Here is a 112981-nt window from a genome sequence, read left to right on the forward strand (position 1 = left end):
CGCTCGCCCCGGCGGTCGAGCACCCGCAGCAGCGCCTGCACGCACGACTCGTCGAACTGGCGTCCGGCGTTGCGGTACAGCTCGGCGACCGCCTCCTCTTGCGGCATGGCCCGCCGGTAGGCGCGGCTCGACGTCATGGCGTCGAACGCGTCCGCGACGTGGATGATCCGGGCCTCGAGCGGGGCGCCGAGGCCGTGGCTCTCAGCGCCGATCGCCGCCGCGCAGGGGGCCAGCGCCTCGATGCGGCGCACGAGCTGGACGCTGATCTCCTCGTGCCGGCGAACCGCGGCGTACTCGGACGCGGTGAGACGGCCGGGCTTGTTCAGGAGGCGGTTCGGGACCGTGAGCTTCCCGATGTCGTGCATGAGCGCCGCGTCACGGAGTCGTCGCAGGCGGGACGCGGAGAAGCCGAGCTCAGCGCCGACGTACGTCGCGAAGCGGGCCACGCGGGCCACGTGCCCGCCGGTGTAGGGGTCCTTGGCCTCGAGGGCCTGGACGAGCACCGCCAGCGTCGCCTCGTGCTGGTCGTTCACGGCGAGGTACGAGGCGAAGGCCTGCCGGGCCGCGAGGATCGGGGTGATGAAGAGCGCCACGATCAGCGCCCCGTGGGCCTCGTACAGCCGGCCGAGGAAGACCCCGAGGATGGCGAACACCACGATCTCGAAGTCGGCGAACCCCCACAGATCGCTGATCTGGCGCCGCAGCGACCCGCCGTCGCGCAGGCTGATCGTCACGCTCAGCAGCGCGATGTCGACGAGCCAGTACGCGACCGCGGCGGCGACCGCGCCGGCCAGCTCGAGCACGACGCTGTGCGCCGAGCGGGCGACGAGCGAGAACGCCCCGGCGGCGGCGAGCGTCGCCAGCCCGAGCGTCCCCATGTTGAAGGCCAGGCGCCGCCAGTCCCGTTGCCGCAGGTGCGGCCAGTAGATGCCGCCCGCCATGCCGACGAGCAGCGGCCCGAGCAGCGGCGCGCTGTCGCGGAAGACGAACACGGCGGCGAGCGAGATCATCACCGACGCCGACACCGACGAGCCGTTCGGGAGGTGCACCACGATGTGCTCGGCGAACGCGCAGAGCGCGGCGAGCAGGAGCAGCGGCGCCACGGCCGCGGTCTCGCCGCGGGCGGCGAACGCGGCGGCGAGCGCGACCGCCACCGCGAACACCGCGGTGCACCAGGCGCTGAGCGCCCGCGGGTGGGCGAGCTGGATGTCCATTGGGGCGGTGCCGGTCCTCGGGGGCAGGATCCCGGGGGATTAGGTGTGGGTCGGGTCTACTTCCAGGTCCGGCCAGCTCCCCCGGCAAGCACCACCGCAGCAATGCTCGATCCGATGAGAGCGACGCGGGCAATTGCACGCTTGCTCACGCCACACCCCCTCCTCCCCTTGGAGCTGGTGCCGACCAAGCGCTACTGAGGCGGCACCGCGATGCGCTCCGCTAGAAGCAGGGGCTATGCCCTCTGGTTCGTGACCCGGGACCCTGCCCTCGAGGCCCGGCGTGGACTCCCTTCGTCACAGCAACAACACGGGCCACCAATTCTCACGCACTCGGGCAGGTTCGGCAACTCCCCGGGTCGGTGCTGCCACCGTGAGCGCGCGAATCCGGGGTCGGCACGGGGTTCCCCAGGGCCCGCCGGCTGCGACCGGGCTACCGGGCGGCCGTGGTGGGGGGGACCGTCCCCATCCGCCCGGCCTCGAAGTCCTCGAAGGCCTGGGCGATCTCGGCTCGGGTGTTCATCACGAACGGGCCCTGCCACGCCACCGGCTCGCGGATCGGCCGCCCGCCGAGGAGGAGCACCTCGAGGTCGCCGGCCTGGTCCTGGCGCGCCGCCGCGCCCAGCGTGACCGAGTCGCCGGGGCCGAACACGGCCAGCTGCCCGGTCGAGACCGGCCGGCTCTCGGGACCGACGCGGCCGCGGCCCGCGAGCACGTACGCGAGGGCGTTGAAGTCGCGGGGCCACGGCAGCGCGAGCTCGGCGCCCGGGCTGAGCGTGGCGTGGACGAGCGCGATCGGCGTGCGCGTGGTGCCAGGGCCGCGGTGGCCGGCGACTTCGCCCGCCACGACGCGGACGAGCGCCCCACCGTCCTCGGACCGGAGCAGCGTGACGCGCCCGGCGGGGATGTCCTGATACCGCGGTGGCACCCATTTCTGGGCCGAGGGCAGGTTGACCCACAGCTGGACGCCGTGGAAGAGCCCGCCGCGCGCGACCAGGTCCTCGGGCGGCGTCTCGATGTGGAGGATGCCGGCGCCGGCGGTCATCCACTGCGTGGCCCCGTCGGTGATGACCCCGCCGCCCCCGGTCGAATCGTGGTGCTCCATCGTCCCGTCGATCATGTACGTGACCGTCTCGAAGCCTCGATGCGGGTGCCACGGGGTGCCCTTCGGCTCGCCGGGCGCGTACTCGATCGCGCCCATCTGGTCCATGTGGACGAAGGGGTCGAGCGCGCGCGGCTCGACGCCTGCGAACGCCCGGCGCACGGGGAACCCGAGACCCTCGAAGCCCGGCGGCGCGCTCGTGACCGACAGGACCGGACGCGGGGTGGTGCGGCGCGGGTCGGGGCGCGTGATCGTGGGGAGCGTCAGCGGGTCCTCGACCGTGACCGCTGGCATGGCGCCCTCCCTTCTCGTGCGTGGCAACCGGCCCGGGCCGGCTCGCATTCCGTGCCGAGGCCAGCCGACTGCCGGCGGTCACCAGCCCGAGGCGCCGGGGACGTGGTAGAAGCAGGCGATGCGCTTCGGCTTCAAGACTGCGCCCCAGAACACGACCTGGGCCGACATGCGGGCGGTCTGGGAGGCGGCGGACCGGATCGAGCTCTTCGAATCGGGGTGGACGTTCGACCACTTCTATCCGATCTTCTCGGATTCGCGGGGGCCGTGCCTCGAGGGGTGGGTCACCACGACGGCCCTGGCCCAGGCGACGCGTCGGCTGCGGATCGGCGTGCTCGTCACCGGGATGCCGTACCGGCATCCCGCGGTGCTCGCCAACATGGCGGCCACCCTGGATGTCGTCTCCGACGGTCGACTCGAGCTCGGGATCGGCGCGGGATGGAACGTCGAGGAGGCCACCGCCTACGGCATCGACCTGCACGCGTCCCTGACGGATCGCTTCGACGCCTTCGACGAGGGCTGTGCCGCCATCGTCAGCCTTCTGACGAAGGAGACCACGACGCTCGGAGGTCGTTTCGTCCAGCTGCAGGAGGCCCGCTGCGAGCCGAAGCCGGTGCAGCATCCCCACCCGCCGATCTGCATCGGGGGCACGGGGGAGCGGCGCACGCTCCGGTCCGTGGCCCGCTTCGCGCAGCACTGGAACTTCCCCGGCGGGGACGTGGCGACGTTTCGAGGCAAGCTCGACGTGCTGCGCGGGCACTGTGCCGACCTCGGACGTGATCCGGCCGAGATTCTCACCTCGACGCACCTGCGCCTCCCCGAGAGCGGTGACACCGGCCCGCTCGTCGAGCAGGCCGAGCGGTTCGGCGACGCCGGGCTCGACCTGGGGATCGTGTATCTGCCGCCGCCCCACTCGGCGTCGGTGCTCGAGCCGGTCGCGGCCGCGCTCCAGCACCTCCGCGGCTGACGATCGTCGGCGAGCTGGTCGGCGGCGACCCTCGCTAGGACACCCGCGTCCCTCGGGCTCGGCGCCGGCGAGCCGGGGCGACGCCGACGCTGGCGATCACCACGCCGGCGGCCAGGGCCAGCAGCGAGACGTCGGTGCCCGGCGCGACGACGGCGACGACCGCGGCCAGGGCTCCGAGGAGCACGCCGGCGACGTTCGATCGGCGCACGGCGCGCGGCGTCGCGCCGGCATCACCTTGGGCGGAGCCTCGCTGACCCTGCCCGCGACGCGCCCGGCGACAGCCGGCGACGACGATGGCCGCCCCTCCGACGAGGAGGGCGGCCACCACGAGCCATTGGACCACCGCGTTCGGTGCACAGCCGCATCCCGCCGCGAGCACGCCGAGCACCTGCCTTTCGCCGACTGGCGCGCCGAGTATCGCGCCCGGAGGCGGCGGCCCGGCGCGAGGGCGGCGCCAGGACGCCGTCACCGCGGGCAGACTCGGTGCCCGAGCGCCGGGGCCCAGCCGAATCCCCGCCGCCGAGGCCGGAGGGCCGGATGAGCGTCGCAGCGTCGGGGCGGACCGGTCCTCGCCTCGCCGTCGGCGCCGGCGTCGTCCGGGTCGGCACCTGCTCGTGGGCCGACTCGACGCTGGTCAAGGACACCCACTGGTATCCCCGCCGCTCGATGAGCGCCGCCGACCGCCTGGCCTTCTACGGCGAGCACTTCCCCCTCGTCGAGGCCGACAGCACCTACTACCGGCCCCCGTCGGAGCCCTTGACCCAGGGATGGGCCGAGCGATCACCGGCGGGGTTCGTGTTCGACATCAAGGCCTACTCGCTCTTCACGCACCACCCGACCCGCCCCGAGACGCTGTGGCCCGACGTCCGCGACGGGATCCAGGCCAACTTCGCCGGCAAGCGCACCGCCTACGTCGAGCATCTGACCTCGACCGCACTCGACGCGGCCTGGGCGCACTTCGTCGCCGGGCTCCGGCCGCTCCAGGAGGCCGGCAAGCTCGGCGCCGTCCTCTTCCAGTTCCCGCAGTGGTACCCGCCGAACCGCGCCCACCGGGAGGAGCTCGCGGCCCTGCCGGCGCGCCTCCCCGGCGTGCGGATCAGCGTCGAGTTCCGTTCCCCGCGCTGGCTGGCGGAGGGAGACCGCGACCGGACGCTCGAGACGCTCGAGGCCGCCGGGCTGGCGCTCGTGGTCGTCGACGCTCCCGCGCGTTCGGGGCTGACGACCGTCCTTGCCGCGACCCGCCCCGACCTGGCCGTCGTGCGGCTCCACGGTCGCAACGACGAGGCCTGGGACCAGCGCGGCGGGACCGCCGCCGAGCGCTTCCAGTACCTCTACCGACGGGACGAGCTCGAGCCGTGGGCCGAGCGGGCGGCCCAACTGGCGGGCGAGGTGGACGAGGTGCACATGCTCTTCAACAACTGCTACCAGGACTACGGCGTCCGCAACGCCCAGGACCTCGTCGAGCTGCTCGTCGAGCAGGGCGCCCGCCCGGAACGTTCCTGACGGCGCACCCTCAGTAGCCGCGGCCCAGGTCGACCTGGTTCAGCAGCGGCTCGCCCGCGAGGAACCGAGCCAGGTTGTCCCGGAACAGCCGGTGCAGGTTCACGAAGAGCGCCGTCGGCGCCGACGCCGAGTGGGGCGACAGGAGAAGGTTCGGTGCCGACCAGAGTGGATCGTCGGGCGGCAGCGGCTCGACGTGGGCGACGTCGAGCGCCGCGGCCCGGAGGTGTCCCCGCTCGAGGGCGGCGATGAGCGCAGCCTCGTCGAGGAGGGACCCCCGTCCGACGTTGCAGAAGAACGAGCCCGGCTTCATGGCCGCGAAGGCCGCCCCGTCCATCAGCCCCGTCGTCTCCGGAGTCTCCGGGACCGCGGCGACGACCGCGTCGCACTGCCCGAGCATTCTGTGGAGCTCGCTCGGCGGGAACACCTGCTCGACGTTGGCGGCCCGGGAGCCGGGTGTCGCGGACCGTCGGGTGGCCAGGACACGCAGTCCGAAGGCGGCGGCGCGCGACGCGACGGCCGAGTTGATCGCGCCGAGTCCGAGCAGCCCGAGGGTGCTGCCCTCGAGCTGACGCCCGTACAGCGGCTCCCAGTCATGGCGGGCCTGCAGCTCGTCGAGGGCGCGGAACCGCTTCCACTCCTGGAGGACGCGGGCGAGCGCGAACTCGGCGATCGCCACCGCGTTCGCGCCGGCCGCGGTCGTGAGCCGGATGCCGGCCTCCGCCAGCCCCGCGGACTGGAGCTGGCCGGTGCCGGCGCCGACCGCTTGGACCCACCGGAGCCGCGGCGCGACCCGGCCCACGTCGAACGGCAGGTCGATCGCGAGCGCGACGTCGAGACGCGCCAGCGCCGACCGTTGGGCGTCGGTCAGCGGCGGGGCCTGCTCGTGCAGCCGATCCGCGCCCGGCTTGCCGCGGGCGCTCCGCAGGTCGTGCGGCTCGACGTAGGTCTGGACCACGACCTCGACGCCACCGAGGTCCTCGAGGTCCGCGACCGCGGCTCCGAACCGCTCGACGTCGCCGTACCACTCGGGTGGGTACAAGATGCCGACCACGAGCGGGGTGGGAGCAGTCGGATCGGACACGGGTGGCCCCAGTTCGTCGACGTCGGTGCGGCGTGAACCTACGCGAGCTCGTGCCGGGCCGGGCCAGCAAGCGGGCCTCCCGCGGCGCGGGACGACCGACTACGCGATGTGCCGCCTGCGGTCGGAGGTCGGGCCGCGATCGTGCTCGCCCCGCCGGTCCGTTTCCGACGACGCCTCGTCGTGCGCACGCGCGGAGTCGGCCGGACGGCGCAGCGTGGTGTGCCGCTCAACGAGGGCCTGAGCCCACTCCTCGAAGTCTCCCCAGCGGGACGACCAGTCGTCCGGCCAGTGGTACTGGAGCGCGGGGTGCTGCTCGATGAAGGCCCGGGCCCGAGCGCGCGCGGCGCGCCATCGGGGCGTCCAGGCCGCTCGCAGCGCGTGGCGGCCGGCCGTGACGCCGCGTCCGAAGGCGCGGCCGAGGGCGCCGACGCCGGCGACGGCACGGGCGCGAGGCGAGCGTCGAGCGCGAGCCGCTCGACCGGGTCGCGGCGTCGCCCGCGCCGCGGTGCCGCGACCGGACAGCCGGGCGTCGGCGCGGACGATGAGGGTGACCGCGAGCACGGTCACCCCCGCAGCCACGAGCACCAGCACGAGCGCGAGCACGAAGCCATTCTCTACCCTCCCGGCGGGCCGAGAAAAACGTCGGGGCACTCAGGCGGTCCTCAGCCGGGCGGCGGCCCGGTCGCCGGTGTCGCGGCCAGGCGGCGGGGTCGTAGGATCCGGCGCTGCGTGTCCGGACGAAGCGCGTCCGCCGCGGGCCTGCTCGACGGCGTGCGCATCCTCGACCTCAGCATCTGGCGCCCGGGTCCCTACGCGACGCAGCTGCTCGCCGACCTCGGGGCGGACGTGCTGAAGGTCGAGCCGCCGGGTGGGGATCCGATGCGGATCTTCCCGGAGCTCTTCGCGACCCTCAACGCCAACAAGCGCAGCGTCGTGTTGAACCTCCGCGACGGCAGCGATCGGACCCGGGCGCACGAGCTGGTGGCGGACGCTGACGCGCTGGTCGAGGGCTTCCGCCCCGGCGTCGCGGCCCGGCTGGGGATGGGTGAGGCCGACGCCCGCGCCATCAACCCCGCGATCGTGTACTGCTCGGTCTCGGGGTACGGCCAGGACGGCCCGCTCGCGACCGCGCCCGGGCACGACCTGAACTACCAGGCCTACGCCGGCGTCCTCGCGCCCGAGGGTGGCCCGCCGGTCCAGTGCGCGGTGCCCATCGCCGATCTCGGCGGCGGCCTCGCCGCGGCGATGGGGGTGTGCGCGGCGCTGCTCGGACGGGCCCGCACGGGCGAGGGCGAGCACGTCGACGTGGCCATGGCCGACCTCCTGGCCTCCTGGACCGGCCCGCTCACCGGCCTGCGAGTGGGCGAGACCGGAGCCCGGCTCGGGCGGCTGCCGTCGTACGGCTCGTTCCGCACCGCGGACGGGTCGTGGCTGACGATGGGGGTCATCGACGAGCAGCACTTCTGGACCGCGGTGTGCGACGGCCTCGGCCTCGACGACCTGCGCGGCCTCGACCTGGCCGGCCGAACTGCCCGCCACGACGAGATCCGGGCTCGGCTCACCGCGGCCATCGCCGCCCGACCCCGCGACGAGCTCGTCGAGGTGCTCGGCCGCGACGCCCCGGTGGCGCCGTCGCTGACCCGCGAGGAGATGCTGCGACACCCGCAGTTCGTGCACCGCGGCATGTCCGGCGGTGCCACCCCCGACGGGTATCCGTCCATGGGCTACCCCGTGCGGTTCGCGCGGGCGCCGGCCCGGCCGCCGGCGCGGGCGCCGGCGCTCGGCGAGCACCAGACCGAGGGCTTCGGCCCCTGAGCCACTCGGGCGCGTGGACCTCGACGCCGGCGCGCGCCAGCGCGGGCGTCGGGCTCAGGACGACCGGTAGATGTGGCGGGTCGGCACGACGCCGCCCCGGCGGACCTTCCGGACCGCGGCGCGGAGCGCAGCGTCGACGCGAAGGACCGTGTCCTTCACGAGCTCGTCCGGGAAGCCGCGGAAGCTCGTCGGGTGGAAGTACTCCTGCCCCGGTGGGTCACGCTCGTCGAGGAGCGGGCGCGGGGCGAAGTAGTAGTTCGAGAGGCAGCAGCGGGCACCGTCGTGGGTCACCGGGCTGACGGAGTGCCACGACCGTCGAGTGGTTCCCATCAGCACCAGGTGGTTGAACCGGCTCGGGATCGTGCGGCCGCCGGGCCGTCGAGGTCCGTCGTCCCAGAGCTGGAGGCTGCCGCCGTACTCGGGCCGCCAGTCCGGCGTGACGTAGTAGAGGAGGTTCAGCACCCGGTACGCCGAGCGGTCGTGGTCGTGCGAGTTGTCGACGTGCGGGTTCAGGAAGTTGCCCCGTCGCATCACGCTGATCCCGCCCGCGTACAGGTGGGGGTCCGGCATCAGCCCGCGAACGTCCGAGATCGCCCGGAGCTGGTCGAGGACCGGCGGCTCCTGGAACGCGTACACGGCCTCTTCGAGCAGCGGGGGGTACCGGTCCATCTGCGCCGACACGTACTTCCGCTCGCGCAGGGTCCGTCGCTCCATCATGTGGTCGGGCGCCGGGAAGGCGGCGTGGATCGCCTGGCAGGTCTCGACGTCGAGGGCGCCGGGGAGCACGCAGGCGTGGATGCGGCCCGTCTCGTGGAACTGCGCCCGAAGGGCGGCCTGGTGGCGTCGGAGCCGGTCGGCGATCACCGTGCCGAGGCTCACACGGTCCATCGGGGCTGGAGGCTACAACCGGCCAGCGTCGGCCCTCGGCGGCACCGGCGCCCCGACCGCCCGCCGCGCCGGGGGCGGCGCGTTAGCGTCCGGGCCGATGGTCCGGCTGCTCGCCGTGGCCGCGCCGCTCGGGCTCTCCAACTTCGCCGGCGGCGTCGCCATCGGCCTCGACGGCCTCGCGGCGCGTCGGCGGCTGGAGGCGGCGCTCGTGTTCGCGGCCTTCGAGGCCGGCATGCCGCTCGCGGGGCTCGCCGTCGGGCGCGGCGTCGCCACGCTGGTCGGGGACTCGGCCGCGGTTTTGGGGGGCCTGGTGCTGGTCGGTCTCGGCGCCTGGCTGCTCCTCCAGGCCGCCCGCGCCACGCGGGGGACGCGGCCTCGTCGCACGTGGAACCGCGGTCGGCTCGTCGTCGTCGCCGCCGCGCTCAGCGTCGACAACCTGGTCGCCGGCTTCGCGTTGGGCGCCTTGCAGGTCTCGGTGCTGGTGGCCGCCCTCGTCATCGGCGCCGTCAGCGCGGTGCTGGGCTTCGCCGGCCTCGAGCTCGGCCACCGGGCCGGGCGGCGGCTCGCGGGGTACGCGGACGCCTGCTCGGCGGCCGGCCTGATCGCGGTGGGGGCCCTCGCCGCGCTCCGAATCCTGTGACGGGCGGACGGCGGGCCGACGTCACCACCGCCACGGGTACGCGTCGTCGGGCCAGGTCACGACCCCGGCGCGGCGGAGCTCGTCGATCTCGGCCCGGTCGCAGCCGAGCTCCTCGAGGATCTCCTGGGTGTGCTCGCCCACCCGCGGCGGGGGTCCCTGGATCCGCCCCGGCGTCTCGGAGAAGCCGACCGTGTGCCCGAACTGGCGCAGGGTCCCGAGCGTCGGGTGCTCGTACTCGGCGACCAGGCCGAGGCGCTCGGCGTCGGCGTCGAACAGCGCGGCCTCGCCGCCCTTGACGTCGACCGCGACCTCGTTCGGCACGCCGACGTCGTCGAGGACGTGCGACCACATGACCGCGGTCTGGGTCCGGAACGCCGCCTCGAGCTGCGGGACGGCGGCGGCGCCGTCGTCGACGCCGGTCGCAGCGCAGAGCTCCGACCAGTCGCGGTCACGGATCGCCGCCACCTGGATCCAGCCGTCGTTTGTCTCGTACAGGCGGTAGCCAGGGTCGAAGCCGCGCTGGTCGGCGTCGAGCTTCGGGCGCGACGTCGGGGTCCCGTCCGCCCGCAGCAGCACGTCGGAGGAGAACACCGCCCCGCCGTCCATGAGCGACGTCCAGAGCTCCTGGCCGGCTCCGGTGCGGCGCCGGTGATAGAGGGCGGCGAGCACGCCGACGACGGACAGCATCGCGTTCGACGTGTCGCACATCCCGTAGCGGTAGTACAGGGGGTCGTGGCCGTGGGGCACCGCGCCGGCCTCGTGCTCGAGCCCGGCCGAGGCCTGGTAGAGCGGGTCGAGGCCGCCGAACTCCGAGAGCGGCCCGTCGAGCCCGTAGGCGTAGGTGTTGCAGTAGACGAGGTCGGGCTTGACGGCGCGACAGGCGTCGTAGTCGAGGCCCAGCCGGCTGGCGGTCCCCTTCGTCATGTTGTGGTGCACGACGTCGGCGGTGGCGACGAGCCGCAGCGCCAGCTCGTGCCCGGCTGGGTCCTTCACGTCGAGCGCGATGTCACGCTTGCCGCGCTGGCAGCCCAAGAAGGGCGCGCCGGCCATGCGCATCCCGTCTCCCCGGACCGGCTCGACCTTGATCACGTCCATCCCGAGGTCGGCCAGGATCATGGGGCCGAACGGGCCGGCCAGGTACTGCCCGAAGTCGATGAGGCGGAGCCCCTCGAGGGCGTGCATCAGGCGCGGCTCCGGGCCGCGGCGCGGGTGGCGCCGCCGGTGATGGCAGGGATGTCGTCGGCGCCGTACCCGAGCGCGCCCCACACCTCGTCGTCGTCGGCGCCCACCGGGGGCTGCGGACCCGCGATCGCGCCCGGGGTGCCGAGCAGGTGGATCGGGACGCCGATCTGGGTCGCGGGCCCGAGGTCCGGGTCGGCGACGGTGGCGACCATGTCGTTCGCGATCAGCTGCGGATGCGCGAACTGCTCCTCCGGCGCGACGACGGCCTCGGCGATGTGGTTGTGGGCCACGAGCTCGGCGATGAGCTCGCCCCGGCGGCGGGTCTTGAACGCGTCGCGCCGGCGGTCGTTCATCCGGTTCTGCTGCTGCAGCGGCAGGAGGCCCTCGAGGTCCTCGGGCGGCGGCGCCGTGACGCCGAGGATCTCGTCGAGCGACTTGGTCGGGGTCTTCCCGCTCATCACCGAGACGTGGACGTACTCGCGGTCGGCGCACTCGAAGATCATCGGCTGGTGCACGCCCGGCGGGTGGCTCTTCGCCATGAGGCCGTAGTAGGCGGCGTCGCCGTGCTCGGCGTGCTGCCAGATCTGGGTGGTGTAGAGGAACACCCCCTGGAGCAGGCTCGTCTGCACGTGCTGACCCCGGCCGGTCGTCTCCCGGGCGAGCAGCGCGGCGAGGACGCCGCTGGCCACGAGGTAGATCGCGCCCATGCTCGGCATGGGCATGGCGAGGAAGATCGGCCCCGGGCGCCACCCCGGCTGCTCCCACTGCTGGCCGGACGCCGCCTGCACGAGCGCGTCGTAGCCCGGCCGGGGCGCGAGCCGATGACCCGGCGGGTAGGCGGGCACCGAGCAGTAGACGAGCCGAGGGTTCGTCGCCGCGCAGGCCTGGTAGCCGACGCCGAGCCGGTCCGTGACGCCGGGCCGGAACGACTCGACGAGGACGTCGGCGGTGGCGACGAGGCGGTGGAACGCCTCCCGACCCGCGTCGGCCTTGAGGTCGACCTGCACCGCTCGGCGCGAGCGCGTCCACACCTTGTAGCCGTCGTAGCACCGGAAGGGGTCGCCGCCCGGCGGCTCGACCTTGATCGTGTCCGCGCCCTGCTCGGCCAGGAGGAGGACGCCGAGCGCCCCGGCCGCGCCCCAGCTGAGGTCGAGGATGCGAACGCCGTCGAGCGCGCCGGGCACGCCCGGCATCCTTCCACGGGCCTGACGCGGGTGTCAGGTGGCCGTGGGCCGGGCCGACCGCGACGCACTAGCGTCGGCGCCGCGACGCCGACCTCGGGAGGAACCGTGCAGGCCTACGACAAGCTCTACATCGGCGGCGAGTGGGTCGAGCCCGTGGGCACGGGCACGATCGACGTCATCTCCCCCCACACCGAGGCGGTCATCGGACGGGTGCCCGACGCCGCGCCGGCCGACATGGACCGCGCCGTCACGGCGGCTCGCCGCGCCTTCGACGACGGGCCGTGGCCGCGGATGACGCCCGCCGAGCGGGCCGAGGGCATCAAGCGCCTCTCGGGCGCGCTGCAGTCGCGGTCCCAGGAGCTGGCCGACACCATCTCCTCGGAGAACGGCTCGCCGAAGTCCTGGTCGCTGATGGGGCAGGTCTTCTCGGCCACGATGGTGCTCGACACGTACGCCGGGCTCGCGTCCGGGTACGGCTGGGAGGACCGGCGCACCGGCGCCCTCGGCGCGCCGGTCATCGTCCGGCGCGCGCCGGTCGGCGTCGCCGCCGGCATCATCCCCTGGAACGTGCCGCTGTTCATCAGCGCCCTGAAGCTCGGGCCCGCGATGGCGGCGGGCTGCCCGATCGTGCTGAAGCCGGCGCCCGAGACGCCGCTCGACGGCTACCTGCTCGCCGAGGCCGTCGCCGAGGCCGACCTGCCGCCGGGCGTCGTGAACGTGGTCGCCGGGGGTCGCGAGACCGGCGAGCACCTCGTGCGGCACCCCGGGATCGACAAGGTCTCGTTCACGGGCTCGACCGCCGTCGGCAAGCACATCGGCGAGCTGTGCGGCGGGATGCTGAAGCGGCTCACGCTGGAGCTCGGCGGGAAGTCGGCGGCGATCGTCCTCGACGACGCCAACCTCGACGAGGCGATGCTCGGCAACCTCGTGATGTCCGGCCTCATGAACAACGGCCAGGTCTGCGGCGCGCAGAGCCGAGTCCTCGTGTCGAAGCGGCGCTACGGCGACGTCCTCGACGCGCTCGGCACCGCGGTCGGCGCCTTGAAGGTCGGCGACCCGCTCGACGACACGGTCCAGGTCGGGCCGCTCGTCGCCGAGCGCCAGCGGACCCGGGTCGAGGGCTACCTCGAGGCCGGGAAGGCCGCGGGCGCACGACCGGTCGTCGGCGGCGGCCGCCCCGCCGACCTGCCGACCGGCTGGTACGTCGAGCCGACGGTGTTCGCCGACGTCAGCAACGACATGAAGATCGCGCGCGAGGAGATCTTCGGGCCGGTGCTGTCGGTGATCCCGTACGACGACGAGCGGGAGGCGATCGCGATCGCCAACGACTCGGACTACGGGCTCTGCGGCTCGGTGTGGACGGCGGATCCCGAGCACGGCGCCGCGGTGGCCGCCCAGGTGCGGACCGGCGTCGTGGCCGTCAACTCGTCGATGATCCTCGACTTCAACGCGCCGTTCGGCGGGTTCAAGCAGTCGGGGATCGGGCGCGAGCTCGGCCCCGAGGGCATCGACCCCTACACCGAGTACCAGACGATCATCCTGCCGGCCTGAGCCGGGGCGCCGGTCAGCTGGCGAGCGCCTCGCCGGCGTCCACGCCGGCCATCGACGGGTGACGCAGCTTCGAGAGGATTCGCGCCTCGATCTGGCGGACGCGCTCGCGGGTCACGCCGATCTCCTTGCCGACCTCGGCCAGGTCGCGCGGGCCGCCGCCGTCGAGGCCGTACCGCAGCTCGACGATCCGCCGCTCCCGGTCGTCGAGGAGGCCCAGCATGGTCTGGACCACGTGCACCCGCGCCTCCCGGTTGGCGATGTCGTCGGCGAAGGGGGTCTCGTCGTCGGCGATGGTGTCGCCGAGGAGCAGGTCGTCGCTGTCGCCGTCGCCGATCGGGGCGTCGACGCTCGCCATCCGGGTCGGGAACCGGCGGACCTCGCCGACGCGGGCGGCGTCGACGCCGCTGGCGGCGGCGATCTCCTCGTCGGTCGGGGTGCGCCCGAGGCGCGCCTCCAGGTCGTCGGAGACCCGGGCCACGAGGCGGTAGGTGTCCTCGGCGTGGGCGGGGAGGCGGATGAGGCGAGCGGTGTCGGCGTAGCCGCGGGTGATGGCCTGGCGGATCCACCACGTGGCGTAGGTGGAGAACTTGAAGCCCTTCCGGAAGTCGAACTTCTCGACCGCGTGCATGAGCCCGAGGTTGCCGAGCTGGATGAGGTCGCCGAGCGGCAGCCCGGTGCTCTGGTAGCGGCGGGCGATCGAGACGACCAGCCGCAGGTTGGCGACGACGAACTCGTCGCGGGCCCGCTGGCCGGCAGCGACGGCCTCGTGGAGGCGGCGACGCTGGGTGGGCGAGAGTCGTCCGGGCGACTCGAGGCGCTCGAGCGCGGCGAGGCCGTCCATGACGAGGCGGCCGAGGCGCGCCTCGTCGTCCTTCGTCAGGAGGTCGTGGCGTCCGATCGCCTCGAGGTAGGCGCCGACCGCGTCTTGCTGCTCCGAGTTCTGCCTACGAACCCGCGTCGCCATGGGCGCCTCCCTGGTGTTTCGCCACTGACAACGCTCGCGGATGCCTTGGACGTTCCCATGTGACGTCCGCCACACTCACCCGGCCGTGGCCGCCTCCAGCCGGGCCCGGGCGGCGCCGGCGTAGCCGGGGTCCAGCTCGAAGCCGACGAACCGGCGGCCCAGCTCCACGGCCGCCACCCCCGTGGATCCGACCCCCATGAAGGGGTCGAGGACCAGGTCCCCGGGCCGGCTGGCCAGCTCGACCAGGCGGCGGAGCACCGACAGCGGCTTCTGGGTCGGGTGCTTGGGGTCTCGGACCCGTTCGTGGCCGCCGCAGACCGGGGCCTCGAGGAAGTTGTGCATGTCCCGCTGGCGCCCGAAGTTCCAGGTGTGGCCCTGGTCCCAGCAGCACACCACGAGCTCGCAGGAGTTCAGGAACCCGGCCCGGCGCAGCTTCGGGGGCGGGTTCGTCTTGTGCCAGACCAGGAACTGGAAGGTGTCGAAGGCGGGGTCGAAGACCTCGTGCCAGCGCCCGAGCAGGTTGTACGAGGTGAAGGCGAAGAGGTTGCCGTGGGGGGCCAGCACCCGCCGGATCTGGTCCAGCCAGTCCTTCGGGTCGAAGGTCACCTGGTCCCAGGGCGCGAGGTCGTTGTTGAAGTCGGACCGCCATGACATGGCGATGTTCCCCCGCGAGTACGACGCCAGGTTGTAGGGGGGGTCGGTGCAGACCAGGTCGACGGACTGGTCCGGGACGGCGCGGATCAGGTCGCGGGCGTCCCCAGCGTGGACCTCGAACGGGCACCGGCCCCGCCCGCCAACGGGCACCGGCCCATCGAAGCAGATGCGGGCCACCGCCGGTGACCACCGGGCCCGGCGCCATACTGGCCCGCTCGTCGAAGCGTCGGAGCGGGAGGGGTGCGTGGAGCTGCGGAGTGATGGGGCGGGCCCCGCCCGGGGGTGGCGGGGCCGGTCGGCCGGGGGGGCCGGGCCGAGGGCGGCGCCGTGACCGAGCAGCCGTCGCTGCTCGACGGGGACGTCGGGTCGGAGCCCACGCTCGGCGTCGCCGAGCTCAACGCCGCGATCAACGCCTCGCTGAGCGCGGCGTTCCCGGACTCGGTCTGGGTGCGGGGCGAGGTCCAGGCGCTGCACGTCTCGCGCAACCAGCACTCCTACTTCGAGCTCGTCGAGCCCGACGAGCGTCGAGACCGGGTCCGGGCGGCGATCCGAGTGGCGCTGTTCCGGGACGATCGACCCCCGGTCAGCCGGGCCCTGCGAGCGGCCGGGCTTCGACTCGCGGACGGCGTCGAGGTCCGCATCCGCGCCCGCGTCGACTTCTGGCCTCCCGCCGGCCGGCTCCAGCTCGTCATGTCGGGCATCGACCCGGCGTTCACGGTCGGGCGGCTCGCCGCCGACCGGGACCGGGTCGTGCGGACGCTCGCCGCCGAGGGCGTGCTCGGCCGCAACGCCACGCGACCGCTGCCGATGGTGCCCCTCCGGATCGGGCTCGTCACCAGCGGCGGCAGCGCCGCGTACCGTGACTTCCTCCAGGGGCTCGAGGGCAGCGGCTACGCGTTCCGTGTCGCGCACTGCGATGTGCGGGTGCAGGGGGCGGCCGCGTCTCGGCGGGTCGTCTGGGCGCTGCGACGGCTCGCGGCCCTCGACCTGGACGCCGTCGCGGTCGTCCGCGGCGGCGGGGCTCGCAGCGATCTGGCCCCGTTCGACAGCGAGCTCGTCGCGCGGGCCATCACGGAGATGCCGGTGCCGGTTCTGACCGGGATTGGCCACGAGACCGACCGGACGGTCGCCGACGAGGTCGCGCACACCTCGGTGAAGACGCCGACCGCCGCCGCCGCGGTGCTCGTGGAGGCCGTCGACGCCTACGTCGAGCGCCTCGCCACGGTGGCACACCGGGTGTCCCTCCGTGCCCGTGGCGTCGGCGCGCTCGCGCAACGCGAGCTCAGCGGGATCGCCGGTCGGCTGCGCCGCGCCGTCCCGGCCGCGCTCGAGCGCGAGCGCCGAGCCCTGGACGGGCGCCAGCGCCGGGCCGTGCACGCCGGCCGACGCGGGGCGCTCGAGGGCACGCGGGCCCTGGCGAGCCGGCACGCGGCCGTCGTGGTCGCGTCCCGCCACGGCCTGGCCGCCGAGCGCGGACGCGTCGACGGCGCCGCGGCGCGGCTCCGCGCCTTGGACCCGCGCCGGGTGCTCGAGCGCGGCTACACCATCACGCGGGACGAGCAGGGCGCGATCGTGCGTGCCGCCGACGCGGTGGCGGGCGGCTCGCTGCTGGTGACCGAGACGGCCGACGGGCGGCTGCGCAGCCGGGTGGAGGACGAATGACGGCGAAGGCGTCCGAGCCCGGGTACGGGGAGGCGATGGCCGAGCTCGACGCCATCCTCGTCGAGCTGGAGGGCGACGAGCTCGACGTCGACGTGCTGGCCGAGCGGGTGCAGCGGGCGAGCGAGCTGCTGAAGCTCTGTCGGGCCCGGATCGTCCGGGCCCAGCGCGACGTGGACCGGATCGTCGCCGACCTCGAGGACTTCGACGGGGCCGACGACGCCGCGGACGCCGAGCCCGGCTAGGCGCTCGCCGCCACGGCAGCGACGACCGCGTCCTCGAACGGCCAGTTCCCCTCGACGTGGCGGTTGCCCTCGACCTGCATGTCGCGCAGCCACCAGAACAGGTAGACGCCACACGTGAAGACGCTGGCGATCACCCGCCCCGCGTAGTTGTGCTTGCCCTTCACCCGGGCCGGATCCGGGGAGGGGAGCGTGAGACCGAGCCGGGCGTACACCTGGGCCAGGTCGGCCTCGATCGCGACCTCGGCTCGATCGTGGGCGTCGAAGTCCTGGTCGATGAAGATGAACCCGACGAGCTGGGCGATGCCCGGAAAGATCAGGTTCACGCTGCCGCCGACGACGTCGATGACCACCCAGACCGTCGGGTCGCGGAACTCGCGGGTCAGCCGCTGCATCGTGCCGAGCGAGCCCGCGACGCGATCGAAGGCGGGGCGCAGCTCGTCGACCAGGCCGCGCTCGGAGGCCAGCTCCCAGGCGTAGACGTTCGCGGCCTCGAGGAACTCGAGCCGGCGCTGGTTGTGGTCGCGGTCGCGCCGCATGAGTTGGTAGAAGAGGTAGAAGCCGAAGATCCCGCAGGTGATGATCGTGAGGAAGATGTTCAGCCCGGGGCCGGTGAACACGTAGTCGGTCTGGGCGCGGCGGTCGTAGGCAGCGCGGATCCGGGCCGGCGGCGTCATCGCGGGTTGGCTCGGCCACGACGCCGCGGGCATCGGCGGCGGTGGCGTGCTCACGCGGCGGACCCTATCGTGGCCCTTGGCGTTTGGATGGGAAGCGGGGACCCATGCCGCTCGTGCTCGGCATCGACTCGGCGGCCGGCGCGACGACGGTCGAGATGCGCGACGCCGACGACGGGCGCGTGTACGCGGCGGGTCGAGCGCCCCATCGAAACCCGGGGGCCGCCGACGGCGAGGTGGACCCGAGCGTGTGGTGGCACGCGCTCGTCGACGCCCGACACGCGCTCGGCGGCGCGCTGGGCGTGGCCGCGGTGGCGGTGGCCGGCCAGCAGCCGGGTCTGATCGTCCTCGACGAGGCGCGCGAGGTGCTCCGGCCCGCCAAGCTCGCGGCGGCGAGCGACGCCGTCCGCCAAGCCGAGGCGCTCGTCGACGATCTCGGCGGCCCGGCGGAATGGGTCGGCGAGGTCGGGCTGGTGCCGGACGCGTCGTCGCCGATCGCGCAGCTGGCCTGGCTCAAGCGCGCCGAGCCCGAGCAGTGGGGGCGCGTCGCCTCGGTGCTGACGCCGCACGACTGGCTCACGTACCGGCTGAGCCGGGCGCTCGTCACCGACCGCGGCGACGCGTCGTGGACCGGCTACTGGTCGCCCCGTGAGAACCGCTGGCGAACCGACCTGCTCGCGTACGTCGACGAGGAGAAGGACTGGTCCCGCTGCCTGCCCCGCGTGTGCGGGCCGCGCGAGCCGGCCGGCGACCGCGCCGGCGTGCTGATCGCCGCCGGCACCGGTGAGCCGATGGCAGCGGCGCTCGGGCTCGGGCTCGGTCCCGGCGACCTGGCGGTGGCGCTCGACCGCACGGTCCGGGTGTTCACGGTCCGCGAGCGTCCCACCGACGATCCCAGCGGCGCGGTGGCCGGGTTGGCCGACGCGGCCGGGCGGTTCCTGCCGACGGTCAGCCTGCGCAACGGCATGAACGCGATCGGCGCGGTCGCGCGGTTGCTCGGGGTCGACGCCCACCGCTTCGACCAGCTGGCGCTGGCGGCGCCCCCCGGCGCCGGCGGGGTCACGGTCCTGCCGTACTTCTCGGCCGAGCGGCCGGCGGCGGACCTGCCGAGCACAGGGCAGATCCTGGGGCTCCGGGCCGACGTGACCGCCGAGGAGCTGGCCCGGGCGACGGTCGAGGGGGTCGTGTGCTCGGTGCTCGACGGACTCGACGCCCTCCGCGCCGCCGACGTGCCGCTCGGCGGGCGGATCACGCTGGTCGGCGATGGGTCCCGCTCCCACGCGGTGCAACACGTGCTCGCCGACCTGTCGCAGCGAGCCGTCTCCGCGTCGGCCGGGGACAGCGCCGCCGCCACCGGCGCCTGCGTCCAGGCCGCGGCCGCGCTCCGCGGCTGGCCTCCGCACGAGCTGGCGGAGGCGTGGCGCCTGGCGCCCACCCGCGAGGTCGAGCCGGACCCAACCGGGGACCCCGAGGGTGTCCGGGGGCGCTTCCGGGCGGCGCGAGACCGCGCCCGCCGCGGGGACGACGGGCGCGGCGCGGGGAGCTAGCCCGGGGCGTTGCACGACCACCCGCCGCGCCCGAGCGTTCGCACCGGCGCGGCGAGCGCGGGCTCAGCCGTACATGAGCGACCCCGGCGTCGTGAGCAGCTCGCCGGTCTCGAGCAGGGTCTTCAGGCCCGAGAGGATCATCGGCCAGCCGCCGTAGAGCTCGTCGTTCGCGCCCTCGCGGAGCTGGTCGTGGGTGACGGTCAGGCGGGAGGAGTCGTCGCTGATCGGCTCGATCTCCCAGGTGACCCGCGAGGTCCCCTCGCGCTTCACGTCGTCGCTCCAGAGCGCCCGCATGGTCTGCACCAGCCGGCGGGGCGGGTCGACCTCGAGGACCTCGCCCTCCCCGAGCGGCACGGTGCCGTCGCGGGCGCTCATCTCGAGGCGCGACCCGGGGGTCCAGTCCGACGTGACGCGGGCACCGAAGTTGTACTTGCTGCGCAGGTCGGGGTCGGTGATCGCCTCCCAGATTCGCTCCGGGGTGGCGCGGATGTAGATCTCGAATACCTTCTCCATGCTTTCCTCCAGTCGGCTCTTGAGCCCGCTCAGCGCCGCGGCCCAGGGTTCGGCGTACTTGCTCACCCACCGGTCGTGGACCAGGCGGATCGGGACCGGGTTCAGGAAGTGGAGCTTCTCCCGCCCGCGCCGCTTGGCCACGACGAGCCCGGCCTCCTCGAGCTGCTTCAGGTGCTTCATCACCCCGAAGCGGGTCATCGAGAAGCGCTCCTCGAGTGCGCTCAGCGTCTGGCCGTCCTCGCGGTACAGCGCGTCGAGCAGGGCCCGGCGGGTCGGATCGGCGAGCGCCCTGAACACCTCGTCCACGCCCCGACTATAGGTGACCGTTTGGTCACTCGTCAACGGGCCGAGCGTCGCCGAGTGCGGCGCGACGGCACGCTGCCGACCGGGGTTGCCCGGCGCGCGGTTACCGCGCCAGGGCGCGGTCGGTCGACGACGAGGCTGCGACCGGCGCCGGCGATGGGCCCGGGCGGAGCTCGCCGTCGTCTCGGGTGGCCTCGAGGGCCCGGAGTCGCCGGTCCCAGCGGTCGCGTCGTCGGAGCCAGGTCAGGCCCGCCTCGGGGTCGGCGCCGGCTACCCTCGAAGGGTCAAGGTACCGATTAGTACGTTGCATACCGATGAGTATTCCGCATACTTCTCCGTATGTCAAGGGGAGCCCGTGGTCCTCGACCCGCTGACGCCGCAGCGCCGCCGGGAGCTCACCCGCCAGCACCTCATCGAGGCGGCCGCGGCCGTGTTCGCCCGGGAGGGCTTCTACGGGGCCTCGCTCGACGAGGTCGCGGCCGCGGCCGGGTTCACGAAGGGAGCCGTCTACTCGAACTTCAAGAACAAGGAGGACCTGTTCGTCGCCGTGCTCGAGGACCGGATGGCGACGCAGATCGCCTCCATCCAGCGGCTCCTCGACGAGGACTCTCGCCCTCCGGACGAGCAGCTGCCCGAGATCCTGAACCTGATCTCGACGTCTGAGTTCCAGCCGGACTGGACCGTCCTGTTCCTCGAGTTCGCGCTCTACGCGGCGCGCAACCCGGCGGCGCGCGAGCAGATCGCGGCCCAGCTCCACCGCTCCCGCGACGCCGTCGAGCGGATGGTGGCGATCGAATACGCCCGACGGGGGGTCGGCCCCGCCATCGCGCCGCGGAGCATGGCCACGATCGCGCTGGCCCTGTTCGCCGGCCTCGACCTGCACCGGCTGCTGGACCCCGAGGAGGTGACGACCGAGACGCTCGACGAGGTGTTGGTCCTCTTTGCCCTCGCGGCTCGAGGGATGGCTGCCGGCCGCGGCGCCGGACCGGAGGCGGGCGCGCCGCCGTCGTAGCCGGCGGCCGCGGGCGCGGGCTATCCCGGCGAGGAAGCGCGGCGCCGACGCCGGTGCCAGGCCAGCCCGCCCTCGAGCGCGGCCAGGATGGTGTCGTTGTCACGCGACAGCCGCCGGTGCACGTAGCGCTCGAGGCCCAGCCGGCGCATCCACGGGTTGAAGGTCTCGTAGGTCTCGTGGAAGTGGACGCGCGTCCGCCCCCCGCCGAGGTCCTCGAGGCGGGTGTGGCCGGTCGCCCTCGACCACAGCGGCTTCCCGATGGCGTCGTAGCGCCACGACTGGACCGGTCGGACCTTGGTCAGCCACTCCCAGGACTGGCCCACGCCGCCGGACAGGAGGAACCGCGGGACCGGGAACCAGCAGTGGCGGACGAGGCCTTCGCCGGTCTCGTCCCCGGGGTGCAGGATCTCGATGCGGGTCTTGACGTCGCGCGGCTGTGGCCGATCCGGCGCTCGGTACCAGAACATCTCCCACACCTCGTCGCGCGGTGCGTCGAGGTCCACTGCGAACGAGTGCTCCTGCATCCTCCGCTCCTGGCGTCCGCCGGTCGGGTCCCCGGGTCGGCGCTCCGTCGTCGGTGACCGGGCGGCGATCCGCGAACGCCCGGAGCGTAGAGGAGCGCTGCCGCCAGCACCGACGACGACGGCGTCACGACCGCGCGCGAGCGCCCGCGAGCGGCCGGTGGTTGCGTTCCGGGCCGGCAGTACGCTCGGCGTCGTGTCGGCCGTGCCCGTCTCGTCCGACCCCGCGGGCCCCGAGCAGATCGCCGACTCGCTGCTCGCGCTGATCGGGAACACGCCGTTGGTGCGGCTGCGGCGGGTCGGGCGCGATCTGGCCTGCGACCTCGTGGCGAAGCTCGAGATGCTGAACCCGGGTGGCAGCGTGAAGGACCGGCCCGCCGTCGCCATGATCGACGAGGCCGAGCGCCAAGGCCGGCTGAAGCCCGGCGGCACGATCGTCGAGCCGACCTCCGGGAACACCGGCGTCGGGCTCGCGATCGTGGCGGCCCAGCGCGGCTACCGGTGCATCTTCGTGATGTCCGACAAGATGTCGGACGAGAAGGTGGCGCTCCTGCGCGCGTACGGGGCCGAGGTCGTGGTGTGTCCCACGGCCGTCCCGCCGGAGCATCCCGACTCCTACTACTCGGTCGCAGACCGGCTGACCCGCGACACGCCGAACGCCTTCCGGCCCAACCAGTACTTCAACCAGGCCAACCCGGACGAGCACGAGCGCTCGACCGGCCCCGAGATCTGGCGGGACACCGGGGGACGCGTCACGCACTTCGTCGCCGGCGTCGGCACCGGGGGCACGATCACCGGCGTGGCCCGCTACCTCAAGGCCCAGAACCCCGCGGTGCAGGTGATCGCCGCCGACCCGGAGGGCTCGGTGTTCTCGGGTGGCACCGGCCGGCCCTACCTCGTCGAGGGCGTGGGCGAGGACTTCTGGCCGCCCACGTACGAACCTGGGCTCGTCGACCGGACGGTCATGGTGACCGACGCCGAGTCGTTCGCCGCGGCCCGGCGGGTCACCCAGGAGGAGGGCCTGCTCGTCGGGGGGTCGTGCGGCACCGCGGTGCACGCCGCGCTCGTCGTCGGGGCCGAGCTCGGCCCCGAGGCGCTCGTCGTGGTCCTGCTCCCGGACTCCGGGCGCGGCTACCTCTCGAAGGTGTTCAACGACGAGTGGATGAGGCGGTTCGGCTTCCTGACGCAGGACGGACCGACGGCCGGCGACGTGCTGGCCGCGAAGCGGGTCGGCGGCGAGCGCCCGATCCCCGACCTCGTGCTCATCACGCCGGAGGAGCCGGCGCGGCGCGGCTTCGCCCTCATGCGCGACCTCGGGGTCAGCCAGCTTGTGGTGAGCGTCACGAAGGAGCTCCCGCTGGCGGCCAAGGAGGTCTCCGGGACGCTGAGCGAGCTGCAGCTGATGGACAAGGCCTTCCGCGACCCGTCGGTGCTCGACCGACCGGTCGGCCAGGTGATGGAGCCGGCGATGCCGATGATCGGCGTGGGGGAGACGGTGAGCGACGTCGTGGACCGCCTCGACACCGGCACGTCGGTGCTGGTGCTCGACGGGGGCCACCCGATCGGGGTCCTCACCCGTCAGGACGTGCTGCAGTTCCTCGCCTCGCGCGCTCCGGGATGACCAGCGGCGACGGTTTCGAGACCCGGGCCGTCCACGCCGGTCAGGACCCGGACCCGGTGACGGGCGCGGTGGTCACGCCCATCACCTTGGCCACGACGTTCGCGCAGTCCGGTGTCGGGGACCACGGCGGCTACGAGTACGCCCGCTCCGCCAACCCGACGCGCGCGGCGCTCGAGTCGTGCGTCGCCTCCCTCGAGGGGGCCGCGCACGGGCTCGCCTTCGCCAGCGGCATGGCCGCTGAGGACGCGGTGCTCCGGGCGCTGACGCGCCCGGGCGACCACATCGTGCTGCCCCGCGACGCGTACGGCGGGACGTTCCGGCTCGTGGCCCGGGTCCTCCGCGAGACCGCCGGGGTGACGTGCAGCGCCGCCGACCTCACCGCCGCGGGATCGCTGGAGGAGGCCTGGCGCGACACGACGAAGGTCGTCTGGGTCGAGACGCCGACCAACCCCATGCTGAGCTGCATCGACATCGGAGCCGTGGCGACGGTCTCGCACGCCCGCGGCGCCACGGTGGTCGTCGACAACACGTTCGCGACCCCGTACCTGCAGCAGCCGCTCGACTGCGGCGCCGACGTCGTCGTGCACTCGACGACGAAGTACCTCGGCGGCCACTCGGACGTCCTCGGCGGCTTCGTGGCCCTCGACGACGCCGGATTGGCCGAGCGGACGGCGTTCGTGCAGAACGCCGCGGGCGCCGTGCCCTCGCCGTTCGACTGCTACCTGGTCCTCCGGGGGGTTAAGACCCTGGCCGTGCGCATGGAGCGCCACTGCGCCAACGCGCGGGCGGTCGCGGTGATGCTGCGCGACCACCCGGCCGTCGCCCGGGTGCTGTACCCGGGTTTCGCGGACCATCCCGGCCACCGGGTCGCGGCCCGACAGATGCGGGACTTCGGTGGGATGGTGAGCTTCTTCGCCGCAGGGGGCGAGGCGGCGGCGCTGGCGCTGGTGTCGAAGACGAGGCTCTTCACCCTCGCCGAGTCGCTCGGTGCGGTGGAGAGCCTCATCGAGCACCCGGCTCGGATGACGCACGCGTCGGTCGTGGATTCGCCGCTGGCCGTCGACCCGGCGCTCGTGCGGCTCTCGGTCGGCCTCGAGACCGCCGAAGACCTCGTCGCCGACCTGCGCCAGGCGCTCGACCAGGTGTCCTGACGCAGCCGTGCCGAGGTGGCTCAGGCGCGCTGACCGGCGAGGCGACGCTGCTTGAACTGCGCCTTCACGTAGTCGCGGTTCAGGAGGGCGATGAAGTCGATCGAGATCTCCTTTGGGCACGCCGCCTCGCACTCGCCGTGCATGGTGCACGACCCGAACCACCGCTCCATCTCGGTGACCATGTTGACGACCCGATCCCAGCGCTCGGGCTGACCCTGGGGAAGCAGATTGAGGTGCTGGACCTTGGCCGCGGTGAAGAGCTGCGCGGCGCCGTTCGGGCAGGCGGCGACGCAGGCCCCGCAGCCGATGCACGCCGCCGCGTCCATCGCGGTGTCGGCGGCGGGTTTCGGGACCAGGGTGAGGTTGGCCTCCGGCGCGCCTCCCGTCGGCGCCGTGATGTAGCCGCCGGCCTCGATGATCCGGTCGAAGGCGGACCGGTCCACGCAGAGGTCCTTGATGATCGGGAACGCCGCCGCCCGCCACGGCTCGACGGTGATGTGCGCGCCGTCGGGGAACTTGCGCAGGTGCAGCTGGCAGGTGGCCGTGCCCCGCTCGGGGCCGTGGGCCCGACCGTTGATCATCATGGCGCACGAACCGCAGATGCCCTCTCGACAGTCGTGGTCGAAGGCGACCGGCTCCTCGCCGGCCGCGATCAGGCGCTCGTTCAGAACGTCGAAGAGCTCGAGGAACGACATGTCCGGGCTCACGTCGTCCATCCGGTGGGTCTCGAACCCGCCCGACGCCAGCGGGCCGGCCTGGCGCCACACCTGGAGGATGATCTGCAACGCGGGCTCCTGCTCGCTACTTGTACGACCGCTGGGCGAGGTGGACGGCCTCGAATCCGAGCGGCTCCCGATGCAGACGCGGAGCAGCGGTGTCGCCCGTGTACTCCCAGGCGGCCACGTAGGCGAAGTGCTCGTCGTCGCGGAGCGCCTCGCCCTCCTCGGTCTGGTGCTCGACCCGGAAGTGGCCGCCGCAGCTCTCCTCGCGGTGGAGGGCGTCCCGGCACATGAGCTCGCCGAACTCGAGGAAGTCGGCGACGCGCCCGGCCTTCTCGAGCGACTGGTTCAGCGATTCCCCGTCCCCGAGCACGCGCACGTCCTTGTGGAACTCGTCTCGCAGGGCCGGGATCTCGGCGAGGGCCTTCTCGAGGCTGGCCTGGCTGCGCTCCATGCCGCAGTCGTCCCAGAGCACCTTGCCGAGCTCGCGGTGGAAGTGGTCGACGGAGTGGCTGCCGCGCACGCTCAGCAGGGCCCGGACCCGCTCGCTGACCTCCGTCTCGGCGTCGAGGAAGGCGCGGTGGTCGGTGGGGATCGGGTCGCTGCCGAGGAGCGGGGCGAGGTAGTCGTTGATCGTCGCCGGCAGCACGAAGTAGCCGTCGGCGAGGCCCTGCATGAGGGCGCTGGCGCCGAGCCGGTTGGCGCCGTGGTCGGAGAAGTTCGCCTCGCCCAGCACATAGAGGCCCGGCACCGTCGACATCAGGTTGTAGTCGACCCAGAGCCCACCCATCGTGTAGTGCACGGCCGGGTAGATGCGCATCGGCACCGTGTAGGGGTCCTCGCCGGTGATGCGCTCGTACATCTGGAAGAGGTTTCCGTAGCGCTCCTCGATCACGTCTCGCCCGAGCCGGGTGATGGGCTCGGAGAAGTCCAGGTACACGCCGTTCTTGATGGGACCGACACCCCGTCCGGCGTCGACCTCGCGCTTGGCGGCGCGGGAAGCGACGTCGCGCGGGACGAGGTTGCCGAAGGCCGGGTAGCGGCGCTCGAGGAAGTAGTCGCGATCGGCTTCGGGGATCTGGTCGGGTGGACGCTCGTCGTCGGGGCGCATCGGGACCCAGATGCGGCCGTCGTTGCGCAGCGACTCGCTCATGAGGGTGAGCTTCGACTGGAAGTCGTCGCTGGCCGGGATGCAGGTCGGGTGGATCTGCGTGTAGCAGGGGTTCGCCATGAGCGCGCCGCGTCGATGCGCCCGCCAGATCGCGGTCACGTTGGAGTTCTTGGCGTTCGTCGACAGATAGAAGGCGTTGCCGTACCCGCCCGTTGCCAGCACGACGGCGTGCCCGGCGTGGGAGACGACGTCCCCGGTGATGAGGTCCCGGGTCACGACGCCGACGGCCCGTCCCTCGTGGATGACCACGTCGAGCATCTCGGTCCGGGGAAGGAGGCTGACGGTCCCGAGGTGCACCTGGCGCATCAACGCCTGGTAGGCGCCCAGCAGCAGCTGCTGACCGGTCTGACCGCGGGCGTAGAACGTGCGGGAGACCTGCGCGCCGCCGAAGGAGCGGTTGTCGAGCAGCCCGCCGTACTCGCGGGCGAACGGCACCCCTTGCGCGACGCACTGGTCGATGATGTTCACGCTCAGCTGGGCGAGGCGATAGACGTTCGCCTCGCGCGAGCGGTAGTCGCCGCCCTTGATCGTGTCGTAGAAGAGGCGGTAGACGCTGTCGCCGTCGTTGCGGTAGTTCTTCGCCGCGTTGATGCCACCCTGCGCGGCGATGCTGTGGGCACGACGCGGCGAGTCGTGGAAGGTGATCATCGTCACCTCGTAGCCGAGCTCACCGAGCGTGGCCGCGGCCGCGGCCCCCGCGAGCCCGCTGCCGATCACGATGACCTTGAACTTGCGCCGGTTCGATGGGTTCACGAGCTTGACGGCGAACTTGTGCTCGTCCCACTTGTCGGTGATCGCGCCGCTCGGGATCCGCGCGTCGAGGTCGATCGGGCTCATCGGGTCACCGCGCCCGTCGTGATGAGCAGCGGCATGCTGACGTTGCCGACGATGATGACGCCGGCGAAGGCAGACGCGAACCATCGCCGCCACCGGTTGAACCGAGGGTTGTTCCAGCCCAGGCTCTGGAACATCGACCAGGCGCCGTGGAAGATGTGGACGCCCAGCGCGACGTTGGCGACGATGTAGACGATGGCGACGGGGACGCGATCAAAGCTGTAGAACATGTTGTCGTAGGGGTCGCCGCGCACGAAGTGCGGGTTCGCCGGTCCCCACGTCAGGTCGAGGAGGTGGAACACGACGAACAGGCCGACGATCACGCCGGTCCACCGCATGGTGCGGGAGGCGTAGTTGGCGGCGACGTAGTCGCGCTTCGACCGGTACCGCTGGGGTCGCGCCCGCTGGTTCATCCGGGTGAGCTGGGCCGCGGCGACGATGTGCACGAAGAAGGCCGCGATGAGCCCGGTGCGCAGCGCCCAGAGGACGACCGTGCGCGGGAAGGCCGGCTCGCCGAGGGTGCGGAGCCAGTCGGCGTAGGTGTTGATCTCGTGGCGACCGAGGAAGACCTTGAGGTTGCCGATCATGTGGGCCAGCACGTAGGAGAGCAGCACGATGCCGGTCACGGCCATGGCCCACTTCTTGCCGATCCCCGAGCGCCAGAACTGCAGCGGGAACGGGGCCGGGCGGCGGGTCGGGGGGACCGGCGGTCCGGTCCAGCGCAGGAGCCGGTCGGCGGCGTCGGCGCCCTCTCGCTGATCCTCGGTCGAGAGGGTTTCGTCGAGCCTCGTCATGTCCTCCTCCGCGGTCACTCGACGCTAGCCCCGCGGGGTTGTGATGGGCCCAACCGGGCTTCGATGGGCGGCTCCGGTGTCGGCGTGCACGCGGGCGCCCGCGATCGATGTCGGGATCGGAGAACCGTCCCGGCGACGGGACGCCGAAGCACTCTTGGTACGCTGCCGCGCGTTTCCCCGTCCCCGGAGGCCTGCATGACCCGTCCCGGCACCCTCGGCGAGCTGCGATCGAGCGGGTGGACGTCACGACCCGTGAAGCTCGAGGTGCGAGACAACGCCATGCGTCGCATCGCGGCGGGGGAGCCGATCGTCGACGGTGTCGTCGGCTTCGACGACACCGTGCTGCCACAGCTCGCGAACGCGCTCCTGGCCGCGCACGACGTCATCTTCCTCGGTGAGCGCGGGCAGGCGAAGACGCGCATGATCCGCTCCCTGGTCGGGCTGCTCGACGAGTGGCTGCCGATCGTCGCCGGCAGCGAGATCAACGACGACCCGTACCATCCGGTCTCGCACCACGCCCGCGTGCTCGTCGCCGAGCGCGCCGACGAGACACCGATCGAGTGGGTGCACCGCGAGCGTCGCTACGGCGAGAAGCTCGCGACCCCGGACACGTCGATCGCCGACCTCATCGGCGAGGTCGACCCGATCAAGGTCGCGGAGGGCCGCTACCTCTCCGACGAGCTGACGATCCACTACGGGCTGGTGCCCCGCACGAACCGAGGGATCTTCTCGATCAACGAGCTGCCCGACCTGGCGGAGCGGATCCAGGTCGGCCTCCTCAACGTCCTGGAGGAGCGCGACGTCCAGATCCGCGGCTACAAGATCCGGCTCCCGCTCGACCTCATGCTCGTCGCCTCCGCCAACCCCGAGGACTACACGAACCGCGGACGCATCATCACGCCCCTGAAGGACCGCTTCGGCGCGCAGATCCGCACCCACTACCCACTCGACGTCGAGGTCGAGATGGACGTCGTGGACCAGGAGGCCCGACCCGTGGCCGGGGACGGCCTGGCCGTGACCGTCCCCGACTTCATGACCGAGATCGTCGCTGAGATCAGCCAGCAGGCTCGTCGCTCGCCGCACGTCAACCAGCGCTCGGGGGTGTCGGTTCGGCTCTCCATCACGAACTACGAGACCCTGGTCGCCAACGCGACGCGGCGGGCGCTGCGCGGCGGCGAGCAGGAGGTCGTCCCCCGGGTGAGCGACCTCGAGGCGCTCGTGGCCAGCACGGCCGGGAAGCTCGAGTTCGAGACCGTCGAGGACGGGCGGGAGGAGCAGGTGCTCGACCGCATCGTGAAGGCGGCGACCCTCGACACCTTCCGGGCTCGATGCCGCCCCGACCGGCTCACCGCGCTCGTCGGCGCCTTCGAGAACGGGCTGGTGGTCCACACCGGCGCCGACGTGCCCTCGGTGCAGTACGCCAACCTCCTGCCGCAGCTGCCCGGGCTCAAGGACACCCTCGTCGACCTCGAGGTGGGCGAGACCCCGGCCGCGGTCGCCTCGGCCCTGGAGTTCGTGCTCGAGGGCCTCCACCTCTCGAAGCGGCTGAACAAGGACGCCGTCGGCGCCCGAGCGACCTACCGCGGGCGGGGCTAACGCCTACATCCCTTGCGGCTGCTGGTTGAAGAAGCCGCACTTCTGGGAGGCGTAGCGGTTCACGTTGTCGGCGGCGACGTGCGCGGGCTTCGTGACCGCCGGGTCGCGGCTGACCTGAGGATTGCGCTGGGCCTGCTTGAGCGCGCTCAGGAACGTCTCCGCGTCGGCTCGGACCGCGGGCGGGGCGCTCGCCGCGATCTGCTGGACGATCGACACCTGCCTCGTGGCGTCGACCTTGCCGTTCGTCGCCTCCCGCTCGAGCTCGGTCTCGTAGCGGCTCGCCGCTTCGCAGAACGGCCGCAGCCCGGCGCCCGAGCTGCTGCCCCCGCTGCAGCCGGCCACGAACGCGGCGAGAGCCAGCGAGCACATGACGAGCCGGCCGCGCACGGGGCCATTGTGGCGCCGCGCCCCTGCCGGCCGGGCTCGGGGCGGCCGCGCCGGTCCGGGACGGGCGAGAGCCAGCGGCGCGCCCGCGGGTACGGTGGCCGGGTGCTGGGCCGCCGTCGTCGAGATCGGGAAGCCCGCGGGTTCCAGTACTCGCGTTGGGACGGGACGCAGCGCGGCTTCGACCTCGACGCCGACGCGCTGCTCGACGAGATGACCGACGACCTCCTCTACCACGGAGACCTCCACGCGAGCCTGCGCCGGCTGCTGCAGCAGGGGATGCGCGACCGCAACGGCGAGCAGCTCATGGGCCTGCGCGAGATGCTGCAGCGCCTCCGCGAGCAGCGCCACGAGATGCTCGACCGCTACGACCTCGGCGGCGTCTACGAGGACATCGCCGAGCAGCTGCGCGAGATCGTCGAGCAGGAGCGGGAGGGGATCGAGCGACGGGTCGACGAGGCCCGCCAGTCCGGCGACCAGCGTCGCCAGGAGATCGTCGACGAGCTGGCCCAGCAGCGTCGGGAGCAGCTCGACCGGCTGCCGCCGGACCTCGCCGGCCGCGTGAACGAGCTGCAGGCGCACGACTGGATGGACGACGGGGCCCGACAGCGCTTCGAGGAGCTCATGGAGCGGCTGCGCGAGCAGCTCATGCAGAGCTACTTCAACCAGATGTCCGAGGGCATGCAGAACCTGTCTCCCGAGCGGATGCAGCGGATGAAGGACATGCTCGCCGAGCTCAACCAGATGCTCGAGCAGCGAGAGCGCGGGGAGGAACCCGACTTCGACGGGTTCATGTCCCGCTACGGCGACTTCTTCCCCGGCAACCCGCGGACCCTCGACGAGCTGCTCGAGCAGATGGCCCAGTCGATGGCCCAGATGCAGCAGCTGATGAACTCCATGACCCCCGAGCAGCGGGCCCAGCTCCAGGCGCTCGCCGAGTCGCTGCTCGAGGACATGGACCTGCGCTGGCAGGTCGACCAGCTGGCTCGGAACCTCCAGGGCGCGTTCCCGAACCTGCCGTGGGAGCGCTCGATGCCGTTCCGCGGCGAGAACCCGCTCTCGATGGGCCAGATGCCCGGGCTCCTCGACGCGCTCGGCGACATGGACGACCTCGAGCACCTCTTGCGGCAGGCGACCCAGCCGGGCGAGCTGGCGGAGGTCGACCTCGACCGGGCCCGGGAGCTGCTCGGTGACGACGCCGCCCGCTCGCTGGAGCGGCTGGCCGAGCTCGCCCGCCTGCTCGAGGAGGCCGGGCTCATCGAGCAGCGCGAGGGCCGGCTCGAGCTCACCCCTCGCGGGATCCGGGCCATCGGGCAGAAGGCGCTCGGCGACCTGTTCCGAAAGCTGATGAAGGACCGGGCGGCCAGGCACGAGTCCGAGCGGACCGGCGTCGGCCACGACCCCGCGTACGAGCACAAGCCGTACGAGTGGGGCGACCCGTTCCACCTCAACGTGGAGCAGACGGTCAAGAACGCCATCTGGCGCCAGGGCGCGGGCACGCCGGTGCGCCTGGCCCCGGCGGACTTCGAGGTGGAGCGCACCGAGCTGACGACCCGGAGCGCGACCGTGCTGGCGCTCGACGTGTCGCTGAGCATGCCGATGCGGGACAACTTCCTCTCGGCGAAGAAGGTGGCGATGGCGCTGCACGCGCTGATCACCAGCCAGTTCCCCCGCGACTACATGGGGCTCGTCAGCTTCGGCCGGGTCGCCCGCGAGGTCGCGCCGGAGCGCCTCCCCGAGATGAGCTGGGACTTCGAGTGGGGGACCAACATGCAGCACGCGCTGCTGCTGGCGCGTCGCATGCTCAGCCGCCAGACCGGGACCAAGCAGGTGATCATGGTCACGGACGGGGAGCCGACCGCCCACATCGAGGGCGGCGAGGCCTACTTCCAGTACCCGCCGTCGCCGGTGACGATCGAGGAGACCTTGAAGGAGGTCATGCGCTGCACCCGCGAGGGCATCCGCATCAACACCTTCATGCTCGACGAGACCTACTACCTGCGCAGCTTCGTCGAGCGGATGATGCAGCTGAACCGGGGCCGCGCGTTCTTCACGACGCCCGACACGCTGGGCGACTACGTGCTCGTCGACTTCCTGGAGCAGCGCCGCCACCACCGTCGGGCGAGCTGAGGCCCGCTCAGGGCAGCCGCTCCTGGTAGGCGGCGAGCGTGCGGTCGTCGAAGCAGACGAAGCGCACGAGTTCGAGCGACGACGGGGCGTCGCGGACCGTCGCCACGGCCACGTCGGTGGCGCCCGCGAGCGGGTACCCGTAGATCCCGGTCGAGATGGCGGGGAAGGCGACGGACCGGGCCCCCAGCTCGTCGGCGACGGCGAGGGAACGCCGGTACGCGGTGGCGAGCAGCTGGGGCTCGCCGTGGTCGCCGCCCTGCCAGACCGGGCCGACCGCGTGGATGATCCACCGGGCGGGCAGGGCGAAGCCGGGCGTGGCCCGGGCGTCGCCGGTGGCGCACCCGCCGAGCGCCGCGCACGCGGCGTCGAGCCCAGGGCCGGCGGCGGCGAAGATCGCCCCGCACACGCCCCCACCCCGCCCCAGCGCCGGGTTGGCGGCGTTCACGACGGCGTCGACCGACTCCCGCGTGATGTCGCCGCGGACGGCTTCGAGTCGCATCAGGGGTGACGGCGGCGAGAATCCCCGCCCGCGAACCCGGGCGAATCGGACAAAACTCGCGGCACGACCAAAGTTCCGCTTGCGTCCACCCGCTGGTCCCCTTCAGAGTACCACCAATGGAATTCCATCGATGTGATTTCGAGGGGATGCCGGTGCAGGTGCAAGAGTTCATCCAGCTGGTGCGAGGCCTGCCCGAGGGCGACGGCCGGCGGTGGCAGGAGCGGGCCAACTGCCTGGGGGTCGACCCGGACCTGTTCTTCCCCGAGCGTGGCGCCTCGACCCGGGAGGCCAAGGCCGTGTGCCGGAGCTGCGAGGTCCGAGCCGACTGCCTCGAGTACGCCCTGGACCACGGCGAGAAGTTCGGCATCTGGGGCGGCCTCTCGGAGCGTGAGCGCCGCCGGGTGCGCCGGCAGCGGGCGCTCGAGCGCCGCCGCCTGGCCTCGGCCTGATCACCGGCGCGGCGCGGCGGCCAGCCGGGCCTCGACGGTCCGGGACCGGTCGAGCCCGCTCCAGGTCAGGAACTCGGGACTGCACCGCGCCACCTCGGCCTCCGGCACCAGGCCGACCCACTCGACCCGGTCGACGGCTGCGCCCGCCGCCGCGGCCCGCTCGCGGACGGCCGTACACGCCGCCTCCACCCCCGTGGCCTCCAGGTCGGTGACGTTCAGCGAGACCTGCACCCCGTCGCGGGAGCCGAGCGGGAAGGCCAGCGCCCGCACCCCGGGCAGGCCGCCGTCCCGGCCCCGGACCCCCGCCGCGATCGAGCGGGCGAGGTCGACGTCGGCCGGCGCGAGCCAGCAGTTCACGGCCACCAGCGGGGCGCGGGCGCCGACCGCGGCCGTACCCAGGCTCGGGTGGGGCCGAGCCGGGCCGACGTCGGCGGCCTGGCCGCCCGCCGCCGCCCGCCGCACCTCGGGGAGGGACCGCCCGGCCGGGTCGGCGGCGTCATAGAGGAAGGCGGGCACGCCCAGCTCGTGGGCGAGCCAGGCCGCGAAGGTCCGGGCCGCCTCGACGGCGGCCGCCGGGGGCTCGTCGAGGGCGACGAACGGCACGACGTCGAGCGCGCCGAGGCGGGGGTGGACGCCCTCGTGGCCGGTGAGATCGAGTCGCGCGCTGACGGCACGGGCCAGCGCCCGGGCCGCCTCGCTGGCGTCGCCCGGCCCCGGCCCGGCCAGCGTGAACACCGACCGGTGGTGGTCGGCGTCGACGTGCAGGTCCAGGAGCGACGGCCCGCACGCGGCGGCGAGCTCCTCGAGCACGGCGCGGTCCCGCCCTTCGGCCACGTTGGCGACGCACTCGAGCACGCGTCCAAGGTAGGAGCGCCGGCGGCCGTCGCGGCCCGAGCCCGCGGCGGCCCGAGAAAATAGGGTTCGGCGGTGCGCATCGGCCTGGCGCTGCCCCAGTACGACTACTCCGTGCCCGGAGAGTCGCCGCTCCGGTTCGCCACCGTCGCCGACCACGCTCGGCGGGCCGAGGCGCTCGGGTACGACTCGTTGTGGCTGTCGGACCACCTCTTCTTCGACCTGGCGAAGTACGGCGGCGGTCCGACGCGGTACGGCGTCTACGAGCCGATCGCGACCCTCGCCGCCCTCGCCGGCATCGTCCGTCGGCCCCGGCTCGGGACGCTCGTCCTCTGCGAGGCGCTCCGACCCCCCGCGGTGCTCGCCAAGGCGCTCGCCACCCTCGACCGTCTCGCCGACGGCCGGCTCGACGTCGGGCTGGGCGCGGGCTGGTACGAGCCCGAGTACCAGGCGCTCGGCGTGGCGATGCCGACCGCGGGCACGCGGGTGGCGCGGCTCGGCGAGGCCACCGACATCGTCGCCGGGCTCCTCGGCGGGGAGCCGCTCACGTACGCGGGCACCCACTACCAGACCCGTCACGCCATCCTCGACCCGCCGGCGCTGCAGGTCCCGCGCCCGCCGGTGTTCATCGGCGGGAAGGGCGACCGCGTGATCCGCACCGCGGTCGACCGCGCCGACGGGTGGAACACGTGCTGGGTCTGGACCGCCGACGCGTACCGCGAGCGGCTCGCGGTCCTCGAGGCCGCGTGCGAGGACGCCGGCCGTGACCCCGGGTCGGTGTGGCGGTCCGTCGGCCTCTACGCCCTCGCCGGAGAGGACGAGCGCGACCTGGCCCGGCGCTTCGAGCGCCTGCGGGCCGTCACCCCGCGAGGGGTGCTCGACGGGGTGACGCTGGAGGAGTGGCGGGTCGGCCGGCTGGTCGGCACGGTCGAGCAGGTGCGAGAGCAACGAGCCGCGTGGGACGAGCTCGGGGTCGAGACCATCGTCGTCGGGGCCGGAGCGGTGCCGTTCCAGGTCGGCGCCCTCGACGACGTGGAGCTCCTGGCCGAGGCCCTCCTCGGCGCGCCGGGCGGACCCCGTTAGGGTGACCGGTCCCGCTCCGGAGGTCTTCCAGGCGTGTCGTTCGGTCCCGCCGTCCTGCTCGCCGTCCTCGCCGTCGTGGTGGCGCTGCTGGCCGGGAGCCGGTGGGCCGCCCGCGCCCGAGGCCGTCGGGCCGGCCGCGACGACGGGGCTCCTCCCCCTGGGGCCGCCCCCTAGGTGCCGGCCGGGCCGGCCGGCGAGCGGGGCCGGGAACCGAACCCCCGGGCCGCGTCGTTCTTGCTAATGGCCGACGGCGTCCCGACGTGGGAGGAGGTCGCCCGCGACCACGGGCGCTTCCTCTACAGCGTGGCGTACCGCCTGGCCGGCAACGCCGACGACGCGCAGGACCTCGTGCAGGAGGCGCTGGTTCGGGTCCGCCGGGGGCTCGAGCGCTACGAGCCGGGGTCCCTGGAAGGCTGGCTGGCCCGCATCGTGACGAACGTGTTCCTGGACGAGGTCCGGCGGCGACGTCGACGCCCCGCCGACGCCCTCCCCGACGACCCGGAGCGGGTGCTGCCGACGGCGCCGGCCGCCGACGAGGCCAGCCAGGAGCTGTCCGCCGACGTGCAGCGGGCCCTGGCGTCGATCCCCGAGGACTTCCGGGTCCCCGTCGTCCTCTGCGACGTCGCCGACCAGTCCTACGACCAGATCGCGGCCACCCTCGGCGTGCCGGTCGGAACCGTGCGGTCACGGATCCACCGGGGCCGGCGACTGCTGCGGGCCGCCCTCACCGGCGAGGAGGTGACGTGAACCCGAGCGACCTGCCCGAGGACCTGCTGTCCGCCTACGCCGACGGCGAGCTCGACCCCGACGGCCGCGCCGCGGTCGAGGCCGCGCTCGCCGACTCCCCGGCGTGGCGACACGCGCTCGCCGACGTGACCGCCGCCCGTGACGCCGTCCGCGCCCTCCCGCCGGTGGACCTGAGCCCCGAGGCGTGGCGCCGGCTCCTCGCCCGGGTCGAGCTCGACGAGCTGCCCGCGACCCGCGTCGCGGGCCGCGCCGCGAGGCTCCGGCGTCGGGCACGGGCGCAGCCGGCCCGCTGGATCGGCGCCGCGGCCGCCGCGGCCGCGGTTGCGGTGGTGGTCGCCGCGCTGGTCGTGCCGAGCCGGCAGCGCGTCACCCCGAAGGTGGCGACCTTCAGCACCGAGCAGCAGGCCCGGGCGTCGGTCGTCGGCGACCCCGTCAGCGCCCTCGCCGGGATCGGGCTCATGCGCGGGATGGGGCGATGAGGACGGGGCGGTGGGCCTTGGGCCTGGTCGCCGCGGGGGCGGCCGCCGTCCTCGGGCTCGGCGGCGCCGCGCCCGCACAGCCGTCGAGCGACGCGGAGGAGCTCTTGAGCGCGGCCCGCACCGCGCCGGAGCACACGTCCTACGCCGGGGTTCTCGCGGTGACGTGGCGAGACCACGGGCACACCCACCGCACCGAGACCTACGCGCACGTCGGCAACGGCGTCGTCGAGGTTGGTGGCGGGAGCTCGCGGGTCGTCTCGCGGGGCGAGCAGCGGTGGGTCGGCGCCCCGGGTGACTGGTCACTCGTCCTCGGCCCCGAGGTCCCCGTGGGGGCGCCGCCGCCGGTCGACGCGCACTGGGAGCTCCGAACCGCGGCCGGTCCCGACGTCGCCGGCCGCGCCACCACGATGGTGGCGGCGATCGACCCGCGCACGGACGCGACGCGAGCCCGGTTCTTCATCGACCGGGCCACCGGCACGATGCTGCGGCGCGACGTGCTGGACCCCGACGGCAGCCTCGTCCGCGCCGTCAGCTTCGAAGCCGTCGTGCCGCTGGCGCCGACGGCCGAATCCCGGCAGGCGCCGGTGGCCAAGCCCGACGAGCCCCGGGCCGTCCGAACGGTACCGAGCGGGTTCCCGGCTCCCGGCGCCGTCGGCCGCGGCTACCGCCTCCTCGGGCGCTACCGCCAGCCGGACGGGTCGGTGCAGCTCTACTACGGCGACGGCCTCTTCACCCTGTCGCTGTTCGAGCAGCGGGGCACGGTCGACTGGGCCTCGGTGCCGGCGGGCACGCGGCACGACGTCCACGGCGTCCAGACCCGCGCCCTCGCGACGCCGACGACGAGCGCGGTCGTGTGGGGCGCGCACGGGGTCGTCGTCACCTGCGTGTCCGACGCGCCGCCCGACCAGGCGATGCTGGCCGTGCGCGACGTCGTGGCTGGCGGCGCGACGAGCACCTTCGGCGCCGACCTGGCGCGTTTCGTGCTCGGTCCGTTCGGCTGGGACTGAGCCGTCACGGCGCGCGTAGCGTGCCGTGACGTGTCGACGGTCCTCGCGGCCCGGCCTCGCCTGGCCTTCCTGCTCGCCGGGATCGCGGGCTTCGTGGACGCCGTCGGCTTCCTCACCCTCTTCGGGCTCTTCACCGCGCACTTGAGCGGCAACACGGCCCGGCTCGGCGTGGAGCTCGGGCGGGGCGACGCCGCCGCGGCCCTCGCGTACGCGGTCCCGATCGCGGTGTTCATCGGCGCCGTCTTTGTCGGGGCCGCCACCACGGCCGCGGCCCGAAGCCGCGGTCGCACGGCCCTCGCGCCGTTGCTGGCGGCGGAGGCGGTGCTCGTCGCCGTGTTCATGGTGCTGGGGACCTTGCTTCGCGACGCCGGCGACCTCACGCCCCGCTCCGCCGCGTACTACGCACTAGCGGCGACGATCGTCACCGCCATGGGCCTCCAGACCGCGTCGCTGCGTCACGTCTGCGGCATCGCCGTGCAGACGACCTTCATCACCGGGATGGTGGTGTCGTTCGCGGAGGAGCTCGTCGCCGCCGTCCGCGGCGACGACGCCGACGCGTCGCGGCGGGCCGGCGTGCACGGCCTGCTCCTCGGCGCCTACCTAGGGGGAGCGGTCGCGGGGTCGGCGCTCGACACGGCCTGGAGCCTGTGGGCGCTCACGGTCCCAGTGGCCGCGCTCGTGGCGCTCACCGCCGCCGGCGTCGAGCGGTCGGCGTGACGCCGGTCAGCGGGTCGCGAGCCGACGCTGGCGGAGGATGCGGCGCCGCTCCCGCTCCGAGCAGCCGCCCCAGACGCCGTGGTCGATCCTGAACTCGAGCGCGTACTCGAGGCACTCGGTCTGCACGCCGCACTCGGCGCAGACGCGGCGCGCCCGCTCCACGCCGACGCCGTCGGACGGGAAGAACGCGCCCGGGGCCGCGTCCCGGCAGCGGGCGTGCAGCATCCAAGATGGGGTCTGGTGATCGGGCCGGGGGAGGTCGTCCATGTCAGTGCAACGGGGGCGAGTCGGGCACGGTTCCCGGGAGCGCCACGGCCCGGCTCGGCTCGGGCCGGCTGGGCCCCTCCATTGTGGTCGCTGGGGCGCCGTCACCCAAGACTCGGGGGCGCCGTCCGCCGGCCGGCGACCCGACCCCGGAGCACCTGATCCGCGAGGAGGCCGCCATGCCCGACGAACCTAGCCCGAGCCGGCCCACGACGCCGACACCCGGCGGGCTCGGGGCCGGCGCCGACCCGACGGCAGCGGCGGGGGCGGGGACCAGGGGGGTCGCGCCCGGGGCCGACGGGCCCGACGGCCGGGACGGGGGACGGCCGCCGGTTCGGCCGCGGCGGCCCGGCGGGTGGCTGCGCCCCGCCGCCCTCGGGGCGCTCGTGGGCGCCCTGGTCGGGGCGATCGTCGCGGGCGGCGTGGTCGCGGCCGTGGACACCGGCGGCGGGAGCAACACCACGCTGACGAAGATCATCGGCGCGTCACCGGCGACCGTCCTCTCGCGCCCCTCGGCGGCGTTGGCGCCGACCGACATCGCGTCGGTGATCAACAAGGCCGAGCCGGCCGTCGTGGCGATCACGACCAACGGCGGCCCGGCGAGCGGGAACGGCGCCGCGGGCACCGGATTCGTCATCTCGCCCGACGGCTTCATCGCCACGAACAACCACGTCGTGGAGGGCGCCAACCGCATCCAGGTGCAGTTCACGAACGGTCGAACCGTCGACGCCCGGCTCGTGGGACGGGACCCGTCGACGGACCTCGCGGTCATCAAGGTGGACGCGACCGGGCTCCCGACCGCGCAGCTCGGGAGCTCGAGGGACTGCGCTCCGACGGCGACGAGCGCCGCCACGCCGTGTGTGCAGATCGGCGACGCGGTGGTGGCGATCGGCAATGCGCTGGCCCTCGACGGCGGGCTCACGGTGACGAACGGGATCATCTCCGGCAAGAACCGGCAGGTGCCCGAGCAGAACGGCGCGCTCCTCGTCGGCATGCTCCAGACCGACGCCGCCATCAACCCGGGCAACTCCGGCGGCCCGCTCCTCGACTCGCAGGGTCGCGTGATCGGCATCAACACCGCCGTCGCCAACATGGCCCAGAACATCGGGTTCGCGATCCCGATGGACAAGGCCCTCCCGGTGTTCGAGGACCTGCGATCCGGTCGCAAGCCGGCGTTCCTCGGTGTCGCCAGCCAGGACCTCACGCCGGGAATCGCCAGCCAGCTGAACGTGCACGTCACCCAGGGTGCGGTGATCACCCAGGTGAGCAGCGGCACCCCCGCGGCTGCTGCCGGCCTCCGGAAGAACGACGTCATCGTGCAGATCGACCAGATGCCGATCACGAGTGCCGCCGACGTGCAGACCGCGGTTCGGTCGCACCAGCCCGGCCAGACCGTCTCGGTGGTCGTGGTGCGCGGCGCGCAGCGTCTGACCGTTCAAGCCAAGCTGGTGACGCGGCCCGACGCGGGGTGAGTCAGCGGCGAGCCTGCCGCGCCAGGGCCGCGAACGCCGCCGCGGCGGGCGACGACCCGCCGCGGGGTCGCACGAGCCCGATCGGGCGGCGCAACGGCGGGTTCAGGGCGGCGGTCACCGCGCCGGCGGCGGCGGCGCGTTCGGCGACCGGTCGAGTCACGAACGCCGCCCCGGCGCCGGCCAGCACGAGGGGCACGATCGCCTCGCGCTGGTCGGTCTCGACGACGACCCGGGGCTCCACGCCGCCGGCGCGCAGCGTCCGCTCCGCCAGCCGCCGCGTCGACGTGCCGGCCGGGCTCGTGACGAGAGGCACCGCCTCGAGGTCGGCGCCCGCCAGCGGGCCCGGCGGCGGGCGGCTCCCGGGGGGGAACACGACGAGCAGCTCGTCGTCGAAGAGGTGCTCGGTGACGACGTCCGAGGCCGTCACCGGCAGCTCGGCGAGGCCCAGCTCACAGTGCCCGTCTCGGACCAGCGCGACCACGGCGTCGGCGTGCTCGGGCTCGACGATCCGGACCGCCACCTCCGGGTAGCGCCGGCGGAACGCCCCCACGAGTGGAGCGAGGGGGTCGGCGGCCAGGGTCGGCAGCGCCACCAGGTCCAGCCGCCCGGCCCGCAGCCCCGCCACGGCCGCGACCGCCTCCCGGGCCGTCCGGGACTCCCGCAGCAGGCGGCGGGCGGGACCGAGGAAGGCCTCGCCGGCGACGGTCGGGACGACCCGGCGCCCGTGCCGGTGGAAGAGCGCCAGCCCCAGCTCGGCCTCGAGCTTCGCCACGCCCTGCGAGAGCGACGGCTGGCTGACGTGCAGGGCGGCCGCCGCCCGCCCGAAGCCGCCGTGGTCCACGACCCCGACCGCGTACTCGACCTGCCGGAGCTCCATAGGCTCTGTCTATCAGAGTGATCCAAACAATCAGTTGGACCTGTGGGCCGGGTCGGGTTCTCCTGGGGGGGTGGACGTGCTCACCCTCGCCGCCGTGGTGGCGGTCGGCGCCGCCGTCGGCTTCCTCGGCGGGCTCTTCGGGAAGGGCGGCGCCGCGCTCGCGACCCCGCTGCTGGCCGTGGCCGGGCTGCCCGCCATCGTGGCCGTCGCCTCCCCGCTGCCGGCGACGATCCCGGCCACCGTCCTCGCCGGCGCCGCGTACTGGCGAGCGGGCCTCGTCGACCGCGGCGTGGCCCGGACCTGCGTGCTCGTCGGCGGGCCCGCCACCGCGGTGGGCGCGCTCGCCACGACGTGGGTCGGCGGCGGCCCGCTCGTCACCGTGACCGAGGTGGTCCTGGCCGGGCTCGGGCTCCGGTTCCTGCTCACGCCGCACGACCCCCACGAGGTCGCGCGCGAGCGGGCGCGCCCGACCCTGCTGGCGGTGCTGGTGGCCGTCGTGGTCGGCCTCGCCTCCGGCCTCCTCGCCAACAGCGGCGGGTTCCTCCTGGCCCCGCTGTTCGTGGTCGTGCTGCGCCTCCCCCTCAAGGAGGCGTTCGGCACCTCGTTGCTCGTGGCCGCCGCGCTCGCGGTCCCCGGCACGATCGTGCACGCCGCGCTCGGCCACATCGACTGGGCGGTGAGCGCGGCGTTCGCGGCGGCGGCGGTCCCGTTCGCGCGCGTCGGCGTCGGCGTGGCGCTGCGCGCCCCCGGTCGCCACCTCGAGCGCGCCTACGGCGCCGCGGTGACGCTCCTCGCCGTCGGCCTGCTCGCCGCCAGCGCGTAGACGGGGCGGACGGCCGGTAGGGTGGCTCCGATGGCGATCAACGAGGACGAGCTCGAGCAGCTCCCGCCCCAGGGCCACGTCAAGCTCGTCTACCTGGGCCCGGTGTCGCCCCACTGGGACGTCCACGGCGTGTTCGGCGACGGGCGCGTCATCGACGAGTTCCGCCAGCGGGCCCTCGCCCGCCTCCAGCTGCTGCCGCCGCACGACCCCCAGTTCCGACGCAACCGCGAGCGTGTGAACCGGGACGCGGAGCGCGAGCGGCTGATCATCGAGTGGGACCTCGGGTACCCCGAGGAGGAGCCGGCGAGCTGACGCGGCGTCAGTCGTCGGCGCCGGGGCTGTAGTCCTCGCCGTCGCCGGCGCCGTGCAGGCCGGTGGCCACGAACACGACCCGGTCGGCCACGTTCACGGCGTGGTCGGCGATGCGCTCGTAGTGGCGGCCGACGAGCGACAGCTGGACCGACTCGAGCAGCCGTCCCTCGTCGACCGGGCCCTCCCGGCTCAAGATGTAACGGAACAGGCTCTTCGTGAGGTCGTCCATCACGTCGTCCATGTCGAACACCGCCGCCGCCCGCGACGGGTCGCTGTCGGCGAAGGCGTCGATGGCGACGCGGACCTCACTGGCGGCCTGCTCGCCCATGCGCCCGATGATCCCCCGCAGCTTTGGGTCGATGCTGTGCGGGTAGAGCTGGCGAGTCGCCTTCACGACGCTCTTCATGAGGTCGCCGCTGCGCTCGAGCTCGTGGCCGATCCGCAGCACCGCCAGCACCATCCGCAGGTCCCCGGCCATCGGCTGCTGGCGGGCGATGAGCACGAAGCACTGGTCCTCGATGGCGTAGGCGAGCTCGTCGATCGCGGCGTCCTGCTCCACGACGTGCTCCGCCGCCCCCAGGTCGGCGTCGAGGAGGGCCTGGGTGCCGGCGGCGATGGCCTCGGTCACGAGGGCCCCGAGGCGGATCACGTCGCCCCGGAGCTCCTGGAGCGCCTCGGCGAACAGCTTCCGGGCCTCCTCGGCGCTCGGGGTGGCGGTGCTCACGGGCCCATGATGGCGTGCCTCGGCGCTGGGGGTGGCGGTGCTCACGGGCCTCATCTTGGACTGGGCGCCGCCAAGGCCGCTCCCGCGTTACCGCACGTTCACCCGCGCTTTGCCTGTTGGCCACGTCGTCGTCGGCGTCTCGCCAGACACGATTTCTAGCCTCCGTCCCCGAGTCAATCGTCGTCTACGAGGAGGACGAACCGATCATGATTCTCCGCACGCGCCTCGCGCGCCGGGTCGCGGTGTCGACGCTGGCCCTCGGGCTCGTCGCCGCTGGCTCCGCCGGCGTCGCGAGCGCGACCACGGGCCAGAAGGGACAGCCGAAGGTGGCGGCGGCCACGCTGAACGGGTCGGGCTCGACCCTGACCGCGGCGTTCCTCCAGGCCACCATCGCGGCGTTCAAGACCGCCCAGCCGAACGTCACCGTCAACTACGCCGGTGGCGGCTCCGGGAAGGGGCGCACCGACTTCGCGAACGGGGTGGTGCAGTTCGCGGGAACGGACGCGCCGTACGCGGCCGGTGCCGCGCCGAGCAAGGCCTTCGACTACATCCCGACCATCGTCTCGCCGGTCACCGTCTCGTACAACCTGTCCGGCGTGAAGAGCCTGCAGCTGTCGGCGGACACCATCGCGGGGCTCTTCAACGGCACGATCACCACGTGGAACGACCCCGCGGTCAAGGCTGACAACCCGAAGGCCAACCTGCCGAGCACGAAGGTCACGATTGCCCGCCGCTCGGACAGCTCGGGCACGACCCAGAACTTCACGACCTACCTCCAGGGGGCGTCCACGAAGTGGACCCTCGGCGCGGCGGCGACGGTCAACTGGCCGGCGAGCTCGGTGGGCGGCAACGGCAGCACCGCCGTGGCCACGAACGTCAAGAGCACCGACGGCGCGGTCGGCTACGTGGACTTCTCCGACGCCAAGGCCGCCGGGCTGAAGTTCGCGTCGGTCAAGAACGCGTCGGGCCAGTTCATCGCCCCGAGCGTGAAGAGCGCCACCCAGGCCCTCGTGGGCGTGAAGCAGAACCCGGACGAGACCTACAACCCGCTGAACACCAAGAACAAGGCGGGCTACGCGATCACGTCACCGACGTACCTGCTCGTCGCCTCGACGCAGTCCGACGCCGCGGTCGGCAACGCGCTGAAGGCGTTCTTGACCTACATCGAGGACAACTCGACCAAGCTGGCCCCGGCCGTCGACTACGCGCCGATCCCCCCGGCGTTCCAGAAGGCCGCCCTGTCAGCGATCGCCAAGATCCAGGTCGGCTAAGCGCTCGGCACGGGAGGGGCGGGAGACTTTCCCCCGTCCGTCCCTCCCGTGCCAGCATCCCCCAAGAGCTATGGCTACCGAGACGCTCGACCCCCCGAAACCCCAGAGCCTGTCGGCGGGCCCGGTGCCGCCCGGTCGGGGCCCCGACCGCGTCTTTCGAGTGCTCACGCTCGCCGCCGGCCTGCTCGTACTGGTGATCCTGCTCCTGATCATCGTGACCACGAGCGGGCAGGCCCAGTCGTGGTTCAGCGCCGAGGGCCTCGGCACCATCTTCAGCTCGAACTGGGACCCGGCCCACCACCACTTCGGCTCCCTCGGGCTGCTCGTCGGCACCATCGAGGTGTCGCTGATCGCGCTGCTCATCTCGGTGCCGGTGAGCGTCGGGCTCGCCCTCTTCGTGACCGAGGTGTCGCCGCGACGGCTGCGCCGGCCGATCGTGTACACGGTCGACCTGCTGGCCGCGGTCCCCTCGGTCGTGTTCGGGCTCTGGGCCCTCCAGATCCTCCTGAAGCCCCTCTCGGACGCCTACTCGTCCGTCGCCGACGGCACCGTCGGCTTCCCGCTCCTCGGCGCCCTGTTCTCGCACCCGAGCGCCTCGGGGCAGGCGATCATGACCGCCGGGATCGTCGTCGGGATCATGATCACCCCGATCGTCACCGCGATCACCCGCGAGGTGTTCGCCACCTGCCCCGCGTCCCAGAAGGAGGCCGCGCTGGCGCTCGGCGCCACCCGCTGGGAGATGATCCGCGGCGCGGTGTTCCCGCACGGCCGCAGCGGGGTCCTGTCGGCGGTCATGATCGGGTTCGGGCGCGCCGTCGGCGAGACCATCGCCGTCGCGCTCGTCGTCGGCTCGTCCCCGCAGCTCACCGCCCACATCTTCGGGCCCGGCGACACCATGGCGAGCATCATCGCCAACGAGTTCGGCGACGCCACCGGCACCTGGCGCTCGGCCCTCATCGGGCTCGGCCTGGCCCTGCTCGCGCTGACGGTCGTGATCGGGATCGTGGCGCGGACCGTGTTCGGGCGCTCCGAGCGCCGGCTCGGGGTGGTCCTGTGAGCACGGCCACCGCCACCATCTCGGCCCCGCTCCTGCGGTCGCGCCCGGCGTCTCGGGCTCGCAAGGTGCGCAACCACGTCGCCACCGCGCTCATCGTGGGCTCGGTGCTCGTGACCCTCGTGCCGCTGATCTTCGTGGTGGCCTTCGTGGTGAACCGGGGCGGCGGGGTGTTCGGGTGGGCCTTCCTCACCCGCGACATCCCGATCCTGGACCGTGAGATCGGCGGCGGCATGAAGCCGGCGATCATCGGGACGCTCGTGATCACCGGCGGCGCCACCGCGATGGCCGTGCCCCTCGGCATCCTCGGGGCGATCTACCTGAACGAGTACGGCCAGAGGGGCCGGCTCGCCCGCCTGATCCGGTTCCTGGCCGAGATCATGACCGGCGTCCCGTCGATCGTGATGGGCCTGTTCATCTACATCGTCTGGGTCCTGCACTTCAAGAACCAGACCGCGTTCGCCGGGTCGCTCGCGCTCGGCTGCCTCATGCTGCCGATCGTCATCCGCACGTCGGAGGAGATGCTGCGCCTGGTTCCCCACGAGCTGCGCGAGGGCAGCTACGCGCTCGGCAGCCGCAAGGTGCGCACGATCCGCACCGTGGTCCTGCCCCACGCCGCCCCCGGGATCGTGAGCGGGGCGCTCCTGGCGGTGGCCCGGGCCGCCGGCGAGACCGCCCCGCTGCTGTTCACGATCGGGATCGTGACCTCGGCGAACACCAGCCTGTTCCACGGTCCGACCACGGCGCTGTCGTTCCAGATCTTCCACAACGCCACCTCGCCGTTCGTCGGCGCCCAGGACCGGGCCTACGGCGCCGCGCTCACGCTGATCCTGCTGGTCTTCGTCTTCACCGCGCTGGCGCGCGTCGTGACGACGATCTACGCCCGCCGCACCACGGCCGGAGCCTGACGTGGAGGCCGCCCACATGCCCGAGCCCCGATTTGCCGCCGCTACAGTCGACCCCGTGCTCACCCGGCCGCCGGCCGAGCGACGCGAGGTCCCGGGCGAGTCCGCCCGGCCGGAGCCGGACCAGCGCCAGATCGTCTTCGAGCTCGCCGACGTCGAGGTTCGCTACCAGGGCGTGACCGCGGTGCAAGGTGTTGACCTGCGGGTCGCTGCCCGCGAGATCACCGCCTTCATCGGCCCGTCCGGCTGTGGCAAGACCACCGTCCTGCGGACCCTGAACCGGATGCACGACATCACCCCGGGCGCCGAGGTGCGGGGCCGGATCACGTACCACGAAGAGGACCTCTACGGGCCCCGGGTGGACGTCGCCGAGGTCCGGCGGCGGATCGGCATGGTGTTCCAGAAGCCGAACCCGTTCCCGAAGTCGATCCACGACAACGTCGCCTACGGGCCCCGGATCAACGGCCGGAAGCGCGGCGAGATGGCCGACCTCGTCGAGCACGCGCTCCGCCGCGCCGCCCTCTGGGACGAGGTGAAGGACAAGCTGCGGCAGAACGCCCTCGGCCTCTCCGGGGGCCAGCAGCAGCGGCTGTGCATCGCCCGGGCGCTGGCGGTCGAGCCTGACGTCGTTCTCATGGACGAGCCGTGCTCGGCCCTCGACCCCATCGCCACCGCCCGCATCGAGGACCTCATGCAGGAGCTGAAGACCGACTTCACGCTCGTGATCGTCACCCACAACATGCAGCAGGCGGCACGGGCCTCGGACCGCACCGCCTTCTTCACCTCAGACGTCGACGACGCCGGACGGCGCGTCGGGCGCCTCGTCGAGTTCGACACCACCGAGCGGCTCTTCACCCAGCCCACCGACCCTCGGACGGAGGGCTACATCACCGGGCGGTTCGGTTGAGAGCACCGTCGGCCCCGGCGAGCGGCCCGGGGGACAGCGACGCAGTCCCCGACAACGACGCCTGCCGGCGGCTCGTCCACGCCCTCGACAGCGTGCCCGACGGGGTCATCGTCGTCGACGCCGCCGGCCGCGAGGAGTTCCGCAACACCGCCGCGCTGCGGTTCCGGGACGCCCGCCACGCCGAGGCGCTGGCCGAGCACGCCGTGGCGCAGCTGGTGGAGCGGGCCCGCCAGGGCGAGGTCGCCGAGCGGGAGCTGCCGCTGTTCGGCCCGCCGCGCGAGGTGCTGGTGCTGCGCGCCCTGCCGCTCGGCGACGACGGCGACGCGCTCGGCGCGGTGGCGCTGATCCACGACGTCACCGACGCCCGCCGGGTCGAGAGCGTCCGGCGCGACTTCGTCGCCAACGTGAGCCACGAGCTGAAGACCCCGATCGGCGCCCTCGGGCTGCTCGCCGAGACCATCGCCTCGGCCGACGACGTCGAGGTCGTCCGACGCCTCGCCGAGCAGCTCGTCCGCGAGTCGGACCGGCTCGGCCGCATCGTCGACGACCTCCTCGACCTGAGCCTCATCGAGGCCCAGGCCGCCCCGACCCGCGAGCCGACCCCGGTGCACGTGCTGGTGGAGGAGGCGGTGGAGCGGCTCGGCGCGCTGGCCCTCGCCCGGGGGATCCCGCTCCGCACCGAGCCCGCCGACGAGGACCTGATGGTGCGGTGCGACCCGACCCAGCTCGTCAGCGCGATCACGAACCTCCTCGACAACGCGGTGAAGTACTCCGACCACGGCCAGGAGGTGGAGGTCGGCGCGGTGCCGGAGGGCGACCAGGTCGTGGTGTGCGTGCGCGACCACGGCATCGGGATCCCGTCCCGCGACCTCGAGCGGGTGTTCGAACGCTTCTACCGGGTGGACAAGGCCCGCAGCCGGGCCACCGGCGGCACCGGGCTCGGGCTCTCGATCGTGCGCCACGTCGCCGAGGCGCACGGCGGCGAGGTGACCGTCGAGTCGACGGAGGGGGAGGGCTCGACCTTCCGCCTCGCCATCCCGCTCGCCGACGCCGAGCGCCACGTGGCGGAGGCGTCCTGATGGCCGAGCCCCCCACGATCCTCGTCGTCGACGACGAGCAGTCGTACCGCGACGCGCTCTCGGTGGCGCTCCAGCGGGAGGGCTTCACGGTCGAGACCGCCGCCGACGGCGCCGAGGCCATCGCCCGCTTCGACGCCGCGCGACCGGCGCTGATCCTCCTCGACGTGATGCTGCCGCACATGTCGGGCGTGGACGTGTGCCGCGAGCTGCGGACCCGATCGCAGGTGCCGATCATCATGGTGACGGCGCGGAACGCCGAGATCGACGCCGTCGTCGGCCTCGAGGTCGGCGCCGACGACTACGTCACGAAGCCGTTCCGGCTGCGGGAGCTGGTCGCCCGCGTGCGGGCGGCGCTGCGGCGGGCGCCGAACGTCGACGGCCCGGCCCCGGCGGTCGAGGTGATCGAGATCGGGGACGTGAAGCTCGACGCCGGCCGTCACGAGGTGTTCGTGCACGACTCGCTCGTGCCGCTGCCGCTCAAGGAGTTCGAGCTGCTCGAGCTGCTGCTCCTGAACGCCGGGCGGGTCCTCACCCGCGACGTGCTCATCGACCGCATCTGGGGCCCGAACTACTACGGCGACACGAAGACCCTCGACGTGCACATCAAGCGGCTGCGGGCCAAGCTCGAGACCGACCCCGCCAACCCGACCCGGATCGTGACCGTGCGCGGCGTCGGGTACCGGTACGAGAAGAACTGACCGCACCGGTCACGAGGCGCGGGGGGCACCACCCGGCCCGGCGTCCCGCGCCCCGGGTGACGACGCCGGCGCCCGGCGCAGCTCGTCCAGCCATCCGAGGACGGCGCGCTCGTAGGCGACGCCGAAGGCGAGCACCGCGGCGGTGTGCTCGTCGGGCGCCACGATGCGCTCGTACAGCGCCAGGCGCTGCTCGTGATCGGCGCGGCGGGCCTCGAGGAAGCGGTCGCGGGTGGCCGGGTCCACGTGCCTCCCGAACCAGAGGGTGACGAGCAGCGGGAACCGGATCTGCTCCGGGCCCGGGTCCTTCGTCACCCAGGCCTGGAAGGCGCGCCGCCCGGCGGCGGTGATCGTGAACGGCCGCCGGTCGCGGACGCCCGGTGGCCCCGCCTTCACGAGCTTGCGGGCCTCGAGGGCCTGCAGCTCCCGGTAGACGTGGCTCGGCGTGATGTTCCAGAAGCGGCCGAGGCCGCCCTCGACGCGCTGCAGGAGGTCCCAGCCCGTCATCGGGCCGTCGGCGAGGAACCCGAGGAGCGAGCCCTGGGTCGGGTTCAGTGCCGCCACCTTGACATTCCCTTCTGGAGGGTTAGGGTCGAGCCCGGTAGTCCCTTAGGGAGGATGCGATGGTAGACGCGGCCCTGGCCTCGCTCGAGCGGGACGGCTACGCCCGCATCCCGGACGCGGTGCCGCTCGATCTCGTCGCCGCGGCCCGGGCCGACCTGACGACGATCCTCGAGCGCACGCCCACCGGCCGCGACGACTTCGAGGGTCGGCGCACCCAGCGTGTCTACGCCCTCTTCGCCAAGACGCGCGCCCTCGACGCCTTCGCGCTCCACCCGGCGGTCCTCGAGCTCCTCGACCGCGTCTTGGGTTGCTACCAGCTGAGCGCGCCGGCGGCGATCGCCATCGGCCCGGGCGAGACCGCGCAGCCCCTCCACCCCGACGACGCCATTTACCCGGTCAACCGGCCCCACGCCGAGCTGGTCGTGAACGTGATGTGGCCCCTCGAGGACTTCACCGAGGCGAACGGCGCCACGCGGATCGTCCCCGGCAGCCACCGGTGGGTCGACGAGCGGCCCGGGCCCGACACCCCGACGGTCGCGATCGACCTGCCGGCCGGTGCCGCGCTCGTCTACCTCGGCAGCGTGTGGCACGGTGGCGGCGCCAACCACACCGACCGGGCTCGGCTCGGGGTGGTGCTGCACTACGCGGCGGCGTGGCTCCGCCCGGTCGAGAGCCACCTCCTCGCCGTCCCTCCCGACGCGGCCGCGCCGCTGCCGCCGCGCCTGCAGGAGCTCCTCGGCTACAACATCTGCCCGCCGTTCATCGGCTACGTCGACGGGCGGCACCCGCGCGCGCTGCTCGGCCGGTAGACGCGCGCCGACCGTTCAGCGCGACGCGGGCGCGCCGGCGCGGGCGTACTCGATGGCGGCGGCGGCCGCGGTGGCGGGCGCCCCCTCGATCCCCGACAGCTCGGTGGCCGCCGCGTACCCGGCTCGCACGAGGCCGACGTCGGTGTCGGGATCGGGCTCGCCCCGGTGGCCGTCGTACACGAGCCGCAACTCGCCCGGCGCGGTCTCGGCGTGCCACCACTCGGCGAACGGAGCCGGGCGCCCGGCCCGGACCCCGCGCAGCTCCGCGAGCGGGAGGTTCGGCACGTTCAGGCTCAGGATCCGGCCCTGCAGCGCGGCGGCGGCGGGGACGGCGGCGGCGGCCAGGACCGCGGCGGTGTCCCAGTGCTCGGCGTCGCCCCAGCCGAGGCTGACCGCGACGCCGGGCAGCCCGAGCACGAGGCCCGTGAGCGCGGCGCCGACGGTCCCGGAGTGCAGGACGAGGTGACCGGTGTTCAGGCCCTGGTTGACGCCCGAGGCCACGAACTCGGGCCGGGGGCCGAAGGACCCGAGGCCGCCCGCGTACACCGCCGCCGCCGGCGACGTCGCCAGCGCGTGCACGGGCACGCCTGGGAGGTCCGGCCACTCGATGCTGATCCGCCCGATCGGGCCCGACCGGTGCAGCCGGCCGATCCCGGCGCCGGCGCCGCTGTGCTCGCCGTCGGGGGCGACGACGACGACCTCGTAGCCGGCCTGCACCAGCGCCCGGGCCAGGGCCCGCAACCCCGGTGCCTCGACGCCGTCGTCGTTCGTAACGAGGATCCGCACCGCCGGACGGTAGCCGCTGGCCTCGTCAGGCCTGGCCGGTGCGCTCGTTGCGCGAGCGCCGGCGCGTCGGCCAGGGTGCGGCGGTGCAGCAGCCGCGGCGGCGGCGATGACCGCGATCTCGCTCGCGGTCCTCGACCTCGCCGGGACGACCGTGCAGGACGACGGCGCCGTCGAGGCGGCGTTCGTCGACGCGCTCGGGGCGGTCGACGCCGGGCCGGGCACCCCCGGGTACCCCGATCGGCTCGCGTACCTGCGGCGCACGATGGGGCGCTCGAAGATCGAGGTGTTCCGGGCCGTCCTCGGCGACGAGGCCGGGGCGCAGCGCGCCAACGTCGCCTTCGAGGCCGCCTACGGCGACCGCGTCGCGTCGGGCGCGGTCCAGCCGATCCCGGGGGCCGCGGCGGCACTGGCCACGCTGCGACAGGCCGGCGTGCGGGTGTGCCTCACCACCGGCTTCTCGCCCGCGACCCTCGACGCCCTGCTCGGGGCGCTCGGCTGGCACGACGCGGTGGACCTAGCGCTGGCGCCCGGGCCGGGGATCCGGGGGCGGCCGCATCCCGACCTGGTGCTGCACGCGGTGCTGCGCCTCGAGATCGACGACGTGCGCGGCGTGGCGGTGGCCGGCGACACCGCCAACGACCTCCTCGCCGGCACCCGAGCCGGCGCCTCCGTGGTGGCCGGGGTGCTCACGGGCGCGCACGGGCGCGCCGAGCTGGCGGCGGCGCCGCACACCCACCTGCTCGACTCGGTCGCTGACTTCCCGGCCCTCTGCCTCGGCTGACGGCCGGGTCAGGCCGCGGGCCGGGCCAGACGCTCGACCGCGGCCCGCCAGTAGCCGAGGCCGGGGACCCGGGCGCCGGGCACCTTGGCGGCGTCGTCGGCGCGCCGGAGCGTGAGACAGGCCTCGAGGTCCGGGAACGCGAGCAGCGCCACGCGCTCCTCGGGGTCGAGGAGCCCGCCCTGGGCGCGGAGCGTGTCGAGGCTGCGGGGGCTGAGCCGGTGGCGGTAGCGGGGGTCGGTGGTCACGAGGTAGCGCTTGGCCTCGTCGTGGCGGGCCACGAGGGCGGCGACCCGGCTGCCGAGCAGGCCGGCGACGGCGTCGGCCCCGACCGCGGCGTGGGACTCCGGGCGGCCCGGGGTCAGGACGGTGCCGAGGTCGTGGACGAGCCCGGCGACCTGGAGCTCCGCGTCGGCGGGGGCGACCCGCTCCAGGATGGCGGCGCACTGGAGGGCGTGGGCAAGCAGGTCGACCGGCTCGTCGTCGTCGACGTCGCGACCCGCCTCGAGCGCGGCGAGGATCTCGTCGCTGGTGCGCAGCCGCACGGTCAGCGACAACCGAGTCACGCCGACGATTCTCCGCGCCCAGGCCGCGACGCCAAGGCGGAGGGGCGATCGTTCACCTGCCGCCACGGAGGCGTCACCCCCTCGCCCGGCGCCGTTCACCCGGACCGGGCGACCTCAGCCGGGGGGCGGCAGGTAGGCCGAGGCGGTCAGGTCGCCGGCGTCGCTCTCGAGGACCCAGGTCGAGCCCTTCTCGAGCCGGGCCTCGCCGTTCAGTCCCCCGACCTGGCGGAAGTGATCGAGGAGCTCCTCGATCACGTCGCCGTGGGTGCACAGCACCGTGGGCTCGTCGGTGACCTTCTCGACCAGTCGGAGGGCCTCGGTGAGCGGCGTCCCCTCGGCGAGCGACGGCGACGGCTCGATCGGGAGGCCGAGGCGGCGGGCGAGCGGCTCGACCGTCTGGCCGCAGCGCACGAACGGGCTCGAGACGATCCGGGTGACGCCGCAGCCGGCGAGCAGCCCCGCGATCCCCTCGGCCTGGCGGTGACCCACCTTGCTGAGGGGCCGCTGCTCGTCGGGACCGTCCCAGCGGCTGCGGCTGCCGGCCTTGGCGTGGCGGACGAGGAAGACCGGTGTCGTGCTCACGGTTGGTGGCGGCCCCGGGGCAGGCGGTCGAGGAGGTCTCGGTCGTGTGGGTAAGTGAGGAGTCTGGCAGCCTCGTCCGGCGCGAGCCAACGCAGCTCGTCCACCTCGGCATTGGGGGCGAAACCCTTCTCCTCGTCCGGGGCCTCGGGCTCCATGAGCCAGTACCGAACCCACTTCGGCCGGCCCCGCCGGTCCCGGTAGCGGGTCTCGCCGAGGGGGGCGACGATCCGGCACCGCAGCCCGGTCTCCTCCTCCACCTCGCGCAGGGCCCCGGCCTCGGCGCTCTCGCCGTCGGCGAGCTTGCCCTTCGGGAGGCTCCAGTCGTCGTAGGCGGGTCGATGGATGACGACGACCCGCTCGCCCCGGCGCACGACGCCGCCGGCGGCCTGCACGGTGGGGGTGGTCGGGTCCGGGTCCCCGGTCCGGCTCACAGCCAGTGGCGGAGCTTCTTGCGGCTGGCGTCCCGCCACGTCGACGGCCAGGCTCGACGGCCGCGGCTGGCGGCCTCCTGCTCCTGCATGGCGAGCTCGCCGGCGGCGAAGGCGACGCCCGCGTCGGCCGTCCCGGCGGCGGCGTCACGCAGCCATTGGGCGGCGACGACGGCGTCCTGGTGCTCGCCGAGCACGTCCTGCACCTCGGTCAGCGCGTGCGCCAGCGCCCGCGCCGGCTTGCCGAAGGCGGGCTCGACCGCCTCGGCCGCGTACCGTGCCCGCTTGGCCCGCTTGCGGACGGCGTGCAGCTCCTCGTCGGCGGGCTCGTCGGCGAGTCGCTCCACGGCCGCGGCCTGGTGGTCCCACGCCCGGCGGACCAGCCCACGCAGGACGTCCTCGTCCGGTTCGCCGTCGTGGCGCGGGAGGAGGCGCGGCTGACGGGCGGCGTCGACGAGCCGGTCGAGGAGCACCGCGTAGCGGTGGCTGCGCAACGCGCCGAGCAGCGCCGTCCGGGCCCGCTCGCGCTCGGCGCGGAGGGCCTCGAGCAGCTGACCGGCCGCGGCGCGGTCGGGGCCCGGCAGGTGCGCGATCCGTTCCTCGAGCCGGTCGAGGAGCACGTCGGCGTCGCGGACGGCGCCGAGGGCGCCGCCGAGCCAGCCGAGCTCGTCGCGGAGCGCCTCGGCCCACGTCTCGTCGACGAGGGGCAGGAAGGTGCGCAGGTGGGAGCGCAGCCGGCGGGTCGCGACCCGGGCCTGGTGGACGTCCTCGGGGTCCTCGCCCCGGCGCACGCCCGGGTCGTGGGCGACGAGCCGGGCCACGGGCGTGGCCAGCGCCGCCCGCACTACGTCGCCGACGGTGCGCGCCGGGCCGCTCGCGGGGGCGATGTCGGGCGGGCCGGCGGCTCGGGGCCCGAGGGCCCGCACGATCTTCGGGGTCGGGTCGGGCGGACCGGCGCCAGCGGCGCGCAGGCGGGCCACGATCGCCGCCGCCTGGGCCTCGGGGGCGTCGTCGGCCAGCTCGAACTCGAGCTCGCGGAAGGCGCGCACCGGGCCGTCGCCGCCGAGGACGGCCACGTCGTCGTCGACGACCTCCCCGATCGGCGCCCCCGACGTCGTGCGCAGCCGGACGGCGCGCCGCGTGGTCCGCAGCCGGGCCACCGGGCCCACCGAGGCGCTGCGCGTCAGCGCTCGCACCAGCTCGAGGGCCTCGGCCGGGGGGCTGCCGGCCTCCCCGGGGACGGCGTAGGTCGTCCGGTCGAGGCGGCCGTCGCCGCCCGCGTCGGCGCGCGGCAGCTTCACCGCCCAGCCTTCGTCGTTGCGGTGCCGCAAGGACGCCCGGGCTCGGGTCAGGCGCAGGTCGTCGGTGTCGTAGTACACCGCGAGGAGATAGAGGGTGCCGGCCGGTTCGGCGACGACGCCCGCCAGCGGGTCCGACAGCGGTGGGAGGGCGCTCGCGGGCGGGGCGGCGAGCTTGATCTCGCGTTCGACGACGGTCACGCCCGGGCCTGCGCCCGCTCCGTGGCGAGGGCGCGGAGCCGGGCCTGCGCGTCGAGACCCACGAGGGTCTCCACCTTGTGCCACACGCCGTCGGCGGCCAGCTGCCAGGCCAGGACGTCGTCGGCGAGGTTCACGGTCAGGATCTCGTCGAGTCGAGCGCGGAGCGCGGGCACGTCGACCGGGCAGAGGGCCTCGACCCGGCGGTCGAGGTTGCGGGGCATGAGGTCGGCCGAGCCGATCAGGTACGTGGCCCGGGCCGGGTCGGCGCCGAAGCGGAAGATCCGCGAGTGCTCGAGGAACCCACCGACGAGCGATCGGACCCGGATGCGCTCCGACCGGCCGGGCACCTGCGGGCGGAGGCAGCAGATCCCGCGCACGACGAGGTCGATCTCGGTGCCGGCGCCGGAGGCGGCGTAGAGCTCGTCGATGAGCTCGGGATCCACGAGGCTGTTCATCTTCATGACGATGCGCCCCCCGGGCCCCTTCGCCGCCTCGGCGCGGATCTGGTCGCGCAGCGCGGGGCGCAGGTCCTCGGGTGCCACCAGCAGTCGCCGGTAGCGCACCGACCGGCTGTAGCCGGTCAGGTGGTTGAACAGCTCGGCGAGGTCGGCGCCGAGCGCCGGGTCGGCGGACAGCAGCCCGAGGTCCTCGTAGAGGGTCGCCGTCTTCGGGTTGTAGTTGCCGGTCCCGACGTGGCAGTAGCGGCGAACGCCGTCGTCCTCCTGGCGGACGACGAGGAGGATCTTGGCGTGGGTCTTGAGCCCCACGAGGCCGTACACGACGTGGACGCCGGCCTCCTCGAGGACGCGTGCCCGCTCGATGTTCGCCTGCTCGTCGAAGCGCGCCTTAAGCTCGACGAGCGCCACGACCTGCTTGCCCTGGCGGGCGGCGTCCACGAGCGAGCGCACGATGGAGCTGTCGGGGCCCGCGGTGCGGTAGATGGTCTGCTTGATCGCCAGGACCTTCGGGTCGCGCGACGCCTGGTCGACGAACGCCTCGACCGAGCTCGCGAACGAGTCGTATGGGTGGTGGACGAGGATGTCGCCGCCGCGCAGCAGTCGGAACAGGTTGGGGGTCTCGTCGCCCGTTTGGAGGAGCCCGGGCGGGCTCTGGGGGAGCCACGGCTCGTCCTTGAGGTCGGGTCGCTCGAGCCCGCAGATGTCGAAGAGCCCGCTGAGGTCGAGCGGCCCGTCGATGCTGACGACGGCGGCGGGCGGGATCTCGAGCTCGCGGCACAGCACGTCGAGGACCTCGTCGCTCATCGACGCGTCGACCTCGAGGCGCACCGTGTGCCCGAACTTCGTGCGCCGGTGCAGCACCGACTCGATCGCCTCGAGCAGGTCCTCGTCCTCGTCGTCGAGCTCGAAGTCGGCGTCGCGCGTCACGCGGAACGGGACGTGGTCGAGGATCTCCATGCCCGGGAAGAGGCGGCCGAGGTGGGCGGCGATGACCTGCTCGAGGGGGACGAATCGCGCCTCGCCCGGCAGGGGCACGAAGCGGGGCAGCGCGGGCGGGACCTTGATCCGCGCGAACCGCTGCTCGCCCGTCTCGGGGTCGCGCACGACCACGGCCAGGTTCAGCGACAGGTTGGAGATGTACGGGAAGGGGTGCGCAGGGTCGACCGCCAGCGGCGTGAGCACCGGGTAGACGCGCTCCTCGAAGGTGCGCTGCAGCTCGAACCGGTCGGCGTCGTCGAGGTCCGGCCAGCCCTCGAAGCGGATCCCGGCCTCCCGGAGGCGGGGGGCGACGTCCTTCGTGAAGGCGGTGGTGTGACGGTCGACGAGTGCACGCACCTGCTCGCGGATGGCGCGGATGGTCTCGAGCGGGTCGAGGCCGTCGGGGGAGCGAGCGCGCAGCCCGGCCAGCACCTGCTCCTGGATGCCGGACACGCGAACCTGGAAGAACTCGTCGAGGTTCGACGAGAAGATGGCGAGGAACTTCGCCCGCTCGAGCAGGGGACGGCCCGGGTCCTCGGCCAGCGCCAGCACTCGCGCGTTGAAGTCGAGCCAGGACAACTCGCGGTTCAGGAAGCGGTCGCCGTCTCCCTCTTCGCGCGTGGTGGGAGCGGCCGGCGCACCGGTCGGCACGGCCATGGCCTGATGGTAGCGGCGCCGGCTCCGACGCTCCCCGGGGCCTCGGCGCGCCGCGGGATCGCGTGACGTGTCGGTGACCGTCAGGTGAAGGTTCGACGCCGGCACGGCCGGCGCCGGGCGCTCGTCCACGCCGGGTGACCGTGGGGCCGCGCCGCTACTGTCGATGTACCGATGCCTGTGGAGCGCACCTCCCTGTTCCGGGCCCTCGTCGACCGGTTCCTCGCCCTCATGCCGCCCACGCCGTTCGGGCGGCTGGTCCGGGCCCACCTCGTCACGATGTGCGCCGACGCCTGCGTGGCCGCGTCCCTTGCGGGGTCGCTCTTCTTCCAGAAGCCGAGCAGCGGGGCGCGGGGCTCGGTCCTGCTCTACCTCTTGCTCACCATGGCGCCGTTCACGGTCGTGGCCCCGGTCATCGGGCCCGCCCTCGACCGGGTGCGGGGCGGCCGTCGGCTCCTCATCGTCGCTTCCTGCGTCGGCCGCGCCGCGCTCTGCCTGATCATGGCCTCGGTCGTGACGAAGCCGTCGCCCGAGGGCCTCCTCGTCTACCCGTTCGCGTTCGGCGTCCTCGTGCTGTCGAAGGGCTACTCGGTGGCTCGGAGCTCCCTGGTACCGGACCTCGTCGACGAACGCACGTCGCTCGTGCAGGCCAACTCGCGGCTGGCGATCATCAGCGCCGTCGCCGCCCTGCTCGGCGGCGCGCCGGCGCTCGTCGTCCAGCAGCTGTTCGGCGCGGACTGGTCGCTGCGGCTGGCCGTAGTCGTGTTCATCGTCGCGGCGTCGTACGCCCTCCGGATTCCACGCGTCGAGCGCGTCACCGGCCGCGAGGCGGCCGCCCGGGAGCGCGAGGAGCTCCACCAGCCGTCGATCCTCCTCGCCGCGTCGGCGATGGCGATCCTGCGGGGCGCGATGGGCTTCCTCCAGTTCTTCGCCGCCTTCACGTTCAAGCACGACCTCTTCGCGCTCGGGGTCGCCGCGGCCGCGGCCGGGATCGGTCTGTTCGCCGGCAACCTCCTCGCGCCCTGGCTGCGCTCCCACGTCCGCGAGGAGCTCATCCTCGCCGGGGCCCTCCTCGGCGCCGCCGCCGCCACGCTGTTCGGCGTGCTGCTCATGAAGACGCTCGGGATCCCGTTCGCCTTCCTCGCCGTCGGGCTCGGCGCCGCCGCGGGGAAGATCGGGTTCGACAGCCTGCTGCAACGCGACGGACCCGACGCGGTCCGAGGCCGCGCCTTCGCGCGTTTCGAGACCCGGTTCCAAGGCGCGTGGGTCGTCGGGGCGGTGCTCGGGATCATCCCGGTCGTCGCCCCCGCCGGGCTGGCCGTGCTCGGGATCGTCCTGGCCTTCGGCGGCGTCTCGTACCTCGCGGCGCTGCGCGCGGCCCGGACCCGGCCGCCACGGTCGAAGCTCCGACCCGAGGCGGTGGACCGGGCCCTCGGCCGGGCTCGCGACAACCTTCGGGACCGCCGTCGGCAGAGCCGAGCGGGGCGGCGCAGGGCCGCGGCGAGGCGCCGCCGCCAGCTGGCCGGCGGCGCCGCGGAGCCGCGCCGGCCCGGGCACGGTGACGACGGCCTGCCGTACCCGCCGCCCCCGCCGGCGACCGAGCCGGCCCCGCCGCCGCCCCCGCGGCGAGCCCCGCGCCCCTGAGCGGCACCGAAACCGCCGCGCCGGGCGCGGCCAGCGTGCGAGCATCGACGCCGTGCCCGTCGAGTTCCGACCCATCGAGACCGCCGAGGTCCCCGCGTTCGCGCGCGCCGCCGCGGTCGGCTTCGGCGAGCGCCCCACCTACGCCGAGGAGCACCCGCGCTGGGTCAGCCTCGACCTGGACCGGACCCGGGCCGGCTTCGACGGGGAGGACCTGGTCGCGACGTCGCGGAACTACTCGCTCGAGCTGTCCCTCCCGGGCGGCGCGGTGCTCCCGGCCGCCGGGGTCAGCGCCGTGACCGTCCGCCCGACCCACCGCCGCCGGGGCCTGCTGCGCTCGATCATGCGCGAACTGCTGGACGAGGCCACGACTCGCGGCGAGGCGGTCGCGATGCTGACCGCGAGCGAAGGCTCGATCTACGAGCGGTTCGGGTTCGGCATCACGACGCGCTCGATGGCGATCGAGCTCGACCGCCGCGACGTCCAGTTCGTCCGGCCTCGCCCGGAGGGGCAGCTGCGGCTTCTCGACGCCGACGAGGCGGCGAAGCTGGAGCCCGACGTCTTCGAGCGGGTTCGGCGCGCCTACCCGGGGGCGGTGTCGCGCCCGGACGCGTGGTGGAGCGACGAGCAGTGGGATCCGCGCTTCGGGGTGCGCTTCGACGTCGCGTACGAGGCCAACGGCGTCGTCGCCGGCTACGCCTGCTACGGACTCCACGAGACGCACGACCCGAGCTCGGGCTCTGGGAGCCGGCTCGTCGTCCGCGATGTCGTGGCCGCGGACCCGGCCGCGCTCCACGGGCTGTGGCGGTACCTGTGCGAGGTCGACCTCGTGCGCACGATCAGCGACCGGGGCGCGCCGCTCGACCTGCCCCTGGCGTGGTGGCTGGCCTCGAACCGGGCGGTGCGGGTCCGCGCCGTCAAGGACGAGGTCTGGACCCGGCTGCTCGACGTGCCGGCCGCGCTCGCGGCCCGGACCTACGCCAGCGAGGGACGCCTCACGCTCGGCGTGCGCGACGAGTCCCGCCCGGGCGGCCGGGCCGACGGGACGTTCACGCTCGAGGCCGGCCGCGACGGCGCCGACGTGCAGGAGGGCGGCCGACCTGACCTCGAGTGCAGCGTGAGCGCGGTGTCGGCGGCCTGGCTCGGCGGGGTGCGGTGGACGACCCTCGCCGCCGCCGGCCTCGTCGACGAGCGGACCGACCGGGCGCTCGCCCGGGCCGACCAGCTCTTCCCGTGCGACCCGCTGCCGTTCCCGTTCACCTGGTTCTGAGCGGCGCGCCGCGGCCGGTCAGGCCCAGCCGCTCGTCGCGCCCCGCACCATGCCGAACGGCCCGGCCGGCCACCGGAAGCAGTCCATCATCAGCTGGTCGACCTCCTCGGCCGACGCCACGCCCTCGGCGACGACCCGTCGGGCCTCGACGAGCATGGCGGCGTAGACGCGGTTGGCGACGAACCCCCACTCGGTGTCGACGTCGCGCACGACGACCGGGTGCTTGGCGCACGCGCGCGCGACGCCGCAGACGACCTCGACCGTCTCCGGCGCCGTGTCGGCGGTCCGGACGATCTCGGCGAACGCCATGACCGGGGCCGGCGACGCCCAGTGCCAGCCGACGACCCGCTCGGGCCGGTCGGTCACGGCGGCCAGCGCCGCGATCGGGTAGCCGGAGGTGTTCGAGGCCAGGATCGTCGCCGGCGGCGCGACCCGGTCGAGCTCCCGGAACACCGACACCTTCAGCCCCAGGCGCTCCGGCACCGCCTCGATGACCAGATCGGTCGTCGCCGCGTCGTCGAACGACGGCGAGAAGGTGAGGCGCCGCAACGCCGCGTCGGCCTGCTCGCGCGACAGCTTCTGGCGCTCCACCCCCCGTTCGAGCCCGTACCGGCCGGTCGTCACGTGCTCGCGGCCGCGGGCGAGCGCGTCGGGGTCGACGTCGTAGCAGACGGTCGGGTAGCCGGCGGTCGCGGTGACCTGGGCGATGCCGCTGCCCATGACCCCGGCGCCCAGGACGCCGATCCGAGGCGCGTCGGTCACGGCCGCTCCGGCTCGTCGAGATCGAGCTCGACGCGTGCGAGCCACAGACCGGGGGCGGCGAGCTCGGGCCCCGTCGGGACCATGGGTGGCGCCTCCCACAGGCGGTTCAGGCTCTCCGCTCCGGCGCGCTCGACGACGCCGGCGCAGAAGGCCGCACCGAGCTCGTAGTCCTCGCGCTCGAGCGTGAGGCCCAGCAGCTGCTCGACGAACCGGGTCGCCTCGCCCCGTTCGATGCGGTGGCGCGCGATCGCCTCGTGGACGCGCGCGAACGACGGCACCAGTTTGTCCCCTACCCGCCGGAGCACGTCGTCGGCGTAGCCCTCGAGCACGGCGTGGAAGATCCGCAGCGACTCGAGGAGCTGCTCCTGTCGGGGCGAGGTCATGGCGCCGAGCAGCTCCTCAGGCCGCTCGGCGAGGCTCTGGAGCGACTCGGGGTTCGCCGGGTCCAGGTCGCCCAGGCGCGCCCCGAGGACGGTCGGGTCCACCTCGTACGCGGAGACGTACTCGGTGGCGAGGCTCACGAGCCGCTCCCGCACCCACGGCACCGACCGGGTGGCGGCGTGCACCACCTCGTGCAGCGCCACGGTGAAGCGCAGGTCGGCCCGCTCGAGCGACCAGGCCTCCTCGAAGACGTCGAGGTTCGGCACGACGAAGCACAGCGAGGGCGCGTCCGACGCGGGGAGCGGGAGGTCGTACCGGCCCAGCGCGTGCTGGGCCAGGTAGCCGATCATCGATCCCGCCTGGACCCCGAGGAGCAGCGGGGCCAGCATCGGTAGGAGGGCGGCGAGCGGGTCCGCGCCCGGGCCGCCCGGGGCTCCGCCCGTCACCTCGCCCTCGCCGCCTCGGAAGGCCCGGCCCAACGTCGTGGCGAGGGCGTCGAGGACCGGGCGGAGCGCCTGGAGGTGGAGCTCGGCCCAGCCCTGCCGACCGGTGACGAGCGTGGAGGCGGTGAACGTGGCCGTGAGCCCGGTCTCGGCGACCACGTGGGTCTGCGCCGCCTGGGCGAGCTCCTCGAGGTTCGCGACCGCCGCCCCGTCGACGTCCCGCTCCGGCACGCCGTCGGTGGCCACGTGCCGGGCCACCTGCGCCGCGATCTCCCAGTTGACCGGCCCGCTCGACTGCAGCATGCGCAGGAGCTGGTTCAGCTCCAGGTTCCCGAACCCGAACGGCAGTGACGGCTCGTCGCCAGGTTGAGGACCGCCGGCCACGCGGCCAGTCTATGAACGTGATCTCGATTGCCGTCACGGGGGCTTCGGGGGTGGTCGGGCAGCGGCTCCTGCCGGTGCTGGCCGAGGACGCGTCGGTGCGACGACTCGTCGGGCTGGACGTCCGACCGCCGCGACGTCGCGCCGCCGGTCTCGAGTTCCACCTCGTCGACGTGGCGCGCTCGGAGCTCAAGCCGCTGCTCGAGGGCATCGACGTCCTCGTGCACCTCGCGACGGTCGTGGACCCGATCGCCGACGAGGCGCTGATGGCCCGGGTGAACGTCGACGGCACCCGGCGGGTGCTCGACGCCGCCGCCGCGGTCGGGGCCCGGAAGGTGGTCCGCGTCTCGAGCGCGGCCGTGTACGGCGCCTGGGCGAGCAACCCGGTGCCGCTCACCGAGGAGTCGCCCCTCCGCCCGAACCCCGGCTTCTCGCCGGCGGTGCTGGCGGCCGAGGTCGAGCGGCTGCTCGCCGAGTGGCGCGACGACCACCCCGGCGTGACGGTGACGACGCTGCGGAGCGCACCGGTGCTCGGCCCGGGGGCCGAGCGGCTGGCGTCGCGGCTGCTCCTCGGCCGACCGTCGCTGCGGGTCCGCGGCGCCGCGCCCCCGGTGCAGGCCGTCCACGTCGACGACCTCGTGAGCGCCCTGGCGCTCGTCGTGCTGGCCGACCACCCCGGCACCTTCAACGTGGCGTCGAACGGCTGGCTGGCCCGGGCCGAGGCGGAGGCGCTCCTGAACCCGCCCCGCCTGCCCTCGCTGTCGCCGACGGTGCTCGAGCGGGCGCTGCGGCTGACCTGGAACGTCGGGATCGGCGACGTGCCGCCGGGCGTCGTCCCCTACCTCATCCACCCCTGGGTGGTCGCCAACGACCGGCTCCGGGGCCTGGGGTGGCGGCCGCGCCACAGCAACGAGGAGGCGCTCGTCGACGGCCTCGACTCGCTCGCACCGACGCGGTCGCCGGTCCCGCTCGTCGCGCTCGGCGCCGGCGCGCTCGCCGGCGCCGGCGTCACGGCGTGGCTGCTGGGGCGGCGCTTCCGGCGAGGTGGGCGGCGCGCCAGTCGTCCCACTCGGGCGTGAAGTAGCGGACCCGCGTCTTCTTGTACTCCTTCACCGACCACAGCAGCGCGTAGTCCTCGACCCCGGTCTCGGCGCGGATCGCCGCGATCGTCGCCTCGCAGTCTCGCCCGTGCTTGCCGTGCACCATCGTGAACACCGAGTACGGCCAGTCGGGGTACGTCGGCCGCCGGTAGCAGTGGCTCACGAGCGCGAACCCGGCCATCTGGGGGCCGAGCTCCTCCAGCCGGTGCTCCGGCACCGCCCACACGCCCATGGCGTTGGCCTTGAAGCCGGCGGACCGGTGGTTCATCACCGCCGCGAAGCGCCGCATCAGCTTGCGGGCTCGGAACGAGCGGAGCAGCTCGAGCACGTCGTCCTCCGAGCAGCCGAGCTGCTCGCCTTGCGCCGCGAACGGGTGCTCGACGAGGGGCAGGTCCTCCTGCACGACGCGGATCGCCGCCACCTCGAGGTCGGAGAGGATGGGCGCCTCCATGTGGGGGCGGCGCTCAGGGCGCTCGTGCTCGGCCACGGTCGCCTTGGCGTCGGCGGCCGTCTTCCCGGTCATGTCGAGCTTGACGCCGATCTTGTAGAGCTGGAGCGTCGGCAGCTTGCGGGTGACGACGGCGCCCGAGTCGCGGTGGAGCACCTCGAGGTGCTCGTCGAGCGACTCGCCCGGCGGGACCGCGATCGTGTACCAGAGATTGAAGTTGTGGTTGCGCTTGTAGTTGTGGCTCACGCCCGGGTGCGCGCTGATCACCGCCGCCGCCTCGTCGACCCGTCCCGGGTCCATTCGGGCCGCGACGAGCGACGAGTCGTAGCCGAGGGCGCGCGTGTCGAAGATCGCCGAGAGCTGCCGCAGCACCCCGGCGGCCTTCACCGCCGCCACGCGGTCCCGGACCTCGGGCTCGCTCAGGCCGAGCCGGGCCCCGAGCGCGGCGTAGGGAGCCGGCTCCAGCGGGAAGTCCCACTGCACCGCGTTCAGCAGCTCGCGATCGCTGTCGGTGAGACCGGGCTCGCTCATCGGGTCCATCGTGGCGGGAGGCCCCCGACCCGGCAAATCATGCTGCGAGTCCGGCGAGGCTGGCGTTCCCGGCCGGGCGGCTGCCCAGCGACACCAGCCGGTTGAGGCGCCCGGGGCCGCGAACGGCGGTGATCGTGGTTGGGTCGCCGTTCGAGAGCTCCTCGACCGAGGCCACGAGGTCCCCGGCGTCGGTGACGTGCTCGGAGCCCACCGCGGTGACGACGTCGCCGGGGACGAGGCCTGCGCCCGCGGCCGGGCTGCCCGGCGTCACCGTCGTGACCCGGGCGCCGCCACCGGGCCGCTCGATCGCGTCGACGACGTCCACGCCGAGCCAGCCGTGGCGCACCTGGCCGCTGCCCTCGATCTGCCGGACCACCTGTCGGGCCAGGGTGACGGGCACCGCCTGACCGGGCAGCGCCGCCGAGTTGATCCCGACCACCGACCCGCCGCTGTCGACGAGGGCGCCGCCGTAGGGCGTGGTGCTCGTCATCCGGACGTCGGTCTCGAGGAGGCCGGGCAGCACGTCGCCGCCCGGCATCGTCGACACCTCGTGGAGCGCGCTCACGATGCCCTCGCCCGCCCATCGGTGCTCGCCGGTGCTCAGCCCGATCGCGATCACGGCGTCGCCGATCTGCAGCCCGTCGCTGTCCCCGAGCTTCGCCGCGGTCAGGTTGGCGCCGTCCACGGTCAAGAGGGTGAGGTCGGTCAGGGGGTCGGCGCCGAGCACGCGGGCCGAGCTCAGCCGGCCACCCGAGCTGCTGACCGTGATCACGGTCGCGGACCCGAGCAGCGAGGAGCTCGTGAGGACCCGGGTGCCGTCCACGGCGACACCCGACCCTTGGGTCTCGCCGGCGGTCCCGACGGCGCGGACCGAGACCACGCTCGGCCCGGCGGCGTTCACGATGTCGGGGACCGAGGACCCGGCCGGGACGGGGGGTGGCGCCGCGTGCGCGCGCCCGGTGCCGCGGCCGCCCCCGGCGAAGACGCCGACGCCGGCGAGGATCCCGACCACCACGGCGACGCTCAGGAGCGCGACGATCGCCGCGAAGCCCCAGTCGCGGCGCTTCGCGGTCGGTCCCCCGCGCCAGGCGGCGAGCGCCGCGCCGACCTCGCTCGGGTGAAACCAGACCCGATCGAGCGGATGCGGCGGCGGGCCCCCCGGCTCGTCCTCGTCGGGCTCCTCGACGGGCATGACGTGCCACTCTACCGACGAGGCTTTGCGTACCAACCGCGGCCGGGCGCGCGCGGCACGTCGGAGGCCGCGGCGCGCCCTTCACTACGATGACCGGCGTGCCGCAGCCGAGCGAGGGAGCAGATTGGATCGCGCTGACCCGTGAGGCGTTGTCGGGCGACGAGGCGACGGCCTGGGCCACGGTCCCGTCGACCGGCGCGGTCGTCACGTTCTGCGGGGTCGTGCGCGACCACGCCGAAGGCCGAGCCGGGGTCCTCGGCCTCTCCTACGAGGCCTACGAAGAGGCCGCGGCCCGGCGGCTGACGGAGGTTGCGGCCGAGACGCGGCGACGCTGGCCGGCGGTCGAACGGCTCGCGCTGCTGCATCGCGTCGGGGACCTCGAGCTCGGCGAGGTGTCGGTCGTCGTGGTGGCGTCGTCACCCCACCGGGCCGAGGCGTTCGACGCCGCGCGGTTCGCGATCGACACGTTGAAGGAGACGGTCCCGATCTGGAAGCGCGAGCGGTGGTCGGACGGCTCGGACTGGGGGACCGCCGCCCGCCCGATCCGCCCCGTGCGCGAGCTGGACCGCGCTTAGCCGTGTCCCGCGACCTTGCCATCGACCTCGGGACCGCCAACACGCTCGTCTACGCGCGCGGCCAGGGGATCATCCTCAACGAGCCGACCGTCATCGCGCTGAACAGCCGCACCCAAGACGTGCTCGCGATGGGCCACGAGGCCTGGCACATGATCGGCCGCACCCCGGGCCACATCGTGGCCGTCCGCCCCCTGCGGGGCGGGGCCATCACCGACTTCGAAATCACCCAGCGCCTGATCCGCTTGATCTTCGCCCGGGCCGGCATCACCCGGCTGCAGCGGGCCCGGGTGCTCGTCTGCGTGCCCTCGGCGATCACCCACGTCGAGCAGCGGGCGGTTCTCGAGGCCACCCGGCGCGCCGGCGCGGCCCAGACCTACCTGATCGAGCAGCCGATGGCCGCCGCGATCGGCGCCTCGATGCCGATCCACGAGCCGCTCGGGAACATGGTCGTCGACATCGGCGGCGGGACGAGCGAGATGGCGGTCATCTCGATGGGCGGGATCGTCGCGCTCGAGGCCGTCCGCATCGGCGGCTTCGACATCGACGCCGCCATCTCGAACCACCTGCGACGGGTGCACGGCGTCGCCGTCGGGGAGCGCACCGCCGAGGAGATCAAGATCGCCGTCGGCTCCGCGTTCCCGATCGACGACGAGTACAAGGCCGAGATCCGAGGCCGCGACCTCATGAGCGGGCTGCCGCGCACGGTCGTCCTCGAGCCCGAGGAGCTCCGCGAGGCCATCGACGAGCCGCTGGTCCGAATCACGAACGCCGCGAAGGCCGCCCTGGCCGAGACGCCCCCCGAGCTCGCCCAGGACCTCCTCGAGATGGGGATCCGCCTGGTGGGGGGCAGCGGGATGCTCCGAGGCTTCGACCAGCGCATCGAGCACGAGACCGGGGTGCGGGTCCGGCTGGCCGAGATGCCGCTCGAGACCGTCGTGCTCGGCGCCGGGCGCTGCCTGGAGTCCTTCGATCGCGTGCGCGAGATGTTCCTCGATCGGCCCCGGCCGTCGATGCAGCGCCGCGTCTACTGACCGCCCGCGCGCTCAGCCTCGAGGAGGTCCTCGGCCGCTTGGCGGACCTGCCAGTCGCGGTCGCCGAGGGCGCGCTCGAGCGCGGCGTCGACGCCCGGGCCGTCGAACGGCGCCAGGGCCAGCACGGCTCGTCGGCGCACGGTCGCGACGTCTCCGCACGCGGCCAGCACCGCGTCCAGCCCGCCCGGATCCGCGATAGCCCCGAGGGCCGCGACCGCGGCCTCGCGGGCCAGCGGGTCGGCGTGACCGGTCGTCACCGCCGTCAGGGCTCCGACCGTCTCGGAGCTCGAGTCCCCGAGCTCGCCGAGCGACCACGCCGCGGCCTCGACGACCGTCACGTCGGCGTCGGCGAGGAGCGTCACGAGGGGTGCCGTCGGCACGGAGCCGCGCCGCGCCAGGCCCGGCGCCAGCTCCGCGGCTCGGCGGCGCACCCCGGCGTCCCCGTCACGGGTGGCGCCCCGCCACGCTCGGAGCGCCCGCCCCGGTGCCGCCGCGCGGGACAAGGCGCCGAGGGCGACCGACCGCACCTGGGCGTCGGGGTCGCCGGCGACGGCCTCGCTGAGTGCCGCCGCCGCGCCCCGTGGCAGCCGGCCGCGGTGGCCGAGGGCCGCAAGCGCCGACGCCCGGGCGAGTGCGTCGGACGGACCAGCGCATGACACTCGGGTGACGGTAACGAGCTCGGATCAGCGGGTGCCGACGATGCGAGGCCGGGCCCGGCTCAGCCGCCCGAGCTCGGGACGAGCGAGACGAGCAGGTTGATCGTCAACGCGATGAGCAGCGCGGCCCCGAACCCGATGGCGACCACAAGCGCGATCCATCGCACGAGCGCCGAGCTGGTCCGGAACAGACGCACCTGGCGGACGTGTCGGACCGCCTTGATCGAGCGCTTCGAGACCGCGAGGAAGCGCTTCGAGAACTCGAGGAAGCCGACGTAGAGGTCGACCGGCGGCTGGCCGGCCGGCTCCGCCGGCTCCACGACGGGCCGAGCGGGCTCGGCGAGCGGCTGCTTCGGTGGCGGCGGCGCGGGCCGCCCGCCGGCATCGGGACCGCGGGTGGCAGGCTGGGAGTCGTCCACCCCCCCAGTATCGCTACCGCGCGAGGAACGGGGAAGCCGTGTCCAGCCCGTCGGAGCCCCCGGCCGAGCCGGCGCCGACGCGGCGTCGCCGGCGCCGGGTCCTTCCGCTCGTCGCTTCCCTGCTCGGGGGCCTCCTCGCCGCCGCCGCGGTCGCGGCCGCCGTCATCCACGTCCCGTACGTGATCGAGTCGCCCGGATCCGCCACCCCGGTCGACACCCGGGTGGTCTCGGTCGCCGGGGTCCCGACCTTCCGCCACGCCGGGCGGGTCTTCTATCTGACGGTGCGGGTCTCGACGAGCGACCCGAACCTCTACCGCTACCTCTTCGCCAGCCTCAGCAGCAGCGACAGCGTCGTGGGGAAGAAGGACGTCCTCGGCTGCGCCTCCTACGCCGCCGACGCCCGGCTCAACACCCTCCTGATGCGCGATTCCCAGGACGCGGCGACCGAGGTGGCCCTCCGCCGCCTCGGATACCGGGTGACCCACGCCGGCGACGAAGCGCTGATCATCGACCTGGCCTGCGGCGGACCGTCCGATCATCGGCTCCAGGTGGGCGACGTCGTCACCGCCGTCGACGGGCGGCCGGTCAGCAGCGCCGGCGACGTGCAGCGCGCGGTGAAGGCGCGACCCGCCCACGCCGTGGTGGCCGTCACGGTCCGGCGCGGCGACCAGACGGTCACCGTGTCGGTCCGGTCGGGTCGAGCCGGGTCGACCGCGTTCCTCGGCATCGTCACCCAGACCCTCAGCATGTGGCGGTTCCCGATCGACGTGAAGATCGACACCCAGCAAGTCGGCGGACCGTCCGCCGGGCTGGCGTTCACGCTCGCCCTCATCAACGACCTGTCATCCGGGGACGTGACGGGCGGCCGGCGCGTCGCCGCGACCGGCGCCATCTTCGCCGACGGCACGGTCGGACCGGTGGGCGGGATCACCCAGAAGGTGATCACCGCCAAGCGCGACCACGCCACCGCGCTCCTCGTGCCCTCGGCCGAGGCGAAGGACGCTCGCGCGCAAGCGGGCGGGCTGCAGATCGTCCCCGTCCGCACCATCGACGAGGCGCTCACGGCCCTCCGCCGGCTCGGCGGCGCCGACGTCACTGCGGGGTCACCGTTGGGTCCGTCGGCGGCCCAATAGCATCGGCGCGGTGGCAGGGTCCACGACCTCCGCCGACGAGCCGGTCCCGCCCGAGCCGGAGCCGCGAGCCGACATCGCCCCGCCACCCGACGCGCCCGAGCGCAGCGAGGACGGACGCACGGCCGCGCTGCTGCGTGAGGCCGAGGCGGCGGCGGCCGCGCGCGGGCGGGCGATGGTCAGCGAGGCGCGCGCGGTCCGCAAGCGCATGCTCGACGACGTCGAGCGGCGGCGTTCGGATCTGCTCGCGGAGCTCTCGCGAGTCCGGACCGCGGTCGACGAGCTCGCCGAAGCCCTCACGTCGTCGAGGGCGCTCGAGCCCGACGTCGAGACGCCGCCGATCCCCGACGACGGCGCCGCCGTCGACCAGCCGCGAGCCGACGACGCGTTCGCTCGCCTCCGAGAGCACGACGACGACGTCGAGGCCGCGACACCATCGCCCCCGGCCCCGGCCCCGGCCGCGCCCGAGCCCGAGCCGGTGCCAGCCGAGCCGCCCCCCGCCCCGACGCCGCCCCCCGCCCCGACCCGGGAGCCGACGCCGCCGAGCCGGGACGACGCCACCCGGCGGCGGCGCGACGAGGTGCTCGCCCCGCTCACGGTCTCGGTGCTGCGGCAGGCGAAGCGGCTGCTGCAGGACGAGCACAACGAGCTCCTCGACGTCATCCGGCGCGTCCGGGGGCGTCCAGAGCCGACGCGGCTGCTGCCGGACCGCGAACGGCAGCACACCGCCTGGACGGCGGTCCTCGCGCCGACGATCGACGAGGCCTACACGGTCGGCCGCGCCCTGACCGGGCGGCGTCGACGCCCGACCGCGGCGCCGAGCCGGCTCGTCGCCGAGCTCGCGGCCGGGCTCATCACCCCCCTGCGCGAGCGCTTGATGGCGACGATCGACGCCGTACTCGCTGACGGCCCGTACCGGGAGCCGGCCGAGCTGCAAGCCGCGCTGGCCCCCTCCATCAGCGCGCGCTACCGAGAGTGGCGCGCCCGCGATCTCGAGGGGCTGCTCGGTGACCTGCTCGCCGCCGCGTACACGCGTGGCGTGTTCGACGCCACGCCGTCGGGCACGACGTTGCGCTGGGTGCCGGCCGAGGTCGGTCAATGCCCGGACGCTGACGACAACGCGCTCGAGCCGACCGTGAAGGGCCAGTGCTTCCCGACCGGGCAGCCGTACCCGCCGGCCCACCCCGGCTGTCGCTGCCTTGTCGTGCCGAGCGACGGGGGAGGCGCGCACCCCGCCGGTTAGGCTCCCCCGCGATGCGGGTCCCGACCACGGAGCGGCGCTCGTTCCGCCTGCGCGCATGGATCATCGCCCTGGTCGTGATCCTGGTCATCCTGCTGTTCAGCCTGCGCGGGCTGGCCGGCTTCTACACCGACTACCTGTGGTTCCACTCGGTCGGCCAGGGCGGGACCTGGGGCCGGCTCCTCGCCGCCAAGGTCGTTCCCGCCGTGGTGTTCACGGCCATCTTCTTCGTGATCATGCTGGCCAGCCTGCTGATCGCGGACCGGCTGGCCCCGAAGGTCCGGGCGATGGGGCCGGCCAGCCCCGAGGACGAGCTCGTCAACCGGTACCAGCAGGTCACGGCCCGGTACCAGGGCCGGATCCGGGTCGGCGTGGCGGCGTTCTTCGCCCTCATCGCCGGGATCGGCGTGTCGTCGCAGTGGCGGAACTGGATCCTCTTCACCCACCGCGTCGACTTCGGGGTCCGGGACCCCCAGTTCCACCGCGACGTCGGCTTCTACGTGTTCCAGCTGCCGTTCATCCACTTCATCCTCGACTGGCTGTTCGCGGGTCTCGTCATCGTCCTGCTCGTGACCGCGGTCGCCCACTACCTGAACGGCGGTATCCGGTTCCAGAGCCCGCTGCAGCGCGTGACGCCCCAGGTGAAGGTGCACCTCTCGGTGATCCTCGCCGTTATGGCGCTCGTGAAGACGGGCCAGTACTACTTCTCGCGCTTCGGGCTCACGCTCTCGTCCCGCGGCGTCGTGGACGGCGCCGGCTACACCGACGTGAAGGCGCAGCTCCCGGCCTACAACCTCCTGATCTTCATCTCGATCGTCGCCGCCGGCCTCTTCCTCTGGAACATCTTTCGGCGGGGCTGGGTGCTCCCCGTGATCGCGGTCGGGCTCTGGGGGTTCGTCTCGATCGTGGTCGGCACGATCTACCCGGCGGCCATCCAGAACTTCAAGGTCAAGCCGAACGAGCTGGCCCAGGAGCGTCCGTACATCGGGCGCAACATCGGCGCCACCCGAGCCGCCTTCAACCTGCAGGACGTCGGCGTGCAGAGCTTCAGCTACACGCCGAACCTGGATCCCACCGTCGTTGACACCAACCGCCCCACGATCGACAACGCGCGCCTCTGGGACCCGGCGGTCATCCGCTCGACCTACCAGACCCTCCAGGGCCTGCAGCCCTACTACACCATCAACAACGTCAACATCGACCGGTACAACATCAACGGGCAGGAGACCCAGGTCCTGATCGGGGCCCGGGACCTGAACAGCAGCAGCCTGCCGAGCCAGTCCTGGGTGAACGAGCACCTCGTGTACACGCATGGCTACGCCGCGATCGTGTCGCCGACCAACCAGGCCGCGCAGAGCGGGGACCCGGTGTTCCTCCTCCGCGACATCCCACCGAACTCGCAGGGGATCCCGCTCACGGACCACGGCGCGCAGGTGTACTTCGGGCAGAACCTCAGCGGCTACACGATCGTCGACGCCAAGCAGGACGAGTTCAACTACGCCCGGGCCAACAACACGAACGCCATGACGCGTTACTCCGGGAAGGACGGCATCCGCCTCTCGAACATCTTCAAGCGGGCCGCCTTCGCGCTGCGCTTCGGGGACCTGAACCCCCTGATCTCGGGGCAGGTGACCGGCGGCTCGAAGCTGCTCATGATCCGCGACATCACGAGCCGGGTCCAGAAGCTGGCCCCGTTCCTCCACTTCGACTCGGACCCGTACCCCGTCGTCCTGAACGGCCACATCACCTGGGTCATCGACACCTACACGACGACCGACCAGTACCCGTACGCGCAGGTCTCCAACGGCGAGGGCGGGCTCTCGGGGAGCACGAACTACGTCCGCAACTCCGTGAAGACGACCGTCGACGCCTACGACGGGACGGTGCACTTCTACGTGGTCGACAACAAGGACCCCGTCGTCAGGGCCTACCGGCAGGCGTTCCCGGGGCTGTTCACCGACGGCTCGAAGATGTCGTCGACCCTCCGGGACCACCTCCGGTACCCGGAGAACCTGTTCCAGCTCCAGTCCAGCGTGTACTCGAAGTACCACGTGACGAACACGAGCTCCTTCTACGCCGGCACCGAGCGGTGGCTGCTGTCCCCCGACCCGAACGCCGTGCTCGGCTCGACCGTGACCGCGACGACGGCCCGCGGGACCCAGCGGGCGCCGGAGATCACGGCGACGACGCCGCGGCAGGAGCCCTACTACCTCTATATCCGGTTGCCGGGGGACACCCGCGAGAACTTCCTGATCCTGCAGCCCTTCGTGCCGGTCTCGCAGAACAACCAGCAGACCCGGCTGGTCTCGTTCATGACCGCCAAGTCAGACCCCGGGAGCTACGGGAAGCTGCAGGCGTTCGTGATGCCGCAGGGCGCCAACGTCTTCGGGCCGGTGCAGGTGGCGAACAACATCCAGAGCGACACCAACCTCTCGCGCGAGTTCACGCTCCTCAGCCAGGGCGGCTCGGCGATCGTCAAGGGCAACATCCAGATCATCCCGGTCGGCAACTCGCTCGTCTACGTCCAGCCGGTCTTCGTGCAGCAGTCGGGGCAGGGGTACCCGCAGTTCCGGTTCGTGGTCGTCTTCACCCAGGGCAAGAACCCGGTCTTCGAGAGCACGGTCAACGCCGCGCTCAACGACCTCTTCAACGGGATCACGCCCACGTCCCCGGCCACGCCCTCGACCCCGACCACGCCGACGCCGAACGCCACCGTGCAGCAGCTGCTGAACGCCGCCGCCCAGGAGTTCGCCAGCGCCGACGCCGCGCTGAAGAGCGGCGACCTGGCCGGCTACCAGAGCCACATCGCCACGGCCCAGCGGGACGTCGCCCAGGCCAACCAGGCCCTCTCGCGCTGACCCGGGCCCGGGGCCCGGCCCCCCTTGGGGCCGAGAGCTGCGGGATTCCGGGGCCGAGGGAAGGGCAAAGGGCCCAGGATTGTTTGGGGCCGGGGGGATTGTTACTATCGGCGTAGTGGAAATTCGGCGCCGGCGCCTCACCGGCGCTGAACGCCCCCAACGATGGGAGCCCGTCGGATGGCCGTACGCGGCATCGATCTCGGGAAGTACCAGCTCGGCTGGGCCGACAGCACGGACGGCTACGTCTTCACGCCGAAGAAGGGCCTGAACGAGGACATCGTCCGGGAGATCTCGTTCCAGAAGTCGGAGCCGGAGTGGATGACGAAGTTCCGGCTCAACGCGCTGAAGCGCTTCGAGCGCAAGCCGATGCTGGCCTGGTTCGCCCAGAACATGCCGAGCATGGACTTCGACGACATCTACTACTACCTGAAGCCCACCGAGGGGCAGGTGTCCGAGTGGGACATGCTCCCGGAGGAGATGAAGGCGACGTACGAGAAGCTGGGGATCCCCGAGGCGGAGCGGAAGTTCCTCGCCGGGGTCACGGCGCAGTACGACAGCGAGGCGGTGTACCACCGCAACCGCGAGGAGCTGGCGCGCATCGGGGTCCTGTTCACCGACATGGACACCGCCGTGCGCGAGTACCCCGAGATCGTGCAGCGCTACCTCGGGACCGTCATCCCCCCGGGCGACAACAAGTTCGCGGCCCTCAACTCCTCGGTGTGGAGCGGCGGCAGCTTCGTGTACGTCCCCGCCGGCGTGCACGTCGAGATGCCGCTCCAGGCGTACTTCCGGATCAACGCTGAGAACGCGGGGCAGTTCGAGCGGACGATGATCATCGCCGAGGAAGGCGCGTCGGTTCACTACGTCGAGGGGTGCTCGGCGCCGATCTACACGAGCGACTCGCTGCACTCCGCGGTCGTCGAGCTGATCGCCAAGCCCGGCGCGCGCATCCGCTATACGACGATCCAGAACTGGTCGCCGAACGTCTACAACCTCGTCACGAAGCGGGCTCGGGCCGAGGCCGAATCCACGGTCGAGTGGATCGACGGCAACCTGGGCTCGAAGCTCACGATGAAGTACCCCGCCGTCGTCATGGTGGGGCCGAAGGCGCACGGCGAGGTGCTCTCGGTCGCCTACGCGGGTCCGGGCCAGCACCAGGACGCGGGGGCCAAGATGACCCACGCGGCGCCGGAGACGACGTCGATCATCGAGTCGAAGTCCATCTCGAAGGACGGTGGTCGCACGACCTACCGCGGCCTCGTGAAGGTCGACGAGGGTGCGCACCACGTGAAGAGCCACGTCCGGTGCGACGCCCTGATCCTCGACGAGAACAGCCGGTCGGACACCTACCCGACGATGGAGATCGGGGAGAAGGACGCCCGCATCGGCCACGAGGCGACCGTGTCGAAGGTCGGCGACGACCAGCTCTTCTACCTGATGAGCCGAGGGCTGACCGAGCAGCAGGCGACCGCGATGGTGGTGAACGGCTTCATCGAGCCGGTGACGAAGACGCTGCCGATGGAGTACGCGGTCGAGCTGACCCGGCTGATCGAGCTCAACATGGAAGGCGCCGTCGGGTAGTGCCCGGGTTCACGCCCGACACGGCCCGGGCGCTTGAAGGTCACGACTGGTTGGTGAGCCGGCGGGTCGCGGCGGCCGAGCGCCTGGCCGACGTGGCGTGGCCGTCGGCAGCGGACGAGATCTGGCGCTACTCGCGGATCGACGAGTTCGACCTCGACCGGTTCCAGCCCCGCGGCGTCGCGGCGCGGTCGCTCGACGTCCCGCTGCTCGACGCCGGGCTGGCGAGCAAGGGCGTCGTGGTCGGCGACCTGCGCGACGTCGACGACGCCGAGGCTGCGGACTGGTTCGGGACCTGCTCCGACGCCTCGCCCGACGCGTTCACGACCCTGCACGACGCCTTCGTGGTCGGCGGGGCCTACGCGCGGATCCCGGCCGGTGTCGTCGTCGACGAGCCCCTCTTCTTCGAGCACCGGTCCGGCGGCGACGGGCTCGCGAGCTTCCCGCATACGCTCGTCATCGTCGGCGAGGGCGCGGAGGTGACGGTCGTGGACCGGTTCGCGGCCCACGGCGAGCCGCACCTCTGCGACATGGTCATCGAGCTCATCGTCGGCGACGGGGCCCGGGTGCGCTACGTGTCGGTCCAGGAGCACGGCCCCGCCACGTGGCAGGTCGGCCTCCAGCGGGCCCACGTCAGCCGGGACGCCTCGCTGCGATCGTCGGCGGTGGCGCTCGGCGGGGACTACGCCCGGATGCGGACCGAGTCGCTGATCACCGGTCAGGGCGGCGAGAGCGACCTCGTCGCGGTGTACTTCGGTGACGGCGGCCAGGTCCTCGACTTCCGGACCCTGCAGGACCACGCCGCCCCCCACAGCCGCAGCGACCTGCTCTTCAAGGGCGCGGTGGAGGACCAGGCCCGGTCCGTCTACTCGGGGCTGGTGCGGCTGCGGGCCGAGGCCCAGCACTCGAGCGCGTACCAGACCAACCGGAACCTCGTGCTCACCGAGGGCGCCAGCGCCGAGTCGATCCCCAACCTCGAGATCGAGGCCAACGACGTGCGGTGCTCGCACGCCAGCGCGGTCGGGCCCATCGACGACGACCAGCGCTACTACCTCGAGACGCGCGGCATCCCGCCCGAGGACGCCGAGCAGCTCATCGTCCTCGGGTTCTTCGACGACGTCCTCGCCCGGCTGCCGGTCCCGACGCTGGCGAAGGCGCTGCGGCGCACCGTCGAGCGCAAGGTCGGGAAGCTCCGTGGCTGAGGTGCGGGCGTGCGCCGTCACCGACGTCAAGCCGGGCACCGCCCACCGCGTCGACGTCGACGGCCACTGCGTCGCCGTCGTGCGCCTCCCCGCCCTGACGCCGGGCGCGCCCGACGACTGGTACGCGATCGACGACACCTGCTCCCACGCCGACTACTCGCTCAGCGAGGGGGACGTGTGGGAGGAGGAGCGGGAGATCGAGTGCCCGAAGCACGGCTCGACCTTCTCGCTCCTGACCGGCGAGCCGCAGACGCTGCCGGCGACGAAGCCGGTCCCCGTGTACGGCGTGCGCGTCGACGGGGACGACGTCTATTTGGAGCTGCCGTGACGAGCCGCCTCGTCGTCGCGGGGTTGCGGGCGTCGGTCGACGGCGTCGAGGTGCTCCGCGGCGTGGACCTCGAGGTCGCCGCCGGTGAGGTCCACGCGCTCATGGGCCCGAACGGGTCGGGGAAGTCCACGCTCGCGCACGTGCTGATGGGACGACCCGACTACGAGGTCACCGCCGGGTCGGTCGCCCTCGACGGCACCGAGCTGCTGGGCCTGCCGACGTGGCGACGAGCCGAGCTCGGCCTCTTCCTCGCCATGCAGTACCCGGTGGCGGTGCCCGGCGTGCCCGTCGGCGCCCTGCTCGGCGCCGCGGTCCAAGCCCGAGGCCAAGACTCGCGGCCGGTGGAGGCGGCGGTCCGGCGGGAAGCGACCCGCCTCGCCGTGCCCGACGAGTTCCTCGAGCGCGGCGTGAACGACGAGTTCTCGGGCGGGGAGCAGAAGCGCATGGAGACGCTGCAGCTGGCCGTGCTGCGACCGCGGATCGCGATCCTCGACGAGCTGGATTCCGGCCTCGACGTGGATGCCCTGTCCGACCTCGCCCGTCGGGTCGCCGGGCTGACGCGCGAGGCCCAGGTCGGGGTGCTGGCGATCACGCACTACGCCCGGCTGCTCCAGGTGCTGCGGCCGGACCGGGTTCACGTGCTCCTGGCCGGCCGGGTGGTGACGAGCGGCGGACCGGAGCTGGCCGACCGGCTCGAGGCGGTCGGCTACGAGGGTCTGGCCGCCGAGCTCGGCGTCGACGAGCTGGCGATCGGGGCGCCGGAGCCGGTCGACCCCTTCGCCGAGCCCGGGTTCTGAGCGCGGCGGCGCCACGTCGCTCAGCGGGGGACGGAGACCGTGACGACCTCGACGCGGGCGCCGCGGGCGGCGCGCGACGGCTCGGGCTGCCCGTGGGTCGGGGCGGTGCAGCAGAACAGCGTGTGTCCGTCGTCGCCGCCGAGCGCGCACGCGATGGCGTGGCGACCGGGGACCTCGACCACGTCGGTGACCTCGCCGCCCTCGAGGACCCGCACGAAGCGGTCGCCGACGGGGGACGCGATCCACACGCCGTCCTCGGCGTCGATGCAGATGCCGTCCGGGTAGTCGGGGAGCTCGGCCCACACCCGCGGGTTCGACAGCCCGCCGTCGGCCCCGAGGTCGAAGGCGACGAGGTCCTTGCCCGTGCTCTCGGCGACGACGAGGGTGCCGCCGTCGGCGGTGACGACCAGCCCGTTCGCCATCCGGAGCCCGCCGCTCGCCGCCGTGACCGTCCCGTCCGGGTCGACGCGCAGCAGCGGCGAGGTCCGGTAGGGCGCGCCCCCGTGGAAGTCGAAGCCGAACTGGCTGACGAAGGCGTGCCCGCGCCGGTCGACGACCAGGTCGTTGATCTCGTGCGGCGCGAGGGCGGAGCAGTCGGCCGCGGTCGCGATCGCACCTGACGGCTGCACCGCCAGGACCTGGCGGTCACGCATCGAGACCACCAGCAGCGTGCCGTCGGGCCGCCATCCGAGCCCGGACGGGTCGCCGGGCACCCGGGCCACGACCTCGGCCGCGCCGTCGAGGGTGACGCGCAGCACCTCCTGGGCGTGCATGTCGGAGACCCAGAGGGCGCCGTCGTGCCAGCGAGGGCCCTCGAGGAACGCCCGCCCGTCGAGCAGCGTCGTCGGCTCGGTCACCGACTCGACGTCCCCGAGACCGACGGCCCCGCGCTCGGCGACCGGTGAACCGGGTGGGATGCGTCGCGGTGCCGCAGCAGGGCGCCCGCGAGCACGACGCCGCCGACGAACACGCACGCCACGCCCAGGCTCACCGCCACACGACGAGGCAGGATCCGGCGCAGCACGGCGTCGGCATCGTACCGGCGGCGCGTCGCGCGCGCCCCGGCCGATGCCGGCCTCCGGCGCGGACATTATGGTGAGCGCACCGACAGGAAGGCGCGTCGCGTGCGGTTCTTCTCGTTCCACCTCATGCCGTACCAAGGTCTCGACCCCGCCTACGAGGGCCCGGCGTGGGTCACGTGCCCGAACTCCTTGTTCGACCCGGAGAACGGCGGCCGGCTGTACAACCGCTACCTCGACGAGCTCCTGTACGCCGAGGAGCTCGGCTTCGACGGCGTCTGCGTGAACGAGCACCACCAGAACGCCTACGGCTTGATGCCGTCGCCCAACCTCATGGCCGCGATCCTGGCCCGACTCACCACGCGGATGAAGGTGGCGGTGGTCGGCAACGCCCTGCCGCTCTACGACCCGCCGACCCGCGTCGCCGAGGAGTTCGCCATGATCGACTGCATCAGCGGCGGTCGGCTCATCGCGGGCATGGTCGTCGGCGGCGGCCCCGAGTACTACTCGTTCTCGGTGAACCCGGCCTACGCCCGGGAGCGCTTCCAGGAGGCCCACGACCTGATCCTGAAGGCGTGGACGACGCCCGGCCCGTTCGAGTGGATCGGCAAGCACTTCCGGATCCGGTACGTCAACCCGTGGCCACGCCCGATCCAGCAGCCCCACCCCGAGATCTGGATCCCGGGGGCCGGGTCGGTCGAGACGATGGAGTTCGTCGCCCGTCGCCGCTACGCGTACATGGGCATCCCCTACTTCCACCTCGACGTGTTCAAGCGCACGTTCCAGATGTTCCGCGACGCCTGCGCCGCCGAGGGCTACGAGGCCGACCCGCTCCAGGCCGGCTGGCTCGTCCCCATCTACGTGGCCGAGTCCGACGCCCAGGCCCGCCGCGAGTACGAGGAGCACCTCTGGTACTTCGTGCGGCGCCTCCTCCCGGGCATCACCATCCAGCCGCCCGGGTACACGTCGGCGCGCTCGCTCGCCAACATCTTGAAGGGCGCGGGCACGTTCATGCTGAACGTCACCGACTGGGACGAGATCGTGGAGGGCCGGTACGCGATCGTCGGGTCACCCGAGACCGTCACGGAGCAGCTCGTCGAGTCCCTGTCGGCGCTCGGGACCGGCAACCTGCTCGGCCTGTTCCAGCTCGGGAGCCTCCCCGGCGACCTGACCCGGCGGAACCTCGAGCTCTTCGCCCGCGACGTGAAGCCGGCGCTCGAGCGCGAGTTCCCGCCCGGCGCGCCGGTCTACCGACGGGCGGCGGCGGCGGCGTGATGGCCCCGCTGCGCGAGGAGTTCGTCGCGGCGCCGCTCGGCAAGATCCAGGTGTTCCGCGGCGGCAGCGGACCGCCGCTCGTCTACCTCCACTCCACCGGCGGCGAGGCCCAGGGCCTGCCCCTGCTCGAGGACCTGTCCGAGCGGTTCGAGGTCGTCGCCCCGATCTTCCCCGGGTTCGGCGAGTCGGAGGGGATCGAGGAGATCGACGGGATGGACGACGCCGTCTTCCACCTCCTGGACCTGTGGGAGCTCTTGGGGCTGCGGTCCCCGAACGTGCTCGGCAGCTCGATCGGCGGCTGGATGGCCCTCGAGCTCGCCGTGCGCTACCCGGAGCGGGTGAGCCGGCTCGTGGTCGTGAACCCGGTCGGCCTGTACCTGCCCGAGGCCCCGGTCGCCGAGCTCTTCGGGCGCTCGCCGGGCGAGCTGGCGGCCATGCTGTTCGTCGACCAGTCGCACCCGGTCGCGGCGGCGATGCACCAGATGGAGGAGTTCACCGGGGACGTCGGCAAGCGGGTCGAGATCCCGATCGAGCTCGTCCTCCCGATCTGGAAGGCCCTCGGCGCGACCGCGCGCCTGGGCTGGGACCCCTACCTCCACGACCCGAAGCTCCGAGGTCGGCTGCGCCGGATCACCGCCCCGACCCTCGTCGTCGCCGGGGCGCACGACGGCCTCGTCCCGCTCGCCCACGCCGAGACGCTCGCCCGCGAGATCCCCGACGCCCGGCTGGCGGTGGTGGAGGGGGCCGCCCACTGGCTCGTCGTCGAGCGGCCCGACGAGCTCGCCGCCCTGACCCGCGACTTCCTCGCCTGAAGCCGCGCCGGCCCGGGCGCTACGCCTGGATGACGACCGGCGTCCCGAGCGGGACGAGCCGGGCGATCTGGACGGCCACCGGGCTCGGGACGCGCACGCACCCGTTCGAGAGGTCCTGACCGACCTGGTTCGGGTACGGCGTCCCGTGCACCGCGATCTGCGGCGGGCCGCCGTCGAAGCTGCCGAGCACGTTCGAGTACCCGGACAAGCCGATCGCGAAGGCGCCGTACGGTCCGTTCGGCTGCGCGGTCAGGTCGACGGGGTCGGTCACGTAGAAGACGCCCGTCGGCGTCGGGGTCTTCGGGGTGCCGATGACCGTGGCGGAGTCGACGACCGGCGTGCCGGCCTTCCGCAGCCACAGGTGGTGCTGGCTCAACGAGATCTGGATCGCGTAGTCGGTGGTGCTCGTCGTCACGTCGCTGGCGCGGACCCAGCCCTCGCTGTCGTTCGGCTGGAGCGGCAGCAGCACCTGGAGCCAGCCGATCTGGACCTTGCTGGCCAGCAGCGTGCGCGGCAGGAGGTAGTCGGTCTTCGCGGACAGGGTCTGGACCACCTTGCCGTTCGGCTGGTCGTAGACCGGCAGCGAGGAGACCCGCGTGGTGGCGATCAGCGCCAGCGGGGACGCGCTGGCGGTGGTGGTCGTCGTCGGTGGCGCCAGCCGCACGCGGTGCGCGGCCTTGGCCGCGCCGCCGCCCGAGGCGAGCACCGCACCCGCGGCGGCGCCGGCGAGGAGCACCAGCGCGCCGACCCCGGCGAGGGCCCGGCGCCGCCGTCGGCGGGCGTGACGGCGGCGGGCGCGCCGCGCCCAGGTCCGGCTCGCAGCGGCGCCGTCGATGTCGCCGGTGGCGGTGGGTTCCGACGGGTCGTCGACGGCCGGTGCCGCGCCCGCATCGACCACGGCTTCGGTCGCGTCGTCGGGGGCCTCGGGTGCGGCCGCCGGCGGGGTGATCCGATCGCGGGCGCCGGGTCGTCGGGCGAGGATCCGCGGTCGTCGCACGCGCGGCTCCGCCGCCGCGGGCGGCTCGTTGTCCGGCGTCGCGCCGGTCGCGCCGATCGATCGGGGGCCCGGCCGCGGGCGCCGTTGCGACGGGCGCAGCCACCCGTCCGGGTCGCGCGCCGAGTCGCCGGTCGGGTTCGGTTCCTCGGGATGCTCCGGCGGCTCCGCCATCGCTGGGAAGCCTAGGCAGCGTCCGGCGTTGCGGGCAGGCCGGGCCTGGTCGTCAGTTGGCCGACGGGGCTGGCGCGTCAGCGGCGAGGAGCATGAGTCGCAGGTCGAGAAGCAAGTCGGTGACCTCGGAGGCGGCGATGAGGTCGCGGCCCCGATAACTCTCGATGGCGTCGTCGATCAGGGCCGTGAACTGGTCCCTGAGCTCCTGGTCCTCCATCTCACCTCCCGCGGTTGCTGACGGGAGCAACCTAGCGCCCGCTCGTTTCATGCCCGTGACACCCCGATGAACGCTGTGACCGGCGCCACCCCCGCGGTTCCGGGGCCGCGTGGACCGGAATGTCCGAATCGGCGGCCGACCCCGGGCCTAGCGGCCCATGCCGCGGAGCCGGGCCTCGAGCCTCGTGATCCGTCGCTCCAGCCGGTCGATGGTGTCCCCGAGGGCCATGCACGTCTCCCACAGGGAGTGGACCTCGACCGCCAGGGTGTCGTGGACGCGGTGGTGGGACGCCTTCGTCGTTCCTCGGGCCGGCTCGGAGAGGCCGGCCTCCCGCAACCGCTCGTTCCGGTGGCGGCGGATCTGGATGGGGAACGGGGTCGGCATCGGCTGCTCCGGGGGTCGCGCGGCTCCCAGGCGGCGGCACAGGCCCTGTGCACCCAGGATGCAACGGGCGCCAGGATGGCAGGAACGCGGCACCCGGTGGGGGGCACGGCGCGGCCAGGTCCGGGTCCGTGAGCCGCGGCCGCCTCAGGCGGGGGCGGTCGCGGCCTCGTCGAGGCCCTGCTCGAGGGTGTTCCAGGCCAGGGTGGCGCACTTGATGCGGACGGGGAACTTCACGACCCCCTGGAGCGCCTCGAGGTCGCCGAGCCGGACGCCCTCGAGCGCGGGCTCGTCGCCGTCGCCGTCGCCCTCCAGCTTGGACTCGTGGATCGACATCAGGGCCTTGAAGGCGCGGATGAGGTGTCGGGCGTCGTCGATCGGCTGGCCGCGCACGGCGGCGCTCATCATCGACGTCGACGCCTGGCTGATCGAGCAGCCCTGCCCGCCGGTCCGCACGTCGCGCACCACGCCGTCGTCGACGTCGAGGTAGAGCACGACCTCGTCCCCGCACAGCGGGTTGAAGCCCTCCACCTTGCGGGCCGGCGGCACCGGGAGCTCGCCCCGGTTCCGCGGCGCGCGGTAGTGGTCGAGGATGATCTCCCGGTACAGGTCTTCGAGGCCGGCCATGTCCGAAGCTCCTAGATCGCGAAGAAGCGTTCGGCCGCGGCGAGCGCGTCGACGAGGACGTCGACGTCGGCCTCGTCGTTGTACACGTAGAACGACGCCCGCGTCGTGGCGGGGACGCCGAGGACGCGCATGAGCGGCTTCGCGCAGTGGTGGCCGGCCCGGACGCAGACCCCGTGCTCGTCGACGACCTGCGAGATGTCGTGGGCGTGGATGCCTTCGAACAGGAACGAGATCGTGGCCCCGCGCTGCTCGACGTCGCGCGGCCCGTAGATGGCCAGGCGGTCACCGAAGCGGTCCTCGAGGGCCCGGAGGGCGTAGCGCGTGAGCGCGACCTCGTGCTCGGCGACGGCCTCCATCCCGATGCCCTCGAGGTAGTCGATGGCGGCGCCGAGCCCGACGGCCTCGGCGATCGGCATCGTGCCGGCCTCGAACTTCCACGGGACCTCGTTCGGGGTGAACCCGTCCTTGCGCACGTCGCTGATCATCTCGCCGCCCCCGAGGAACGGCGGCATGGCGTCGAGCAGCTCGGCGCGGGCCCACAAGGCGCCGATCGCGGTCGGCCCGAGCATCTTGTGCCCGGTGATGCCGACGAAGTCCGCGCCCCACGCCTCGAGGTCGAGGCGGCGGTGCGGCGCGTACTGGGCCGCGTCGACCAGCGCCAGCGCGCCGGCGGCGTGCGCGGCCTCGGCGAGCGCGGGGACGTCGTTCATGGTGCCGAGGACGTTCGACGCCGCCGAGAAGGCGAAGAGCTTGGCCCCGTCGAGGAGTCGGTCGAGCTCCGAGGTGTCGAGACGGAACTCCGCGTTGACCGGGACCCACCGCAGCTCGATGTCCCGCTCGGCGGCGAGGATGTGCCAGGGCACGACGTTGGCGTGGTGCTCGAGCTCGGTGAGCACGATGGCGTCGCCCGGGTGCAGGTTGGCGCGCGCCCACGAGTGGGCGACGAGGTTGATGGCCTCGGTGACATTGCGGGTGAAGACGATCTCCGACGGCGTGGCGGCGTGCAGGAACCGGGCGACCCGGGAACGGGCGCCCTCGAACGCGGCGGTCGCTTCCTCGGCGATCGAGTACACGCCGCGGTGGACGTTCGCGTACGACTCGCGGTAGAGGCGGTCCATGGCGTCGAGCACGCTCACGGGCTTCTGCGAGCTCGACGCCGAGTCCAGGTACACGAGGCGCTTCCCGTGCACCTGGCGCTTCAGGATCGGGAAGTCGGCCTGGACCCGAGCGACGTCGAAGGTCATCGCCGCCACCTCACGCTGGGACCTCGACCTCGCGGCGGAAGCCGTCGAAGCCCTCGTGCTCGACCCGGTCGGCGACCTCGGGGCCGCCGGACGCGACGACACGGCCCTGCAGCAGGATGTGGACCCGGTCGGGGGTCAGGTGCTCGAGGATGCGCCGGTAGTGGGTGATGAGGAGGACGCCGAGCGACGGCCGCGCCGCCCGCACCGCGGTGATGCCGTCGGCGACGACGCGCAGCGCGTCGATGTCGAGGCCGGAATCGGTCTCGTCGAGCACGGCCACGTCGGGCTCGAGGAGCGCCATCTGGAGGATCTCGTTGCGCTTCCGCTCGCCGCCCGAGAACCCGTCGTTGAGGTAGCGATGCACGAACCGGTCGTCGGTCCCGAGGCGCTTCGTCCAGTCGAGGAGCGCCATGCGCACCTCGAGCACCGACAGGTCGTCGATGCCCTTGCGGGCCGCCATCGCCTGGCGCAGGAAGTTCAGGACGCTGACCCCCGGGATCGCCTCGGGGTGCTGGAAGCCGAGGAACAGTCCCCGGGCCGCCCGCTCCGCGGTCGGGAGGGCGGTGATGTCCTCGCCGGCGAGGCGGATCCGGCCCCCGGTCACCTGGTAGCCGGGGTCGGCGAGCAGGGTCTTGGCCAGCGTCGACTTGCCGGAGCCGTTCGGGCCCATGAGGGCGTGCAGCTCGCCGGGCCCGACCGAGAGGGAGACGCCGCGCAGGATCTCGTGGCCGTCCACGGCCACGTGCAGGTCCTCCACGTCGAGGGCGGCCCTCGCCGCCGCCGGAGCGGCGCTCATCGCGCCAGCATATTCTCACTATCGCCGTAGTGAAAACTCCAGGCGGCCGAGGTCGTCGGCGTCGCAGTAGGCGTGGAGCGACACCCGCAGGACCGGGGCGCCGAGCGCCGCGGGCGCTCGCGCCACCGGGATCGCCGTCGTGGCGAGGCCCTGGCCGAGGAGCGCCACCGCCACCGCCACCGGGTCCTGGCGGGGGTGGGCGAGCGTGACGATCCCCGAGGGCTCCTCGACCGGCTCCTGGACCCGCCAGCCCCCGATCCCGTCGAGGCGGGCCCGGGCCAGGGCGCCGAGCGCGGCCACCCGGCCCGTCACCGCATCGACCCCGGCGGCGGCGAGCTCGTCGAGCGCCACGGCCAGGCCCACCCGGGCCGCGACCGACGATTCGCTCGTGGCCAGGCCCGCCACGCCGCCGCCGGCCCCGGCCAGGCTCGGCGCCTCGGGCGTGAGGGCGGGGGCGACGGCGGGGCCGGCGGCGAGCCAGCCGGTGCCGCGCGGGCCCCGCAGCCACTTCCGGGCCGTGCCCACGTACCCGTCGGCCCCGACCCCGGTCAGCGGCACCTGGCCCGCGGCCTGCGCGACGTCGAGGAGCACCGGGACGCCGGCGCGGTGGGCGAGCGCGACGGCCTCGGCGGCGGGCTGCACGGTGCCGCGGTGGCTGGCGACGACCGGGAAGGTGACGAGGTCGACGTCGCGCAGGCACCGGTCGAGCCCCTCGAGGCACAGGCGCCCGTCCGCGTCCGCGGGGAGCGGCACCAGCTCGTAGCCGCGGCGCGCCGCGAGGGCCCGCAGCGCCAGCCGGTTGCTCTCGTACTCGCCGCCGAAGATGGCGATCCGCGCCGACGGCGGCAGCGGCCACGCTGCGACCAGCGTCGCGAAGGCGACCGTCGCGTTGGCGCTCAGCGCCACCGCGTCGGCGGCCACCGCCACGAGGTCGCCGAGCCGCGCCCGGGCCCGGGCGAGCGGCGCCGCCGCCTCGGCCTCAGCCGCGTAGCCGCCGACCGCGGCCTCGCGTCGGAGATGAGCCACGGTGGCGTCGAGCACCGCGCGCGAGGGGCAGGCGCAACCGGCGGCGTCCAGCGGGACGACCTCGTGGTCGGCGAGCGCGGCGCGCCACGCCGCGCCGACGTCGGCCGCCGGGAGGATGGTCACGACGGCGTGGCGAGCGAGACCCCGAAGTCACCCGCCGGGTCCGTCCACCACCGACGGAGGGTGAGCCCGGCGGCGTCGAGCTCCGCCTCGACGCCTGGACGTGTGAACTTGGCGCTGATCTCCGTCCGCAGCTCCTCCCCGGCCTCGAAGTCGACGGCGAGTCCGATCCCCGCGACGCGCACGGCGTGCGCCTCTCGGGCGCGCAAGCGCATCTCGATCCACGCCGGCTCGGGCTCCCACACCGCGACGTGCTCGAAGCGCTCGGGCACGAAGTCGGCGTCGAGGGCGCGGTTCACCACCCGCAGCACGTTGCGGTTGAACGCGGCGGTGACGCCGGCGCGGTCGTCGTAGGCGGCCTGCAGCCGGCGCGGCTCCTTCACCAGGTCGGTGCCGAGCAGGAGGGCGTCGTCGGGGCCGAGGCCCGCCGCCAGCTCGGCGAGGAACGCGGCGCGTGGCGCCGGCGCCAGATTGCCGATGGTGCCGCCCAGGAAGGCGACGAGGCGCCGCCCCCCGCCGGGCAGCCGGCCGAGGTGGTGCTCGAAGTCGCCGACGACGGCGTGCACCGGGATCCCGTACTCGCGGGAGATCGCAGTCGCCGCGCCGCGGAGGGTCGCCTCGCTGACGTCGAACGGGGCGAAGCGGCGCAGCGTGCCCGCCTCGGCGAGCGCGTCGAGGAGCAGACGGGTCTTGTCCGACGTCCCCGACCCGAGCTCGACGAGGGTGTCCGCACCCGTCTCGCGGGCGACGTCGGCGGCCCGAGCGGCCAGGACGGCGCGCTCGGCCCGGGTCGGGTAGTACTCGGGGAGGCGCGTGATCGCGTCGAAGAGCTCGGAGCCGCGGTCGTCGTAGAACCACTTCGGCGGGAGCTCCTTCGGTGCCGCGCTCAGGCCGGCGCGGACGTCAGCCGCCAGCGCCTCGGCGAGGGTGGCGGGCGTCACGTGCACGTCCACGCGCACGGGGGCGGCGTCGGTGGTCACCATGGGGTCCTCGCAGTCGGGAGGTCTCGGGCCGGGGTCAGAGCCGGGCGCGGACGGCGGCACCGCCCGCGTCGGCGCCGACGAGGCTGCGGTCGGGGACGGGGGTCCAGCGCTGGTCGTCGTCGAGGGGCTCAGAGGCGACCACGACCGACTGGTCCCCCTCAAGCGTGAACAGCGAGTTGCCGTAGGCGCTCGCGGCGAGGGCGCGGCCGTCGGTCAGCAGCACGTTCAAGCGTCCGGTGGCGCGGGCGCCGACCGTCGCCACCACCGTGGCCAGCGCGTCCTCCGGCGAGGCGCCGGCGTCGAGGACGTCGAGCGCGAGCGCGAACAGGGTCTCGCTGTCGGTGACGCCCTCGATCCCCGTCGCGCGCCGGCGTGAGACCCGCCCGCGCAGCCCGTCGCCGACCCCGGCGTGCCAGCCGTCGACGACGCCGTTCAGCGACCACGCGTACCGCTCGGCGACGAAGGGCGCGTTGCCGGTCGTGTCGACGGGCGAGCCGGGGGAGGCCAGCCGCACCGCAGCGACGAACGCGGTCGCTTCCACCTCGGCCAGTTCCGACAGCTGCGGGTCGTTCCAGATCGGGGTGGCGGTGCGGTAGCGGCGGGGCTCGGGGTGGTCGGGCGAGTACCAGGCCACGCCGAAGCCGTCGGGGTTCGCCGACCCGCTGGTCTGCAGCCGCGGGCGGCGGGCCTGCTCGATGAGCGAGTGCGGCTCGTCGACGAGCAGGCGGCCGAGGCGGATCGGCGGGCCGAGGTAGGCGAGGTGGCGGCACATCAGGCGTCGCGCGCGCAGCGGAAGCCGCAGAAGATCTGGCGGCGGATCGGGTAGTCCCAGTTGCGGAACGTGGCCCGACACGCGGTCGGGTGCGTGGCCCACGAGCCGCCCCGCAGGACGCGGTACTCGTCGCCGAAGAAGACCTCGGAGTACTCGCGGTAGGGGAAGGCGGCGAAGCCCGGGTAGCCGTCGAAGGTCGAGGCCGTCCACTCCCAGACGTGGCCGACCATCGCCAGGGCGCCGTGCGGGCTCGCCCCGGCGGGGTGGGCGCCGACCGCCGCCGGGCCGAGGCCGCGGCGCCCGAGGCAGGCGCGCGCGGGGGTGGGGTCCTCGTCGCCCCACGGGTAGCGCCGCTTCGTGCCGTCGCCCGTCCACGAGGCCGCGTACTCCCATTCGGCCTCGGTCGGGAGACGCTTGCCCGCCCATCGGGCGAACGCGTCGGCCTCGTGCCAGCACACGTGCTGCACCGGCTCGTCGGGCGGCAGCTCGATCTGGCGGCCGAAGCGGCGCAGGCTCCACGATCCCTCGCCCTCCCGGCGCCAGCCGAGGGGGTGCGCGAGGCCCGATTCCTGGCGCCAGGCCCACCCGGCCGCCGACCAGAGCCGCTCGTCGTCGTAGCCGCCGCCGTCGACGAAGGCGCGGTAGCCCCGGGTCGTCACCGGCGTGACGTCGATCTGGAACGGGGCCACGTCGACGAGGTGCGCCGGGCGCTCGTTGTCGTAGGCCCACGCCTCGGTGTCGGTCCCGAGGCGGACGGTCCCAGCGGGCAGGCTCACCTCGGCGTCGTCCGACCCCCGCCCGCGCCCGGGCGCATCGTCGAGGTGCTCGGCCGCCGCGGCCTCGGTGTACGGGCGGTCGAGGAGCGCGATGGTGGCGAGCATCGTCTCCTGGTGCTGGTGCTCGTGCTGGATCACCATGCCGTAGACGAACCCGTCCCGGCGGAGCGGGCCGTCGTCGAAGTCGACGTCGGGCAGGGCGTCGAGCACCCGGCTCCGGACGTCGTCGACGTAGGCGCGCGCGCCGGCGGGGTCCAGGATCGGCAGGGTGGCCCGCTCGCGACGCGGGTGCTGGAAGGCGTCGTAGAGGTCGTCGTACCGGGGGTCGGTGGGCGAGCCGCCGACCAGCGTCCGCAGCAGCCACAGCTCCTCGTAGTGCCCGATGTGGGCGAGGTCCCAGCACAGCGGCGACATCAGCGGCGAGACCTGGCGGGCCAGGTCGTCGTCGTCGATCGGGGCCAGCAGCGACCGGGTGCGGTCTCGTGCGTGCTCCAGCTGCGCCGCGGCCCGTGCCTTCACGTCCATGCGACGCCGCCGTCGGGCTCGGGCACGAGGGTCCCGTCGCGCGCCCACGCGTCGAGGAGGTCGTCCGCCGGGCAGCGGCCCCGCGCGACGAAGCGGTCCACGAACTCGGCGGTGGCGTCGAGGGTGGCCTGGTCGGCGCCGCTTGCGGCGAGCGCCTCGGCGCTGGCCTCGAAGCAGACGGCGGCCGCGTCGCGCAGCCCGGGGTCGGCGAGCCCGTGTCGGGCCGCGTCCCGCCAGCGGCCCCGGACCGACGCCGTCGCGGCGGCCACGCGGTCCCCGAGCTCGGGCCCGGCGAGCAGGAGCGCCGACACGCCGATGGCGACCCGCCACCACGGGTCCGGGAGCGCGTCGATCATCCGCAGCTCCAGCCAGCGGCGCGGGCGCACGGGCGGGAACAGGGTCGTCAGGTGGTACTCGAGGTCGTCGGCGGTGGGCCATCCGAGCGGGTGCCCACCGGCGATCCAGGTCGAGAAGGCGAGCGACTCGCGCAGGGCCCGGTGCTCGTGCTCGGAGCGGCGGACCAGCATCACCCGGGCCGCGAGCGCGTAGTCGGCCCAGGAGCGGGGGCCGGACGCGGCGGTCGCCACCGGGGCGCTCCGCCCGGGGTCGACGTCGAACCAGACCGCCAGGCGCGTCGAGCGCCAGCCCGTCGGCCCGCCCCGCGCTAGCGGGGAGTTCGCGAAGGCGGCGGCGAGCACCGGCCCGAGGTCGTGCGCCAGCCGCCAGCGGCGCTCGGCCTCCGCCGGCGGGCCGAGGTCGACGTTCACCTGGATGGCGGCGGTGCTGCGCATCATGGTGCGCCCGGCGTCGCCGTCGGCGTCGAAGTAGGCCTCCATGGCGTCGTAGCGGGGGGTGCGCAGGACCCGGTCTCTCGCCGGCCCCGGGGCGAGGCCGACCGCGAGGAGGGCCACGCCGGCCTCGCCGAGGGCGCGCCCCAACTCGAAGGAGTCGCGACGCAGCGGTTCGCAGGCGTCGAGGCCGGGAAGCGCCGGGGAGCTGAGCTCGACCTGGCCGCCGGGCTCGAAGCTGACGATGCTCGCACCCGGCAGGCGACCGAGCGCCTCGACGGCGTGCCGGACGGTGTCGAACGCGGCCGGGCGCTCGGGGTCGTCGATCCGGACGGCGAGCCACTCGAGTTCGATCCCGATCCGGCCGGCGCCGTTCGGCGCCGCCGTCGGGCTCCCGAACCCGCAGGCGCCGACGATCCGTCGGGCCTCGGGCTCGGTCAGGACCGGCTGGGGGGCGGGCACGGCTACCGGTGCCCGAAGTGGGCGGCGACCCAGTCCACGTCTCGGACCGAGCCCAGGTACAGGTGCCGCGTCAAGGCGTCTCGCATCGCGGTCTCCTTTCGTTCATCTTCCGTTCATCTCGTTGGGGGCCGGGGGCTACAGCCGATCCGGCCGGCGCGGGGGCGGCCCGGACCGGCGGGGGGGCGCCGGCGCTCCTGGCGCCAGGCGCGATGAGGCACGGGTGGGGGCGGGCGATGGATGGTCGGGGGGCCGGTCGGGTCGAGGTTACGTCGCGCCCGACAGGGTGGAGGTCGCGTCGGCGGTGTCGAGCGAGCGCCGCAGCGTCCGGTAGACCGATTCGGGGGTCAGGACCCCGAGGAACCGGTCGCCGTCGAGCACCGCGACCCACCCCACGTCGGTGAGCAGCATCGCCGACAGCGCCTCCTCGAGGGGGGCGTCGATGGCGACCCACGCCTCGAGCCGCTCGACGTGGGGGCCCACCGGCCCCTCGCCGCCGGCGTCCGCCTTCGGGACGTGGCCCAACAGCCGGCCGTCGGGGTCGACCACCGCGACCCAGTCGCCGCCGCTCCGGTCGATGGCGGCGCGAGCCTCGGCCAGCGACGAGGTGGGCAGGAGTGTCGGCGGGTGCTCGAGCACCGTGGGCTCGATGGCGGTGACCCGGAGCCGCTTCAGGCCGCGGTCGGTGCCCACGAAGTCGGCGACGAACGGCGTCGCGGGGCTGCCGAGCACCTCCGCCGGCGTGTCGTACTGGGCCAGGATGCCGCCGACGTTGAGGATGGCGATGCGGTCGCCCATCTTCACCGCCTCTTCGATGTCGTGGGTGACGAACACGACGGTCTTGCGCAGCTCGGCCTGCAGCCCGAGGAACTCGTCTTGGAGCCGCACCCGGGTCACGGGGTCGATGGCGCCGAACGGCTCGTCCATGAGGAGCACCGGCGGGTCCGCGGCCAGGGCGCGAGCCACGCCGACCCGCTGGCGCTGCCCGCCCGACAGCTGCGCCGGGTACCGATCCCGGAAGTCCCCGGGGTCGAGACCGACGAGCGTCAGCAGCTCGTCGACCCGCCGAGCGATCCGGTCGTGCTTCCAGCCGAGCAGCCGCGGCACCGTCCCCACGTTCGTGCCGACCGTCTGGTGGGGGAACAGCCCGACCTGCTGGATGACGTAGCCCATGCGCCGCCGCAGCTCGACCGGGTCGGCCCGGGTGACGTCCTCGTCGTCGAGGTAGATGTGACCGGACGTCGGTTCGATGAGTCGGTTGATCATCTTCAGCGTCGTCGTCTTCCCGCACCCGGACGGCCCGATGAGCACGCAGGTCTCACCCTCTCGGACCTCGATCGACAGCGTGTGCACCGCGACGAACCCGTTCGGGAACCGCTTGGTCACGGAATCGAGCCGGATCATGCTGTGAGCCTCCGGGGCGGTTCGGGGAGGCTACCCGACACGTCCGCGCGCGCTCGCGGTCCGGCCGTCGACGACGGACCGGAAGATGGCCGCGAAGCGCTCGGGCTCCGGTGCGCGACGCGGCTGACGCGCGGCGCGGTGAGCGGTGCTCGTCGTCGGCTGCTCGTCGAGGGCGGCGACGATGGTGCGCGCCATCGCGGTCGCGTCACGGACCGGCACGAGGTGGCCGCTGCCCGGCCGGGCGTCGTCGAGGATCTCCCGCGGGCCGCCGGCGTCGGTGGCGACGACGCGGACCCCGCTCATCAGGGCCTCGACGAGGACGAGCCCGTACGGCTCGGGCTCGGTCGACGGGAGCACGAAGAGGTCGACGTCGGCGAGCAGCTCCGGAATGTCGTCGCGCGGGCCGACCCAGTGCGCCCCCGTCGTCTCGGCGGCGCGCGCCCCGAGCTCTGTGTGCAGCGCCTCCTTGCCCCGGACCGTCCCCCCGGCGATGACCAGCTGGACGTCGTCCCGCGCCGCGCGTACGAGGGTGAAGGCGTCGAGCAGCACGTCGAAGCCCTTCCAGGTGTCGACGCGGCCGGCGGCGCCGACGAGGAAGACGTCGTCGGGGATGCCGACTCGGGCTCGGAAGTGCCCGGCGCGCGAGGGATGGAACTCGCCGGGGTCCGGCGTCTCGTGCACGACGGTGACGTCGACACCGGGCAGCTGGTCGGCGATGGCGTGCGACATCGACAAGACCCGAGCCGAGAACCGGGCGATCAGGAACCGCTCCAGGGCGAGCGCAGCCCGCGACTGCACCACGATCTCGCGGCCGTGCCAGACGTGCGGCCGGCGCGCGATCGCCGCCGCCGCCCAGCCGTACCAGGAATGGAACGAGTTCGTGTGCACGACGTCGACGTCGATCCGGCGGAACAGCGCCACGAGCCGTCCGACCGTCAGCGGCCACGCCAGCGCGTACGCGACCCAGTCGACGAGGCGATGGCTGCCGGAGATTCGTCGCATGGGCACGACGTGCACGGACACGCCGGCGGCGTCGAGTTCGCTCCGCAGCGGCGGCTCGCTCGGGACGACCATGTGGCACTCGAACTCGTCCCGTGGCAGGCTGCACAGCATCCGCAGCAACGCCTGATCCGACCCGCCGCGCTCGGCGTGGGGTTGGATCGAGCACAGCCGGATCTTCCGCATGCGCGTCGCCCTCAACCTCGAGCAGTTGCTGTATTCGCCCCCGGGCGGCATCGGCCGGTACGCGGCAGAGCTGGCACGACGGCTGCCGGGGCCAGATCCCGACGACGGCGAGCGTACCGAGGTGGTGGCGTTCGTAGCCCGCCACCGGCGGACACGCATCGCCGACGCGCTGGCCCGGTTCGAGCTCGACACGATCGACCCGGTGTCGCTGTGGCTGCCCCGGCCGGTGCTCTACGACACCTGGAACCTCCTCGGGCTGCCGCGGCTCAGCCTGCTGCACGCCGAGCTCCGCGGCGTCGACCTCGTCCACGCGCCGTCGCTGGCGGTGCCGCCGCGAGCGGGGCGGGCGCCGCTCGTCGTGACGGCCCACGACGCCGCCGCCCTCCTGTTCCCGGAGACGTACCCGTGGCGCGGCCGGTGGTTCCACCGCCGCGGCCTCGACGCCGCGGCCCGCCGCGCCGACCTCGTGATCACGCCGACGCGCGCGGCCGCCGACGAACTCGTCCGCCTCACGAAGATCCGGGCCGAGCGGATCCGCGTCGTTCCCCACGGGGTCAACCTGGCCCAGCCCGACGCTCCGGCCGTCGACGCCGCGCGCGCTGCCCTCGGCCTCGACGGGGTGCCGTACGTGCTGTGGGTCGGGACGATCGAGCCGCGGAAGAACCTCCCGCTGCTCCTCGACGCGTTCGCGGCCGTGGTCCAGGCCGGGCTCCCGCACCGGCTGGTCGTCGTCGGCCCGTCGGGGTGGCGAGGCGGAGCCCGAGTCACCGCGGACTCGACCCTGGGGGAGCGGCTGGTCGCGATCAGCCGGCGGGTGCGCGGCACCAGGCTCGCGGCCCTCTACCGCGGCGCGTCGCTGCTGGCATTCCCGAGCCTCCACGAGGGCTTCGGCCTCCCGCTGCTGGAGGCGATGGCCCAGGAGACCGCCATCCTGTGCTCGGACGTCCCCGTCATGCACGAGGTCGCCGGCGACGCGGCCCAGTACGTGTCCGCGACCGACGTCGGGGCGTGGCGTGACGCCCTGGTGTCGCTGCTCGACGACGACGCCACGCGCCAGGCGCTCGCCGCCGCCGGCCGTCGTCGGGCCGGCGGGTTCACCTGGGACCGGTGCATCGACCGGACGCGCGCCGTCTACCGGGAGCTGCTCGGTCGGCCTCGGTAGCATCCGCGCGGTGCTCGGGTCCGTGCCGGCGACGCTCGCGGCCCGCCTGCTGGGCCAAGACATCGGGCCGAAGTGGCTGTATTGGCCGTGGGTCTCGAACCACCTGGGCGAGATCCGCGACCGCCTGACCCAGCACGTCGAGCTGACCGCGCTCGCGGTTGGCTTGGGCCTCCTGATCGCGCTGCCCCTCGCCCTCGTCAGTGTGCGCTACCGCCGTTTGTACGTGCCGGTGCTCGGAGTGACCGGGATCCTCTATACGGTCCCATCGCTGGCCGCGTTCGCGCTGCTGCTGCCGCTGACCGGCCTGTCGACCACGACCGCGGTGATCCCGCTCACCGCCTACACGCTGCTGATCCTGGTCCGGAACATCGTCACCGGCCTCGACGGGGTGCCGCCCGAGATCCGCGACGCCGCCGAAGGGATGGGCTACTCGCCCACCCGCCGCGTGCTCCAAGTCGAGCTGCCGCTGGCGCTGCCGGCGATCATCGCCGGCGTCCGGATCGCCGTGGTGACCACGATCGGGCTCGTCACCGTGACCGCGCTCATCGGCCAGGGTGGCCTCGGGCAGCTCCTCCTCGACGGGTTCAACCGCGACTTCCGAACCCCGCTCACGGTCGGGATCGTGCTGTCGCTGGCCCTGGCCGTGGTGGCCGACCTGGCCCTGCTCGGCGTGCTGCGCCTGGCGACGCCGTGGCGGCGGAAGGCAAGGCGATGACGCCCGTCATCGCCGCCGGGTTCTTCGGGGACGTGTGGACGTTCCTCAGCGACGGCGCCCACTGGCAGGGCAACGACGGCATCCCGCACCTCACCCTCCAGCACCTCCAGCTCACCGCGGTGTCGACCGTCGTGGCGATCGCCGTCGCCCTCCCCGCCGGGGTCGCGCTCGGGCATCTCCGGCGAGGGGGCGCCCTGGCGGTGAACCTCGCCAACGTCGGTCGCGCCCTGCCCGCCCTCGGGCTCCTGATCCTCGGCGTGCAGTGGTTCGGGATCGGGCGACCCGGCGGGCTGCTGTCGCCGGTGCACTCGATCCCGGCCTTCGTGGCGATGGTCGCGCTGGCGATCCCCCCGATCGTCGCCAACGCGTACGTCGGCGTGGCCTCCGTCGACGACGACGTCCGCGAGGCGGCCGCCGGGATGGGGATGAGCGGGCGTCAGGTGCTCGGACGGGTCGAGCTCCCGATCGCCCTGCCGTTGATCATGGCCGGCATCCGGACGGCCGTGGTCGCGGTCGTCGCCACCGCGACGCTGGCCGCGTACGTGGACGGCGGGGGGCTCGGCACGCTGATCTCGGTCGGGTTCGCCACCCAGAACGACGCCCAGGTCTTCGTCGGGGGCCTGTTCGTGGCCCTGCTCGCGGTCGCGCTCGAGCTCGGGCTCGGCCTGCTCCAGCGCGCCCTCGTGTCGCAGGGCCTGCGGGTCGGCGGCGGCCAGACCGCCCGCGAGATCGAGGCCACCCTGGTGAAGACGCCCGCGCCGGTCGCCGCTCGCCAGGGGTGACGTGACATCCCCCCACCAGGGTGCAAGAGTCATCGCTTCCTAAACGGGGGAAAGGGACGTCCATGCGGACAGCACGAAGCTCACGTCGAACGCGCGCGCTCACCGCGCTGCTCGCCGCCGTCGCCGCGGTCGGGATCGTCGCCGGGACACCGGTCTCCGCCGGTGCCGCGGGCGGGTCGTTGACGGTCGGCGCCAAGAACTTCTCGGGCGCCTCCGTCATCTCCCAGCTCTGGGCCCAGGCGCTGCAGAAGAAGGGCTACAGCATCACCTTCCGGGACAACCTCGGCGCCACCGAGATCGTCTACCCGGCGCTCAAGAACGGCGACATCGACGCCTACGGCGACTACCAGGGGACCCTGCTGACCTTCCTCGGCGGCCAGCCGACCGGGAACACCCAGAGCACGTACAAGGCGCTCACCGCCAAGCTGGCGGGCACCGGGATCGTCGCGAGCACGCCCGCCCCGGCCGTGGACGTCAACGGGTTCTACGTCATGGCCAAGACGGCCCAGAAGTATCACCTGAAGACCCTCTCGGACGTCGCCAAGGTGGCGTCGAAGCTCACCTTCGGCGGCCCCCAGGAGTGTCAGGCCCGTCCGCTCTGCCTCGGGAGCACCGAGCAGGGGCTCTACGGGCTCCAATTCAAGGAGGTCCGCAAGCTCGACGCCGGCGGCCCCATCACGACGAGCGCGCTCTCCAACGGTGACATCGACGTGGGGCTCCTCTTCACCGGGTCGAGCGTGCTCCCGAAGGGTGCCGTCCTGCTGACCGACAACAAGGGCCTGCAGCCGGCGGACAACCCGGTGTTCCTCGTCCGGAAGGCCAAGGCCACCTCCGCGCTCCTCGCGGTCGTGAACGCGGTGTCGGCGAAGCTGACCACCGCGGCCTACAGCCGGCTGACCCTCGAGGTCCAGAACCAGAAGCTCGACCCCGCCGCCGTGGCGGGGCAGTTCCTGAAGCAGAACCACCTGGCCTAGGGAGCCACGGTCGACCGAGGGGGCGGCACCCGTCCCCTCGTGACGACCTCTCGGTGCTCGCGATCGCCGGCGCGGACGCGCGCCGGCGGCTTACCAGCCTCGCTGCGCCCAGTCCTCGAGGTGCGGGCGCTCCTCCCCGACGGTCGTGTCGAGCCCGTGGCCGGGCAGGACGAGCAGGTCGGCCGGCAGGGTGAAGAGGCGCCGGTCGATCGAGCCGAGGATCTCGTCGAAGCTGGCGCCGGGGCTCGACGTGTTCCCGGGGCCGCCCGGGAACAGCGTGTCCCCGGTGAAGACGATCGGCTTGCCCTCGAGGAGAAACGACGTCGACCCGGGCGTGTGGCCGGGCGTGTGGACGGACCGGAGGCGCAGGTCGCCGACGCGGTAGACCTCGTCGTCGGGGATCACGAAGTCGTACGCCGGCAGCATGGCGGCGTCGGCGGCGGCGATGCCGACGTCGATCCCGGCGTCGCGCACGGCGGTGACCGCCTGGATGTGGTCCCAGTGGCCGTGCGTGGTCAGCACCCGGCGAACGCCGGTGGCCCGCGCGACGTCGAGCAGCAGCTCGTGCTCGTTGGCGGCATCGAGGAGGACGGCCGAGCCGGTGCGCTTGTCGCGCACGACGAACACGTTGTTCTCGAACGGTCCGACCACGATCTTGTCGATCCGCACGTCGGCGTCCTCGAAGTGGGCGGGGGCGGCCATCGGGCCAGGGTAGGTCCGGGCAAGCCGGGTCATCACCGCCGGGCGCGCGCCCCTCGCCCGTGTGGGGCGCTCGACGGTACGCCGGGCCGGAGTAGCGTCACCCGACGCCATGGACTTTCGCGACTCGCCGAGCGAGGCAGCCTTTCGGGACGAGGTCCGGGCCTGGCTGGCCGAGCACCTGACCGGTGAGTTCGCCGAACTCGGTGGCCGAGGTGGGCCCGCGGACGAGACCGCCTGGGACACCCGGGTCGATTGGGAGAAGCTGCTCGGCAAGGACCGCTGGCTCGGCCTGGCGTGGCCGGAGGAGTTCGGTGGCCGGGCCGCGAGCTTCGCCGAGCAGGTGATCTTCAACGAGGAGTACGCGAAGGCCGACGCGCCGGCTCGGATCAGCCTCTTCGGTGAGGGGCTCTTCGCGCCGACGCTCCTCGCCTACGGGACCGAGGACCAGAAGCGCCGGTTCCTGCCGAAGATCCAGTCGGTCGAGGAGCTGTGGTGCCAGGGCTACTCGGAGCCCGGTGCCGGCTCCGACCTCGCCGGCGTCCAGACCCGCGGGGTCCGAGACGGCGACCAGTGGGTCGTGAACGGCCAGAAGGTCTGGACCACGCTGGCGCACCGAGCCCAGTGGTGCTTCTGCGTTACCCGCACGGCCGCGGGCTCCGAGGGCCACGCCGGGCTCTCGTACCTGCTCATCCCGATGGACCAGCCCGGCGTCGAGGTGCGTCCGCTCCGACAGATGACCGGAACCGCCGAGTTCAACGAGGTGTTCTTCTCGGACGCGCGCACCGACGTCGCCAACGTGCTCGGCGAGGTCGACGACGGCTGGAAGGTCGCGATGGCCACGCTCGGCTTCGAGCGCGGGACTGCATTCCTGTCGCAGCAGCTCCGGTTCTCGCGCGAGCTGGCCGAGGTCGTCGACGCCGCACGCGAGCACGGCGTCGCCGACGACCCGATCGTCCGCCAGGAGCTCGCCGACTCCTACTGCGGCGTCCAGATCATGAAGTTCAACGGCATGCGGATGCTCACGAGCCTCGTCAAGCGGGGGGAGCTCGGCCCCGAGGCGAGCATCGGGAAGCTCTACTGGAGCACGTGGCACCGCACCCTCGGCGAACGAGCCCTGCGCGTGCTCGGAGCCGACGGGCTGTGCCTGCCGGACGACGGACCCGGCTACGAGCTCGACGAGCTGCACCGGATCTTCCTGTTCAGCCGGGCCGAGACCATCTACGCCGGATCGAGCGAGATCCAGCGCAACATCATCGGGGAGCGGGTGCTGGGGCTCCCGCGCGAGCCCCGCTGAGGAAGGGGAAGAAGGAATGAACTTCGCGTTCTCTGACGAGCAGGAGCAGCTGCGGGACGCGGTGCGCAAGTTCCTGGACGCCAAGAGCCCCGAGGCCGAGGTCCGGCGGCTCATGGAGACCACCGAGGGCTACGACCCGGCCGTCTGGGCCCAGATGGCCCAGGAGCTCGGGCTCCAGAGCCTGCACCTCCCCGAGGCTCACGGCGGCCAGGGGTTCTCGTTCGTGGAGCTCGGCATCGTGCTCGAGGAGATGGGCCGGGTGCTGCTCTGCGCCCCGTACTTCTCGACCGTCTGCCTGGCCGCGAACGCGGTCATGAACGCTGGGACCGACGCCCAGCAGGGGGAGCTGCTGCCGGGCATCGCCGCGGGCGACACCATCGCGACCCTGGCGTTCACCGAGCCGAACGGGAAGTGGGACGCCTCGGGGATCACGATGGAGGCCAAGGGCTCGGGGGATTCGTGGACCCTCGCCGGGTCGAAGATGTTCGTGATCGACGGCCACACCGCGAACACGATCATCGTGGTGGCCCGCCAGGCCGGGACGACCGGAGCGGACGGGATCGGGTTCTTCGTGGTCGACGCCGACGCCAAGGGGCTCACCCGGACCCCGCTCGCGACGATGGACCAGACCCGGAAGCAGGCCCGCCTCGACTTCGACGGGGTCGCCGCGGCGCCGCTGGGCGAGCCGGGCGCCGGGTGGACGGCGCTGTCGAAGACCCTCGACCAGGCCGCGGTCTGCCTGGCCAACGAGATGGTCGGCGGCGCCCAGCGGGTCCTGGACATGTCGGTCGAGTACGCGAAGGTGCGCGTCCAGTTCGGGCGCCCGATCGGCTCGTTCCAGGCGATCAAGCACAAGTGCGCCGACATGCTGCTCGAAGTCGAGTCGGGCAAGTCCGCCGCCTACTACGCGGCGTGGGCCGCGGCCGAGGACAACGAGGAGCTGCCGGTCGTGGCCAGCCTCGCCAAGGCGTACTGCTCGGACGCGTACTTCCACGCCGCCGCCGAGAACATCCAGATCCACGGGGGCATCGGGTTCACCTGGGAGCACCCCGCGCACCTCTACTTCAAGCGGGCCAAGAGCTCCGAGATCCTCCTCGGCGACGCCACCTACCACCGGGAGCTGCTGGCGCAGCGCATCGGGATCTGACCCGAGCTCCCGGCCCCGGGCGGAACAAGGGCCCGCCTCCGGCGGTTCTCGCGCTCCAGTGCGGCCCTCAGCCGCCGATGTATGTGGGGAGGCCGCGGGAGCGCGGTCGAGGGAGGCTCGGTCATGACGGCGCTGGTGGAGGACCTCGTGCTCCGCACCGCGTGGCTGCTGGCCACGACCTCGGTCGTCCTTGCCTTCGCCGCCCGCCTGCACGTCCCCATCACCTGATCCGCCCGGCCGGGGCGGCGCGGGCCGCCGGTAACCTGCGCCCGTGCCACTGATTGCCGGCATGCTGGCGGTCGGCTTGGTCCTGGCGATCGCCGCCGTCTTCGTGGTGCGGGAGGCGGGCCGCATCGCCCGCCGGCCGCCGCCGGCGCTCTTCGACCCCGACGACGCGTTCGACTACGTCGTCGCCGAGCTCCCGGACGACGTGGCCGCCACGCTGACCCCGGACGACGTCCGTCGGATCCTCGACTTCGAGATCGAGTACTTCCGGAACAAGGGGGTGGCCGGCAACGGCTCCGAGCACGGCCCCGCCGGCCCGGTGGTGTTCGGCGGCGCCGAGACCATCGCCTACATCCTCAAGCGTTCCGCCGCCACCGGCGAGGCGTACCTCCCCGAGCAGGTGCACGGGGTCGTCGCCACCCAGCTCGACTACCTGCGCGCGATCGGCGCCGTCGGGCCGCCGACCCTCAACCTCGACGACGCCGGCGAATCGTCCTCGGGCTGAGGCGTCGGCGTGCTACAAGTGGAGCCACCAGGGAAAGGAGGTGGTCCACGCATGCATGATCGAAACGGGACCCTGGAGGTGCGCGGCCGTTAGGTCACACCTTGGCTGGACCGCCTGGCGGAATCCAACCGCCGCACCGGCGTCCACCCGGCGGGGATTGGTCCCACCCGCGCTCTCGGGTCGACGCAACCGACAGCCGATGGCGGTGCGGGGCGTTCGCGCCCCGCACCGCCGCGTCCAGTGGCCGCCGCCTGCCCGTCGCTACGCTGCCCGCCGTGGCGCGGCCAACCCGGTTCGAGGCCTTCCGCTACCTCGGTGACAAGCGCACCCAGGTCGTCTACGACCTCGACGCCGATGACCCGGACGTCGAGGCCGCCGTCGCCGAGCTGATGGACTCGGAGGAGTTCGCGGCCTTCGCCCCCGACACCCTGGCCGAGGCCGGCAACCGCGGCTACCGACCGCACCGCCCGCTGCGGCGAGCCCGGGCCGTCTGAAGCCGGGCGGGCGTCCGCTCAGGCCGCCAGCGGCTCCAGCGGGCGGCCCAGCTGCTGCTCCACGAGTCGCACGCGGGCCTCGAAGGTCGCCGTGGTGAGCGCGGGCTCGGCGGGCACCGACGACGGGTCGTCTGGGAGGCCGGCCACGTCCACCCAGGACGTGCAGCCCCGGTAGGCGGGGTCGAACGGCGCCACGACCGGCTCGCGGAGCCGGTAGGCGCGGACGGCCAGGACCCACAGCGGGTCCCGGCGCTTCCAGCTCAGGCGGCTGCTCGCGTAGTCCGGGGTCCAGATGAGCTTCGAGTCGAGCTCGGCCAGCTCCTCCGGTTCGGTCACCGTGACGGCGCCCGTGATCTCGGCCCAGCCGTCGATCCGAACCTCGTCCTCGGGGGGCGCCGCCGCCTCGGTCTCGTGGACCCACCGCCGGTACGCGGGCTTCAAGAGGTCCTCGCGCTGGTGCTCCACCGTCGGGTACAGCCAGCACCGCTGGGCCCGGACGGCGAAGTGACGGCCCTCCTCGCGGAGGCCCCCCTTGCGGACGTCGAGGATCTGCTCGCCGGCGAGCAGGGCCCGGACGACCACCGCCCACTCCTTGAAGGCAGGCACGGCCACGGTCCGGAGGATACCGACGTCGCCCGGCCGACCCGCTCCGTGGCTGCCGGCGTCGAGCCGCCGGTGCCCGGAGGCCGGCGCGAGCGCCGGCCGTCAGCGGCGCCCGAGGGCGCGGTACGTGGCGGCGAACCGCTCCACCGATCCGTCCCATCCGTACCGAGCCACGCGGGCTCGCCCGCGCTCGGACAGCTGGCGACGGAGCTGCTCGTCGTCGAGCACACGGGCGAGCGCGCTCGCGAGCTCGTCCGCGTCGCCGGGGTCGATCAGCAGCGCGGCGTCGCCGAGCACCTCGGGGAGCGGCCCCGCGTTCGAGGCGACGACGGGGATGCCGGCCCGCATCGCCTCGAGCGGTGGCAGCCCGAACCCCTCGTAGACCGACGGGTAGGCGAGGACCGAGGCGCCGGCGAGCAGGTCGTCGCGGCTGCGATCGTCGAGCCAGCCCGGCCGCCGCACCCGGTCGCCGTGACCGGCCCGCGCGACTGCGGCCCGGAAGGCCTGCACCCCCCAGCCGTCAGGCCCCGCGACGACGAGGGCCAGGTCCCGATCGGTCGCGGCCAGCGCGTCGAAGGCCCGCACGAGGGTCGGGAGGTTCTTGCGGGGCTCGACCGTCCCCACCGCCAGGACGTATCGCTCGCTCCCGGCCAGGCCGCGGCCACGGGCGGCGTCGCCCGTCGGTCGTGCGTCGAGCCCGGGCGCGATGGTCACGACGCGCTCGGCGGGGAGGCGGTAGTGGTCGCGGACCTCGGCGGCGACGAACTGGCTGTAGGTGTGGATCGTCGCCCCCCGGTCCACCGCGACCTGGACCAGCCGGGGATAGTGGCGCGCCTCGGGGCTCGACAGCTCGGGGTAGCGGATGTGCGTCAAGTCGTGAACGGTGAGCAGGACCGGCGCCCGAGCCGGCGGCGCGACGTGGAGCGAGTGGACCACGTCGACCGGCCCCGTCCATCGCTCGACGCGAGGCCACGCGATGCGGGGCCAGAGCGCACGCGTCAGCCGGGCCGGAAAGCGGCGGGTGGCGGCGTGGACGGAGGGGGGCAGGGTGCCCGCCAGGCGGTTGCGTCCCCGCCAGGTGATGGCGAAGGCCGTGACGTCGAGGTCCGTGCGAGCCGCCAGGTGCTCGAGGAGCCCGCCGGCGACGTTCCCGACCCCGGTCCGCACCCCGAGCGACGACGTCGCGTCGAGCGCCACGCGCAGGCGTGGCTCCGAGCTCACAACTCGAGCGGCTCGTGCTCGATCTGCTCGACGAGCTCGGCCAGGCTGTCCGACGGCACGCCGGCCCGAATCTGCCGCAGCAACATCACGCCCATGGCGCCGGCGCTGATGACCGCCCCGACGATGAACCCGACCTCCACGCGGACGAAGAGGTCGCCGCCGGCGGTGCCGGCGTAGATCACGAAGCCGATGAGCCCGGCGATCCAGCCGGCCAAGGCCTTGGCGTGGCCCATCAGGGCGATGAGGCCCTGCGCGAGGGTCAGGGCGAGGATGAAGAGCGCGCTCCCCGCGGCGAGGAGGGCCACGTCGGCGTTCCCGAGATGGAACTTGCTGCCGAAGAGGATCTTCCCCGCGAAGGGCCCGACCGTCCCCCCGCCGAGCACGCCGATCGCGCCGATCGCGACCACGACGGTCACCAGCTTGCGCAGGCTCCTCCGGAACTCGTCGTGGCGGCCGGAGCCCGCGAGCGCGGCCAGCTTCGGGAGCAGGGCCGCCTGCACCGCCTGGAACAGCAGGATCGGCACCCGAGACAGGAACAGGCCGACGATGAAGTCGGCGACCGCCTTCTTCTGGCTGCTCGTCGACAGGAGCTGGGCCCCGAGGAACGGGGCGTAGCTCAACGCTTGGGCGCACAGCGACCCCCCGAGCAGGTAGCCGAGGTTGGTCGACAGCTCGGACCACCGCGCCTCCGGCCCCGGTGCGAGCAGCCCCTGCTGTCCGGCCACGGACACCGCGGTGGCCAAGACGGGGGGCACGGCGAGGCAGAGGCCGTAGTAGAACGGGTTGGCCACCCCGGCGAAGGCGAGGACCGCGCACGGCAGCAGGCGAATGACGCCCTCGGCGCCGAGGATCATGCCGTAGGGGCCGAACCGGCCGTTGCCGGCCAGCGTGCCCCGGGTGAGGTGCTCGGTGAAGTAGGTGAGGAGGGCGATCCCGAGGCAGACGATCAGGCCCGCGTTGCCGTTGAAGATCTTGTCCACGATCGGGGTCCCGAAGGCGGCGGCGATCGTGAGGACGACGAGCGCGGTGGCGAGGCTCGCCCCGAGGTACGCGGCCCGCATCGTGACCGGCCCGCCGCCGATCCTCCGGACCCGTCGGTCCGACACCGCTCGGGCCACCTCCTGCTCGAGGGGCAGGAAGAACCCGGGGGCGAGCACGAAGACGAAGACCCAGAGCGCGTTGAGCGCGGTGTAGTTGGGCTTGGCCAGGGCCCGGAACGACAGGATCTGGAACCCGTACGTGGTGATCCCGGACACGATGAGCCCGGCGCCGACCACGAAGGTCCCCTCGGGCACCGGTCGCCGGGCGGCTGCGATCAGCCGTTGAGCGCGTTGCGACACCGCGGCGCAGCCTACTGACGGACCACCGGTCGGCCGGAAGTCGCGCCCGGATCATGCAAGATGAGACCGTGAGTACGCGAACGCTCATCGTGCTCGCCGCGCTCTGCGCGGTGGCGATCTTGGCCGCCTCCGCCATCCAGATCCTGATCGCCCGCTGAGCCCGGCTCGTCCGGGTGGGCCCGGACCGATAGGGAAGAATGAGCGCCGACGAGAGGAGCAGGCGTGGCGGAGCACTTCGATGTCGTCGTCCTCGGCGGCGGGCCCGGCGGGTACGCGGCCGCGCTGTACGGCGCCGCGGCGGGACTGCGGATCGCGATGGTGGAGGAGCAGCGGGTCGGCGGCACCTGCCTCCACCAGGGCTGCATCCCGGCGAAGGAGCTGCTGCAGACGGCCGAGGTCCTCCGCACCGTGGCCGGCGCCAAGGAGTTCGGCGTCGACGCCGGCCAGCCGTCCCTCGACCTCTCGATCAGCCAGGCTCGCAAGCACCAGGTGATCGACCGGCTGACCCGAGGCCTGGAGTCCCTGCTCCGGGGACGCAAGGTGACCGTCGTGGCGGGGACCGGCTCGATCATCGACGCGGCCGCGCACCATCTCCGAGTGTCGGACGGCACCGAGCTGCTCGGGGACGCGTTGATCCTCGCCACCGGATCGACCGCGCGTCCCCTTCCGGGGTTGGACTTCGACGGGCAGCGGATCCTGTCCTCCGACCACGTCCTCGAGCTCGACGAGGTGCCGAGCCGAGTCGCGATCATCGGGGCCGGCGCGGTCGGTTGCGAGTTCGCGTCGCTGCTCGCCGACCTCGGCGCCGAGGTGACGCTCCTCGAGGCGCTGCCCCGCATCCTCCCCGGCGCCGACGCTGACGCCTCCGACGCGCTGCAGCGGGCCCTGAGGAAGCGCTCGATCGCCTGTCACTCGGGCATCCGCGTCAGCAGCATCGAGGGAACTCGTGACCTCACCGTCGGATACGAGTCCGGAGGCGAGACCACGACCGTCGTGGTCGACAAGGTCATCGTGAGCGTCGGGCGCGCGCCTCGAACCCAGGGCGCCGGACTCGAGGGCTCGGGGATCGAGCTCGACGACCGCGGCAACGTCGTCGTCGACAACCATCTGCGGACCGCCGTGCCCGACGTCTACGCCGTCGGCGACGTCATCGCGTCGCCGCAGCTCGCGCACGTCGCGTTCTCGGAGGCGATCGTCGCGATCAAGACCCTCCTCGGAGAGGACGTCACGCCGATCAACTACGACGCCGTCCCCTGGGGCATCTACTCGCATCCGGAGGTCGCGTTCGCCGGTCTGACCGAGGAGCAAGCCCGGCAGCGCGGGCTCGACATCGTGACCTCGGTCCACCGCTTCGCCGGGAACAGCCGGGCCGTCATCGTCGGCGAGGCCGATGGCCTGGTGAAGATCGTGGCCGAGCGGGACGGGCCCGTGCTCGGGGTGCACATCGTGGGTCCGTGGGCCACCGAGCTCATCGCCGAGGGCTACCTCGCCGTCAACTGGGAGGCCACACCGAGTGACATCGGGCCGCTGATCCACGCCCACCCGACCTTGAGCGAGCTGTTCGGGGAGTCGGTCCTGGCGCTCACCGGCCGCGCCCTGCACGGCTGAGCCCGCGACCCAGGAGGAGCCGGTGGACATCACGATGCCCCAGCTGGGCGAGACGGTGACAGAGGGAACGATCACCCGCTGGCTGAAGCACGTCGGTGACCGGGTCGAGGCCGACGAGCCGCTCTTCGAGGTCTCGACCGACAAGGTCGACTCCGAGGTGCCGGCGCCCGCCGCCGGATACCTGTCGGAGATCCGCGTCAACGAGGGCGAGACCGCGGCCGTCGGCACCGTGCTGGCCGTGATGGGTGAGACGCCGGGCGCGGCCCCGGCCCCCGAACCAGCGGCGGCGCCCGCGCCGGAGCCAGCCCCGGCGCCCGCGCCAGCTCCCGCTCCACCGCCGGCGCCCACCGCGACGCCGCCGCTGGTGCCCTCGGCGCCCCTAGAGCCTGCGCCGCCCGCACCGTCGGTGACGACGCCCGGGGTGGAGCCGACCCCGGCCCTGGCTCCCGCGCCGCCGCCGCCCGCCGTGGAGCCCGCCGTGGCTCCGCCTCCGCCGGCGGCGCCGGGCAGCGGAGCAGTGACGTCACCGATCGTGCGCCGCCTCCTGGCTGAACACGGGCTCGACCCGTCGCAGGTCCGCGCCACCGGTGACGGGGGGCGCATCACGCGAGCGGACGTGCTCGCCGCCGCGGCCGCGAAACGGGCCGGCGCGGCGCCCACGCCGCCGGTCGCGCCCGCCCCCGCGCTGACGCCGGCGCCGCCGGCGCGCCCCGCGGCCGCCGCGCCGCCACCGGCGGTGCCGCCGACCTTGGCGCCGGCACCGGCAGCCCCGCCCGCGCCGTCGGCTGCGGTCTCGCCGCCCCCCGTAACCAGCGACGAGGTCGTCCCCTTCTCGAACATCCGTCGCCGAACGGCGGAGCACATGGTTCGATCGAAGGCGACGAGCGCGCACGTCTACACGTCGATGGAGGTCGACTTCGAGCGCGTCGCCCGAGTCCGAGCCGACCACCAGGAGGAGTGGAAGGCGCGGGAAGGCTTCGGGCTGACCTACCTGCCCTTCGTGGCGCGCGCGCTGGGCGCCGCGGTCCAACAGTTTCCGAACGTCAACGCCAGCGTCGGTGACGACGCGCTCATCGTCCATCGGGCCGTGAACCTCGGGATCGCCGTGGACCTGGATTTTGAGGGACTCATCGCGCCAGTGATCCAGAACGCCGACGCGAAGGGAGTGCGGCTGCTGGCGCGAGAGATTCGGGACCTCGCCGATCGGGCCCGCAACAAGCAGCTCATGCCGGACGAGGTGCTCGGCGGGACGTTCACGATCACCAACCCGGGACCGTTTGGGACCTTGATCACACTCCCGATCATCAGCCAGCCGCAGGTCGCGATCCTGTCCACCGACGGCGTGCGGAAGCGTCCGACGGTCGTCGTGGGTCCGGACGGCGACGACGTGATCGCGATCCGCCATGTGGGCATCCTGGCCCTGACGTGGGACCATCGCGCCTTCGACGGGGCGTACGCGGCCGCGTTCCTCCGGTCGATGCAGCGGAACCTCGAGGACCGCGACTGGGCGGCCGAGCTCCATTGAGCCCCGTGCTGCACGCTCGGTGGCTCGGACGGGTCCGCTATCACGAGGCGGACGCGGTCCAGCGGGCGCTGCACGCGCGGTGTGCCGAGGACTACCTGCTCCTCTTGGAGCACGAGCACGTGTACACGCTTGGGACGCGGGCCGACCCGGCCCACGTGCTCGTCCCACCCTCGTCAGTCGGGGCCACGCTCGTGCGCACGGACCGCGGTGGGGACGTCACCTACCACGGTCCCGGGCAGCTGGTGGGATACCCGATCGTCTCGATCCCCGGCTGGGGCGACGGCATCCGCGACGTCGTGGGCTACGTCCGCCGGCTCGAGTCGGTCCTCATCGCCGCGCTCGGCGACCTGGGCGTCGACGCCGGTCGGCGCGAGCGGCTCACGGGCGTGTGGGTCGGCGACGAGAAGATCGCGGCGATCGGCGTCCGCGTCGCCCGCGGCCGCACTCGCCACGGCTTCGCCCTCAACGTCGATCCGGATCTGGCCATGTTCGACCACATCGTCCCGTGTGGCATCCGGGACAAAGGCGTCACCTCGATGGCCCGGCAGCTCGGCGGGCTCCCGTCGCTCCGAGCAGTGCACGATGCCGTCGTCGCCCGGTTCGCCCGTGAATTCGCCTACGACGCGGTCGAGCGGCAAGACGTCGCGTTACGGCCAGCCGCGCCGACCGGTCCGAGCGACGGCGAGCGCCCGGTCGCGGAACGGCCGATCCTGGTGCGGCTCCGGCAAGCTGGCGTCGAGCCTCCGGTCGAGGACCCGGCCTTCCGCCGCCCGCCCTGGATGCGGGTGCGCGCCGACCTCGGCTCGGGCTATCGAGCCACGCAGCGGCTCATGCGCACGCTCGACCTGCGGACGGTCTGCGAGGAGGCCGGGTGCCCGAACATCTACGAGTGCTGGGGGGAGCGCACCGCGACGTTCATGCTCCTCGGCGCTCGATGCACTCGGGCCTGCGGCTTCTGCTTGGTCGACACCCGGCGGCCGGCGCCGCTCGACCCCGACGAACCCGAGCGGGTGGCGCGGGCGGTCGCCACGCTCGGCCTGGCGCACGCGGTCGTCACGAGCGTGGCGCGAGACGATCTCGCCGACGGAGGCGCCGCCGCCTTCGCGTCGACCATCCGGGCCATTCGCGCCCGCACTCCGCAGACCGCGGTCGAAGTGCTCATCCCCGACTGCAAGGGAGACGTGAGCTCGCTGGCCACGATCTTCGACGCCGCCCCGGACGTGTTGAACCACAACCTCGAGACGGTGGCTCGACTCCAGCGGGCGGTCCGTCCGAGCGCCGGCTATGCACGCTCCTTGGGCGTGCTCGCCCGCGCCGCGGACCGTGGCCTGCTCACCAAGTCCGGCCTCATCCTCGGGTTCGGCGAGACCGAGGACGAGGTCCGCGCCGCCATGACCGACCTTCGTGCCGTCGGCGTCAGCATTCTGACCGTCGGGCAATACCTGCGTCCGTCCCGCGATCACCTGCCTATCGTTCGCTGGTGGAAACCCGAGGAGTTTCGCCGGCTCGGGGACTACGCGCGCGGCCTCGGGTTCGCGCACGTCGAGGCCGGCCCGCTCGTTCGCTCGAGCTACCACGCCCGGCGAGCGACCGCTGCCGCGTCCGGTTCGGCGACCACCGCCGCGGCTTCGTGAACGCCGCCCACCCCAGCGTCACCGTCGCCGCGGGCTGCCTCGGCGACGCGGCGATCGACGCGAGCCGGAACGGCCGCCTGCCGGCAAGCCCTGGTCCCGCTCGACGCACGCGACGCCGGCCGCTCGGCCGGTCCTGAGATGGGTCGCGTCTTGGACGAGATCACGCCCCCGGTCCGGGCCTTCATCGCGGCCCAGCACGTGTTCTTCGTGGCGACCGCGCCCACGACGGGCGGGCACGTGAACTGCTCGCCGAAGGGTCTCGACACCTTCGCGGTCGTCAGCCCCCGCGAGGTCGCGTACCTCGACCTCACGGGCAGCGGCGCCGAGACCATCGCGCACCTCCGCCAGAACGGGCGGATCACGCTCATGTTCTGCGCCTTCGAGGGGCAGCCGAACATCGTGCGCATCTACGGCCGCGGCGAGGTCCTGCCGACGGGGTCGCCCGACGCCGAGCCGTTCCTCGCCCGATGGCGGGCGTTCCCGGGGGCCCGGAGCGTCATCCGCGTCGCGGTGAGCCGCGTCTCGACGTCGTGCGGCTACGCCGTCCCCCACCTTCGCTACGAAGGCGAGCGGTCCCAGCTGATCGAGTGGGCGGACCGGAAGGGACCGGAGGGGGTGGAGGCCTACTGGGGCGAGAAGAACGTCGCCAGCATCGATGGCCTGCCCGCGCTCACCGAGGACCGCTGATGCACGCCACCCGGATGGAGCGCGCCCGCGCGCGCATGGGCGAGCTCGGCGTTGACGCCCTGTGCGTCTCGGTCGGACCCGACCTGCCGTACCTGACCGGCTACGCCGCGCTCCCGCTCGAGCGGCTCACGATGCTCGTCGTCCCGCGTCACGAGGAAGCCGTCCTCGTCGTCCCGGAGCTCGAGGCGCCCCGCGTCGTCGATCGCCCGGAGGTCTTCACGGTCCGACCGTGGAGCGAGACCGAGGACCCGGTCCAGCTCGTGGCCGACCGCGTCCGAGGCGCCGGTGTCGTGGCCATTGGCGATCAGACGTGGGCCCGCTTCGTGCTCGCGCTCGAGGCGTCGCTTCCCGAGGCCCAGTTCATCCCCGCCAACCGCGTCACGGCGCCGCTGCGGGTCGTGAAGGACGCCGACGAGATCGCCGCGCTGCAGCGGGCGGCATCGGCCGTCGACGAGATCGCGGCGTCGCTGCGAGAGCGGCCCTTCGGGGGTCGCAGCGAACGGGACGTCGCCCGGGAGGTCGTCGACCGCATGCTCGACCAGGGGCACGAGCGTGCGAACTTCGCCATCGTCGCATCGGGCCCGAACGGCGCCAGCCCTCACCACGAGCCCGCCGACCGCGTCATCGCAGCCGGCGACGTGGTCGTCTGCGACTTCGGCGGGACGATGGACGGCTACTGCTCCGACATCACGCGCATGTACGCAGTCGGAGTCCCGGCCGCCGAGGTCCGCGACGACTACGAGATCCTCGCCGAGGCCCAGGAAGCAGCCGTGCGCTCGGCGACGGTGGGCACACGCTGCAGCGACGTCGACGCGGTCGCGCGCCGCGCCCTCGATGAGGCCGGACTCGGCGAGTTCTTCGTGCATCGCACCGGCCACGGGATCGGCATGGAGGCGCACGAGGACCCGTACCTCGTGGCCGACAACGCGCGCCCCCTGCGAGCCGGGCACGTGTTCAGCATCGAACCGGGCGTCTACCTGCCGGGCCGCTTCGGTCTCCGCCTGGAGGACATCGTGGTCGCCACCGAGGACGGGCCGCGACGGCTCAACGCGGCGCCTCGGGACCTCGCCATCGTCGGGTGACGCGGCCCCGTGCGCCTCGACCTCTCGACGGTGCTGCTCCAGTGGGCCGCCGGCGGCCTGCTCGGGGGCTGGGTGACCATCCGGCGTCGCGCCGTCGGCATCGGATACGGGTGGCTCGTCCGAGGCGTCTTCTTGGTGCTCGCGCTCGGCGGAACCGCGGCTGCGATCAGCGACTCCGACCGGGGCGGCGCGGCGGTGCTGCGCATCGCCGCGGGCGGGGCGATGGCGGCGCTGACGCTCGCCGCGATCGGCGTGTCGGTGGCCCGGCGGCGTCTGCCCGTCGCCGACCGGCGCGGGTTCCCACCGACGATCGACCTGGCCGCGCCGCTGGCGGGCGTCGTGTCCCTGCTCGGCGCCGCGAGCGTCGTCGGGGGGCCGTACGTGCTCTCGGCGGCTCGCCTGCTCGTCGGTGCGGTGTTCCTCGGATTCGTCACCGACGCCATGCTCCTCGGCCACTGGTACCTCGTGCAGCCGGGGCTGCCGCGCGACCCGATCAAGGAGCTGGTGCGACTGGTCTGCTGGGTCTGGCCCCTCGAGGTCGGCTTGCTGCTCGTGCCGACCGGGATGCTGAGCGTCCTCGACGGTCGGATCGACGACGGTTACGGCGGACTCCTCGGGTGGACGTGGGTGCTCAGCGCGTTGACGACGCTCGGGCTCGCGTTCGCGGCCAGCCGGGCCTTGGAGGAGCAGTACTACTCCGCGGTCATGGCCACGACCGGCCTGCTCTACCTCGCGATCCTGACCGCCTTCGGCACCGACGTCCTGGCGCGGGCGCTCCTCACGAGCTGAGCCGCGGCCCGGCCGACGCACGGCGGGCGCGCGCGGATCCGGCCGGTGCCGCTGGTCCTCCCGACGTGGTGCCAACGGCTAGAATTCGCGCCGATATCTTCGGACCTGCGCCGTTAGATCGTGCCGCAATTGCCGTCCCCGCCTCCGATCTCGTCGCGTCACCTCCCACAACGACCGAATGCGAGGCCGTGCCGATGAGACCGACGGGGCAGGAGCACCGCTCCATCCCGGACGAGCGGTCACCGGGCGGCGCGGCGCCGCGGGCGCGACGCTCGTCGGCCCTGCCCGGACCCACGAGGTGGGCGGCGTGAGCAGCGCCGACACCGCGCTGGTCGGCACGAGCCCGCGATCGTCGGCGAACTGGGGCCGTCGGCGGCACCTGGCCGAGCTGGTGGGCAACCGCGAGCTGCTCGCCAACCTGACCCTTCGCGAGCTGCGGTCCCGATACAAGAAGTCCGTGCTCGGGTGGACGTGGTCGCTCATCAACCCACTCGCCAACGTCGCCATCTACTCGATCGTCTTCTCGATCTTCCTGAAGGTCCAGCCGCCGACCGGACACCCGAGCGGCCTGAAGAGCTTCCCCTTCTTCCTGCTGTGCGCGCTGGTGCCCTGGACGTTCTTCGCCAACGGGCTCGTGCAGTCGACGGAGAGCCTGCTGCTGAACGCGAACCTCATCAAGAAGACCTACTTCCCGCGAGAGCTGCTGGTGATGGCCAGCGTGGGCTCGGTGGCCATCACGATGCTGATCGAGACGGCCGTGCTCGCGGTGATCCTCCTGATCGCCGGCAACATGGTCCTGGTCTGGCTCCCGGTCGTGCTCGTCCTGATCGCCCTCCAGGCCGTCCTGGTGCTCGGGATCGGGCTCCTGCTCTCGGTGCTCAACGTCTACTTCCGAGACTTCCGGTACCTGATCACGATCCTGCTCCAGGTGCTCTTCTACGCCACGCCGATCGTGTACCCGATCAGCTACGTGCCTCGAAACTCGACCGTGCTCGGTGTGCGGCTCCCGGTTCGGTACATCTACAACCTCAACCCCCTCACCCGGCTCATGGAGGCGTACCGAAGCGTCCTGTACGAGACCCGGTTCCCGGCTGCGGGCACGTGGGCCATCGTCATCGGGTCGGCGCTCGCCGCGCTCGCGGTCGGGTGGGCCGTCTTCGGGCGGCTCCAGCGCCGAGTGGCCGAGGAGGTCTGACCGGTGCCCGAACCCGCCATCTCCATCGAGGGGGTCTCGAAGGTCTACCGCCTCTACGACGAGCGCAACGACTCGCTCAAGGCGACGGTCATGCGCGGGCGGAGGGCTCGCTACCAGGAGTTCTGGGCTCTCACCGACGTCAGCCTCGAGATCCCCGCTGGTGAGACCTTCGGGATCGTCGGCGAGAACGGGTCCGGCAAGAGCACGCTGCTGAAGTGCATCGCCCGGATCCTCTACCCCGAGCGGGGCCGGATCGTCAGCCGGGGGAAGGTGTCCGCGCTCCTCGAGCTCGCGGCGGGATTCCACCAGGAGCTCTCGGGTCGTGAGAACCTCTACCTGAACGGGTCGATCCTCGGGCTGAGCAAGCGCCAGATCGACGCCCGCTTCGACGACATCGTCGGCTTCGCGGGGATCGAGCCGTTCATCGACGCCCCGGTGAAGACGTACTCGTCGGGGATGTACGTCCGCCTGGGGTTCTCCATCGCGATCAACGTCGAGCCGGACATCCTCCTCATCGACGAGGTGCTCGCCGTCGGCGACGCGGAGTTCCAGCAGCGCTGCCTCGAGAAGTTCGCCGAGCTGCGACAGTCGGGCCGGACGGTCGTGATCGTCTCGCACCAGATGGCCGCCCTCCGCAACGTCTGCGCCCACGCGGCGCTGCTGGAGCACGGCCAGCTGCGCGCCGTCGGCCCCGCGACCGAGGTCATCGACCTCTACCGGGACGAGGCCCATTCGGACCGGGTCGCGGACGGCGAGCACGGCGTCCGCTGGGGCTCGGGCGAGGTGCGCGTCGAGGCGGTCGAGATCATCGGGGCCGATGGCGAGCCGACGCGGACGGTGCGAACCGGAGACCCGATCACGCTCCGGTTCCGCTACCGCTCGCAGGAGCCGGTCGAGCGGCCGGTGTTCGGCTTCTGGATCCAGCGGTTCGACGGTGCCTACGTGACGGCCCCGAACCTCCGGGACGCCGACCTCGTGCCGGAGAAGGTCGACGGTGAGGGGTGGGTCGACTACCGCGTCGATCGGCTGCTGCTGCTCCCGGGCGCGTACGACCTGTCCGCCGCGGTCTACGACTACACGCTGAACCATCCGTACGACCATCGGGAGCGGACGCTGCGCTTCGACGTGGAGTTCGGCGAGCCCCACGAGGAGCGCGGCCTCGTCTCGTTCGGGGGTGAGTGGTCGATGGGGGAGGGCCCGCCGTGAGCGACCGCCGCCTCCTCCCGCCGGTCGCCCTCCCGGACCTCGTCTCGGTCGTCGTCGTCGCCGGCGCCGACGCGGCGGCGACGGAGGCCGCCCTCGCCCGGATCGAGGGCCTCGAGCGCGGCGGCCCGCGGGTCGAGACCATCGTGGTCGTGCCGCCGGACGCGGCCGCACCGCCGAGCGCGCCGGCGAGGCGGGCCCGCGAGGTGGTCCGCCTCGAGCAGTGGTCGGGAACCGGCGCGGCGCGCAACGCGGGGGCCGAGGCCGCGCGCGGCGGCCGCCTGGCCTTCCTCTCGGTCGACGCGCGCCCCGGCCCACGGTGGCTCTCGGCG

General features: G+C 73.5%; 116 protein-coding genes (1 of these 116 cut by a window edge). 62 read left to right on the forward strand and 54 right to left on the reverse strand.

What is annotated here, in order from left to right; all coding sequences use genetic code 11:
- The coding region (locus VG869_07110; GenBank protein ID HEV3450956.1) for an HD domain-containing phosphohydrolase at positions 1-1214 on the reverse strand (1214 nt) is incomplete at its 3' end.
- Positions 1215-1644: 430 nt separating this feature from the next.
- Positions 1645-2607 (reverse strand): pirin family protein, encoded by a 963-nt coding sequence (locus VG869_07115; GenBank protein HEV3450957.1) that lies wholly within the window; start codon positions 2605-2607, stop codon positions 1645-1647.
- Between the two features lie 118 nt (positions 2608-2725).
- Here VG869_07115 and VG869_07120 point away from each other — a divergent pair, with 118 nt between their 5' ends.
- Positions 2726-3571: an LLM class F420-dependent oxidoreductase gene (locus tag VG869_07120; protein HEV3450958.1), complete on the forward strand. Its 846-nt coding sequence runs from the start codon at positions 2726-2728 to the stop codon at positions 3569-3571.
- 34 nt (positions 3572-3605) lie between these two features.
- Here VG869_07120 and VG869_07125 read toward each other — a convergent pair whose 3' ends face one another.
- Positions 3606-3896 carry a hypothetical protein gene (locus VG869_07125; protein ID HEV3450959.1) on the reverse strand — a complete coding sequence of 97 codons (291 nt, stop codon included), beginning with the start codon at positions 3894-3896 and terminating at the stop codon, positions 3606-3608.
- Between the two features lie 212 nt (positions 3897-4108).
- Between VG869_07125 and VG869_07130 the strand changes: the two genes are divergently transcribed.
- On the forward strand, positions 4109-5074 hold the full coding sequence (locus VG869_07130) for a DUF72 domain-containing protein (protein ID HEV3450960.1): 966 nt from the start codon (positions 4109-4111) through the stop codon (positions 5072-5074).
- A 10-nt stretch (positions 5075-5084) separates the two neighbouring features.
- On the opposite strand, the gene VG869_07135 is transcribed toward VG869_07130, so the two are convergent.
- Positions 5085-6155 carry a D-2-hydroxyacid dehydrogenase gene (locus VG869_07135; protein ID HEV3450961.1) on the reverse strand — a complete coding sequence of 357 codons (1071 nt, stop codon included), beginning with the start codon at positions 6153-6155 and terminating at the stop codon, positions 5085-5087.
- Positions 6156-6254: 99 nt separating this feature from the next.
- Positions 6255-6758 carry a hypothetical protein gene (locus tag VG869_07140; protein ID HEV3450962.1) on the reverse strand — a complete coding sequence of 168 codons (504 nt, stop codon included), beginning with the start codon at positions 6756-6758 and terminating at the stop codon, positions 6255-6257.
- A 126-nt stretch (positions 6759-6884) separates the two neighbouring features.
- On the opposite strand from VG869_07140, the gene VG869_07145 reads away from it, so the two are divergent.
- On the forward strand, positions 6885-7970 hold the full coding sequence (locus tag VG869_07145) for a CoA transferase (protein ID HEV3450963.1): 1086 nt from the start codon (positions 6885-6887) through the stop codon (positions 7968-7970).
- A 54-nt stretch (positions 7971-8024) separates the two neighbouring features.
- Here VG869_07145 and VG869_07150 read toward each other — a convergent pair whose 3' ends face one another.
- Entirely contained in the window at positions 8025-8858 is an 834-nt protein-coding gene (locus VG869_07150; GenBank protein ID HEV3450964.1) for a 2OG-Fe(II) oxygenase, read from the reverse strand.
- A gap of 97 nt (positions 8859-8955) precedes the next feature.
- On the opposite strand from VG869_07150, the gene VG869_07155 reads away from it, so the two are divergent.
- Complete coding sequence (locus VG869_07155; protein HEV3450965.1) at positions 8956-9498, forward strand: manganese efflux pump; 543 nt, start codon at positions 8956-8958, stop codon at positions 9496-9498.
- A 21-nt stretch (positions 9499-9519) separates the two neighbouring features.
- Here VG869_07155 and VG869_07160 read toward each other — a convergent pair whose 3' ends face one another.
- On the reverse strand, positions 9520-10680 hold the full coding sequence (locus VG869_07160) for a CoA transferase (protein ID HEV3450966.1): 1161 nt from the start codon (positions 10678-10680) through the stop codon (positions 9520-9522).
- Entirely contained in the window at positions 10680-11864 is a 1185-nt protein-coding gene (locus VG869_07165) for a CoA transferase (protein HEV3450967.1), read from the reverse strand. Before VG869_07165 ends, VG869_07160 begins: the two co-directional genes overlap by 1 nt.
- A gap of 105 nt (positions 11865-11969) precedes the next feature.
- Between VG869_07165 and VG869_07170 the strand changes: the two genes are divergently transcribed.
- Positions 11970-13415: an aldehyde dehydrogenase gene (locus VG869_07170; GenBank protein ID HEV3450968.1), complete on the forward strand. Its 1446-nt coding sequence runs from the start codon at positions 11970-11972 to the stop codon at positions 13413-13415.
- Positions 13416-13428: 13 nt separating this feature from the next.
- Here the strand turns inward: VG869_07170 and VG869_07175 are convergent, their stop codons facing one another.
- Positions 13429-14379 carry a sigma-70 family RNA polymerase sigma factor gene (locus VG869_07175; GenBank protein HEV3450969.1) on the reverse strand — a complete coding sequence of 317 codons (951 nt, stop codon included), beginning with the start codon at positions 14377-14379 and terminating at the stop codon, positions 13429-13431.
- Positions 14380-14454: 75 nt separating this feature from the next.
- Entirely contained in the window at positions 14455-15183 is a 729-nt protein-coding gene (locus VG869_07180; GenBank protein ID HEV3450970.1) for a site-specific DNA-methyltransferase, read from the reverse strand.
- Positions 15184-15360: 177 nt separating this feature from the next.
- Here VG869_07180 and xseA point away from each other — a divergent pair, with 177 nt between their 5' ends.
- Positions 15361-16695, forward strand: coding sequence for an exodeoxyribonuclease VII large subunit (gene xseA / locus VG869_07185; GenBank protein HEV3450971.1), 1335 nt, complete (start codon positions 15361-15363; stop codon positions 16693-16695).
- The gene (gene xseB, locus VG869_07190; GenBank protein HEV3450972.1) at positions 16692-16937 is read left to right on the forward strand and encodes an exodeoxyribonuclease VII small subunit; all 246 of its coding nucleotides are present in this window, start codon (positions 16692-16694) and stop codon (positions 16935-16937) included. The genes xseA and xseB overlap by 4 nt, the downstream gene beginning before the upstream one ends.
- On the opposite strand, the gene VG869_07195 is transcribed toward xseB, so the two are convergent.
- Positions 16934-17665: a hypothetical protein gene (locus tag VG869_07195; protein HEV3450973.1), complete on the reverse strand. Its 732-nt coding sequence runs from the start codon at positions 17663-17665 to the stop codon at positions 16934-16936. The genes xseB and VG869_07195 overlap by 4 nt on opposite strands.
- 50 nt (positions 17666-17715) lie before the next feature.
- On the opposite strand from VG869_07195, the gene VG869_07200 reads away from it, so the two are divergent.
- Positions 17716-19155 (forward strand): FGGY family carbohydrate kinase, encoded by a 1440-nt coding sequence (locus tag VG869_07200; GenBank protein ID HEV3450974.1) that lies wholly within the window; start codon positions 17716-17718, stop codon positions 19153-19155.
- A 63-nt stretch (positions 19156-19218) separates the two neighbouring features.
- Here VG869_07200 and VG869_07205 read toward each other — a convergent pair whose 3' ends face one another.
- Complete coding sequence (locus VG869_07205; GenBank protein HEV3450975.1) at positions 19219-19974, reverse strand: SRPBCC domain-containing protein; 756 nt, start codon at positions 19972-19974, stop codon at positions 19219-19221.
- Between the two features lie 352 nt (positions 19975-20326).
- Between VG869_07205 and VG869_07210 the strand changes: the two genes are divergently transcribed.
- Positions 20327-20983: a TetR/AcrR family transcriptional regulator gene (locus tag VG869_07210; GenBank protein HEV3450976.1), complete on the forward strand. Its 657-nt coding sequence runs from the start codon at positions 20327-20329 to the stop codon at positions 20981-20983.
- A 20-nt stretch (positions 20984-21003) separates the two neighbouring features.
- Here VG869_07210 and VG869_07215 read toward each other — a convergent pair whose 3' ends face one another.
- Complete coding sequence (locus VG869_07215) at positions 21004-21507, reverse strand: polyketide cyclase / dehydrase and lipid transport family protein (protein HEV3450977.1); 504 nt, start codon at positions 21505-21507, stop codon at positions 21004-21006.
- A 193-nt stretch (positions 21508-21700) separates the two neighbouring features.
- Between VG869_07215 and VG869_07220 the strand changes: the two genes are divergently transcribed.
- Positions 21701-23125, forward strand: a complete 1425-nt coding sequence (locus tag VG869_07220) for a cystathionine beta-synthase (GenBank protein ID HEV3450978.1) — start codon at positions 21701-21703, stop codon at positions 23123-23125.
- The gene (locus tag VG869_07225; GenBank protein HEV3450979.1) at positions 23122-24276 is read left to right on the forward strand and encodes a cystathionine gamma-synthase; all 1155 of its coding nucleotides are present in this window, start codon (positions 23122-23124) and stop codon (positions 24274-24276) included. The genes VG869_07220 and VG869_07225 overlap by 4 nt, the downstream gene beginning before the upstream one ends.
- A gap of 20 nt (positions 24277-24296) precedes the next feature.
- On the opposite strand, the gene VG869_07230 is transcribed toward VG869_07225, so the two are convergent.
- The 3 genes from VG869_07230 to VG869_07240 are packed head-to-tail and all read right to left on the reverse strand — an operon-like array spanning position 24297 to position 27812.
- Positions 24297-25061, reverse strand: coding sequence for a succinate dehydrogenase/fumarate reductase iron-sulfur subunit (locus tag VG869_07230; GenBank protein ID HEV3450980.1), 765 nt, complete (start codon positions 25059-25061; stop codon positions 24297-24299).
- Between the two features lie 16 nt (positions 25062-25077).
- On the reverse strand, positions 25078-27003 hold the full coding sequence (locus VG869_07235) for a fumarate reductase/succinate dehydrogenase flavoprotein subunit (protein HEV3450981.1): 1926 nt from the start codon (positions 27001-27003) through the stop codon (positions 25078-25080).
- Complete coding sequence (locus VG869_07240) at positions 27000-27812, reverse strand: succinate dehydrogenase cytochrome b subunit (GenBank protein HEV3450982.1); 813 nt, start codon at positions 27810-27812, stop codon at positions 27000-27002. Before VG869_07240 ends, VG869_07235 begins: the two co-directional genes overlap by 4 nt.
- A gap of 177 nt (positions 27813-27989) precedes the next feature.
- Here VG869_07240 and VG869_07245 point away from each other — a divergent pair, with 177 nt between their 5' ends.
- Positions 27990-29390 (forward strand): magnesium chelatase, encoded by a 1401-nt coding sequence (locus VG869_07245; GenBank protein ID HEV3450983.1) that lies wholly within the window; start codon positions 27990-27992, stop codon positions 29388-29390.
- A 3-nt stretch (positions 29391-29393) separates the two neighbouring features.
- On the opposite strand, the gene VG869_07250 is transcribed toward VG869_07245, so the two are convergent.
- Positions 29394-29777: a hypothetical protein gene (locus VG869_07250; protein ID HEV3450984.1), complete on the reverse strand. Its 384-nt coding sequence runs from the start codon at positions 29775-29777 to the stop codon at positions 29394-29396.
- Positions 29778-29879: 102 nt separating this feature from the next.
- On the opposite strand from VG869_07250, the gene VG869_07255 reads away from it, so the two are divergent.
- A complete protein-coding gene (locus VG869_07255) occupies positions 29880-31904 on the forward strand; it encodes a VWA domain-containing protein (protein HEV3450985.1) in 2025 nt (674 codons plus the stop codon).
- Positions 31905-31911: 7 nt separating this feature from the next.
- On the opposite strand, the gene VG869_07260 is transcribed toward VG869_07255, so the two are convergent.
- A complete protein-coding gene (locus VG869_07260; GenBank protein HEV3450986.1) occupies positions 31912-32403 on the reverse strand; it encodes an O-acetyl-ADP-ribose deacetylase in 492 nt (163 codons plus the stop codon).
- Between the two features lie 158 nt (positions 32404-32561).
- Here VG869_07260 and VG869_07265 point away from each other — a divergent pair, with 158 nt between their 5' ends.
- Positions 32562-32852, forward strand: a complete 291-nt coding sequence (locus VG869_07265) for a WhiB family transcriptional regulator (GenBank protein HEV3450987.1) — start codon at positions 32562-32564, stop codon at positions 32850-32852.
- Here VG869_07265 and VG869_07270 read toward each other — a convergent pair whose 3' ends face one another.
- Positions 32853-33707, reverse strand: a complete 855-nt coding sequence (locus tag VG869_07270; protein ID HEV3450988.1) for a glutamate formiminotransferase — start codon at positions 33705-33707, stop codon at positions 32853-32855.
- Positions 33708-33779: 72 nt separating this feature from the next.
- Here VG869_07270 and VG869_07275 point away from each other — a divergent pair, with 72 nt between their 5' ends.
- The 6 genes from VG869_07275 to VG869_07300 are packed head-to-tail and all read left to right on the forward strand — an operon-like array spanning position 33780 to position 37737.
- Entirely contained in the window at positions 33780-34787 is a 1008-nt protein-coding gene (locus VG869_07275; GenBank protein HEV3450989.1) for an LLM class flavin-dependent oxidoreductase, read from the forward strand.
- 33 nt (positions 34788-34820) lie between these two features.
- Positions 34821-34961 carry a hypothetical protein gene (locus VG869_07280; protein HEV3450990.1) on the forward strand — a complete coding sequence of 47 codons (141 nt, stop codon included), beginning with the start codon at positions 34821-34823 and terminating at the stop codon, positions 34959-34961.
- A complete protein-coding gene (locus VG869_07285; protein HEV3450991.1) occupies positions 34962-35534 on the forward strand; it encodes a sigma-70 family RNA polymerase sigma factor in 573 nt (190 codons plus the stop codon).
- On the forward strand, positions 35531-36013 hold the full coding sequence (locus VG869_07290) for a zf-HC2 domain-containing protein (GenBank protein ID HEV3450992.1): 483 nt from the start codon (positions 35531-35533) through the stop codon (positions 36011-36013). The genes VG869_07285 and VG869_07290 overlap by 4 nt, the downstream gene beginning before the upstream one ends.
- Positions 36010-37020, forward strand: a complete 1011-nt coding sequence (locus VG869_07295; protein ID HEV3450993.1) for a hypothetical protein — start codon at positions 36010-36012, stop codon at positions 37018-37020. The genes VG869_07290 and VG869_07295 overlap by 4 nt, the downstream gene beginning before the upstream one ends.
- Before the next feature lie 30 nt (positions 37021-37050).
- Positions 37051-37737: a DUF1275 family protein gene (locus VG869_07300; protein HEV3450994.1), complete on the forward strand. Its 687-nt coding sequence runs from the start codon at positions 37051-37053 to the stop codon at positions 37735-37737.
- 6 nt (positions 37738-37743) lie between these two features.
- Here the strand turns inward: VG869_07300 and VG869_07305 are convergent, their stop codons facing one another.
- Positions 37744-38004, reverse strand: a complete 261-nt coding sequence (locus VG869_07305; GenBank protein HEV3450995.1) for a WhiB family transcriptional regulator — start codon at positions 38002-38004, stop codon at positions 37744-37746.
- Positions 38005-38180: 176 nt separating this feature from the next.
- Here VG869_07305 and VG869_07310 point away from each other — a divergent pair, with 176 nt between their 5' ends.
- Positions 38181-39473, forward strand: a complete 1293-nt coding sequence (locus VG869_07310) for a trypsin-like peptidase domain-containing protein (GenBank protein HEV3450996.1) — start codon at positions 38181-38183, stop codon at positions 39471-39473.
- A 1-nt stretch (position 39474) separates the two neighbouring features.
- Here VG869_07310 and VG869_07315 read toward each other — a convergent pair whose 3' ends face one another.
- A complete protein-coding gene (locus VG869_07315) occupies positions 39475-40350 on the reverse strand; it encodes a LysR substrate-binding domain-containing protein (protein HEV3450997.1) in 876 nt (291 codons plus the stop codon).
- 70 nt (positions 40351-40420) lie between these two features.
- On the opposite strand from VG869_07315, the gene VG869_07320 reads away from it, so the two are divergent.
- Both VG869_07320 and VG869_07325 read left to right on the forward strand, forming a co-directional pair.
- Positions 40421-41173, forward strand: a complete 753-nt coding sequence (locus VG869_07320; GenBank protein ID HEV3450998.1) for a sulfite exporter TauE/SafE family protein — start codon at positions 40421-40423, stop codon at positions 41171-41173.
- 30 nt (positions 41174-41203) lie between these two features.
- Positions 41204-41485, forward strand: coding sequence for a hypothetical protein (locus tag VG869_07325; protein HEV3450999.1), 282 nt, complete (start codon positions 41204-41206; stop codon positions 41483-41485).
- Between the two features lie 7 nt (positions 41486-41492).
- Here the strand turns inward: VG869_07325 and phoU are convergent, their stop codons facing one another.
- Positions 41493-42209, reverse strand: a complete 717-nt coding sequence (phoU, locus tag VG869_07330) for a phosphate signaling complex protein PhoU (protein HEV3451000.1) — start codon at positions 42207-42209, stop codon at positions 41493-41495.
- Positions 42210-42415: 206 nt separating this feature from the next.
- Here phoU and pstS point away from each other — a divergent pair, with 206 nt between their 5' ends.
- The 6 genes from pstS to VG869_07360 all read left to right on the forward strand — a co-directional run bounded on the left by pstS (position 42416) and on the right by VG869_07360 (position 48123).
- Entirely contained in the window at positions 42416-43480 is a 1065-nt protein-coding gene (gene pstS, locus VG869_07335; GenBank protein ID HEV3451001.1) for a phosphate ABC transporter substrate-binding protein PstS, read from the forward strand.
- 70 nt (positions 43481-43550) lie between these two features.
- Positions 43551-44537 carry a phosphate ABC transporter permease subunit PstC gene (gene pstC / locus VG869_07340; protein ID HEV3451002.1) on the forward strand — a complete coding sequence of 329 codons (987 nt, stop codon included), beginning with the start codon at positions 43551-43553 and terminating at the stop codon, positions 44535-44537.
- Complete coding sequence (gene pstA, locus VG869_07345; protein ID HEV3451003.1) at positions 44534-45442, forward strand: phosphate ABC transporter permease PstA; 909 nt, start codon at positions 44534-44536, stop codon at positions 45440-45442. The genes pstC and pstA overlap by 4 nt, the downstream gene beginning before the upstream one ends.
- Before the next feature lie 55 nt (positions 45443-45497).
- Positions 45498-46346 carry a phosphate ABC transporter ATP-binding protein PstB gene (gene pstB, locus VG869_07350; GenBank protein ID HEV3451004.1) on the forward strand — a complete coding sequence of 283 codons (849 nt, stop codon included), beginning with the start codon at positions 45498-45500 and terminating at the stop codon, positions 46344-46346.
- Positions 46343-47425, forward strand: coding sequence for an ATP-binding protein (locus VG869_07355; protein ID HEV3451005.1), 1083 nt, complete (start codon positions 46343-46345; stop codon positions 47423-47425). The genes pstB and VG869_07355 overlap by 4 nt, the downstream gene beginning before the upstream one ends.
- On the forward strand, positions 47425-48123 hold the full coding sequence (locus tag VG869_07360) for a response regulator transcription factor (protein HEV3451006.1): 699 nt from the start codon (positions 47425-47427) through the stop codon (positions 48121-48123). The genes VG869_07355 and VG869_07360 overlap by 1 nt, the downstream gene beginning before the upstream one ends.
- Positions 48124-48132: 9 nt before the next feature.
- On the opposite strand, the gene VG869_07365 is transcribed toward VG869_07360, so the two are convergent.
- A complete protein-coding gene (locus VG869_07365) occupies positions 48133-48684 on the reverse strand; it encodes a PadR family transcriptional regulator (GenBank protein HEV3451007.1) in 552 nt (183 codons plus the stop codon).
- A gap of 59 nt (positions 48685-48743) precedes the next feature.
- On the opposite strand from VG869_07365, the gene VG869_07370 reads away from it, so the two are divergent.
- On the forward strand, positions 48744-49493 hold the full coding sequence (locus tag VG869_07370; GenBank protein HEV3451008.1) for a phytanoyl-CoA dioxygenase family protein: 750 nt from the start codon (positions 48744-48746) through the stop codon (positions 49491-49493).
- A gap of 15 nt (positions 49494-49508) precedes the next feature.
- Here the strand turns inward: VG869_07370 and VG869_07375 are convergent, their stop codons facing one another.
- Positions 49509-50279 carry a 5'/3'-nucleotidase SurE gene (locus tag VG869_07375; GenBank protein HEV3451009.1) on the reverse strand — a complete coding sequence of 257 codons (771 nt, stop codon included), beginning with the start codon at positions 50277-50279 and terminating at the stop codon, positions 49509-49511.
- A gap of 106 nt (positions 50280-50385) precedes the next feature.
- Between VG869_07375 and VG869_07380 the strand changes: the two genes are divergently transcribed.
- Complete coding sequence (locus VG869_07380; protein HEV3451010.1) at positions 50386-51060, forward strand: HAD family hydrolase; 675 nt, start codon at positions 50386-50388, stop codon at positions 51058-51060.
- A gap of 8 nt (positions 51061-51068) precedes the next feature.
- On the opposite strand, the gene VG869_07385 is transcribed toward VG869_07380, so the two are convergent.
- From VG869_07385 to ppk1, 5 genes are all read right to left on the reverse strand, one after another.
- Entirely contained in the window at positions 51069-51623 is a 555-nt protein-coding gene (locus tag VG869_07385) for an HD domain-containing protein (protein HEV3451011.1), read from the reverse strand.
- A gap of 114 nt (positions 51624-51737) precedes the next feature.
- Positions 51738-52205: a phosphoglycerate mutase family protein gene (locus VG869_07390; protein HEV3451012.1), complete on the reverse strand. Its 468-nt coding sequence runs from the start codon at positions 52203-52205 to the stop codon at positions 51738-51740.
- Entirely contained in the window at positions 52202-52636 is a 435-nt protein-coding gene (locus VG869_07395) for an NUDIX hydrolase (GenBank protein HEV3451013.1), read from the reverse strand. Before VG869_07395 ends, VG869_07390 begins: the two co-directional genes overlap by 4 nt.
- The gene (locus VG869_07400; GenBank protein HEV3451014.1) at positions 52633-54132 is read right to left on the reverse strand and encodes a CYTH and CHAD domain-containing protein; all 1500 of its coding nucleotides are present in this window, start codon (positions 54130-54132) and stop codon (positions 52633-52635) included. Before VG869_07400 ends, VG869_07395 begins: the two co-directional genes overlap by 4 nt.
- Complete coding sequence (gene ppk1, locus VG869_07405) at positions 54129-56225, reverse strand: polyphosphate kinase 1 (GenBank protein HEV3451015.1); 2097 nt, start codon at positions 56223-56225, stop codon at positions 54129-54131. Before ppk1 ends, VG869_07400 begins: the two co-directional genes overlap by 4 nt.
- Positions 56226-56396: 171 nt before the next feature.
- On the opposite strand from ppk1, the gene VG869_07410 reads away from it, so the two are divergent.
- Both VG869_07410 and VG869_07415 read left to right on the forward strand, forming a co-directional pair.
- The gene (locus tag VG869_07410; protein ID HEV3451016.1) at positions 56397-57866 is read left to right on the forward strand and encodes an MFS transporter; all 1470 of its coding nucleotides are present in this window, start codon (positions 56397-56399) and stop codon (positions 57864-57866) included.
- Positions 57867-57918: 52 nt separating this feature from the next.
- The gene (locus tag VG869_07415) at positions 57919-59133 is read left to right on the forward strand and encodes a GNAT family N-acetyltransferase (protein HEV3451017.1); all 1215 of its coding nucleotides are present in this window, start codon (positions 57919-57921) and stop codon (positions 59131-59133) included.
- Positions 59134-59151: 18 nt separating this feature from the next.
- On the opposite strand, the gene VG869_07420 is transcribed toward VG869_07415, so the two are convergent.
- The gene (locus tag VG869_07420) at positions 59152-59895 is read right to left on the reverse strand and encodes a 3-hydroxyacyl-CoA dehydrogenase family protein (protein ID HEV3451018.1); all 744 of its coding nucleotides are present in this window, start codon (positions 59893-59895) and stop codon (positions 59152-59154) included.
- Positions 59892-61103: a zinc-dependent metalloprotease gene (locus VG869_07425; protein ID HEV3451019.1), complete on the reverse strand. Its 1212-nt coding sequence runs from the start codon at positions 61101-61103 to the stop codon at positions 59892-59894. Before VG869_07425 ends, VG869_07420 begins: the two co-directional genes overlap by 4 nt.
- A gap of 17 nt (positions 61104-61120) precedes the next feature.
- Between VG869_07425 and VG869_07430 the strand changes: the two genes are divergently transcribed.
- Positions 61121-62179: an NAD-dependent epimerase/dehydratase family protein gene (locus tag VG869_07430; protein ID HEV3451020.1), complete on the forward strand. Its 1059-nt coding sequence runs from the start codon at positions 61121-61123 to the stop codon at positions 62177-62179.
- On the opposite strand, the gene VG869_07435 is transcribed toward VG869_07430, so the two are convergent.
- The gene (locus tag VG869_07435) at positions 62109-63179 is read right to left on the reverse strand and encodes an AsnC family transcriptional regulator (GenBank protein ID HEV3451021.1); all 1071 of its coding nucleotides are present in this window, start codon (positions 63177-63179) and stop codon (positions 62109-62111) included. The two genes, VG869_07430 and VG869_07435, sit on opposite strands and share 71 nt — an antisense overlap.
- 37 nt (positions 63180-63216) lie before the next feature.
- Positions 63217-64371, reverse strand: coding sequence for a trypsin-like peptidase domain-containing protein (locus VG869_07440; protein ID HEV3451022.1), 1155 nt, complete (start codon positions 64369-64371; stop codon positions 63217-63219).
- Between the two features lie 89 nt (positions 64372-64460).
- On the opposite strand from VG869_07440, the gene VG869_07445 reads away from it, so the two are divergent.
- Positions 64461-64946: a molybdenum cofactor biosynthesis protein MoaE gene (locus VG869_07445; GenBank protein HEV3451023.1), complete on the forward strand. Its 486-nt coding sequence runs from the start codon at positions 64461-64463 to the stop codon at positions 64944-64946.
- Positions 64947-64948: 2 nt separating this feature from the next.
- Entirely contained in the window at positions 64949-65977 is a 1029-nt protein-coding gene (locus tag VG869_07450; GenBank protein HEV3451024.1) for a rod shape-determining protein, read from the forward strand.
- Here VG869_07450 and VG869_07455 read toward each other — a convergent pair.
- Positions 65971-66636, reverse strand: coding sequence for a HEAT repeat domain-containing protein (locus VG869_07455; GenBank protein HEV3451025.1), 666 nt, complete (start codon positions 66634-66636; stop codon positions 65971-65973). The genes VG869_07450 and VG869_07455 overlap by 7 nt on opposite strands.
- Positions 66637-66695: 59 nt before the next feature.
- A complete protein-coding gene (locus VG869_07460) occupies positions 66696-67052 on the reverse strand; it encodes a hypothetical protein (GenBank protein HEV3451026.1) in 357 nt (118 codons plus the stop codon).
- Positions 67053-67090: 38 nt separating this feature from the next.
- Between VG869_07460 and VG869_07465 the strand changes: the two genes are divergently transcribed.
- The 7 genes from VG869_07465 to sufC (VG869_07495) all read left to right on the forward strand — a co-directional run bounded on the left by VG869_07465 (position 67091) and on the right by sufC (VG869_07495) (position 76185).
- Positions 67091-68185, forward strand: a complete 1095-nt coding sequence (locus VG869_07465; GenBank protein HEV3451027.1) for a S16 family serine protease — start codon at positions 67091-67093, stop codon at positions 68183-68185.
- Positions 68186-68195: 10 nt separating this feature from the next.
- Positions 68196-69425, forward strand: coding sequence for a hypothetical protein (locus VG869_07470; GenBank protein ID HEV3451028.1), 1230 nt, complete (start codon positions 68196-68198; stop codon positions 69423-69425).
- 11 nt (positions 69426-69436) lie between these two features.
- Complete coding sequence (locus VG869_07475; protein HEV3451029.1) at positions 69437-72280, forward strand: UPF0182 family protein; 2844 nt, start codon at positions 69437-69439, stop codon at positions 72278-72280.
- A 162-nt stretch (positions 72281-72442) separates the two neighbouring features.
- Complete coding sequence (gene sufB / locus VG869_07480; protein ID HEV3451030.1) at positions 72443-73861, forward strand: Fe-S cluster assembly protein SufB; 1419 nt, start codon at positions 72443-72445, stop codon at positions 73859-73861.
- A 53-nt stretch (positions 73862-73914) separates the two neighbouring features.
- Positions 73915-75060 (forward strand): Fe-S cluster assembly protein SufD, encoded by a 1146-nt coding sequence (gene sufD / locus VG869_07485; protein ID HEV3451031.1) that lies wholly within the window; start codon positions 73915-73917, stop codon positions 75058-75060.
- Positions 75053-75388, forward strand: a complete 336-nt coding sequence (locus tag VG869_07490; protein HEV3451032.1) for a non-heme iron oxygenase ferredoxin subunit — start codon at positions 75053-75055, stop codon at positions 75386-75388. The genes sufD and VG869_07490 overlap by 8 nt, the downstream gene beginning before the upstream one ends.
- Positions 75385-76185: a Fe-S cluster assembly ATPase SufC gene (gene sufC / locus VG869_07495; protein ID HEV3451033.1), complete on the forward strand. Its 801-nt coding sequence runs from the start codon at positions 75385-75387 to the stop codon at positions 76183-76185. Before VG869_07490 ends, sufC (VG869_07495) begins: the two co-directional genes overlap by 4 nt.
- A 20-nt stretch (positions 76186-76205) precedes the next feature.
- On the opposite strand, the gene VG869_07500 is transcribed toward sufC (VG869_07495), so the two are convergent.
- Together VG869_07500 and VG869_07505 are read right to left on the reverse strand one after the other, a co-directional pair.
- Positions 76206-77042: an SMP-30/gluconolactonase/LRE family protein gene (locus tag VG869_07500; GenBank protein HEV3451034.1), complete on the reverse strand. Its 837-nt coding sequence runs from the start codon at positions 77040-77042 to the stop codon at positions 76206-76208.
- Positions 77039-77209: a hypothetical protein gene (locus VG869_07505; GenBank protein ID HEV3451035.1), complete on the reverse strand. Its 171-nt coding sequence runs from the start codon at positions 77207-77209 to the stop codon at positions 77039-77041. Before VG869_07505 ends, VG869_07500 begins: the two co-directional genes overlap by 4 nt.
- Positions 77210-77309: 100 nt before the next feature.
- Here VG869_07505 and VG869_07510 point away from each other — a divergent pair, with 100 nt between their 5' ends.
- Positions 77310-78479, forward strand: coding sequence for an LLM class flavin-dependent oxidoreductase (locus VG869_07510; GenBank protein HEV3451036.1), 1170 nt, complete (start codon positions 77310-77312; stop codon positions 78477-78479).
- Positions 78479-79291 carry an alpha/beta hydrolase gene (locus VG869_07515; GenBank protein HEV3451037.1) on the forward strand — a complete coding sequence of 271 codons (813 nt, stop codon included), beginning with the start codon at positions 78479-78481 and terminating at the stop codon, positions 79289-79291. Before VG869_07510 ends, VG869_07515 begins: the two co-directional genes overlap by 1 nt.
- 19 nt (positions 79292-79310) lie before the next feature.
- On the opposite strand, the gene VG869_07520 is transcribed toward VG869_07515, so the two are convergent.
- From VG869_07520 to VG869_07580, 13 genes are all read right to left on the reverse strand, one after another.
- The gene (locus tag VG869_07520) at positions 79311-80459 is read right to left on the reverse strand and encodes a L,D-transpeptidase (protein HEV3451038.1); all 1149 of its coding nucleotides are present in this window, start codon (positions 80457-80459) and stop codon (positions 79311-79313) included.
- A gap of 52 nt (positions 80460-80511) precedes the next feature.
- The gene (locus VG869_07525) at positions 80512-80676 is read right to left on the reverse strand and encodes a hypothetical protein (protein ID HEV3451039.1); all 165 of its coding nucleotides are present in this window, start codon (positions 80674-80676) and stop codon (positions 80512-80514) included.
- Positions 80677-80823: 147 nt separating this feature from the next.
- Entirely contained in the window at positions 80824-81060 is a 237-nt protein-coding gene (locus VG869_07530; protein HEV3451040.1) for a hypothetical protein, read from the reverse strand.
- Positions 81061-81204: 144 nt separating this feature from the next.
- Positions 81205-81684: an SUF system NifU family Fe-S cluster assembly protein gene (locus tag VG869_07535; GenBank protein ID HEV3451041.1), complete on the reverse strand. Its 480-nt coding sequence runs from the start codon at positions 81682-81684 to the stop codon at positions 81205-81207.
- 11 nt (positions 81685-81695) lie between these two features.
- The gene (locus VG869_07540) at positions 81696-82928 is read right to left on the reverse strand and encodes a SufS family cysteine desulfurase (protein HEV3451042.1); all 1233 of its coding nucleotides are present in this window, start codon (positions 82926-82928) and stop codon (positions 81696-81698) included.
- Positions 82929-82938: 10 nt separating this feature from the next.
- On the reverse strand, positions 82939-83724 hold the full coding sequence (gene sufC / locus VG869_07545) for a Fe-S cluster assembly ATPase SufC (protein ID HEV3451043.1): 786 nt from the start codon (positions 83722-83724) through the stop codon (positions 82939-82941).
- Positions 83725-83742: 18 nt separating this feature from the next.
- Positions 83743-84873: an aminotransferase class V-fold PLP-dependent enzyme gene (locus tag VG869_07550; protein ID HEV3451044.1), complete on the reverse strand. Its 1131-nt coding sequence runs from the start codon at positions 84871-84873 to the stop codon at positions 83743-83745.
- On the reverse strand, positions 84870-85784 hold the full coding sequence (egtD, locus tag VG869_07555; protein HEV3451045.1) for an L-histidine N(alpha)-methyltransferase: 915 nt from the start codon (positions 85782-85784) through the stop codon (positions 84870-84872). The genes VG869_07550 and egtD overlap by 4 nt, the downstream gene beginning before the upstream one ends.
- 103 nt (positions 85785-85887) lie before the next feature.
- On the reverse strand, positions 85888-86625 hold the full coding sequence (gene egtC / locus VG869_07560; GenBank protein HEV3451046.1) for an ergothioneine biosynthesis protein EgtC: 738 nt from the start codon (positions 86623-86625) through the stop codon (positions 85888-85890).
- Positions 86625-87926 (reverse strand): ergothioneine biosynthesis protein EgtB, encoded by a 1302-nt coding sequence (gene egtB, locus VG869_07565; GenBank protein HEV3451047.1) that lies wholly within the window; start codon positions 87924-87926, stop codon positions 86625-86627. Before egtB ends, egtC begins: the two co-directional genes overlap by 1 nt.
- Positions 87917-89176, reverse strand: a complete 1260-nt coding sequence (gene egtA, locus VG869_07570) for an ergothioneine biosynthesis glutamate--cysteine ligase EgtA (GenBank protein ID HEV3451048.1) — start codon at positions 89174-89176, stop codon at positions 87917-87919. Before egtA ends, egtB begins: the two co-directional genes overlap by 10 nt.
- A gap of 264 nt (positions 89177-89440) precedes the next feature.
- Positions 89441-90577 carry a betaine/proline/choline family ABC transporter ATP-binding protein gene (locus VG869_07575; GenBank protein ID HEV3451049.1) on the reverse strand — a complete coding sequence of 379 codons (1137 nt, stop codon included), beginning with the start codon at positions 90575-90577 and terminating at the stop codon, positions 89441-89443.
- Positions 90578-90607: 30 nt separating this feature from the next.
- The gene (locus VG869_07580) at positions 90608-91762 is read right to left on the reverse strand and encodes a glycosyltransferase (protein HEV3451050.1); all 1155 of its coding nucleotides are present in this window, start codon (positions 91760-91762) and stop codon (positions 90608-90610) included.
- On the opposite strand from VG869_07580, the gene VG869_07585 reads away from it, so the two are divergent.
- The 4 genes from VG869_07585 (at position 91761) to VG869_07600 (ending at position 95395) form a co-directional block, all read left to right on the forward strand.
- A complete protein-coding gene (locus tag VG869_07585) occupies positions 91761-92924 on the forward strand; it encodes a glycosyltransferase family 1 protein (GenBank protein ID HEV3451051.1) in 1164 nt (387 codons plus the stop codon). The genes VG869_07580 and VG869_07585 overlap by 2 nt on opposite strands.
- A gap of 10 nt (positions 92925-92934) precedes the next feature.
- Positions 92935-93639, forward strand: a complete 705-nt coding sequence (locus VG869_07590; GenBank protein HEV3451052.1) for an ABC transporter permease — start codon at positions 92935-92937, stop codon at positions 93637-93639.
- The gene (locus tag VG869_07595; GenBank protein ID HEV3451053.1) at positions 93636-94421 is read left to right on the forward strand and encodes an ABC transporter permease; all 786 of its coding nucleotides are present in this window, start codon (positions 93636-93638) and stop codon (positions 94419-94421) included. Before VG869_07590 ends, VG869_07595 begins: the two co-directional genes overlap by 4 nt.
- 62 nt (positions 94422-94483) lie before the next feature.
- Positions 94484-95395, forward strand: a complete 912-nt coding sequence (locus VG869_07600) for an ABC transporter substrate-binding protein (protein ID HEV3451054.1) — start codon at positions 94484-94486, stop codon at positions 95393-95395.
- A gap of 90 nt (positions 95396-95485) precedes the next feature.
- Here VG869_07600 and VG869_07605 read toward each other — a convergent pair whose 3' ends face one another.
- Positions 95486-96097, reverse strand: coding sequence for an MBL fold metallo-hydrolase (locus VG869_07605; protein HEV3451055.1), 612 nt, complete (start codon positions 96095-96097; stop codon positions 95486-95488).
- 109 nt (positions 96098-96206) lie between these two features.
- Here VG869_07605 and VG869_07610 point away from each other — a divergent pair, with 109 nt between their 5' ends.
- The 4 genes from VG869_07610 (at position 96207) to VG869_07625 (ending at position 99762) form a co-directional block, all read left to right on the forward strand.
- Positions 96207-97391: an acyl-CoA dehydrogenase family protein gene (locus tag VG869_07610; GenBank protein HEV3451056.1), complete on the forward strand. Its 1185-nt coding sequence runs from the start codon at positions 96207-96209 to the stop codon at positions 97389-97391.
- 16 nt (positions 97392-97407) lie between these two features.
- Entirely contained in the window at positions 97408-98538 is a 1131-nt protein-coding gene (locus VG869_07615) for an acyl-CoA dehydrogenase family protein (protein ID HEV3451057.1), read from the forward strand.
- Positions 98539-98809: 271 nt separating this feature from the next.
- The gene (locus VG869_07620) at positions 98810-99268 is read left to right on the forward strand and encodes a hypothetical protein (GenBank protein ID HEV3451058.1); all 459 of its coding nucleotides are present in this window, start codon (positions 98810-98812) and stop codon (positions 99266-99268) included.
- Positions 99269-99543: 275 nt separating this feature from the next.
- Positions 99544-99762: a hypothetical protein gene (locus VG869_07625; GenBank protein HEV3451059.1), complete on the forward strand. Its 219-nt coding sequence runs from the start codon at positions 99544-99546 to the stop codon at positions 99760-99762.
- An 18-nt stretch (positions 99763-99780) separates the two neighbouring features.
- Here the strand turns inward: VG869_07625 and VG869_07630 are convergent, their stop codons facing one another.
- The 3 genes from VG869_07630 to VG869_07640 form a co-directional block, all read right to left on the reverse strand.
- Positions 99781-100374 carry a DUF1802 family protein gene (locus VG869_07630; GenBank protein HEV3451060.1) on the reverse strand — a complete coding sequence of 198 codons (594 nt, stop codon included), beginning with the start codon at positions 100372-100374 and terminating at the stop codon, positions 99781-99783.
- A 93-nt stretch (positions 100375-100467) separates the two neighbouring features.
- Positions 100468-101586 carry a glycosyltransferase family 1 protein gene (locus VG869_07635; GenBank protein HEV3451061.1) on the reverse strand — a complete coding sequence of 373 codons (1119 nt, stop codon included), beginning with the start codon at positions 101584-101586 and terminating at the stop codon, positions 100468-100470.
- Positions 101583-102926, reverse strand: a complete 1344-nt coding sequence (locus VG869_07640) for a hypothetical protein (GenBank protein ID HEV3451062.1) — start codon at positions 102924-102926, stop codon at positions 101583-101585. The genes VG869_07635 and VG869_07640 overlap by 4 nt, the downstream gene beginning before the upstream one ends.
- Positions 102927-103148: 222 nt before the next feature.
- Between VG869_07640 and lpdA the strand changes: the two genes are divergently transcribed.
- The 9 genes from lpdA to VG869_07685 all read left to right on the forward strand — a co-directional run.
- Entirely contained in the window at positions 103149-104534 is a 1386-nt protein-coding gene (lpdA, locus tag VG869_07645; GenBank protein HEV3451063.1) for a dihydrolipoyl dehydrogenase, read from the forward strand.
- Positions 104535-104556: 22 nt separating this feature from the next.
- Positions 104557-106059: a dihydrolipoamide acetyltransferase family protein gene (locus VG869_07650; GenBank protein HEV3451064.1), complete on the forward strand. Its 1503-nt coding sequence runs from the start codon at positions 104557-104559 to the stop codon at positions 106057-106059.
- Between the two features lie 5 nt (positions 106060-106064).
- Positions 106065-107693 carry a lipoyl synthase gene (gene lipA, locus VG869_07655; protein HEV3451065.1) on the forward strand — a complete coding sequence of 543 codons (1629 nt, stop codon included), beginning with the start codon at positions 106065-106067 and terminating at the stop codon, positions 107691-107693.
- A 138-nt stretch (positions 107694-107831) separates the two neighbouring features.
- Positions 107832-108380 carry a pyridoxamine 5'-phosphate oxidase family protein gene (locus VG869_07660; protein HEV3451066.1) on the forward strand — a complete coding sequence of 183 codons (549 nt, stop codon included), beginning with the start codon at positions 107832-107834 and terminating at the stop codon, positions 108378-108380.
- Entirely contained in the window at positions 108380-109462 is a 1083-nt protein-coding gene (locus tag VG869_07665; protein ID HEV3451067.1) for a Xaa-Pro peptidase family protein, read from the forward strand. Before VG869_07660 ends, VG869_07665 begins: the two co-directional genes overlap by 1 nt.
- Positions 109463-109471: 9 nt before the next feature.
- Positions 109472-110251: a hypothetical protein gene (locus VG869_07670; GenBank protein ID HEV3451068.1), complete on the forward strand. Its 780-nt coding sequence runs from the start codon at positions 109472-109474 to the stop codon at positions 110249-110251.
- Positions 110252-110558: 307 nt separating this feature from the next.
- Positions 110559-111446, forward strand: a complete 888-nt coding sequence (locus VG869_07675) for an ABC transporter permease (GenBank protein HEV3451069.1) — start codon at positions 110559-110561, stop codon at positions 111444-111446.
- A gap of 3 nt (positions 111447-111449) precedes the next feature.
- Entirely contained in the window at positions 111450-112652 is a 1203-nt protein-coding gene (locus VG869_07680; GenBank protein HEV3451070.1) for an ABC transporter ATP-binding protein, read from the forward strand.
- Positions 112649-112981: the start of a glycosyltransferase gene (locus tag VG869_07685; GenBank protein ID HEV3451071.1), read on the forward strand. Its footprint extends 2085 nt past the window's final position; the window shows 333 of its 2418 coding nt (coding positions 1-333); the start codon lies at positions 112649-112651; the stop codon falls past the right edge of the window. The genes VG869_07680 and VG869_07685 overlap by 4 nt, the downstream gene beginning before the upstream one ends.

This window comes from Acidimicrobiia bacterium (genome assembly GCA_035948415.1).
Taxonomy (GTDB): Bacteria; Actinomycetota; Acidimicrobiia; order IMCC26256; family PALSA-555; genus PALSA-555.

Excerpts from the sequence above, each read along its gene's own strand:
- VG869_07115 (HEV3450957.1), bottom strand. The coding sequence starts at position 2,607 with ATGCCAGCGGTCACGGTCGAGGACCCGCTGACGCTCCCCACGATCACG.
- VG869_07120 (HEV3450958.1), top strand. The coding sequence starts at position 2,726 with ATGCGCTTCGGCTTCAAGACTGCGCCCCAGAACACGACCTGGGCCGAC.
- VG869_07130 (HEV3450960.1), top strand. The coding sequence starts at position 4,109 with ATGAGCGTCGCAGCGTCGGGGCGGACCGGTCCTCGCCTCGCCGTCGGC.
- VG869_07150 (HEV3450964.1), bottom strand. The coding sequence starts at position 8,858 with ATGGACCGTGTGAGCCTCGGCACGGTGATCGCCGACCGGCTCCGACGC.
- VG869_07155 (HEV3450965.1), top strand. The coding sequence starts at position 8,956 with ATGGTCCGGCTGCTCGCCGTGGCCGCGCCGCTCGGGCTCTCCAACTTC.
- VG869_07160 (HEV3450966.1), bottom strand. The coding sequence starts at position 10,680 with ATGCACGCCCTCGAGGGGCTCCGCCTCATCGACTTCGGGCAGTACCTG.
- VG869_07175 (HEV3450969.1), bottom strand. The coding sequence starts at position 14,379 with ATGGCGACGCGGGTTCGTAGGCAGAACTCGGAGCAGCAAGACGCGGTC.
- xseB (HEV3450972.1), top strand. The coding sequence starts at position 16,692 with ATGACGGCGAAGGCGTCCGAGCCCGGGTACGGGGAGGCGATGGCCGAG.
- VG869_07200 (HEV3450974.1), top strand. The coding sequence starts at position 17,716 with ATGCCGCTCGTGCTCGGCATCGACTCGGCGGCCGGCGCGACGACGGTC.
- VG869_07215 (HEV3450977.1), bottom strand. The coding sequence starts at position 21,507 with ATGCAGGAGCACTCGTTCGCAGTGGACCTCGACGCACCGCGCGACGAG.
- VG869_07225 (HEV3450979.1), top strand. The coding sequence starts at position 23,122 with ATGACCAGCGGCGACGGTTTCGAGACCCGGGCCGTCCACGCCGGTCAG.
- VG869_07235 (HEV3450981.1), bottom strand. The coding sequence starts at position 27,003 with ATGAGCCCGATCGACCTCGACGCGCGGATCCCGAGCGGCGCGATCACC.
- VG869_07245 (HEV3450983.1), top strand. The coding sequence starts at position 27,990 with ATGACCCGTCCCGGCACCCTCGGCGAGCTGCGATCGAGCGGGTGGACG.
- VG869_07260 (HEV3450986.1), bottom strand. The coding sequence starts at position 32,403 with ATGCGACTCGAAGCCGTCCGCGGCGACATCACGCGGGAGTCGGTCGAC.
- VG869_07295 (HEV3450993.1), top strand. The coding sequence starts at position 36,010 with ATGAGGACGGGGCGGTGGGCCTTGGGCCTGGTCGCCGCGGGGGCGGCC.
- VG869_07305 (HEV3450995.1), bottom strand. The coding sequence starts at position 38,004 with ATGGACGACCTCCCCCGGCCCGATCACCAGACCCCATCTTGGATGCTG.
- VG869_07310 (HEV3450996.1), top strand. The coding sequence starts at position 38,181 with ATGCCCGACGAACCTAGCCCGAGCCGGCCCACGACGCCGACACCCGGC.
- VG869_07315 (HEV3450997.1), bottom strand. The coding sequence starts at position 40,350 with ATGGAGCTCCGGCAGGTCGAGTACGCGGTCGGGGTCGTGGACCACGGC.
- VG869_07325 (HEV3450999.1), top strand. The coding sequence starts at position 41,204 with ATGGCGATCAACGAGGACGAGCTCGAGCAGCTCCCGCCCCAGGGCCAC.
- pstS (HEV3451001.1), top strand. The coding sequence starts at position 42,416 with ATGATTCTCCGCACGCGCCTCGCGCGCCGGGTCGCGGTGTCGACGCTG.
- pstC (HEV3451002.1), top strand. The coding sequence starts at position 43,551 with ATGGCTACCGAGACGCTCGACCCCCCGAAACCCCAGAGCCTGTCGGCG.
- VG869_07360 (HEV3451006.1), top strand. The coding sequence starts at position 47,425 with ATGGCCGAGCCCCCCACGATCCTCGTCGTCGACGACGAGCAGTCGTAC.
- VG869_07370 (HEV3451008.1), top strand. The coding sequence starts at position 48,744 with ATGGTAGACGCGGCCCTGGCCTCGCTCGAGCGGGACGGCTACGCCCGC.
- VG869_07380 (HEV3451010.1), top strand. The coding sequence starts at position 50,386 with ATGACCGCGATCTCGCTCGCGGTCCTCGACCTCGCCGGGACGACCGTG.
- ppk1 (HEV3451015.1), bottom strand. The coding sequence starts at position 56,225 with ATGGCCGTGCCGACCGGTGCGCCGGCCGCTCCCACCACGCGCGAAGAG.
- VG869_07410 (HEV3451016.1), top strand. The coding sequence starts at position 56,397 with ATGCCTGTGGAGCGCACCTCCCTGTTCCGGGCCCTCGTCGACCGGTTC.
- VG869_07435 (HEV3451021.1), bottom strand. The coding sequence starts at position 63,179 with ATGAGCGAGCCCGGTCTCACCGACAGCGATCGCGAGCTGCTGAACGCG.
- VG869_07440 (HEV3451022.1), bottom strand. The coding sequence starts at position 64,371 with ATGCCCGTCGAGGAGCCCGACGAGGACGAGCCGGGGGGCCCGCCGCCG.
- VG869_07445 (HEV3451023.1), top strand. The coding sequence starts at position 64,461 with ATGACCGGCGTGCCGCAGCCGAGCGAGGGAGCAGATTGGATCGCGCTG.
- VG869_07475 (HEV3451029.1), top strand. The coding sequence starts at position 69,437 with ATGCGGGTCCCGACCACGGAGCGGCGCTCGTTCCGCCTGCGCGCATGG.
- sufB (HEV3451030.1), top strand. The coding sequence starts at position 72,443 with ATGGGAGCCCGTCGGATGGCCGTACGCGGCATCGATCTCGGGAAGTAC.
- VG869_07515 (HEV3451037.1), top strand. The coding sequence starts at position 78,479 with ATGGCCCCGCTGCGCGAGGAGTTCGTCGCGGCGCCGCTCGGCAAGATC.
- VG869_07520 (HEV3451038.1), bottom strand. The coding sequence starts at position 80,459 with ATGGCGGAGCCGCCGGAGCATCCCGAGGAACCGAACCCGACCGGCGAC.
- VG869_07525 (HEV3451039.1), bottom strand. The coding sequence starts at position 80,676 with ATGGAGGACCAGGAGCTCAGGGACCAGTTCACGGCCCTGATCGACGAC.
- VG869_07530 (HEV3451040.1), bottom strand. The coding sequence starts at position 81,060 with ATGCCGACCCCGTTCCCCATCCAGATCCGCCGCCACCGGAACGAGCGG.
- VG869_07535 (HEV3451041.1), bottom strand. The coding sequence starts at position 81,684 with ATGGCCGGCCTCGAAGACCTGTACCGGGAGATCATCCTCGACCACTAC.
- VG869_07540 (HEV3451042.1), bottom strand. The coding sequence starts at position 82,928 with ATGACCTTCGACGTCGCTCGGGTCCAGGCCGACTTCCCGATCCTGAAG.
- sufC (HEV3451043.1), bottom strand. The coding sequence starts at position 83,724 with ATGAGCGCCGCTCCGGCGGCGGCGAGGGCCGCCCTCGACGTGGAGGAC.
- egtC (HEV3451046.1), bottom strand. The coding sequence starts at position 86,625 with ATGTGCCGCCACCTCGCCTACCTCGGCCCGCCGATCCGCCTCGGCCGC.
- egtB (HEV3451047.1), bottom strand. The coding sequence starts at position 87,926 with ATGGACGTGAAGGCACGGGCCGCGGCGCAGCTGGAGCACGCACGAGAC.
- VG869_07575 (HEV3451049.1), bottom strand. The coding sequence starts at position 90,577 with ATGATCCGGCTCGATTCCGTGACCAAGCGGTTCCCGAACGGGTTCGTC.
- VG869_07585 (HEV3451051.1), top strand. The coding sequence starts at position 91,761 with ATGCGCGTCGCCCTCAACCTCGAGCAGTTGCTGTATTCGCCCCCGGGC.
- VG869_07580 (HEV3451050.1), bottom strand. The coding sequence starts at position 91,762 with ATGCGGAAGATCCGGCTGTGCTCGATCCAACCCCACGCCGAGCGCGGC.
- VG869_07595 (HEV3451053.1), top strand. The coding sequence starts at position 93,636 with ATGACGCCCGTCATCGCCGCCGGGTTCTTCGGGGACGTGTGGACGTTC.
- VG869_07600 (HEV3451054.1), top strand. The coding sequence starts at position 94,484 with ATGCGGACAGCACGAAGCTCACGTCGAACGCGCGCGCTCACCGCGCTG.
- VG869_07605 (HEV3451055.1), bottom strand. The coding sequence starts at position 96,097 with ATGGCCGCCCCCGCCCACTTCGAGGACGCCGACGTGCGGATCGACAAG.
- VG869_07610 (HEV3451056.1), top strand. The coding sequence starts at position 96,207 with ATGGACTTTCGCGACTCGCCGAGCGAGGCAGCCTTTCGGGACGAGGTC.
- VG869_07615 (HEV3451057.1), top strand. The coding sequence starts at position 97,408 with ATGAACTTCGCGTTCTCTGACGAGCAGGAGCAGCTGCGGGACGCGGTG.
- VG869_07660 (HEV3451066.1), top strand. The coding sequence starts at position 107,832 with ATGGGTCGCGTCTTGGACGAGATCACGCCCCCGGTCCGGGCCTTCATC.
- VG869_07665 (HEV3451067.1), top strand. The coding sequence starts at position 108,380 with ATGCACGCCACCCGGATGGAGCGCGCCCGCGCGCGCATGGGCGAGCTC.